This window comes from Streptomyces sp. NPDC040410 (genome assembly GCF_055595715.1).
Map to the genome: position 1 here is coordinate 1 of NZ_JBVIVK010000005.1, position 114,737 is coordinate 114,737.

Annotated in this window: 104 protein-coding genes and 5 pseudogenes (1 of these 109 running past the window's edge); 44 read left to right on the forward strand and 65 right to left on the reverse strand. The window is 71.1% G+C overall.

Translation table 11 applies throughout. The features are described 5' to 3' along the window. Positions 1-239: 239 nt before the first annotated feature. From ACZ562_RS12235 to ACZ562_RS12255, 5 genes are all read left to right on the forward strand, one after another. Positions 240-1,445, forward strand: coding sequence for a PucR family transcriptional regulator (locus tag ACZ562_RS12235; RefSeq protein WP_471176911.1), 1,206 nt, complete (start codon positions 240-242; stop codon positions 1,443-1,445). Positions 1,446-1,534: 89 nt separating this feature from the next. Continuing rightward, positions 1,535-2,473 carry an ACP S-malonyltransferase gene (locus ACZ562_RS12240; protein ID WP_471176914.1) on the forward strand — a complete coding sequence of 313 codons (939 nt, stop codon included), beginning with the start codon at positions 1,535-1,537 and terminating at the stop codon, positions 2,471-2,473. 23 nt (positions 2,474-2,496) lie between these two features. Further along, positions 2,497-3,498, forward strand: a complete 1,002-nt coding sequence (locus ACZ562_RS12245) for a beta-ketoacyl-ACP synthase 3 (protein WP_471176917.1) — start codon at positions 2,497-2,499, stop codon at positions 3,496-3,498. A 102-nt stretch (positions 3,499-3,600) separates the two neighbouring features. Further along, positions 3,601-3,849 carry an acyl carrier protein gene (locus tag ACZ562_RS12250; RefSeq protein ID WP_004001566.1) on the forward strand — a complete coding sequence of 83 codons (249 nt, stop codon included), beginning with the start codon at positions 3,601-3,603 and terminating at the stop codon, positions 3,847-3,849. A 99-nt stretch (positions 3,850-3,948) separates the two neighbouring features. After that, entirely contained in the window at positions 3,949-5,220 is a 1,272-nt protein-coding gene (locus tag ACZ562_RS12255; RefSeq protein WP_471176920.1) for a beta-ketoacyl-[acyl-carrier-protein] synthase family protein, read from the forward strand. Between the two features lie 71 nt (positions 5,221-5,291). Here ACZ562_RS12255 and ACZ562_RS12260 read toward each other — a convergent pair whose 3' ends face one another. Beyond that, a complete protein-coding gene (locus ACZ562_RS12260; RefSeq protein ID WP_471176923.1) occupies positions 5,292-5,786 on the reverse strand; it encodes a DUF3145 domain-containing protein in 495 nt (164 codons plus the stop codon). A gap of 285 nt (positions 5,787-6,071) precedes the next feature. On the opposite strand from ACZ562_RS12260, the gene ACZ562_RS12265 reads away from it, so the two are divergent. Together ACZ562_RS12265 and ACZ562_RS12270 are read left to right on the forward strand one after the other, a co-directional pair. Continuing rightward, a complete protein-coding gene (locus tag ACZ562_RS12265) occupies positions 6,072-6,971 on the forward strand; it encodes an SGNH/GDSL hydrolase family protein (protein ID WP_471176925.1) in 900 nt (299 codons plus the stop codon). A gap of 360 nt (positions 6,972-7,331) precedes the next feature. Then, a pseudogene (locus ACZ562_RS12270) lies at positions 7,332-7,643 on the forward strand (pyroglutamyl peptidase); the annotation flags it as partial. Here the strand turns inward: ACZ562_RS12270 and ACZ562_RS12275 are convergent. Next, the gene (locus ACZ562_RS12275) at positions 7,582-8,388 is read right to left on the reverse strand and encodes an EI24 domain-containing protein (RefSeq protein ID WP_471176927.1); all 807 of its coding nucleotides are present in this window, start codon (positions 8,386-8,388) and stop codon (positions 7,582-7,584) included. The pseudogene ACZ562_RS12270 and the gene ACZ562_RS12275 sit on opposite strands and share 62 nt — an antisense overlap. A 49-nt stretch (positions 8,389-8,437) precedes the next feature. Further along, on the reverse strand, positions 8,438-8,686 hold the full coding sequence (locus ACZ562_RS12280) for a hypothetical protein (protein WP_471176930.1): 249 nt from the start codon (positions 8,684-8,686) through the stop codon (positions 8,438-8,440). Positions 8,687-8,815: 129 nt separating this feature from the next. Between ACZ562_RS12280 and ACZ562_RS12285 the strand changes: the two genes are divergently transcribed. Then, on the forward strand, positions 8,816-9,961 hold the full coding sequence (locus ACZ562_RS12285; RefSeq protein WP_471176933.1) for a serine hydrolase domain-containing protein: 1,146 nt from the start codon (positions 8,816-8,818) through the stop codon (positions 9,959-9,961). 148 nt (positions 9,962-10,109) lie between these two features. On the opposite strand, the gene ACZ562_RS12290 is transcribed toward ACZ562_RS12285, so the two are convergent. Further along, on the reverse strand, positions 10,110-11,132 hold the full coding sequence (locus tag ACZ562_RS12290; RefSeq protein ID WP_471176936.1) for an NADP-dependent oxidoreductase: 1,023 nt from the start codon (positions 11,130-11,132) through the stop codon (positions 10,110-10,112). A 101-nt stretch (positions 11,133-11,233) separates the two neighbouring features. On the opposite strand from ACZ562_RS12290, the gene ACZ562_RS12295 reads away from it, so the two are divergent. Beyond that, a complete protein-coding gene (locus ACZ562_RS12295) occupies positions 11,234-11,671 on the forward strand; it encodes a MarR family winged helix-turn-helix transcriptional regulator (protein ID WP_471176939.1) in 438 nt (145 codons plus the stop codon). Positions 11,672-11,936: 265 nt separating this feature from the next. Here ACZ562_RS12295 and ACZ562_RS12300 read toward each other — a convergent pair whose 3' ends face one another. Continuing rightward, on the reverse strand, positions 11,937-12,638 hold the full coding sequence (locus ACZ562_RS12300) for an SCO2400 family protein (RefSeq protein WP_471176942.1): 702 nt from the start codon (positions 12,636-12,638) through the stop codon (positions 11,937-11,939). Between the two features lie 408 nt (positions 12,639-13,046). Here ACZ562_RS12300 and ACZ562_RS12305 point away from each other — a divergent pair, with 408 nt between their 5' ends. Beyond that, complete coding sequence (locus ACZ562_RS12305; protein ID WP_471176945.1) at positions 13,047-14,723, forward strand: pyridoxal phosphate-dependent aminotransferase; 1,677 nt, start codon at positions 13,047-13,049, stop codon at positions 14,721-14,723. Between the two features lie 114 nt (positions 14,724-14,837). Here the strand turns inward: ACZ562_RS12305 and ACZ562_RS12310 are convergent, their stop codons facing one another. From ACZ562_RS12310 to ACZ562_RS12350, 9 genes are all read right to left on the reverse strand, one after another. After that, complete coding sequence (locus tag ACZ562_RS12310) at positions 14,838-15,812, reverse strand: ribose-phosphate diphosphokinase (RefSeq protein WP_471176947.1); 975 nt, start codon at positions 15,810-15,812, stop codon at positions 14,838-14,840. Beyond that, on the reverse strand, positions 15,809-16,879 hold the full coding sequence (locus ACZ562_RS12315; protein ID WP_471176950.1) for an alkene reductase: 1,071 nt from the start codon (positions 16,877-16,879) through the stop codon (positions 15,809-15,811). The genes ACZ562_RS12310 and ACZ562_RS12315 overlap by 4 nt, the downstream gene beginning before the upstream one ends. Positions 16,880-17,507: 628 nt before the next feature. Beyond that, positions 17,508-18,431, reverse strand: coding sequence for a pseudouridine-5'-phosphate glycosidase (locus ACZ562_RS12320; protein WP_471176954.1), 924 nt, complete (start codon positions 18,429-18,431; stop codon positions 17,508-17,510). After that, a complete protein-coding gene (locus ACZ562_RS12325) occupies positions 18,428-18,682 on the reverse strand; it encodes a tautomerase family protein (RefSeq protein ID WP_471176956.1) in 255 nt (84 codons plus the stop codon). The genes ACZ562_RS12320 and ACZ562_RS12325 overlap by 4 nt, the downstream gene beginning before the upstream one ends. Before the next feature lie 64 nt (positions 18,683-18,746). Continuing rightward, positions 18,747-22,577, reverse strand: a complete 3,831-nt coding sequence (locus ACZ562_RS12330; protein WP_471176959.1) for a non-ribosomal peptide synthetase family protein — start codon at positions 22,575-22,577, stop codon at positions 18,747-18,749. A gap of 31 nt (positions 22,578-22,608) precedes the next feature. Next, entirely contained in the window at positions 22,609-23,553 is a 945-nt protein-coding gene (locus ACZ562_RS12335) for an EamA family transporter (protein ID WP_471176961.1), read from the reverse strand. Beyond that, the gene (gene upp, locus ACZ562_RS12340; protein ID WP_471176964.1) at positions 23,550-24,215 is read right to left on the reverse strand and encodes a uracil phosphoribosyltransferase; all 666 of its coding nucleotides are present in this window, start codon (positions 24,213-24,215) and stop codon (positions 23,550-23,552) included. The genes ACZ562_RS12335 and upp overlap by 4 nt, the downstream gene beginning before the upstream one ends. Before the next feature lie 106 nt (positions 24,216-24,321). Then, a complete protein-coding gene (locus ACZ562_RS12345; RefSeq protein WP_471176966.1) occupies positions 24,322-25,005 on the reverse strand; it encodes a phosphoribosylanthranilate isomerase in 684 nt (227 codons plus the stop codon). Between the two features lie 155 nt (positions 25,006-25,160). Further along, positions 25,161-25,826, reverse strand: a complete 666-nt coding sequence (locus ACZ562_RS12350; protein ID WP_471176968.1) for a nitroreductase family protein — start codon at positions 25,824-25,826, stop codon at positions 25,161-25,163. A 122-nt stretch (positions 25,827-25,948) separates the two neighbouring features. Here ACZ562_RS12350 and ACZ562_RS12355 point away from each other — a divergent pair, with 122 nt between their 5' ends. Beyond that, entirely contained in the window at positions 25,949-26,437 is a 489-nt protein-coding gene (locus ACZ562_RS12355; RefSeq protein ID WP_471176971.1) for a MarR family winged helix-turn-helix transcriptional regulator, read from the forward strand. Positions 26,438-26,664: 227 nt separating this feature from the next. Here the strand turns inward: ACZ562_RS12355 and ACZ562_RS12360 are convergent, their stop codons facing one another. Next, positions 26,665-27,315, reverse strand: a complete 651-nt coding sequence (locus ACZ562_RS12360; protein ID WP_471176975.1) for a DUF4360 domain-containing protein — start codon at positions 27,313-27,315, stop codon at positions 26,665-26,667. Positions 27,316-27,632: 317 nt separating this feature from the next. Next, complete coding sequence (locus ACZ562_RS12365) at positions 27,633-28,091, reverse strand: RrF2 family transcriptional regulator (RefSeq protein WP_471176977.1); 459 nt, start codon at positions 28,089-28,091, stop codon at positions 27,633-27,635. A gap of 108 nt (positions 28,092-28,199) precedes the next feature. Between ACZ562_RS12365 and ACZ562_RS12370 the strand changes: the two genes are divergently transcribed. The 4 genes from ACZ562_RS12370 to ACZ562_RS12385 all read left to right on the forward strand — a co-directional run bounded on the left by ACZ562_RS12370 (position 28,200) and on the right by ACZ562_RS12385 (position 34,712). Then, positions 28,200-31,187 carry a glycoside hydrolase family 35 protein gene (locus ACZ562_RS12370; protein ID WP_471176980.1) on the forward strand — a complete coding sequence of 996 codons (2,988 nt, stop codon included), beginning with the start codon at positions 28,200-28,202 and terminating at the stop codon, positions 31,185-31,187. A 260-nt stretch (positions 31,188-31,447) separates the two neighbouring features. Further along, a complete protein-coding gene (locus tag ACZ562_RS12375) occupies positions 31,448-32,053 on the forward strand; it encodes a toxin-antitoxin system, toxin component family protein (RefSeq protein WP_471176983.1) in 606 nt (201 codons plus the stop codon). Further along, the gene (locus tag ACZ562_RS12380) at positions 32,050-33,321 is read left to right on the forward strand and encodes an MAB_1171c family putative transporter (RefSeq protein ID WP_471176985.1); all 1,272 of its coding nucleotides are present in this window, start codon (positions 32,050-32,052) and stop codon (positions 33,319-33,321) included. The genes ACZ562_RS12375 and ACZ562_RS12380 overlap by 4 nt, the downstream gene beginning before the upstream one ends. Then, the gene (locus ACZ562_RS12385; RefSeq protein WP_471176988.1) at positions 33,318-34,712 is read left to right on the forward strand and encodes an FAD-dependent oxidoreductase; all 1,395 of its coding nucleotides are present in this window, start codon (positions 33,318-33,320) and stop codon (positions 34,710-34,712) included. Before ACZ562_RS12380 ends, ACZ562_RS12385 begins: the two co-directional genes overlap by 4 nt. Before the next feature lie 217 nt (positions 34,713-34,929). Here the strand turns inward: ACZ562_RS12385 and ACZ562_RS12390 are convergent, their stop codons facing one another. From ACZ562_RS12390 to ACZ562_RS12400, 3 genes are all read right to left on the reverse strand, one after another. Further along, complete coding sequence (locus ACZ562_RS12390; protein WP_471176990.1) at positions 34,930-35,700, reverse strand: IclR family transcriptional regulator; 771 nt, start codon at positions 35,698-35,700, stop codon at positions 34,930-34,932. A gap of 215 nt (positions 35,701-35,915) precedes the next feature. After that, positions 35,916-37,145 carry a PucR-like N-terminal domain-containing protein gene (locus ACZ562_RS12395; protein ID WP_471177857.1) on the reverse strand — a complete coding sequence of 410 codons (1,230 nt, stop codon included), beginning with the start codon at positions 37,143-37,145 and terminating at the stop codon, positions 35,916-35,918. Between the two features lie 42 nt (positions 37,146-37,187). Next, complete coding sequence (locus tag ACZ562_RS12400) at positions 37,188-37,340, reverse strand: hypothetical protein (RefSeq protein WP_471176993.1); 153 nt, start codon at positions 37,338-37,340, stop codon at positions 37,188-37,190. 164 nt (positions 37,341-37,504) lie between these two features. Here ACZ562_RS12400 and pgfA point away from each other — a divergent pair, with 164 nt between their 5' ends. The 11 genes and pseudogenes from pgfA (at position 37,505) to ACZ562_RS12455 (ending at position 50,120) form a co-directional block, all read left to right on the forward strand. Beyond that, positions 37,505-38,494: a cell envelope lipid trafficking protein PgfA gene (pgfA, locus tag ACZ562_RS12405; protein ID WP_471176996.1), complete on the forward strand. Its 990-nt coding sequence runs from the start codon at positions 37,505-37,507 to the stop codon at positions 38,492-38,494. 196 nt (positions 38,495-38,690) lie between these two features. Continuing rightward, a complete protein-coding gene (locus ACZ562_RS12410) occupies positions 38,691-39,875 on the forward strand; it encodes a glycosyltransferase family 4 protein (protein WP_471176999.1) in 1,185 nt (394 codons plus the stop codon). Then, positions 39,872-40,645 carry a class I SAM-dependent methyltransferase gene (locus tag ACZ562_RS12415; RefSeq protein ID WP_471177002.1) on the forward strand — a complete coding sequence of 258 codons (774 nt, stop codon included), beginning with the start codon at positions 39,872-39,874 and terminating at the stop codon, positions 40,643-40,645. Before ACZ562_RS12410 ends, ACZ562_RS12415 begins: the two co-directional genes overlap by 4 nt. Next, complete coding sequence (locus ACZ562_RS12420) at positions 40,642-44,790, forward strand: alpha-(1->3)-arabinofuranosyltransferase domain-containing protein (protein WP_471177859.1); 4,149 nt, start codon at positions 40,642-40,644, stop codon at positions 44,788-44,790. The genes ACZ562_RS12415 and ACZ562_RS12420 overlap by 4 nt, the downstream gene beginning before the upstream one ends. Continuing rightward, a complete protein-coding gene (locus tag ACZ562_RS12425; RefSeq protein ID WP_471177004.1) occupies positions 44,787-46,154 on the forward strand; it encodes a condensation protein in 1,368 nt (455 codons plus the stop codon). Before ACZ562_RS12420 ends, ACZ562_RS12425 begins: the two co-directional genes overlap by 4 nt. Next, positions 46,151-46,888 carry a class I SAM-dependent methyltransferase gene (locus tag ACZ562_RS12430; RefSeq protein WP_471177008.1) on the forward strand — a complete coding sequence of 246 codons (738 nt, stop codon included), beginning with the start codon at positions 46,151-46,153 and terminating at the stop codon, positions 46,886-46,888. The genes ACZ562_RS12425 and ACZ562_RS12430 overlap by 4 nt, the downstream gene beginning before the upstream one ends. Before the next feature lie 22 nt (positions 46,889-46,910). Then, entirely contained in the window at positions 46,911-47,816 is a 906-nt protein-coding gene (locus ACZ562_RS12435) for a hypothetical protein (protein WP_471177862.1), read from the forward strand. Further along, on the forward strand, positions 47,813-48,037 hold the full coding sequence (locus ACZ562_RS12440) for a Trm112 family protein (protein WP_471177011.1): 225 nt from the start codon (positions 47,813-47,815) through the stop codon (positions 48,035-48,037). Before ACZ562_RS12435 ends, ACZ562_RS12440 begins: the two co-directional genes overlap by 4 nt. Continuing rightward, positions 48,034-48,858, forward strand: a pseudogene (locus ACZ562_RS12445) (FkbM family methyltransferase); the annotation flags it as partial. The gene ACZ562_RS12440 and the pseudogene ACZ562_RS12445, both read left to right, overlap by 4 nt. After that, positions 48,836-49,426 carry a hypothetical protein gene (locus tag ACZ562_RS12450; protein WP_471177013.1) on the forward strand — a complete coding sequence of 197 codons (591 nt, stop codon included), beginning with the start codon at positions 48,836-48,838 and terminating at the stop codon, positions 49,424-49,426. The pseudogene ACZ562_RS12445 and the gene ACZ562_RS12450, both read left to right, overlap by 23 nt. Positions 49,427-49,712: 286 nt before the next feature. Further along, the gene (locus ACZ562_RS12455) at positions 49,713-50,120 is read left to right on the forward strand and encodes a hypothetical protein (RefSeq protein ID WP_471177015.1); all 408 of its coding nucleotides are present in this window, start codon (positions 49,713-49,715) and stop codon (positions 50,118-50,120) included. Between the two features lie 34 nt (positions 50,121-50,154). Here ACZ562_RS12455 and ACZ562_RS12460 read toward each other — a convergent pair whose 3' ends face one another. Then, positions 50,155-51,027, reverse strand: a complete 873-nt coding sequence (locus ACZ562_RS12460) for an ATP-grasp domain-containing protein (protein WP_471177018.1) — start codon at positions 51,025-51,027, stop codon at positions 50,155-50,157. Positions 51,028-51,327: 300 nt separating this feature from the next. Here ACZ562_RS12460 and ACZ562_RS12465 point away from each other — a divergent pair, with 300 nt between their 5' ends. The 7 genes from ACZ562_RS12465 to ACZ562_RS12495 all read left to right on the forward strand — a co-directional run bounded on the left by ACZ562_RS12465 (position 51,328) and on the right by ACZ562_RS12495 (position 63,207). Then, positions 51,328-52,809: an acyl-CoA synthetase gene (locus tag ACZ562_RS12465; RefSeq protein WP_471177020.1), complete on the forward strand. Its 1,482-nt coding sequence runs from the start codon at positions 51,328-51,330 to the stop codon at positions 52,807-52,809. Further along, positions 52,802-54,133 carry a carboxyl transferase domain-containing protein gene (locus ACZ562_RS12470; protein WP_471177023.1) on the forward strand — a complete coding sequence of 444 codons (1,332 nt, stop codon included), beginning with the start codon at positions 52,802-52,804 and terminating at the stop codon, positions 54,131-54,133. Before ACZ562_RS12465 ends, ACZ562_RS12470 begins: the two co-directional genes overlap by 8 nt. Before the next feature lie 135 nt (positions 54,134-54,268). Continuing rightward, complete coding sequence (locus tag ACZ562_RS12475) at positions 54,269-54,619, forward strand: CU044_2847 family protein (protein ID WP_471177026.1); 351 nt, start codon at positions 54,269-54,271, stop codon at positions 54,617-54,619. Next, positions 54,616-56,280, forward strand: a complete 1,665-nt coding sequence (locus tag ACZ562_RS12480; protein WP_471177029.1) for a VMAP-C domain-containing protein — start codon at positions 54,616-54,618, stop codon at positions 56,278-56,280. Before ACZ562_RS12475 ends, ACZ562_RS12480 begins: the two co-directional genes overlap by 4 nt. Before the next feature lie 33 nt (positions 56,281-56,313). Continuing rightward, complete coding sequence (locus ACZ562_RS12485; protein WP_471177032.1) at positions 56,314-57,345, forward strand: AAA family ATPase; 1,032 nt, start codon at positions 56,314-56,316, stop codon at positions 57,343-57,345. Continuing rightward, positions 57,335-61,993 (forward strand): SAV_2336 N-terminal domain-related protein, encoded by a 4,659-nt coding sequence (locus ACZ562_RS12490; protein ID WP_471177035.1) that lies wholly within the window; start codon positions 57,335-57,337, stop codon positions 61,991-61,993. Before ACZ562_RS12485 ends, ACZ562_RS12490 begins: the two co-directional genes overlap by 11 nt. Before the next feature lie 176 nt (positions 61,994-62,169). Next, positions 62,170-63,207, forward strand: a complete 1,038-nt coding sequence (locus tag ACZ562_RS12495; protein ID WP_471177037.1) for a rod shape-determining protein — start codon at positions 62,170-62,172, stop codon at positions 63,205-63,207. Between the two features lie 27 nt (positions 63,208-63,234). On the opposite strand, the gene ACZ562_RS12500 is transcribed toward ACZ562_RS12495, so the two are convergent. Together ACZ562_RS12500 and ACZ562_RS12505 are read right to left on the reverse strand one after the other, a co-directional pair. Further along, positions 63,235-64,203: an anti-sigma factor RsbA family regulatory protein gene (locus ACZ562_RS12500; protein ID WP_471177040.1), complete on the reverse strand. Its 969-nt coding sequence runs from the start codon at positions 64,201-64,203 to the stop codon at positions 63,235-63,237. Further along, positions 64,200-64,553, reverse strand: coding sequence for an STAS domain-containing protein (locus ACZ562_RS12505; RefSeq protein WP_471177042.1), 354 nt, complete (start codon positions 64,551-64,553; stop codon positions 64,200-64,202). The genes ACZ562_RS12500 and ACZ562_RS12505 overlap by 4 nt, the downstream gene beginning before the upstream one ends. A gap of 181 nt (positions 64,554-64,734) precedes the next feature. Here ACZ562_RS12505 and ACZ562_RS12510 point away from each other — a divergent pair, with 181 nt between their 5' ends. Beyond that, positions 64,735-65,427 (forward strand): STAS domain-containing protein, encoded by a 693-nt coding sequence (locus tag ACZ562_RS12510; protein WP_471177044.1) that lies wholly within the window; start codon positions 64,735-64,737, stop codon positions 65,425-65,427. A gap of 20 nt (positions 65,428-65,447) precedes the next feature. Here the strand turns inward: ACZ562_RS12510 and ACZ562_RS12515 are convergent, their stop codons facing one another. Continuing rightward, positions 65,448-66,587: a PucR family transcriptional regulator gene (locus ACZ562_RS12515; protein WP_471177864.1), complete on the reverse strand. Its 1,140-nt coding sequence runs from the start codon at positions 66,585-66,587 to the stop codon at positions 65,448-65,450. Between the two features lie 166 nt (positions 66,588-66,753). Here ACZ562_RS12515 and ACZ562_RS12520 point away from each other — a divergent pair, with 166 nt between their 5' ends. Together ACZ562_RS12520 and ACZ562_RS12525 are read left to right on the forward strand one after the other, a co-directional pair. After that, on the forward strand, positions 66,754-68,241 hold the full coding sequence (locus ACZ562_RS12520; protein WP_471177047.1) for a long-chain-fatty-acid--CoA ligase: 1,488 nt from the start codon (positions 66,754-66,756) through the stop codon (positions 68,239-68,241). A 147-nt stretch (positions 68,242-68,388) separates the two neighbouring features. Further along, positions 68,389-68,700: a putative quinol monooxygenase gene (locus tag ACZ562_RS12525; protein WP_471177049.1), complete on the forward strand. Its 312-nt coding sequence runs from the start codon at positions 68,389-68,391 to the stop codon at positions 68,698-68,700. A 108-nt stretch (positions 68,701-68,808) separates the two neighbouring features. Here ACZ562_RS12525 and ACZ562_RS12530 read toward each other — a convergent pair whose 3' ends face one another. The 4 genes from ACZ562_RS12530 to ACZ562_RS12545 form a co-directional block, all read right to left on the reverse strand. After that, complete coding sequence (locus ACZ562_RS12530) at positions 68,809-70,530, reverse strand: VanW family protein (protein WP_471177052.1); 1,722 nt, start codon at positions 70,528-70,530, stop codon at positions 68,809-68,811. Positions 70,531-70,923: 393 nt separating this feature from the next. Next, positions 70,924-73,284: an arylsulfatase gene (locus ACZ562_RS12535; protein WP_471177054.1), complete on the reverse strand. Its 2,361-nt coding sequence runs from the start codon at positions 73,282-73,284 to the stop codon at positions 70,924-70,926. Between the two features lie 211 nt (positions 73,285-73,495). After that, a complete protein-coding gene (locus ACZ562_RS12540; RefSeq protein ID WP_471177057.1) occupies positions 73,496-74,668 on the reverse strand; it encodes a hypothetical protein in 1,173 nt (390 codons plus the stop codon). Next, the gene (locus ACZ562_RS12545) at positions 74,640-75,080 is read right to left on the reverse strand and encodes a hypothetical protein (RefSeq protein ID WP_471177867.1); all 441 of its coding nucleotides are present in this window, start codon (positions 75,078-75,080) and stop codon (positions 74,640-74,642) included. The genes ACZ562_RS12540 and ACZ562_RS12545 overlap by 29 nt, the downstream gene beginning before the upstream one ends. Before the next feature lie 211 nt (positions 75,081-75,291). Here ACZ562_RS12545 and ACZ562_RS12550 point away from each other — a divergent pair, with 211 nt between their 5' ends. Continuing rightward, a complete protein-coding gene (locus ACZ562_RS12550) occupies positions 75,292-75,981 on the forward strand; it encodes a lysostaphin resistance A-like protein (RefSeq protein ID WP_471177059.1) in 690 nt (229 codons plus the stop codon). Between the two features lie 217 nt (positions 75,982-76,198). Here ACZ562_RS12550 and ACZ562_RS12555 read toward each other — a convergent pair whose 3' ends face one another. After that, positions 76,199-76,804 carry a CGNR zinc finger domain-containing protein gene (locus ACZ562_RS12555; protein WP_471177061.1) on the reverse strand — a complete coding sequence of 202 codons (606 nt, stop codon included), beginning with the start codon at positions 76,802-76,804 and terminating at the stop codon, positions 76,199-76,201. A 68-nt stretch (positions 76,805-76,872) separates the two neighbouring features. Between ACZ562_RS12555 and ACZ562_RS12560 the strand changes: the two genes are divergently transcribed. Continuing rightward, the gene (locus ACZ562_RS12560) at positions 76,873-77,745 is read left to right on the forward strand and encodes an alpha/beta fold hydrolase (protein ID WP_471177064.1); all 873 of its coding nucleotides are present in this window, start codon (positions 76,873-76,875) and stop codon (positions 77,743-77,745) included. Positions 77,746-77,805: 60 nt separating this feature from the next. Here ACZ562_RS12560 and ACZ562_RS12565 read toward each other — a convergent pair whose 3' ends face one another. From ACZ562_RS12565 to ACZ562_RS12575, 3 genes are all read right to left on the reverse strand, one after another. After that, positions 77,806-78,522, reverse strand: coding sequence for a pyridoxamine 5'-phosphate oxidase family protein (locus ACZ562_RS12565; RefSeq protein ID WP_471177068.1), 717 nt, complete (start codon positions 78,520-78,522; stop codon positions 77,806-77,808). Positions 78,523-78,784: 262 nt separating this feature from the next. Further along, positions 78,785-79,387, reverse strand: coding sequence for a gamma carbonic anhydrase family protein (locus tag ACZ562_RS12570; protein WP_471177071.1), 603 nt, complete (start codon positions 79,385-79,387; stop codon positions 78,785-78,787). A gap of 186 nt (positions 79,388-79,573) precedes the next feature. Beyond that, positions 79,574-79,957: a hypothetical protein gene (locus ACZ562_RS12575; RefSeq protein ID WP_471177074.1), complete on the reverse strand. Its 384-nt coding sequence runs from the start codon at positions 79,955-79,957 to the stop codon at positions 79,574-79,576. Positions 79,958-80,148: 191 nt separating this feature from the next. Between ACZ562_RS12575 and ACZ562_RS12580 the strand changes: the two genes are divergently transcribed. The 3 genes from ACZ562_RS12580 to ACZ562_RS12590 are packed head-to-tail and all read left to right on the forward strand — an operon-like array spanning position 80,149 to position 81,603. Continuing rightward, positions 80,149-80,514 carry an ArsR/SmtB family transcription factor gene (locus ACZ562_RS12580; protein ID WP_471177077.1) on the forward strand — a complete coding sequence of 122 codons (366 nt, stop codon included), beginning with the start codon at positions 80,149-80,151 and terminating at the stop codon, positions 80,512-80,514. Continuing rightward, positions 80,511-81,044 carry an SRPBCC family protein gene (locus ACZ562_RS12585; protein WP_471177080.1) on the forward strand — a complete coding sequence of 178 codons (534 nt, stop codon included), beginning with the start codon at positions 80,511-80,513 and terminating at the stop codon, positions 81,042-81,044. The genes ACZ562_RS12580 and ACZ562_RS12585 overlap by 4 nt, the downstream gene beginning before the upstream one ends. Positions 81,045-81,048: 4 nt before the next feature. Next, positions 81,049-81,603 (forward strand): TIGR03086 family metal-binding protein, encoded by a 555-nt coding sequence (locus tag ACZ562_RS12590; protein WP_471177082.1) that lies wholly within the window; start codon positions 81,049-81,051, stop codon positions 81,601-81,603. A gap of 541 nt (positions 81,604-82,144) precedes the next feature. Here the strand turns inward: ACZ562_RS12590 and ACZ562_RS12595 are convergent. After that, positions 82,145-86,296: an nSTAND1 domain-containing NTPase gene (locus ACZ562_RS12595; protein ID WP_471177084.1), complete on the reverse strand. Its 4,152-nt coding sequence runs from the start codon at positions 86,294-86,296 to the stop codon at positions 82,145-82,147. 3 nt (positions 86,297-86,299) lie between these two features. Next, a complete protein-coding gene (locus ACZ562_RS12600) occupies positions 86,300-86,755 on the reverse strand; it encodes a CU044_2847 family protein (protein WP_471177087.1) in 456 nt (151 codons plus the stop codon). A gap of 142 nt (positions 86,756-86,897) precedes the next feature. On the opposite strand from ACZ562_RS12600, the pseudogene ACZ562_RS12605 reads away from it, so the two are divergent. Together ACZ562_RS12605 and ACZ562_RS12610 are read left to right on the forward strand one after the other, a co-directional pair. Then, a pseudogene (locus tag ACZ562_RS12605) lies at positions 86,898-87,092 on the forward strand (sulfite exporter TauE/SafE family protein); the annotation flags it as partial. Between the two features lie 118 nt (positions 87,093-87,210). After that, on the forward strand, positions 87,211-87,507 hold the full coding sequence (locus ACZ562_RS12610) for a hypothetical protein (protein WP_471177089.1): 297 nt from the start codon (positions 87,211-87,213) through the stop codon (positions 87,505-87,507). 532 nt (positions 87,508-88,039) lie between these two features. Here the strand turns inward: ACZ562_RS12610 and ACZ562_RS12615 are convergent. Continuing rightward, positions 88,040-88,186: a hypothetical protein gene (locus tag ACZ562_RS12615; RefSeq protein WP_471177092.1), complete on the reverse strand. Its 147-nt coding sequence runs from the start codon at positions 88,184-88,186 to the stop codon at positions 88,040-88,042. Positions 88,187-88,665: 479 nt separating this feature from the next. On the opposite strand from ACZ562_RS12615, the pseudogene ACZ562_RS12620 reads away from it, so the two are divergent. After that, positions 88,666-89,005 (forward strand): annotated as a pseudogene (locus ACZ562_RS12620) (arsenate reductase/protein-tyrosine-phosphatase family protein); the annotation flags it as partial. Positions 89,006-90,020: 1,015 nt separating this feature from the next. On the opposite strand, the gene ACZ562_RS12625 reads toward ACZ562_RS12620, so the two are convergent. The 31 genes and pseudogenes from ACZ562_RS12625 to ACZ562_RS12775 form a co-directional block, all read right to left on the reverse strand. Further along, on the reverse strand, positions 90,021-90,608 hold the full coding sequence (locus ACZ562_RS12625; RefSeq protein WP_471177094.1) for a DUF6349 family protein: 588 nt from the start codon (positions 90,606-90,608) through the stop codon (positions 90,021-90,023). 57 nt (positions 90,609-90,665) lie between these two features. After that, positions 90,666-91,760 (reverse strand): DUF4192 domain-containing protein, encoded by a 1,095-nt coding sequence (locus ACZ562_RS12630; protein WP_471177097.1) that lies wholly within the window; start codon positions 91,758-91,760, stop codon positions 90,666-90,668. Positions 91,761-91,802: 42 nt separating this feature from the next. Continuing rightward, positions 91,803-92,867 carry a DUF4192 domain-containing protein gene (locus ACZ562_RS12635; protein WP_471177099.1) on the reverse strand — a complete coding sequence of 355 codons (1,065 nt, stop codon included), beginning with the start codon at positions 92,865-92,867 and terminating at the stop codon, positions 91,803-91,805. Next, a complete protein-coding gene (locus tag ACZ562_RS12640; protein WP_471177101.1) occupies positions 92,864-93,385 on the reverse strand; it encodes a hypothetical protein in 522 nt (173 codons plus the stop codon). Before ACZ562_RS12640 ends, ACZ562_RS12635 begins: the two co-directional genes overlap by 4 nt. Further along, positions 93,382-94,377: an N-6 DNA methylase gene (locus tag ACZ562_RS12645; protein WP_471177104.1), complete on the reverse strand. Its 996-nt coding sequence runs from the start codon at positions 94,375-94,377 to the stop codon at positions 93,382-93,384. Before ACZ562_RS12645 ends, ACZ562_RS12640 begins: the two co-directional genes overlap by 4 nt. Positions 94,378-94,469: 92 nt before the next feature. After that, a complete protein-coding gene (locus ACZ562_RS12650) occupies positions 94,470-94,772 on the reverse strand; it encodes a hypothetical protein (protein ID WP_471177106.1) in 303 nt (100 codons plus the stop codon). Positions 94,773-94,831: 59 nt separating this feature from the next. Further along, positions 94,832-95,470 (reverse strand): hypothetical protein, encoded by a 639-nt coding sequence (locus ACZ562_RS12655; protein ID WP_471177109.1) that lies wholly within the window; start codon positions 95,468-95,470, stop codon positions 94,832-94,834. Positions 95,471-95,654: 184 nt separating this feature from the next. Further along, positions 95,655-96,284, reverse strand: a complete 630-nt coding sequence (locus ACZ562_RS12660) for a hypothetical protein (RefSeq protein WP_471177112.1) — start codon at positions 96,282-96,284, stop codon at positions 95,655-95,657. Continuing rightward, complete coding sequence (locus tag ACZ562_RS12665) at positions 96,281-97,108, reverse strand: phosphoadenosine phosphosulfate reductase domain-containing protein (protein ID WP_471177114.1); 828 nt, start codon at positions 97,106-97,108, stop codon at positions 96,281-96,283. Before ACZ562_RS12665 ends, ACZ562_RS12660 begins: the two co-directional genes overlap by 4 nt. Further along, positions 97,105-97,605, reverse strand: coding sequence for a hypothetical protein (locus ACZ562_RS12670; protein WP_471177117.1), 501 nt, complete (start codon positions 97,603-97,605; stop codon positions 97,105-97,107). Before ACZ562_RS12670 ends, ACZ562_RS12665 begins: the two co-directional genes overlap by 4 nt. 62 nt (positions 97,606-97,667) lie before the next feature. Then, positions 97,668-98,009, reverse strand: a complete 342-nt coding sequence (locus ACZ562_RS12675) for an HU family DNA-binding protein (protein ID WP_471177120.1) — start codon at positions 98,007-98,009, stop codon at positions 97,668-97,670. A gap of 160 nt (positions 98,010-98,169) precedes the next feature. Further along, complete coding sequence (locus ACZ562_RS12680) at positions 98,170-98,982, reverse strand: hypothetical protein (RefSeq protein WP_471177123.1); 813 nt, start codon at positions 98,980-98,982, stop codon at positions 98,170-98,172. Positions 98,983-99,015: 33 nt separating this feature from the next. After that, complete coding sequence (locus tag ACZ562_RS12685; protein ID WP_471177126.1) at positions 99,016-99,429, reverse strand: hypothetical protein; 414 nt, start codon at positions 99,427-99,429, stop codon at positions 99,016-99,018. 19 nt (positions 99,430-99,448) lie between these two features. Next, entirely contained in the window at positions 99,449-100,186 is a 738-nt protein-coding gene (locus ACZ562_RS12690) for a hypothetical protein (RefSeq protein ID WP_471177128.1), read from the reverse strand. A 34-nt stretch (positions 100,187-100,220) separates the two neighbouring features. After that, positions 100,221-101,723, reverse strand: a complete 1,503-nt coding sequence (locus tag ACZ562_RS12695; protein ID WP_471177130.1) for a DNA cytosine methyltransferase — start codon at positions 101,721-101,723, stop codon at positions 100,221-100,223. 208 nt (positions 101,724-101,931) lie between these two features. After that, entirely contained in the window at positions 101,932-102,591 is a 660-nt protein-coding gene (locus tag ACZ562_RS12700; RefSeq protein WP_471177133.1) for a hypothetical protein, read from the reverse strand. Positions 102,592-102,678: 87 nt separating this feature from the next. Continuing rightward, positions 102,679-102,957: a hypothetical protein gene (locus ACZ562_RS12705; RefSeq protein ID WP_471177135.1), complete on the reverse strand. Its 279-nt coding sequence runs from the start codon at positions 102,955-102,957 to the stop codon at positions 102,679-102,681. A gap of 76 nt (positions 102,958-103,033) precedes the next feature. After that, a complete protein-coding gene (locus tag ACZ562_RS12710) occupies positions 103,034-103,975 on the reverse strand; it encodes a helix-turn-helix domain-containing protein (protein WP_471177138.1) in 942 nt (313 codons plus the stop codon). Between the two features lie 88 nt (positions 103,976-104,063). Continuing rightward, positions 104,064-105,218 carry a PD-(D/E)XK nuclease family protein gene (locus ACZ562_RS12715; RefSeq protein WP_471177140.1) on the reverse strand — a complete coding sequence of 385 codons (1,155 nt, stop codon included), beginning with the start codon at positions 105,216-105,218 and terminating at the stop codon, positions 104,064-104,066. A gap of 54 nt (positions 105,219-105,272) precedes the next feature. Further along, positions 105,273-106,250 (reverse strand): phage recombination protein Bet, encoded by a 978-nt coding sequence (gene bet / locus ACZ562_RS12720; RefSeq protein ID WP_471177143.1) that lies wholly within the window; start codon positions 106,248-106,250, stop codon positions 105,273-105,275. A gap of 15 nt (positions 106,251-106,265) precedes the next feature. Next, the gene (locus tag ACZ562_RS12725) at positions 106,266-106,610 is read right to left on the reverse strand and encodes a hypothetical protein (protein WP_471177146.1); all 345 of its coding nucleotides are present in this window, start codon (positions 106,608-106,610) and stop codon (positions 106,266-106,268) included. 104 nt (positions 106,611-106,714) lie between these two features. Then, complete coding sequence (locus ACZ562_RS12730) at positions 106,715-106,918, reverse strand: hypothetical protein (protein WP_471177148.1); 204 nt, start codon at positions 106,916-106,918, stop codon at positions 106,715-106,717. A gap of 87 nt (positions 106,919-107,005) precedes the next feature. Further along, positions 107,006-107,575, reverse strand: a complete 570-nt coding sequence (locus ACZ562_RS12735) for a hypothetical protein (protein ID WP_471177150.1) — start codon at positions 107,573-107,575, stop codon at positions 107,006-107,008. Positions 107,576-107,730: 155 nt separating this feature from the next. Continuing rightward, positions 107,731-108,180, reverse strand: a complete 450-nt coding sequence (locus ACZ562_RS12740; protein WP_471177152.1) for a hypothetical protein — start codon at positions 108,178-108,180, stop codon at positions 107,731-107,733. Between the two features lie 86 nt (positions 108,181-108,266). Further along, positions 108,267-108,512, reverse strand: coding sequence for a hypothetical protein (locus tag ACZ562_RS12745; protein WP_471177155.1), 246 nt, complete (start codon positions 108,510-108,512; stop codon positions 108,267-108,269). 331 nt (positions 108,513-108,843) lie between these two features. Beyond that, a pseudogene (locus ACZ562_RS12750) lies at positions 108,844-109,764 on the reverse strand (peptidoglycan-binding protein); the annotation flags it as partial. A 135-nt stretch (positions 109,765-109,899) separates the two neighbouring features. Continuing rightward, positions 109,900-110,337, reverse strand: a complete 438-nt coding sequence (locus ACZ562_RS12755) for a hypothetical protein (protein WP_471177157.1) — start codon at positions 110,335-110,337, stop codon at positions 109,900-109,902. Continuing rightward, positions 110,337-111,446, reverse strand: a complete 1,110-nt coding sequence (locus tag ACZ562_RS12760; RefSeq protein WP_471177160.1) for a hypothetical protein — start codon at positions 111,444-111,446, stop codon at positions 110,337-110,339. Before ACZ562_RS12760 ends, ACZ562_RS12755 begins: the two co-directional genes overlap by 1 nt. Next, positions 111,443-112,369, reverse strand: coding sequence for a hypothetical protein (locus tag ACZ562_RS12765; protein WP_471177163.1), 927 nt, complete (start codon positions 112,367-112,369; stop codon positions 111,443-111,445). Before ACZ562_RS12765 ends, ACZ562_RS12760 begins: the two co-directional genes overlap by 4 nt. 13 nt (positions 112,370-112,382) lie before the next feature. Further along, positions 112,383-113,336 carry a phage distal tail protein gene (locus tag ACZ562_RS12770; protein WP_471177166.1) on the reverse strand — a complete coding sequence of 318 codons (954 nt, stop codon included), beginning with the start codon at positions 113,334-113,336 and terminating at the stop codon, positions 112,383-112,385. 1 nt (position 113,337) lies between these two features. After that, positions 113,338-114,737 carry the 3' portion of a phage tail tape measure protein gene (locus ACZ562_RS12775; RefSeq protein ID WP_471177169.1) on the reverse strand. The gene runs 2,869 nt beyond the window's last position, so the window shows 1,400 of its 4,269 coding nt (coding positions 2,870-4,269); the start codon falls outside the window, past its right edge; the stop codon is at positions 113,338-113,340.

Here is a 114,737-nt window from a genome sequence, read left to right on the forward strand (position 1 = left end):
ATCAGGGCAGCAGGCGCGCAGCGCTGAGCACGATCGGCCTCTCGACACCGGCTGAGGCGCCCCCGGAGGCGACCGAGCCATCAGGGCAGCAGGCGCGCAGCGCTGAGCACGATCGGCCTCTCGACACCGGCTGAGGCGCCCCCGGAGGCGACCGAGCCATCAGGGCAGCAGGCGACCGAGCCATCAAGCACGCCCCCCGGCAACACACGCTCCCGTCCGGATAAGGCAGTCTTGTCCCCGTGCCCCATCCCGAAGCCCGCCCTCCCGAAGCCGCCGCTCCCGACGTCCATGCGCACTCCGCGACCCTGAGGCGGCTGGAGAAGTCGTCCGGAAGTCTCGCCGCGCAGGCCATCACGCGCATGGACGAGACGCTGCCGTGGTACCGGGCCATGCCCCCGGAGAACCGTTCCTGGATCGGCCTGGTCGCCCAGGCGGGCATCGCCGCGTTCACCGAGTGGTTCCGGCATCCGGACGCCCCCCAGGCCATCTCCACCGATGTCTTCGGCACGGCTCCGCGTGAGCTGACCCGGGCCATCACGCTGCGGCAGACCGTCGAGATGGTGCGGACCACCATCGAGGTCATGGAGTCCGCGATCGACGAGGTCGCGGCCCCGGGCGACGAGCGCGTGCTGCGCGAGGCCCTGCTCGTGTACGCCCGGGAGATCGCCTTCGCCACCGCCCAGGTGTACGCCCAGGCCGCCGAGGCACGCGGTGCCTGGGACGCGCGCCTGGAGTCGCTGGTCGTCAACGCCGTGCTCAGCGGCGAGGCCGACGAGGGCGCCGTCAGCCGGGCCGCTGCCCTCGGGTGGAACTCGCCCGAACATGTCTGCGTGGTGCTGGGCACGGCTCCCGACGGTGACTCGGAGCTGACCGTCGAGGCCATCCGGCGGGCCGCCCGGCACGCCAAGCTCCAGGTCCTCACCGGCGTGCTCGGAGACCGGCTCGTCGTCATCGCGGGCGGCAGCGACAACCCGCTCGCCGTCGCCAAGTCGCTGATCGGGCCGTACGCCGCCGGGCCCGTGGTGGCGGGCCCCATCGTGCCCGATCTGCTCGCGGGGACCCGTTCCGCGCAGGCCGCGGCCGCCGGGCTCAAAGCGTGTTCTGCCTGGCAGGACGCCCCGCGGCCGGTGCTGGCGGACGATCTGCTGCCGGAGCGCGCGATGGCCGGCGACCCCTCGGCCCGCGAGCAGTTGGTGGAGGAGATCTACAGACCGCTGGAAGAGGCGGGGTCCGCGCTTCTGGAGACGCTCTCCGTCTATCTCGAACAGGCGAGCAGTCTCGAAGGGGCCGCACGGATGCTTTTCGTCCATCCCAACACCGTGCGCTACCGGCTTCGACGTGTGACTGACGTCACCGGCTGGTCACCCTCTGATGTACGTTCGGCGTTCACCCTGCGTATCGCGCTGATCCTGGGGCGTCTGGCCGAGGGAGATCTCCAGACCTAGGCTTTTGTCGGGGGCCCACAAAACCCCCTCGTGTTCTTCGTCCTTGTCCCCACGGGCGGCCGTGCCCGAACACAAGAGAGAGTGTGAGAGTGCTCGTACTCGTCGCTCCCGGCCAGGGCGCCCAGACGCCCGGCTTCCTGACTCCTTGGCTCGAACTCCCCGGTGCCGCCGACCGTGTCGCCGCGTGGTCGGACGCCATCGGACTCGACCTCGCCCACTACGGCACGCAGGCCGACGCCGAGGCGATCCGCGACACGTCCGTTGCTCAGCCGCTGCTCGTCGCCGCCGGACTGCTGTCGGCCGCGGCACTGGGTGACATCAGGCCCGGCGCCGTCGCCGGCCACAGCGTCGGCGAGATCACCGCGGCCGCCTTCGCGGGCGTCCTCGACGACGCCGCCGCGCTGACCCTCGTGCGCAAGCGGGGCCTGGCCATGGCCGAGGCCGCGGCGGTCACCGCCACCGGCATGTCGGCGCTGCTGGGCGGCGAGCCCGACGTGAGCGTCGCGCACCTGGAGAAGCTGGGCCTGACCCCGGCGAACGTCAACGGCGCGGGCCAGATCGTGGCCGCGGGCACCCTGGAGCAGCTCGCCGCGCTGGAGGCGGACCCGCCAAAGGGCGTACGCCGGGTCGTCGCGCTGAAGGTGGCCGGCGCCTTCCACACCCACCACATGGCTCCCGCGGTCGACACGCTGGCCAAGGCCGCCGAGGACCTGACGCCCGCCGACCCGAAGGTCGCCTACGTCTCGAACAAGGACGGGCGGACGGTCACCGCCGGCACGGAGGTCCTGGAGCGCCTGGTCGGCCAGGTCGCCAACCCGGTCCGCTGGGACCTGTGCATGGAGACCTTCAAGGAGCTCGGCGTCACCGCGCTCATCGAGGCGTGCCCCGGCGGCACGCTCACCGGTCTCGCCAAGCGCGCCCTGCCGGGCGTCGAGACGCTGGCGCTGAAGACCCCCGACGACCTCGACGCGGCCCGCGAGCTCATCGCGAGCGTGTCCGTTTCTGCTGCTGACGCAGCGGGCGCCTGAGCCTCGAAGGAGCCGACCGACACATGTCGAAGATCAAGCCCAGCAGGGGCGCCCCGTACGCGCGCATCCTCGGTGTGGGCGGCTACCGCCCGACCCGGGTCGTGCCCAACGAGGTGATCCTCGAGACGATCGACTCGTCCGACGAGTGGATCCGTTCGCGCTCCGGCATCGAGACCCGGCACTGGGCGTCCGACGAGGAGACCGTCGCCGCGATGTCGATCGAGGCGTCCGGCAAGGCGATCGCCGACGCCGGGATCTCCGCCGAGCAGATCGGCGGTGTGATCGTCTCGACCGTCTCGCACTTCAAGCAGACGCCCGCCGTCGCCACCGAGATCGCCGACAAGCTCGGCACGGACAAGGCCGCGGCCTTCGACATCTCGGCCGGCTGCGCGGGCTTCGGCTACGGCCTGACCCTCGCCAAGGGCATGATCGTCGAGGGTTCCGCGGAGTACGTCCTCGTCATCGGTGTCGAGCGGCTCTCCGACCTCACCGACCTCGAGGACCGCGCGACGGCCTTCCTCTTCGGCGACGGCGCGGGCGCCGTCGTCGTGGGCCCGTCGCAGGAGCCGGAGATCGGTCCGACGGTCTGGGGTTCCGAGGGCGACAAGTCCGAGACCATCAAGCAGACCGTGCCGTGGACGGACTACCGGTCCGGCGAGGTCGCCAAGTTCCCTGCGATCACGCAGGAGGGCCAGGCGGTTTTCCGCTGGGCCGTGTTCGAGATGGCGAAGGTCGCGCAGCAGGCGCTGGACGCGGCCGGAATCACCCCGGACGACCTGGATGTCTTCATTCCCCACCAGGCCAACGAGCGGATCATCGACTCGATGGTGAAGACACTCAAGCTGCCGGCGCACGTCACGGTCGCCCGTGACGTGCGGACCACCGGCAACACTTCGGCCGCCTCGATTCCGCTCGCGATGGAGCGGCTCCTGGCGACCGGCGAGGCGAAGAGCGGCGACACCGCGCTCGTCATCGGATTCGGGGCGGGTCTCGTCTACGCCGCGACGGTCGTTACCCTCCCCTAGGCACTCCGTGCCGGATCATGTGATCCGGCACGGGAACCGCAACACCTGCCGCTGCCGCGGCGGGCGCCAAACCCCCTGGATAGATACGAAGGAGCGCCTCACATGGCCGCCACTCAGGAAGAGATCGTCGCCGGTCTCGCCGACATCGTGAACGAGATCGCCGGCATCCCGGTCGAGGACGTCCAGCTGGACAAGTCCTTCACCGACGACCTGGACGTCGACTCGCTGTCCATGGTCGAGGTCGTCGTCGCCGCCGAGGAGCGCTTCGACGTCAAGATCCCCGACGAGGACGTCAAGAACCTCAAGACCGTCGGCGACGCGACCGACTACATCCTCAAGCACCAGGGCTGATCCCCGGATCGGTCGCCTGCCCCGCCACCCGGCGGTGGCGCCGTAGTCCCCGCCTACGCGGGGGTTGTCCCCCTCGTATCCGATGGAGAAAGAATTCCCGTGAGCCCGACCAATCGCACCGTGGTCGTCACCGGTATCGGCGCAACCACACCGCTGGGTGGCGACGCAGCCTCTACCTGGGAGGGTCTGATCGCCGGCAAGTCCGGCGTGAAGCGCCTGGAGCAGGAGTGGGCGGCCGATCAGGCCGTCCGTATCGCGGCCCCGGTCGCCGTGGAGCCGACCGAGGTCATTCCGCGGCCGCAGGCCCGCCGTCTGGACCGTTCGGCGCAGTTCGCGCTGATCGCCGCCAAGGAGGCGTGGGCCGACGCCGGTTTCACCGCCCCGGCCGGCGAGGACAGCAGCGTCGACCCCGACCGCCTGGGCGCCGTCATCGCCTCCGGCATCGGCGGCGTGACGACTTTGCTCGACCAGTACGACGTGCTCAAGGAGAAGGGCGTCCGCCGCGTCTCCCCGCACACCGTCCCCATGCTGATGCCGAACGGCCCCTCCGCCAACGTGGGTCTGGCCGTGTGCGCCCGGGCGGGCGTGCACACGCCGGTCTCCGCCTGCGCGTCGGGTGCCGAGGCCATCGGCTACGCCATCGAGATGATCCGCACGGGCCGCGCCGACGTCGTCGTCGCGGGTGGCACGGAGGCGGCCATCCACCCGCTGCCGATCGCCGCGTTCGGCAACATGATGGCGATGTCCAAGAACAACGACGACCCACAGGGCGCCTCGCGCCCCTACGACGTCGGCCGTGACGGCTTCGTCCTCGGTGAGGGCGCGGGCGTCATCGTCCTGGAGTCCGCCGACCACGCCGCCAAGCGCGGTGCCCGCGTCTACGCGGAGGCGGTCGGCCAGGGCATCTCCGCCGACGGCCACGACATCGTGCAGCCGGAGCCCGAGGGCCGCGGCATCTCGCACGCGCTGCAGAACCTGCTCGACAACACCGACCTGAACCCGGCCGAGATCGTGCACGTCAACGCGCACGCCACCTCGACGCCGGCCGGTGACGTGGCCGAGCTGAAGGCGCTGCGCAAGGTGTTCGGGGACGACGCCGACCACTTCGCGGTCTCCGCGACCAAGTCGATGACCGGTCACCTGCTGGGCGGCGCGGGCGGTGTCGAGTCCGTCGCGACGGTGCTGGCCCTGTACCACCGGCTCGCCCCGCCGACCATCAACGTCGAGAATCTCGACCCGGAGGCGGAGGCGAACGCGGACGTCGTCCGCGGCGAGGCGCGCAAGCTGCCCGTCGAGGGCCGCATCGCCGCCCTCAACGACTCTTTCGGGTTCGGCGGGCACAACGTGGTGCTGGCGTTCCGGTCGGTCTGAGAAACGTCCGTACGTGTGTGAAAGGGCCCCCACCGGCTGGTGGGGGCCCTTTCACGCGTGCTGAGCGGACATCAGACAACCTGGTGCAACCAGCGCACCGGGGCCCCTTCGCCCGCGTATCTGAACGGCTCCAACTCGTCGTCCCAGGGCTTGCCCAGGAGCTTGGAGAGTTCAGCTTCCAGGTCGGTTTCACCGCGTTGGGCGCGGGACAACGCTGCGCGCAGGCGGTCCTCGGGGATGAGGATGTCGCCGTGGATGCCGGTGACGGCGTGGAAGATGCCGAGGTCGGGGGTGCAGCTGTAGCGCTCGCCCTCGGCGGTGGGGCTGGGTTCGGCGGTGACCTCGAAACGGAGCAGGTGCCAGCCGCGCAGCGCGGAGGCGAGCTTGGAGGCAATGCCGGCTTCGGCCTGCCAGGAGAACTCCGAGCGCCAGGTGCCGGGCGCGGCGGGCTGCCGGATCCAGTCGAGGTTGACGCGCCCGCCGAGCACCCCGGCGACGGCCCACTCGACGTGCGGGCACAGCGCGCGCGGCGCGGAGTGCACGTACAGAACTCCACGTGTCGTCACCGGGACCTCCGGGCAGAGCGGGACATCTTGCGAACTGGCGGACGGCAGTGGCCGGGGGCCACGTTGATGGCGAGGCTACCGTGCGTCGGCGCAAGGAGTGTGACGTACCGTCGGTCCGGGTGCCGTGAAACGCCTGCCATTCACCCGGCAGGACGCTTGTACGGACGTGCGCAGTTGCGAGTCGGCCGCTCGGGAACCCTCGCGCGTTGTTATGGAGGGGATGAACAAGCACCGATCGGACCACGTACCGATCCGTGCACACACGACCGAGGGGATCACCAGGGGATGCGGAAGCCAAGCCACCGCTCACGCGCCGTACTCGCCGTCCTGGCCGCGGCCGTCCTCGGGGTCTCGGCCTGTGACGCCGCCGGTGGCAACTCCCCCGGGCCGAGCGGCTCCGGGGCCATGAAGGCCAAGCCGTCCCCGAGCTCCACCCCGTCCTGGGACCGCAGCCCGGCTTCGATCGCCGCCGTGGGCGACTCCATCACGCGCGGCTTCGACGCGTGCACGGTCCTGTCGGACTGTCCCGAGGTCTCCTGGGCAACCGGCAGCAGCGCCGAGGTCGACTCTCTCGCCGTACGGCTGCTGGGGACTGCGAAGGCGGCCGAGCGGAGCTGGAACTACGCCGTGACCGGGGCGCGGATGGCGGATCTTGCCGGTCAGATGGCGCAGGCGGCGACACGGAAGCCGGAGCTGGTGACGGTGATGGCGGGAGCGAACGACGCGTGCCGGGACAGCGCCTCCGCGATGACCTCGGTGGCCGAATTCCGTGCCGGGTTCGAGGACGCGCTGCACACGCTGCGTGAGGCCCGGCCCAAGGCGCAGGTGTACGTGGCGAGCGTGCCGAACCTGAAGCGGCTGTGGTCCGAGGGACGCACCAACCCGATGGGCAAGCAGGTGTGGAAGCTGGGCATCTGCCCGTCGATGCTGGGCGACGCGGACGCCCTGGACGCGGCGGCGACGCTGCGGCGGGACACCGTGCAGAAGCGGGTGGAGGCGTACAACGAGGTGCTGGAGGAGGTCTGCGCGAAGGACGAGCGATGCCGCTTCGACGGCGGCGCGGTCTACGACTACCGCTTCGGCACCGGCCAGTTGAGCCACTGGGACTGGTTCCACCCGAGTGTGAACGGACAGGCCAGGTTGGCGGAGATCGCGTATCGGACGGTCACGGGCAGGAAGGCGTGACACAACGATGTGACCCGGGGTTTCGCACATGAGCGAACTCTTCGACGGTGCTGCGGCCGGGCGAGGCGGTGGGATCGGAGACGGTGTACGGCTTCGCGGTGCGACAGCCGTGTCGGCGTGCCGGCCGTACCGCTGACAAGCCCCGGCCCGGGTGTCAGGTCCCGGACCGGGGTTGCTCGTGGGGAACGCTGTCCCATGATCAGACGTTAATCGTCGCGGTCACCCGGCGGTCGGCGATCTGGCGTCACACCTGTATTTGGTACGAACCCTTCACAAAGGAATGGAAGTCCGTCCGCTCGTCGCAGCTCTCGAAGCCGCTGCACGGGAGTTCCACGGTGAAGGTCCACGGTGACCTCGGCGCGCCCGGCGGCGCCGTCGTCCACTGCGGCTGCGAGGTCCGAGGTCGCCTATCGGGCGACGCCGCCGCGGGACCGGCTGGGGCTGCACGACGTGCTGCCGGGCGGGCATGCGCACACGCCGGTCCCGCAGTTCGGGGCCGACGACACCGATTCCGTGACCGGGACGGTGACCGGTCCGGGGTTCGTGCGGAGCCGGCTGGACGTCATCGACCAGGTGCGGACGATTCTGATCGTGGCGGCGAGCACGCCGGTCACCAGGTGGCGTGCTCTTCGTCCGAGGGGGCCCCGTCCTCCTCGTCGTCCCCTTCGGTGATCTCCTCGCCCAGCAGGTCGCGGGCCATGAGGGTGGCGCCCGCGACCGCGCCCGGCATCAGGAACACCGCGACGAACGGCACGAGGAAGGCCAGGGCCAGGGGCGTCCCGAAGCCCCACACCAGGGTCTTGCGGGCGCGGAGCAGGGTGAGCCGGTCGCGCAGGTCGACGCGGCGGCGCTGCAGGGCGACGGCGGTGAGTTCCTCGGTGAGGAAGAACCCGGTGACGAAGAAGCCGATCACCGGGACGGTCGTCTGGCCGAGGAACGGAACGAAGCCGAGGGCGAAGAGCAGCACGGCCCACAGCAGGGCGCGCACGACGATACGGAGGCTGTCGCGGGCCGAGATCCACAGCTCGCGCCACAGGGGCAGGCCGGACTCGGGCGCGGTGCCGTCCGGGGACACGTCACGGTCGACCTTCTCGGAGAGGCTCTCGTAGAAGGGCTGGCCGACCAGCAGCGTGACCGCGGTGAAGGTGAGGACGGAGAGAAGGAGGGCGAGGGCGAACAGGACCGCGGTGAGCAAGCCGCGGAAGAGCCCCAGCCAGGGGCTCGACCAGTCGTCGGCGAACGGGGTCGCCCAGGCGACGAAGTCCTCGCCCCACAGCGCCAGCGCGACGAGCGCCGCCGCGTAGAGGACGAGGGTGATCAGGCCCGGGAGCAGGCCGAAGCCGTACTGCTTGCCGTGCCTGGCCACCCACCGCTGGCCCTTGAGAAGGTAGTTGAATCCCACCCCGAGATCACGCATGGGGGAACTCTATCGGGGACGGTTGCCCGGCCGCCGGGGCAGCCGTCGCTCACACCGGCGTGACCGCGACCACCACCCCCGGCTCCGCCGTCGGAGACACCGCCGCCGACACCCGTACCGCCGCCGCCCGGGCCACGCGTCCCGTTCGGGAGGCGGCTGCCAGAAGCGCGGGCTGGAGGTGCTCCAGGCCCGAGACGAGGAGTTCCTCCCCGGCGATCAGCAACGGGCGCGCCGCCTTCGCCGTGGCCGCCGCGGCCTCCGTCAGGTCGGCCAGGGGTGGCAGGGCCGCTCGGGCCACGCCCGCCCCCGCAGCGGCCGCGCGTGTCCTGCCGTGGTTGAGTCGAACGCGTGCACCTCGCCGTACCGATCTCCGGAAGCCCGGGAGGCGGTACGCGTGCGCAGCAAGCGGTTCAGGTGAGGAGAGCGGATGACTGAGGAGATCCACGGCACCGTCGCGGACGGCTTCGAGGCGGTTCGCGAGGAGTTCGCCGCGTTCGTGGCAAAGGAACGGCCGGACTACGAAGGACAGTTGTGCGCGTACGTGCACGGCCGGCGGGTGGTCGACCTGTGGGCGGGCGGGAGCGGCGACTCCCTCTACGGTGTGTACTCGTCGACCAAGGGCGCCGCCCACCTCGTGGTCGCACTCCTCGTCCAGGAGGGCACCCTCGAACTGGACCGCAAGGTCACCTACTACTGGCCGGAGTTCGGGGTCGAAGGGAAAGGCTCGCTCACCCTGCGCGACCTGCTCGCGCACCGGGCGGGTGTGGTCGGCCTCGACGCCGGGTTCACGCCGCAGGAGCTGACGGACGACCGGGCGGTCGCCGAACGACTCGCGGACCAGCGCCCGTTCTGGCGCCCGGGCACGTCGTTCGGCTACCACGCCCTCGTCATCGGCGCGCTGACCGGTGAGGTGGTGCGCCGCGCCACCGGCCGTCCGCTCCAGGAGGTGTACGAGGAGCGGGTGCGCGCCCCGTACGGGCTGGACTTCTTCCTGGGGCTGCCGGCCGCCCTGGAGCCCCGCTTCCGCAGCGTGCAGCCGATGGACCCTTCGGCGGATCAGCAGGCCCTGCTGGACTCGCGGCCGACCGGACCGCACACTCTGGCCGCGATCGCGTTCAACCAGCACGTGCCGGGCTCGGGTGACCTCGTGGAGTACGCCAACTCCCGCGCCGTGCGCGCCAGGGGACCGGCGTCGGCGGGCGGTGTGGCCGCCGCACGGGGGCTCGCCGGGATGTACGCGGCGGCGATCAGCGAGGTGGACGGGCGGCCGCCGCTGCTGAAGCCGGACACCGTCGCCGAGGTCGGGCAGATCCATTCCGTCGGGTACGACCTGGTGGTGCGGGCGCACAAGTCGTACGGGCTCGGTTTCCAGGCGACGGCGGACTGCTGGTACCCGTTCCTGGGCACCGGGGCGTTCGGGCACAGCGGTGCGGGCGGTTCGCAGGCCTTCGCCGATCCGCGCAGCGGGCTGGCGTACGGGTACGCGCGCCGCCGTATGGCGTTTCCGGGCGGGGCGGCGCCGGAGAACGAGCGCCTGGTGGCCGCCGTGCACCGGGCGGCACTGGCGAGTTGACACCCGGGGCGGCCCGTCGAAAGGGACCGCACCCCACGTCCAAGGGTGCGGCCTCCGTCGTGGGGAACGAACGGTGTCGGGCGAACGTCACGGTGATGCCGCCGTCGCCCGAGTGAGGCGCTCCGGCAGGCGAACCGATGTCACGGCGTCAGAGCTTGACGATCATCTTTCCGGTGTTGTCGCCGCGCAGGACGCCGAGGAAGGCCTGCAGGTTGTTCTCGATGCCCTCGGCGACGGTCTCGCGGTACTTGAGCTCGCCGGAGCGGATCCAGGCCCCGGCCTCGGCGACGAACTGCGCCTGAAGGTCGTAGTGGTCGCCGACGAGGAAGCCCTCGATCCGGCCGCGGGTCTGGATGAGCCGGGCGAGGTTCTTCGGGCCGGGGGCCGGCTCGGTGTCGTTGTAGACGGAGATCATGCCGCAGACGGCGATCCGGCCGCCCTGGTTGAGCTGCCCGATCGCTGCCTCCAGGTGGTCGCCGCCGACGTTGTCGAAGTAGACGTCGACGCCGTCCGGCGCGGCGTCCCGCAGCTGCTCGCTCACCGGCCCGTTCTTGTAGTTGAAGGCGGCGTCGAAGCCGTACTCCTCGACGAGCAGCTTGACCTTCTCGTCGGACCCGGCGGACCCGATGACCCGCGAGGCGCCCTTCAGCTTGGCGATCTGGCCCACCTGGCTGCCCACGGCCCCCGCCGCGCCCGACACGAAGACCGAGTCGCCCTCCTTGAAGGAGGCGGTGCGCAGGAGGCCCGCGTAGGCGGTGAGCCCGGTCATGCCGAGGACACCGAGGTACGTCGACAGGGGCGCGGCCTCGGGGTCGACCCTGACCGCCTGCTTGGCGTCGAACGTGGCGTACTCGCGCCAGCCGCCGAAGTGCAGCACATGGTCGCCGGGCGCGATGCCCTCGGCGCCGGAGGCGACGACCTCGCCGACCGCACCGCCCTGCATGGCCTTGCCCAGTTCGAAGGGGGCGACGTAGGACTTGGCGGCGCTCATCCGGCCCCGCATGTACGGGTCGACGGAGAGGTACTTGTTCCGCACGAGAACCTCACCGGGGCCGGGCTGCCGGATCTCGGCCTCGACCAGGGCGAAGTCCTCGGGCTTCGGCCAGCCGACCGGGCGGGCAAGGAGGTGCCACTCGCGGCTGACGGCGGGGAGGGTGGGGGTGTCGGACATGGCTTGCTTCCTCACGTGATGCGACCCAAATACTTCAGTACCTGAAACAACAATGCTCCTGAATATTTCAGGATGTCAAGCAACGGGGTACCCTGGACCCCATGGCCACACCTCGACAGACCAGCCGCCCCGACGCCCTGACCATGGAAGTCGTCGAACTCATCGGTGACGTGGTGGCCCGCTTCTACGAGGACTACGAGGAAGCGGCCGCCGAACACGCGCTGACCGGCGCGCAGGCCCGGCTGCTGAACCTGCTGTCACTGGAGCCGCTGCCGATGCGGAAGCTGGCCCAGAAGCTCAAGTGCGAGCCGTCGAACGTCACAGGCATCGTGGACCGCCTGGAGTCACGCGGCCTGGTGGAGCGCCGCCCGGACCCCGCGGACCGGCGCGTGAAGGTGGCGGCGGCGACGGAGGAGGGACGCCGGGTGGCCCTGGGCCTGCGGGAGGGGCTGCGCTTCGCCCGTGAGCCGCTCGCGGGGCTCTCCCACGACGAGCGGCTCTCCCTGCGGAACCTGCTCCTGCGCATGCTCGGCACCTAGTGCCGGGTCAGCCAAGGTTTGCCCGTCAAGGAGCGGCGTCCGGTGCGTGCTCTCGGCGTGCCGGCCGGAAGTCCTCGTACTGGACGTACTCGGGCTTTCGGCCGGTGCGGCGAGAGGGCGTGCCGGGCGCCGCGACGGGGCGAACCTTGGCTGACGCGGCACTAGATCCCGTCGTCACATTCCCGTCGCCCGCCCGGAGGGCGGGCTCCGCGGGGTGACGGACGCTCACCCGTGCGGACGCAGCGCGGTCCGTCCGGCCGGAGTCCTACGAGCACCACCACAGGAAGCGCGTGCACGTCTGCGAAGGCAACGGATTCGAGGCCGGGGAGTCCGAGACCGGACCGGGAGCCGGGGTGCTGGAGTTCGCAGGCGGGGAGTTCGGGGTGGGAGCCGAGGACGCGGGCCCCACTGTCACACTCGGGCGTGAGGAGTCCTTGGGCTTCTTCCGTTCCTCCTTCTCGGGTCTCTTCGACTCCGAGGCCGTGGAGGACGGCGACGCGTCCGGCGAACCCCCGTCCGCGCCGGCCGGTCCCCCCGAACCGCCACCGGACTCCGAGAGGCCCTCCGCCGAAGCCGTCGGTGAACCGGCGGGGGCATCATCCACGGACGTCGTGTTCGGCTCCGCCGGGGCCTCCGTGCCGAGTTCCGCGAGACCCAGTCCACCCGCGGCGAGCAGCAGCCCCGTCCCGATCAGCAGGGCCCGTCGGCGACGGCGCCGGTGCAGCGCCGCCCGCCGGTCCCGCCGGCCCGGCTGACCGCCGTGTCCACGGCCCCCGGACCGGCGCGCTCGGTGTCCCTCGGCCGCCGGCGCGTCGTCGTCGTGTGCCGCGCCGCGTTCGTCCGCGACCGCGTCGTCCTGATCGGACCACGAGTCCGTGTACGCCTGGCCCGCTTCGGCCGGTCTGCCGCACCCCGGGCAAGCCAGGGCGCCATTGAGGTGCCGTTGGCACGGGTGGCAATAGTCCATGACGCGGGAAGGCTATGTTCCGCATGGGGGACGTTCCCCGTCGTGGCTGTGAAAGTTGTGTAGGAACCTCGTGTTCCGGCACGCGGGGACGAGGGCAGGCCGGACTATTCCCCTCCATCCCGGCCATCGTGTCCAAACCGTTCCGCGTTCGGCAGGCCACACCGGCGCGCTGATCGGCTACCTGCTCGGGTACGGCGGCATCGTCCAGCCGCTGGAGATCCCGGGCCGGCACGGCGGGCCTCACGCGGAAGGCGGGCCCTCGGTTCCGTAACTCACACCTCTTTCACACCCGTTGAACAACGCACCACCAGCCTCCGTATGTAAGGGCGGCCCGTGCTCCCCCGCACGGGCCACCCAGACGACGGGCCCGGTCGTCCCCGCCGGGCCCGCCACCTACGGAGGCTCCCCTTGGCTGACAACGTCACCTCGCTGTTCCGCAGCACAGCGGCGCACAGCCCGTCAATGGCGGCGTTGACGCGAGAAGGCGACGGATCGGGCCCCGTGGACTTCTGCATCCCGTGCAACCCGTACTTCCCCACGCCCGCCATGTTCGACGAGATGTCGGCCAGGATGCGCGACATCATCACGTACTATCCGAGCAGCGCCGACACCATCACGGCCGAGCTGTGCAGCCTGCTCCGGCTGCCACCGCAGTGCGTGGCGATGGGCAACGGCTCCACGGAGCTGATCACCTGGATCGACCACCTTCTGGTGCGCGAGTCCCTCGCCGTCCCCGTCCCCACCTTCGGCCGCTGGACCGACCAGCCGATGGAGACCGGCAAGCGGGTCGACATGTTCCCGCTCCAGGAGTCCAGCGGCTTCGCCCTCGACCTCGCGCAGTACGCCGAGTTCATCCGGGCCCGCGGCACCCGCGTCGCCGTCATCTGCAACCCGAACAACCCCGACGGCGGCTTCCTGCACAAGCACGCCATCGTGCAGTTCATGGACGCGATGGCCGACCTGGACCTGGTCGTGATCGACGAGTCCTTCCTCGAGTTCGCGGACGCCGAGGCCGAACCCAGCGTCGTCCAGGAGGCCATGCTGCGGCCCAACGTCATCGTGCTGCGCAGCCTCGGCAAGAACTTCGGCCTGCACGGCATACGTTTCGGCTATCTGGTCGCCAACCCGTCGCTCGCGGGCCGGGTCCGCTCCATGCTGCCGAAATGGAACCTCAACTCCTTCGCGGAGTACGTGGTGTTCATGCTCAAGGAGCACGGCGCCGAGTACGCGCAGAGTCTGCGCCAGGTGTACCGCGACCGCCTGGACATGTCGAGCCAGCTCTCCGCGCTGCCCGGCCTGACGGTCTACCCGTCGCAGGGCAACTTCCTCTTCGTGCGCCTCCCCGTGGGCGCCGAAGGCACCGTGGTCCGGGACCGGCTGCTCACCGAGCACCGCATCCTGGTCCGCGAGTGCGGCAACAAGATCGGCTCGTCCAGCCGCTTCCTGAGGCTCGTGGTGCGCCCCCAGGTGGACGTGCGTCGCCTGGTGTCCGGCCTGGAACAGGTGCTCTACGGGACCAGGAGGGGAGCCGCCGTACCCGAGCTGGCTACCGGGACCAGCTACAGCTCGGGTACGGCGGCAGTGGACCGGCTGGTCGGCGCCACCAACGGGGCCGGCATGCAGGGCCTTGCCGCTCAGGCCGTCGGTGCCGGGATGCCGGGGCTCGCAGCAGCCCCGGCGGCCGGCACCGGCATGCCGCTGCCGGCGGCGGCTCAGATGGCGCAGATGGCGCAGACGGATCAGACCGGCGGCGGGATTCCGATGCCGGCTCCGGCCGCCGTACCGGAGGTCCCGCAGCCCGTCGCCTACCCGGCACCCGCGCCCATGCCGGCCGCGATGCCCGCTCCGGCGCCCGCGATGCCCGCTCCAGCGCCCGCCCATGCCCCTGTGCCCGCCCCCGCGCCGATGCCGGCGGCGGCCGCGATGACGGGCCCGACCCCGCCCGGTGTCCCCGCTCGCGGCGGCCTCACGGCCGCCCAGGTCCGCGGCACCACCGGCCCCGGCGGCCTGGCGACGGCCCCGGCGACCGGCTGGCCCCACGCCCGGAACTGGCCGAACGCGGCGGGCATGGGCCAGGCGGGCTGACCGCACCGGACGGCTGGTGTCGCCGGACGGGACGGCCGTGGCCGTGGCTGCGAAACCACTTGCACGGCCAATGGCCCGCGCGGTCTCCAGGGCGGTGACTGCGCGGGCCTTGGGTCACAGCTCCTCGAGGAGGCTCGTGACCGAGCCGTTCTCGAAGATCTCCCGGATCGCGTGGGCCACCACGGGCGCGATGGACAGGACCTCGACCTTGTCCAGGCCGGTCGCGGCGGCCGTCGGCAGGGTGTCGGTGAAGACGAACCGGCTGACCCTGGAGTTCTTCAGACGGTCCACCGCCGGGCCGGACAGGATGCCGTGCGTCGCCGCGACGATGACGTCCTCTGCGCCGTTCGCGTACAGCGCCTCGGCCGCGGCGCAGATCGTGCCCGCCGTGTCGACCATGTCGTCCACCAGGACGCACACCCTGCCCTCGACGTCACCGACCACCTCGTGGACGCTGACCTGGTGGGCGACGTCCTTGTCACGCTTCTTGTGGACGATCGCGAGCGGCGCGCCGAGCCGGTCGCACCACCGGTCGGCGACCCGAACCCGGCCGGCGTCCGGCGACACCACGGTGAGCCGGTCGTGGTCCGTCACCGCGGCGATGTGATCCGCGAGCGTGGGCAGCGCGAAGAGGTGGTCCATGGGACCGTCGAAGAAGCCCACGATCTGGTCGGTGTGCAGATCGACCGTGATCACGCGGTCCGCACCGGCCGCGGTGAGCAGGTCCGCGACCATCCGCGCCGAGATCGGCTCGCGGCCCTTGTGCTTCTTGTCCTGGCGCGAGTAGCCGTAGAACGGGGCCACGACGGTCACGCTGCGGGCCGAGGCCCGCTTCAGCGCGTCGATCATGATCAGCTGCTCCATGATCCACGTGTTGATCGGTGCCGTGTGGGACTGGAGGACGAAGCAGTCCGCGCCGCGCACCGACTGCTCGAAGCGGATGTAGATCTCGCCGTTGGCGAAGTCCCGCGCCTGCGTCGGCACCAGACCGGTGCCGAGTTCACGGGCGATCCGCTCGGCGAGGTCGGGGTGGGCCCGCCCGGAGAACAGCAGCAGCTGCCGCTCGGCGCCCCTGGCCACCGCCCTCACTGGCCGAGGATCGGGTAGTCGGTGTAGCCGCGGTGGTCGCCGCCGTAGTACGTCGACTCGTCGGGCGCGTTGAACGGGCCTCCGGCCCGGACCCGGGCGGGCAGGTCGGGGTTGGCCAGGAAGAGGGCGCCGAGGGACACGGCGTCGGCGAGGCCCTCGTCCAGGATCTGCCGGGCCGTCTCGGCCGTGGCCGGGAAGGAGTCCGGGGTGGCGTGCGGGTTGACCACCAGGTTGCCCTGCCACAGGTCGCGCACGGCACGGGTGACTGGGCGCGTGACGATCTCGCAGACCTCGAGGAACGCGAGCTCCGGCAGGGCCGGGACCAGGGCCGCGTACAGGGCCTCGGTGTCGCCCTCGGCGATGTCGTTGTAGGTGTTGCCGGGCGAGACGCGCACGCTGGTGCGCTCGTTGCCGATCGCGGCGGCGACGGCCTCGGTGACCTCGACGGTGAGGCGGATACGGTTCGCGACGGAGCCGCCGTAGATGTCGGTGCGGTGGTTGGTGTTCCCGGCGAGGAACTGGTGCAGCAGGAAGCCGTTGCCGGCGTGGATCTGGACGCCGTCGAAGCCGGCCTCGACCGCGTTGCGGGCGGCGGCAGCGAAGTCCTCGACGGTGGCGGCGATCTCGTCGGCCGTCAGCTCGTGCGGGACGGGATAGTCCTGCTGGCCGTCGGGAGTGAAGCACTGCCCGGCCGCCGCGATCGCGGACGGGGCGACGGACGTGTGGGCGCTGTCGTACAGCGACGGGTGGCCGATCCGGCCGGAGTGCATCAGCTGGACGACGATGCTGCCGCCGGCGGCGTGCACGGCGTCCGTGACGGTCCGCCAGGTCCTGACCTGCTCGGGGTGGTGCAGGCCCGGGGTGTTGACGAAGCCCTGTCCGACCTGGGAGGGCTGCGTCCCCTCGGTGATGATGAGCCCGGCCGAGGCGCGCTGCGCGTAGTACTCGGCCATCAGCTCGGTCGCCCCGCCGCACGGCTTGGCCCGGTTGCGGGTCATGGGCGCCATGACCATCCGGTTGCTCAGCGGGATCTTGCCGAAAGTGACGGAGTCGAAGAGAGAGGTCATGGATCTTCCTTTGCGAGTGTCGGAGATGGAGGAACAGGCGCGCTCGGGGCACGTCCGGCGGATCGGGTGCGGACCGCCCCGGCGGCGGGTCAGCGCAGGCGGGCGAGGACGATGAGGCCGCCCCCGCACGGGCTTTGTTCGAGCGTGGGGACGTCCGGCTGCCAGACGAACCAGGCGCCGGGCCGTGCCGTCGGTGCCGCCAAGCTGTGCCGCCAGGCCGTGCCGTCGGTGCCGCCAAGCTGTGCCGTCGGGGCGTGCCGCCAGGCCGTGCCGCCAGGCTCCCGTCGTCCGCCCGGAGGGCGGGACGGACGAGAGGCGGCGACTGGGCCTGGGCCAGCGGCGGGCCCCCACCGCAGCCGCCAGGTCCTGAGGCCCGGCGAAGGCGGACGCAAACCGCAGCCACCAAGGCCCCAGGTCCGCGGTCACATTCCCGTCGCCCGCCCGGAGGGCGGGGCAGGCGGCAAGGTGACGACAGGGCCTGGGCCAGCGGCGGGCCCCCACCGCAGCCGCCAGGTCCTGAGGCCCGGCGAAGGCGGACGCAAACCGCAGCCACCAAGGCCCCAGGTCCGCGGTCACATTCCCGTCGCCCGCCCGGAGGGCGGGGCAGGCGGCAAGGTGACGACAGGGTCTAAGCCCGGCCGCGGCGGGCGTAGGCCGCGGCGAGGCGGCCGCCGACCTCGGCCGTGGAGATGAGGACGGCCATGTTGGCCTGGGCGGTACGGCCGCCGGTCGCGCGGTCGACCGCGTGCATGAGGTACTTCGTCAGGCCCTGGCCGGTGACACCGTCCAACTCGGCCTGGGCGAGCGCGTCGTTGATCGCGGCCTCGGCCTCGTCGGAGTCGACGGCGTCCTCCGCCCGGGGCGGGGTCGTGAGGACCACGCCGCCGGGGTGGCCCGTGGCCCAGTGGGTGGCGACGACCTCGGCGATCAGGTCCTCGTCGTCGATCCGGTGCGGGGACCTGATGCCGCTGGAGGCACAGTAGAACGCGGGGAAGTCGTCCGAGCCGTAGGAGATCACCGGGACGCACTGGGTCTCCAGGTACTCCATGGTCAGCTTCAGGTCGAGGATCATCTTCGCGCCGGCGCACACGACCGCGACCTTGGAGCGGGTGAGCTGGATCAGGTCCGAGGAGACATCCATGCTGGTCTCCGCGCCCCGGTGGACGCCGCCCAGCCCCGCGGAGGAGAAGAACGGGATCCCGGCGAGCTCGGCGGCGACGAGCGAGGACGCGACGGTGGTCGCGCCGCGGCCCCGGCGGGCGAGCACCACGGGCAGGTCCCGGCTGGAGACCTTGGGGATGCCGGACCCGGACGCGAACCGTTCGATGTCCTTCTCGGTCATGCCGACGCGGATGGCGCCGTCCTCGATGCAGATGGTCGCCGGGACCGAGCCGCCCTTGCGGACGGCGGCCTCGACCTTGAGTGCGGTCTCCGCGTTGTGCGGGTACTTCAGACCGTGGGTGATGACGTTCGACTCCAGCGCGACCACCGGACGCCGCTCGTGCAGGGCGTCGCGGACCTCTTCGCTGTAGACGACGGGGATGCGGCTCATCGGTGTCCTTCAGTGGGGATGGGCTTCGAGTAGTTCGGCTGCTTCCACAGCAGGTGGGACTTGTCGTCGATCTCCGGTGTGTGGACCCGCTCCGTCCAGAGCGAGGGCTCGACGGGCTCCACCGCGAGGGACACCGCTCCCGGTTCGGTGCCGAACACCCGGGTGACGGCCTCGGTCAGCGTGGCGACCAGGTCGGCCTTCTCGGCCTCGGTGAAGGTGCGGGGAAAATGCTTGATGCTGATGTGCGGCACGGCCGCGCTCCCTTCTGAGTGGGGACCTCGCCCCGCAGCGGGGGAATCCGCGGGGCGAGGAGCTTCAGTGACGGTTCGTCACGTCTTGTATTCGGCCGATGAGTTCGGCCACGCCGTGCTTCTTCAGCACCCCGTAGTGATCCCCGTCGAGATCGACGACGGTGGGCGGCGTCGCGGAGTAGCCGGAACTGGACTCGAGGAACGAGTAGTCGTCGCCCTGGGCCTTGAAGATCGTGACCGGCGCGTCGATCCGGCGTTCACGCAGCTCGCGGAAGCTGTACTCGAACTCGTACGTCTCCGCGACGATCCGGGTGATCCGGCGAATCGTTCCTTCGTCCAGCGCGGGCAGCCGGCCGTGGACGAAGGCCACGAAGGAGTCCTCGTCCATCGCCTCGCGCAGGCAGGCCTCCACGGCCGGGCCGTGGACGGTGCCCGCGAAGACGGAGAACAGGATGGTGACGTAGGCGGGGTTGGCGAAGGAGGCCTCGCGGCCCCAGCGCCGTCCGTCCTCGGCGCGCACCTCGGGGTTGCCGGGGCAGATCAGCAGCAGGTTCTCGACCTTCTCGCCGAACTGCTCCAGCTGCCAGGCCGCCTCGAAGGCGACCCGGGCGCCGAAGGAGTAGCCCCACAGCGTGTACGGCCCGGACGGCTGGACGCGGCGGATCTCCGCCACGTCGGCCATGGCCATCTCCCGGATCGTGCCGTGCGGCACCTCGCCGGGGTTGATGCCGTGCGCCTGGATGCCGGTGACGGGCCGGCCGAGGTCCACGCCCCGGGCGAGCGGCCGCAGGTTCATCGGGTAGCCGCCGAGCCCCGGCCAGCAGAACACCGGGCTGCCTGCCCCGCCCGTGTGCAGCGGGACGAGGCGGGACGCGCGCTCGGGCGTGCCACCCTCGATGCGTGCGGCGAGGTCGGCCAGCTTCGGCGACTCGAAGATCACCTGCAGGGGCAGGGAGGCCCCGTACTCCCGCTTGATCCTGTTGACCAGTGCCACGGCGTGCAGGGAGTTGCCGCCCGAGGCGAAGAACTCGTCCTGGGTGGAGACGTCGTCGTACTTCAGCATCCGGGCCCACTCGGCCGCCAGCCACCGCTCCGTCGCCGTCGCGGGGGCCACGTACTGCGTCGCGGTGCGGGCCTGGGCGACCTCCGGCAGGAGCGCCGTGGCCTTGGCGTCGATCTTCCCGTTCGCGGTGAGCGGCAGCTCGTTCACCACTTCCACGCGTGCCGGGATCATGTAGTCCGGGAGGAACTGAGCCAGGTCGTCGCGGATCATCTCCGCGGGGCCCTTGGTGTGCACCGCGTCCTCGTTCATGCCCTCGTGCGCGGCCTGCCCGGCGCTGATCCGGCCGCCGACGAAGAAGTACGAGGCGGGCGCGGCGGCCACACCGGAGGCCGCGAGCAGGTCGTCGAGACGCCGGGAGGCCGGCAGGGGGTTGCCCGTCTTGGAGGAGTAGCCGGAGGACATGAGGCCCATCTGGGGAACGCGCTGGAGGCGGTGCAGCAGGGTGCCGAGCACGATGTACGTCCGCCACTCGTCCGTGGCGCGGGAGACGGCGCTGATCCCGAAGGAGGCCGCGTCGTACACGCCCTGGTTGATGGCGATGACGTGGCGCCGCTCTACGACGTCCGCGCCGATCCGGTCGAGCCGCCCTTCCCGGTACCGGTACAGGCCCGCCGCCAGCCCCGCCACCCGGTCGTCGTGGGCCTGCACATACAGCTCGACCTCGTCCGGGCCGGCCCTGCCGTGGTCCTCGGTGATCGCGTAGGTGCCCAGGTAGTGGTCGTCCTCGGCGACGTCGAGCCGCGTCCTGACCGCGGGCTCGAAACCGACGGGGGAGATGGTGAGGCCGTGTCCGGGCAGGACCTCCTCGAACACGCCGAGCATGTGGCCGGCCTCGAACTCCAGCACCTCGACGATGTTGTTCTTGTAGACGGGCTCGATGGCCCGCCTCCGGCCGAGGAAGTGCACCCTCAGGCTCGGGGCCGGGGTCTCTTCGGGCAGGTCTGCAACGCGGACGAGGGTGTGGTCGGCGGGGTGGTGGTAGTAGACGCCGGACAGGCCGGACACGCCGCTGATCTCCAGGTACAGCTGGGTGGCGTACAGGGCGCCCGGTGAGGCGTAGGCGTACTTGGGCAGGAGCCGCTCCTCGCTGCGGAACGGGCCGAACCAGCGCAGGATCCGCCCGAGTTCCTCCAGGGTGAGCTCGGTGAGCGCGCGCGGCGCGTGCGCCGTGCGGTGGCGCGGGGAGAGCAGGGCCAGCAGGTCGTCGGCCGTGACGGAGCCGCCTTCGTAGGAGCGGTAGGTCTTGCGGGCGAACGCCTCCCGGCGCTGCTCGTCGGTGGCCTGCTTGCCCGGCAGCTCGGCGACCTGGCGGTCCGCCAGCTCCTCGGGCGCGCGCAGGCCGGGGTTGGCGAGCTGGGCCCGCACCTGGAGCTTGGACGCCTTCGACTGGTGGTGGGCGGCGTCGTCGCGGCCCTGGTCCATCACCGCGGCGGTGCGCTCGTTCAGTTCCACCGCGGCGACGAGCGACTTGCCGCCGGTGCGCGGGTCGTCGGTGACGATCGCCGCCGCGCGCCGCACCCAGGTGTGCTCCTCGATCCGGGACGCGACCTCCTCCAGCTCGACCCGGTACCCGCGCAGTTTGACCTGGTTGTCGGTGCGGCCGGTGAACTGGATCGTGCCGTCCGGGTTCCACTGGCACAGGTCGCCGGTGCGGTACAGGCGTTCCGTCGGGTTGAACGGGGAGGTGAGGAAGCGCTCGGCCGTCACCGCGGGCAGGCCGATGTAGCCGCGGGCGACCTGGACGCCCCCGATGAACAGCTCGCCGCTCTCGCCGATGTCGACCGGCTGCCTGTTCTCGTCGAGGATGTAGCAGGTCACGTTGTCGGCCGGTACGCCGACGGGGAGAATCCCGGCCGGAGCCTCGCCGAGGACGTCGGGGTCGACCCAGTGCGAGGTGGCGTTGATGGTCGTCTCGGTAGGCCCGTACAGGTTGACCAGGGACACTCCGGGCAGGGCAGTGAACAGGTCTCGGGCGAGCCTGCGGGTGAGGGCCTCACCGCCGGAGAAGAGCCGCGTCAGGGAGGTGCACGCGCCTAATTCCTCGGTGTCGACGAGGGCCTGGAGCAGGGTCGGCACGGCCTGCAGCGCGGTCACCCGGTGCTCGCAGATCATGGTGATGATCGCCTCGGGGTCCCGGAAGAGGCCGGGGGCGCCCATGACCACGCGGGCACCGACGGCGTTGGCCAGGATCTCCCATTGGGCGGCGTCGAAGCTCATCGGCGTCTTCTGCAGGATCGACACGCCGGGCCCGAGGTGTCCGCAGTTGGCCAGCCACTGCAACTGGGAGACGATGCTGCGCTGCTCGATCATCACACCCTTGGGCTTGCCGGTGCTGCCCGAGGTGTGGATGACGTAGGCGAGGTGCTCGCCGTGCGACTGCGGCAGGGGGGCCGCCGGGGCCTCGGCGGCGTCGGCCGTGGTGACGACCCGGGTGCCCTCGGGCGCGAGGCGCAGGGCCTGGTCGCGCAGGTGCGGCTGGGTGACGATGACCCGGGCTCCGGAGTTCTCGACCATGAACCTGAGGCGGGCCTCGGGATAGTCGGGCGACAGCGGCAGGTAGGCGGCGCCGGCGGTGAGGATGGCCCAGACGCCGGTCATCAGATCGGCGGAGCTTTCGGTGTAGAGGCCGACGCAGGTGTCGGGTGCGACGCCCATAGCGGTCAGATGGGAGCCCAACCGGTCGGCGTGGGCCTTGAGTTCGTGGAACGTGAGGTCGCCGGCCGTGGTGGTGACAGCGATGTCGTCGGGGCGCAGCCGGGCCTGGTAGGTCAGCAGGCTGCGCAGCGACGCGTGCTTGAAGAACACGCCGGATATCGGAGTCTGGGTGTTCATACGGTTGTTCCCCCCGTGGTTGGTGTGGTGCTCAGACGCGGCTGGCGGCGCGCGTCGGCGGTACCGGTGTGATCGGTTTGGCTCGGTTACGTGGCTGGGCGAGGACCACCGCCGCCACGACGGCGGCTGCGCCGAGCAGTTGGAGCGCGCCCAGGGTCTGGTCCAGGAAGAGATAGCCGAGGATCGTCGCGCACAGCGGTGAGGCGAACGACAGGAACGAGGCGGCGAGGGCGGGCAGCCGCGACAGTCCGCGGAACCACAGGACGTAGGCGATCAGGGCACCGATGACGCTGAGGTAGAGGAATCCGCCGACGTTGCCCCAGGTGAGATGGTCGGGCAGCTCCTCGGTGGTCAGGGTGATCGGCAGCAGGACCAGGCCGCCGACGGTCAGCTGCCAGCCGGTGAAGGTGAGCAGGCTGACGTCGTCGGGGCGGCCCCAGTGCTTGGTGAGGACGATGCCGGACGCCATGGACAGGGCGCCGAGGAGTCCGGCCACGACGCCGACACCGTCCAGGCCCGCGTGCGGCTGCAGTACGAGCAGGGCCACGCCCGCGGCACCGATCAGGCAGGAGAGGAGGTGGATCCGCTGGATGCGGTCCTTCAGCAGCAGTGCGCCGAGCAGCAGCACGATCATCGGCTGGACGGTCATCACCAGGGCGGCCACTCCGCCGGGCAGGTGGTAGGCGGCGAGGAAGAGGAAGTAGAAGAAGGCGCCGATGTTCAGCACGCCGAGGACGACGGCCCGCCACCACCAGATCCCCTTGGGCAGGGTCCGCGTCACCAGCAGCAGGATCAGCCCGGCCGGCAGGGCGCGCACGGTGGAGGCCAGCAGGGGCCGGTCCGGCGGCAGGAACTCGGTGGTGATCAGGTAGGTGGATCCCCAGACGGCGGGGGCGAGGGCGGTGAGCGCGGAGGTCGCGGCCAGCCGCTGACCCCTCGCTTCGCCGCCTGCCGGACTGGTGGCCTGGCTGCTCATGTGTTGGCTCCGGAGTCGGTCGTACCGAAGAAGCGGTCGCCGAAGTCACCGATGCCGGGGATCATGAACGCGTGCTCGTTGAGCCGGTCCTCGATGGCGCTGGTGACGATCTTCACGTGCGGCCGCGCCCGGTCGACACGGCGCAGCCCTTCGGGGGAGGACAGGAAGTTGATCATAATGATGTGGTCTTCGCGCACGCCGGAGTCGAGCAGCACGTCGACGGCGGCCAGCGCGGACCCGGCGGTGGCCAGCATCGGCTCCAGCAGCAGTACGTGGCGGTCGGCGATGTCGGCGGGCAGGTGCTTGTAGTAGAGATGCGGCAGCTTGGTCCGCTTGTCGCGCTGGATGAGGATCTTGCCGATGCGGATGCCCGGGTGGACGTCGCGGAGCTCGGCCTCCATGGCCTCACCGGCCCGGATGACGGGCACCGCGCAGATCTTCGTGGCGAACTCGAGGCCGTGGTAGGTGGCGCCGACGGGAGTGGCGATGTCCTTCTTGGTGAACGGCAGCAGGTCCATGCCGGCTTCGAGCAGGAGTCGGATCACGCGCCGCGAGTAGAAGACGAAGTCCTCCCGGGTGCAGTCCTTGTCCCTGATGATCGTGTGGATGGCGCGCAACTGGTCGGTTTGCGGTAACAGGTGCACGTTGTGGCCCGTGGCCATGGCTGAGCTCCTCGGCGGTGGCTGGAACGCGGGTCGCTGGAGAGTGCGGGAAGGGTGGGGCATCCGGGCGGCCCTCCGGCCGGACGCCCCCCGCTTCGACGGGCGGTCAGCCGATCTCGTCGAAGGCGCGGCGCGCCTCGGCGATGAACTTGGCGACCTTCGCGCGGTCCTTGCGCCCGTCCGGGCCCTCCAGTCCGGTGTGCGCGTCGACGGCGGCGGGCTTGACGGCCCTGATCGCGTCGGCGACGTTCTCCGGGTTCAGGCCGCCGGCCATCATCAGCGGCTTGGGCGAGCGGCGGACCAGCTCGGCGGAGACGTTCCAGTCGTGGGTCAGGCCGGTGGCGCCCTTGGCGCCCGTCCTCGGGTCGAACGTGTCGGTGATGTACATGTCGACGAAGGGGTGGGTGTCGTCGACGAGTTCCAGCAGCTCGTCGGCGTTGTCCTGCTTGACGACGAGGGACTTCAGCACGAACAGGTCGGGGCGGGCCTCCTTCAGCCGCCGCAGCTGCTCCGTCTCCACATCACCGTGCAGCTGTACGGCGACGACACCGAGCTCGTGGCAGAAGTCGCTGATCTCCTCCGCGTCGGTGAGGTAGCTGATGAGGACGCCCGCGTGCGGGGCCTTGAGCCCCTTGATGATGACTGCGGCGTCCTGCTCGGGGATGTCGTCCTTCCCGGACGGCAGCCGCAGCGCGAACCCGATCCAGTCGGCCCCCTCCCCGATGATCATGTCGGCTTCCGCGGCGTCGATGATGCCGGCGACCTGGACGAGCTTGTTGACAGTGGTCATGTCGGACCAACCCCCCTGGTGATTACGGATGTTCTGGTAATGGTGGTGCTACGGCGCCCCGTCAGGGGCGCCGGGCCGTGTGGATGTGCGGTTCCGCCGGGCGCGACAAGCCCACGACGGACCCGCGACCGGCCCACGGCATGTCCGGGCGGCTCTCAGCCGTAGGTCTCGCTGTACACCGTCGACGACCGGTCTCGCCGCCCCGGATGAAGCCGCGTCTCGGACGGATAACCGAGCGGCATGAGAAGGGCGATGTGGAGATCCTCACGGCCCTCGATCCCGATCGCCTTCTTGACCGCGCCCTCGTCCCACCCGTTCATGGGACTCGTGGCAAGGCCGGCGGCATGCGCGGCGATCAGCATGAAGGACGCGGCGATCATGGCGTCCTTCACCGCGTACTCACGGGTGAGCCCACGCTGGTGCAAGTCCTCGTGAAAGGCACGCGCGTCGTCCGGCGATGCCGCCGCGAACCGCTCGGACCACGCTCCGAGACGTGTCGCAGTGTCCCAGACGTCGCCCCGGTCCTCCCGCCACGCGCCGGACTCGGCGACGAACACGAGCATCACCGGCGCCTCTTGAGGATGCGGCTGTCCGCCGGTGGCCTCCGCCAGCGCCTTGCGGCCCTCCTCACCGATGACGGTGACGACGGAACGGGCCTGGAGATTGAAGCTCGACGGCGCTTCCAGGGCGAGATCGACCAGTTCGTGCAGCAGCGGCGCCGGTACGGGGTCCGGCCGGTAGTGGCGGATGCTGCGGCGTGAGCGGATGATCCTGGACACGGTGGTGTGGTCGGCAGCCGGCGGCTCCACGGACTCGGACACGAAACCATCCTTCGACGTCGAACTATCTGACATCGAGAAGCTATGGCATGAACTAGAGTGCCGTCAAACAGTTTGGCGTCGAATTAATATGGTTGACGCATTGGCAAAGAAGAGGTGACCTCATGCGTGATGCAGTCGACGACTTCCTCGATCAGTGGGCCGCTCAGCGCACCGACCTGGACCTCGACGCGATGGGCGCGATCGGCCGTATCCTGCGACTGTCTCGACTGGTCAGCACCCACCTGAAGGACTACTTCGCCCAGTACGACATGGAGACGTGGGAGTTCGACGTCCTGGCCACCCTGCGCCGCAGCGGCAGGCCACTGACGGCCAAGTCACTGGCCGCCAGCGTCATGATCGGCTCGGCCGCTCTCACCAACCGCATCGACAGGCTCGTCGCCCGCGGCCTCGTCACGCGCGAGTCCGTCCCCGGCGACCGCCGCAGCCTGCACATCGCCCTCACGGACGAGGGAAGGGACCTGGTCGACCGCACGGTGGAAGGTCACGTGCAGAACCAGCGGAAGATCCTTTCGGGCCTGGCGGACGCGGACCGGAAGGACCTCACCCGGATCCTGCGCGCGCTGCTCGCATCCCTGGGAGACACTCGCTGACCACGACCCCGCGCGCCGACACCCCGGTCTCCGGGTTCCTGCCACCTCGACGGACAGTACGTCCGCCCCGGCATCACCGGAGGCAAGTCGGCCGCACCGCCGAGGCGACGCTCGTCCCGGGCGTGGAGCGGAGCTGACGCCCACCTCGGGCGCTGGGCGACCGCGACCTCACGACTGCGGTCACCCAGGGCCCACTTCGTCCGGTCAGCGGGGAGGCCGCCCGGCCCTCAGGACTCCGGACACTCCTTCCACGCCAAGTGGTACACCGTGCTGATGTCCCCGTCGGTCGAGTCCATCGTCATAAAGCTGACCTTGCCGGGCGCCTGCGTGCCGGCGCTCACGCGGAGCTCGGTGTTGATGTTGAAATTGCGCTGGACTCCACAGGGGGCCCAGACCAGCTGGGCCCAGTCCGTGGTGTCCGTGGCCTGCCAGTTGTCGTTGTGGGGGCCGCTGAAGGGGTGGGTCCTGGAGGCCGTGCTCGGGGAGCCCTGGAAGTAGTACGAGGCTCGCTGGGTGCCGCTCGCGCCGGGCTGGAGCGCGGCGAAGCCGCGGTAGTCGGCGCTGGCGACGGCGTAGGTGAAGCCCTGCGGGACGTGGACGATCAGGTTGAGCTGGCAGTTCTTGCGGAACGCGGTGGGGTCGGAGTTGCCGCCGGCCTGGGCGAGGTAGTCGCTGTAGGTCACCGTGAAGGCGGTGTTGTCCTCGGAGACGGCGATCGCCGTCGTGCCCTGGGGACAGCCGGAGCCGTTCACCGTGGCCACCTTGATGACGATCTTGTCCGGGGGCGGGTCCTCGAACCCGCCGGACGGGCCCTGCGCGGGGAGCGCGGCGGTGAGGAGAGCGGCGACCGCGCCGCTCAGCAGGAGTCCACCGGTCATGGTCTCTCCTAAAGGGGTTGGGGGGTGGCTGCACCCTCGGCCTTCGAAGAACCCACATGAAGAACCTGTGGGAATCCTGTGAAGGGCGAGGGGCGATCGCATCGTAGGAAGCCCCGCAGGAGGCGGTCAGGGCGAACTCCGGCCATTCACAGGTTCGGATTTCACAGGGAACGAACAGTGCCCGGACTCGGTTGAAATCAGCGGGCGTTGGCCGGTGCATCCCCAGGTCATCCAGAGCCGCACCGGGTGACGCTCACCGTGGGCCTCAGCACCGCCTGATCAGACGGCCCACAGACCGAGCGCGTACGGGGCGAAGGTCACGGGTTCTCCCAGGCGGCCGGCTCGGCGGCGAGCTGCCGTACCGACTCGGGCAGCGCGTCCGCCGCGATGTCCGCGAGCGTGACGCCCTCCAGGATCCTTCTCACATTGGCGCGCAGGGCGATCCACAGCGGCAGCAGCGGCCGCGCGGACCCGGTGTACTCCAGACTCGTGGGACGCTCGCCACGGACCGAGACGATGGGCCCGTCCACGGCCCGTATCACGTCGGCGACTGTGATCCGCGACGCATCGCGGGCCAGCCGGTAGCCGCCGCCCCCGCCCCGCCGGCTGTCGACGATTCCCCCGCGCCTCAGGTCGCCGAGGATCCCCTCCAAAAACTTGTGCGGAATGCCCTGAGCAGCGGCGACGACCTCCGCCTTCACCGGCTCGCCGCCCTGCCGCACGGCCAGTTCCAGCACCGCGCGTACCGCGTAGTCCGACCGTGCGGAGATCCTCATACGAACATTGTGAGGCGTCCAGGTGTGCACAATGGCCCAACCCGACATTGACCCCACGTGGCACTCGCGTTACGGCGGAACGGAACAGGCAGTACAGGAGGCGCTCCCTTGGAGCTCAGCAGACGTACATTCAGCGCCCTCGCCGGCACCACGGCGCTCGGTCTCGCGCTGAGCGGCAGCGGCACCGGGGGATCCAGCGCCTACGCGTCCCACACCGCGCCCACGGGTCCCGCGCCGGCGCCGCCGGCCGCCGACGGGCGGGAGCACACGGTGGGCTTCGACCGGTACTCGCTGGTGATCGACGGCAGGCGGCTGGTCCTGTGGTCGGGCGAGCTGCACCCGTTCCGGCTGCCCAGCCCGTCGCTGTGGCGGGACGTGCTGCAGAAGATGCGCGCGCACGGCTACAACGCGGTCAGCGTGTACGTGGCCTGGAACTACCACTCACCCGCCCCCGGCGAGTACGACTTCACCGGCGTCCGCGACCTGGACCTGTTCCTGCGCACGGCCACCGAGACCGGCCTGTACGTGATCCTGCGCCCGGGCCCGTACATCGACGCGGAGATCGACGGCGGCGGCCTCCCGGGCTGGCTGACGGCCACCGGGGGCAGGGCCCGGACCGCCGACCCGACCTACCTGAAGCACGCCGACGCATGGCTGACCGAGGTCAACGCCATCGCCGGCCGGCACCTGTTCACCCGGGGCAAGGGCACGGTCCTGCTCTACCAGATCGAGAACGAGTACGACGCGTACGCCGGGCAGGCGACCGGCCGCGCCTACATGTCCCACCTGTACAAGAAGGTGCGGGCCGACGGGATCGACGTACCGCTGTTCCACAACGACAAGGGCAGGAACGGGTACTGGGTGCCCGGGTCCTTCGACACCGGAGGCGAGAAGGGGCGCTGGCTGTACGGCTTCGACGGGTATCCGTCGCCGGACAGGACCCCGCCGGACTGGGGGCACTTCGGGACCGGCGGGGCGAAGGGCGGGGCGTCGGCCAGTCCGAAGACGCCCGGGTTCGTGCCGGAGTTCGGCGGCGGCTGGTCCGATCCGTGGGGCGGGGTGTCGTTCCAGAAGAAGGGGTACGCTCAGGCGCGGCGGACCCGGGACGCGGCGTACGAGCGGCGTTTCCACTTCACCAACCTCGCCAACGGGATCACGCTGCACAACGTCTACATGACCTTCGGCGGCACCTCCTGGGGATGGCTGCCCGCGCCGGTCGTCTACACGTCGTACGACTACGGGGCGGCCTTCGACGAGGCACGCAATCCGACGCCGAAGCTCGCCGCCGTGCACCAGCTGGGGCATCTGCTGCAGCGCGTGCCGGACTTCGCCAAGCTGGACCGGGCGCCGCGGGTGAAGGCCGCGGACGGGCGGCTGAAGGTGTACCACCTGACCAATCCCGACACGCACTCCCATGTGTACGTCGTGCGCAACGACACCGCCGAGGCGATCTCCTCCCCGCTGCCGGACGCCGGCATCGAGGTGCCGGTCAACGTCCCCGCGCGGGACGCCCGGCTGCTCGCCACCGGGCTGTCCATGGGCGGGGACCGGAAGCTGAAGTACGCCACCGTGGAACCCACGATGTTCCTCAAGGCCGGGCGGCAGGACATCGTCGTGTTCTCGGGTCGGTACGGCGAGATGGCGCAGATCGTGGTGGAGTGCCCGGAGGAGCCCACGCCGACCCGGCTGGACCCGGAGGTCGCCTGGGTGTTCGACCGCGGCCTGCTGCGCATCACCGCGCCGCTCGGCGTCGGCGGGCTGAGCCGGATCCTGGTCGACGGCGGCGGGTCCGACCGGCAGCTGCTGATCCTCCTCGCCGACGACGGCACCGCTCTGCGGCTGTGGCCGTACGACACCCCGTCGGGCACGGTGCTGGTGTATGGCCCGTCGCTGGTGCGCGAGGCCGCCCTGAGCGACTCCACCGTGCACGTCACCGGCGACACGAAGACGGCGTCCGGGATCGAGGTGTGGGGGCCGCGCGGCATCAGCCAGGTGACCTGGAACCAGAAGGTGGTGCCGACGAGGATCAGCGCCTCCAGCAGCCTGATGAACCTGCAGCTGCTGCCCGGCGTGGCGCCGGTGACGCTGCCCTCGCTGGACGGCGGCTGGCGGCGCAAAGCCGAGAACCCCGAGTCGGCGCCCGGCTTCGACGACTCGCGGTGGACGGCCGCCGACAAGAAGACCTCGTACAGCACGACCCCGGTGCCCAAGGGGCAGCCCGTGCTGTTCGCGGACGACTACGGCTTCCACTACGGGGACGTCTGGTACCGGGGGCACTTCAAGCAGGACGTGACCGAAGTGGAGTCCGTCTCTCTCGCCTACAGCACGGGCACGCAGGGGCTGCTGATGGCGTGGCTGGACGGGCAGCCGCTGGGCGCCCATCGCATGCCGGTCCCCGACGAAAGCACCGCGGAGCAGGGCAGTTGGGCGGCGAAGGCCACCTTCGACGTGTCGGAGGAGCTGCGCGGGAAGGTGCGCGGCGAGCAGGGCGCACGTGACTCCCACGTCCTGTCCGTCCTCGTGCGGCGGATGCAGCACGACCGGGACGGCGAGGCGCACGACACCCACAAGGCGGCACGCGGGCTGACCGCGGTCACCTTCAAGGGGGCTTCGCCGAGGATGAGTTGGAGGCTGCAGGGTGAGTCGGCACCAGACCCGGTGCGCGGGCCGCAGAACAACGGCGGGTTGCACGGCGAACGGGAAGGCTGGCACCTGCCGGAGTACGGCGACGGCGACTGGGCGGCCGCCGAGCTGCCGCGGGAGGACCGACGGCAGGGGGTGACCTGGTACCGGACGAGCTTCCGGCTGGCCGTGGACGCGGGCACCGACGCCTCGGTCGGCCTCGTCCTCGAGGACGACCCGTCCCGCGCCTACCGCGTCCAGATCTTCCTCAACGGCTGGAACATGGGCCAGTACATCAACGACGTGGGGCCGCAGCACACCTTCGTCCTGCCGAACGGGATCCTGCGCACACGGGGGGCCAACACACTGGCCCTGGCGGTTCTGTCCGACGGGACCACACCCTCGGGTCCGGGCAAGGTACGGCTGGCGCTGCTGGGCAGCGCGGCCGGCGGAGTGCCGGTGATGCCGGTATGACCTTCAGTCCGCCGAACAGGGAGGACGGTGAGCGTGCCGTCCGGGGGATGGCGAATGCTGGCCGGACGTCCGGACGGAACTGTGGATTCCGAGCGCCTGAGCGTCGATGGGCCGGGCAGTCGGCGGGTGGCCGGAAGTTTCGAAAGGCCGCGGTCGTTCCCCGTTGAACAACGGTCGGCGGATCACATGACGCGGACACATCCGGACGCGTAGTCTCGAACAACGTGCTGTGCGGCGGTGACAGGGACCAAGGGGGAGCGATGGACATCGCGGGCGCGCGGAAGACGGCGGCCCGGATCGCTGCGGCGCTGCGGCGCTCGCGGAGCGGCTCCAAGATGCGCCGTCTGGCTGCCGACCTGGCCGCGTCCCTGCGGGCGAGACCCCTCCCGCCGGCCGACGTGCGCGAACTGTGCCGGGTGCTGTGCGAGGAGATGAGCACGCGGCGTGGCGGGCGGCGCCTCGATCTGCGCTTCGAGCGGTTCCCGGACGAGATCGAAGTCACCGGGCTGTGGGTCGAGTTCCAGGACTTCGACCTGGTCATCGTGGAGGAGAGGGCCGAGGCCGTGCAGCAACTGGTCATCCTCGGCCATGAGTTGTGGCACATGCACGCGGGACACGTTCATCACCACGGGGCCGGTACTGCGGCGGCCCACGCGTTCGCCGACCAGCCGGCCTGGAAGAACCTCGCGCTCACCGTGGCAGCCCGTGACGGTTCCCGCAAGCAGGACGAGGCCGAGGCCGACGACTTCGGCCACCGCCTCGCCACCGTCTTCCGGCCCCTGCTGTCCTGTACGGGCCCGGGCGTCCCCCTCGACCCTCTCCAGAGGACCCTCGGCTACCGCGGACGCGGAAGGACGGCGCGGTGACACTCGATCACGGCTCCTTCGAGCTGGCGCTCAACCCCGCCGGTCTCCTGGACGAGTTCTACATCTCCTTCTGGATCCCCACCGCGGTCCTCACGTCCGCCCTGGTGATCAAGCTGCCCACCATCGTCAGGCTGTGGAAGGACCCGCTGCTGCGCGCGGTCGGCGGACTGCTGCTGCTCGCCTGCTCCGTGTTCGTGTTCGCGGCGCCCGCCACGATCGCCTGGACCAACCGGGTCACCGGCGTACCGAACATCGCGGCCCCCCTGGTGTACTCCCTGCTCACCGCGTTCTGCGGGTCCTGTCTGCTGCTGATCATCGCCTGGCGCAACGGCCTGTCCGACCGCACGGCGCCCACCCGCCGGGCGATGCGCCGGGTCATCACCCTGTATGCGGGCGTGATCGTCGCGCTGTGGGTGCTGTTCGCCCTCGCGGACGCGCCGGTAGAACGGCAACGGGACCTGGACACCTACTACGCGTCCACCCCCTTCATGCGCGAGGAGATCCTGCTCTACCTGCTCGCGCACACCGTGGCCGTCCTCATCACCTCCCGGCTGATCTGGAACTGGGTGCGCACCGACGGGCTCGACGCCTGGCTCCGCTGGGGTCTGAAGTCGCTGGGCGTCGGCTACGCGATGAACCTGATCTTCGACGGCGCGAAGCTCACCGCCGTGGTGGCCCGCTGGACCGGCCACGACCTGGACTGGCTGAGCACGTCCCTGGCCCCGCCGGTCGCCTGTCTGTCGGCCATCCTGATCGCGGTGGGTTTCATCCTCCCGCACGCCGGCCAGTACCTGCACGAGCGCTGGCGCGTCCGGCTCGCCCACCACGAACTGCGGCCCCTGTACGCGCTGATGCGGACCGTCAACGGCAGCGGCGTCCCCTTCGTGCTGCACGCCACACCGGAACTGCGCCTGATCCGCCGCGAGACGTTCATCCGCGACGTCCTGCTGCCCCTGGCCCGGCACATCGACGAGGAGCGGCGGCAGCGGTCGTACGACGCCGCGCTCGACCTCGGCTTCGAGCCCGGCCCGGCGAAGGCGGTCGCGGCCGCCGTCGCCGTTCAGGACGCCGTGGACGCCAAACGGCGCTCACCCGACGGGGACGGCAGCGGCGACCCCGACACCACGGACCTGCTTCAGGAGATCGCGGCCGTGTCCCGGGCCCTCCGCCGCCCCGACGAGATCTCGGCGGTCCGCACCCGCGCGGCCGCCCCGGCCGAGAGCGTGCCCGACATGAGTGACCGCAGCAGAGAGCGTGCCCGTCCATGAGCCAACGCCCCACCACCGCCGTCGTCCTCGGCGGTTCCCTCGCCGGCATGCTCGCCGCCCGTGCCCTGGCCCCGGTCGCCGGCCGCGTCACCGTCGTCGAGCGCGACAGGCTGCCCGCCGGCCCCGAGCCGCGCAAGGGGCTGCCCCAGGCACGGCACGTCCACCAGTTGTGGTCGGGCGGTGCGCGGGCGCTGGAGGAGCTGCTGCCGGGCGTCACGGGACGGTTGCGGGAGGCGGGGGCGCACCGGCTGCCCGTCACCACGGACATGGTGGCGCTGTCGCCGAAGGGCTGGTACCGGCGCTGGGCCGAGTCGCACTTCATGCTGCTGTGCGGCCGGGACCTGCTGGACGCGACCGTCCGCGAGGAGGTGCTCGCGGACGACCGGGTGGAGCTGGTGGACCGGGCCGAGGTGCTCGGCCTCGACGGTACGGACGCCGCCGTCACCGGGGTCCGCATCCGCGCGCACGACGACACCGAACGCACCCTCGCGGCCGACCTGGTCGTCGACACCACGGGGCGTGCGTCCCGTGCCGTGCAATGGCTGACGGGGCTCGGGCTGCCGGCCCCCGAGCGGCGGGAGGTCGACTCGGGCTTCGCCTACGCGACCCGCCTCTACCGCGCGCCGGCGGCGGCCCGGGACGGTTTCCCGGTCGTCAACGTGATGGCGGACCCGCGCTCCGGGGAGCCGGGCCGGGGAGGCGTCCTGCTGCCCATCGAGGACGGGCACTGGCTCGTCACCCTGCTCGGCACACGCGGCGGCGAACCGTCCGCCGACACCGCCGACTTCGACCGGTACGCCCGCGAGGAACTCCGGCACCCGATAGTCGCCGAGCTGATCGCACAGGCCGAGCCGCTGACCGGCGTCGCCTTCACCCGCACGACCGCCAACCGCCGCCATTTCTACGAGCGGATGCCGGTGTGGCCGGAGAACTTCGCCGTCCTCGGCGACGCGGTCGCCGCGTTCAACCCGGTGTACGGGCACGGCATGTCGGTCGCCGCCCAGGGAGCTGTGGCCCTGCGGGACGCGGTACGGCGCCACGGGTGGGGTTCGCCGGGGCTGTCACGGCGTATCCAGAAGGCGGTGGCCCGGCCGGTCGGGGCGGCGTGGGACCTCGCCGTCGGACAGGACGTCTTCTTCCCCGGTGCGACGGAGTCCGGGCCGACCCGGCGCGAGCGCCTGCTGGCGACGTACGTCGACCGTCTGACCCTCGCGTCCACGGGCAACGGGCGGATCGCGCGGAAGGTGACGGATGTGATGTCACTGGAGCGGGGTGCCGAAGTGCTGCTGGCTCCGCGGGTGTTGCTGGGCGCGCTGGTCGGCCCGCTCAGGCCACCGCTGAGCGGACCACCGTTGACGCCGGAGGAACGAAAGGCAGCGGGGCTGTCGTAGGCCGCCGCCCAGCCGCGGGCGGTCGTGCCGCTGGGGCGGCACCGGTGTGCGCAGGCGGCACCCGGTCACGCCGGGCTGCGCGACCCACCCCCCGGCACCAGCCCACCTCACCCGGCAAACGCCGGTGCCGCCAGCCCCTCCCCCGCGCCCGGAACCACCAGCAACGACCCCGCGCCGAGGGCCGCCTCCGCGCGTACCGCCACCTCGTACGCCGTCGTCACACGGTCCGGTGGCCGAGGTGCTCCGACAGCTCGGCGGCGCCCTTGGCGGCGAGCTGCTCGAGCTCGGCCCGGCGCTCGTCGCTCCAGCGGATCATGGGCACCGAGATGGACAGCGCGGCGACCACCCGGCCGGTGCGGTCGTGCACCGGGGCGGCCACGCAGGAGACGTCCGGATTGGACTCGCGGTTCTCCACGGCGATGCCGCGCCGCCGGACCTCGGCGAGGGCCTCACGCAGGGCGGCCGGGTCGGTGATGCTGTCGGGGGTCATCGCGGCCAGCTCTGCGGTGTCCGGGATGCGCGAGGCGAGCTCCGGCTCCGGGAGGGAGGCGAGCAGCATCTTGCCGACGGAGGTGCAGTGGGCGGGCAGCCGGCGCCCGGCCGCGGAGACCATCCGCACGGCGTGCGTGGAGTCGGCCTTGGCGATGTAGATGACGTCGGTGCCCTCGAGGATCGCCACGTGCACGGTCTCGTCGCAGGTCTCGGCGACCGAGCGGGCGATCTGCTGGCCCTCGGTGGCGAGGTCGAGCTGCTCGGCGTACCGGCTGCCGAGCTGGTAGGGGCGTACCCCGAGCCGGTAGCGTCCGGGCCGGCCGGGCACCGGGACGATGTACGACCGGGCGGAGAGCGTGGTCACGAGTTCGTGCACGGTGGTGCGCGGGAGCTGGAGCGTGCGGACGATGTCGGGGGCGGAGAGCGTCCCGTCCCCGTCGAGGAAGAGCTCGAGAATGTCGAGAGCCCGGGTCACGGCTGGTACGAGGCGTCCCACGACCGCCCTCTCTTCAGGTTCAAGCGGCTGCGTTCGAAATTTCAACAGACGATCGGTATGACGAACACAGGCTGTCACAGTGCGTTTGCCCGGGCAATGGGCATGCGTCCGCCACGTGTCCCCCCGGGGTGGGTCACGGGCGGCTTCGCGCCGGCTCCTGAGGGCGGCCGGCGGTCAGGGCCGCCGCCGGACCAGGTCCGTCCCTCACCTCACCCCTACGGCTCTCCGAGCCTTCCGCGCAGTCGCCGCGCCCGCAGCACCAGCTCCAGCTCGAAGCGGCGGTCGGGGTCGTCGATCTCGTCGCCCCACAGTTCGCGGATCTGGCGCAGGCGGTAGCGGACGGTCTGCGGATGGACGCCCAGCCGGGCGGCCACCTCGGGTGCCCCGCCGCGGGTCTCCAGCCACGCCAGTAGGGTCTCCGCGAGCCGTCGGCCGTGCGTGGGCCCGCAGTGGGCGAGCGGCGCCAGGCAGCGCAGTGTCAGGTCGTCGATCAGCTCCTCCGGCTGCAGCAGCACCAGCGCCTCGGTGTGCTCGGTGCAGTACAGGACCTCTCCGGCCGGCAGCAGCCCCCGCTCCATCAGGTGTACGGCGGCCTCGGCCCACCGCAGCGACTTCGCCGCGTCGGCCAGCGGCACCGGCGGCCCGAGGGCGCCCGTCCAGCCGCCGAGTGCCCGGCGCAGCAGCTCGGGGCGTCCGCCGGCGTCCGGCTCGGGCACGACCATGCGGGGCTGCTCGTACTCCATGTCGAGCAGCACACCCTGCCCCACCGCGGGCGCCATCGCCTCCCGCGCCGGGCGCAGCAGCACGCCCACCGCGACCTTCCCGGGCAGCTGCCAGCCGACGCGGGCGGCCCGTTCGGTGAGCGCGTCGGCCCGGTCGCCCCGGTGGTGTTCGGCGAGCAGGAGCTCCATCAGCCGGCGTTGCAGCCGCAGCCGTTCCCCGGCCTGTCTGGCCGCCGCCTCGGCGTAGCCGCGGACGGACTGGTCGACGAGGCCGTCGAGGTACTCGTAGCCCGCGTCCACCAGCTCGTACATCGCCGGTGGCGGGATCTCGATGCGCTGGCCGATGTCGGCGAAACGGCGCCAGGCCAGGCGTACGCCCATGCGGTAGATCGCCTGGAGCGAGTCCAGGCTGCGGCCGCCCAGACCCTCGCCGCGGCCGAAGTCCTGGAAGACGCCGGGCGGTACGGTCGGGCGGCCCTCCGCGGTCTCCAGACACTGGACGAACACCTCGATGGCCCGGCGGATGCCGACTAGCGCCATCGGCTCGCCCGACTCGTCGAGGACGACGGGCAGATGCGGGTACTCGCGGCGGATCTCGCGCAGGATCTCCTCGGCGAGCGCGGGGGCCTCGGCCATCGCGATCGCGGCGAACTGCCGCACCTGGAGACGAGGGACGTCGAGCCAGGCCGAGCGGGGGGTGACGGTTGCCGGGCGGGCCTGCAAGGGGGGATTCGCCTCCGGCGCGCCCCTCCGGCTGGGCACGGGTCAACTCCCCTGGCCGGCTTGCCCGTACGTGATCAACGGCGTGTTCGGCTGGTCGGGCCGCGCCTCGAGCAGCGCGACGACGCCGAGCGCGGCGCCCACGGCGAGCGCGGCGGCCAGCGCCACGGTGAACGCTGCGGCTAGCAGTCTGGACATCGCAGGGTCAGCCTCTCTGTACGGAGGTCGTCCCACCCCGGTGCCCCGCCCCTGCCCGTCCGGCCCAGTCTCGGCAGACATTGACACTGAGTCAAGGGGCGCCTACGGTTCCCGGCCCATAGAGCGGCCAGAACTCCGTCATCTCACGCCCCTGGAGTGCCCGGATGCGCCGTACAGCCTCACCCCTTTCCCTGATCCTGCTGGGTCTCGGCACGTTTCTGCTGGTCCTGGCTCCGCTGCTGGCCTGGTACGTGACGCCGCGGGCCGCAGTGAATCCCATCGACATCGACACCACCGCCGTCTACCGCGGCACCGGCAGCGTCTTCGACACCGAGCAGGGCGAGACCGTGCCTGACCAGCGGATCACCGTCACCCAGCGGGTGCGGGGCAACGTGGAGGACAGCGAGCGCGGCGGCGACACCGCCGTCTGGGACGTGACGACCACGGTCGACACCGACAAGACGCTGCCGGCCGCCGACCCGCACGACGCGCTGGACTTCGTCCCGCACCGCTGGGTCATGGACCGCAAGACGACCAAGCCGGTGCACTGCTGCGGGGAGACCCCTCACATCGAGGGCGAGGCCTACCTGAAGTTCCCGTTCGACGTGCACAAGCGCTCGTACCGCTGGTGGGACAACTCCCTCGGCGCGACGGTCACGTTGCACTACCGGGGCACCAAGAGGGTTCAGGGCTACACGGGTTACCGCTTCACCGGCACGGTCGCGCCGGCGAAGGTCGACACCCGGCTGGTGCCGGGCAGCATCGTCGGCCTGCCGGACCGGCCGCGGGTGCTGGCCGAGGAGTGGTACTCCAACCACGGCCTCGAACTGGTCGTGGACCAGCGCACCGGCCGGGTGATCTACGCGCAGACCGGACCGAAGCGAACACTGCGGGCACCCGGCGGGAAGAAGGACGCGGTCGTGCTGCTGGACAGCCGGAAGATCGCCTTCACGGCCGAGACGCAGCAGGAGGCCGTGCGACAGGCGAAGCAGGACAGCGGTCAACTGCGCACGATGGGCGAGACGTTGCCGGTCGGTGCGGCTGCGGCCGGATTCGTCCTGACGGTCATGGGCGGCGTTTTGGTGGCACGAGGGCGGCGACGCCCCGATCCGACCGAAGCACCCGATACATCCAGGGTCCCTGTCATGATGTGACGTGACGTCAGCTCTAACAAAGCCGGGAAATTGTCATCTCGGTGAGTAGCCGTGACGAACGCGTGGGCGAAAACTGTCCCCTCCCACCCCAGCACAGCCCGTGCACACCCACCTCGTGACAAGCCCTGAATCCCCCCACAGGAACGCAACCTTCCCCCACGCTGAGTTCCGCACCCCGAGACGAGTTGGAGCACCCATGCCCCAGCACGTGCCGTCCCCGCTGCGCGCCGCGTTTCCCCGGGCGTCGCAGCACACCCCGGCGCCGACCCCTCCGCGCCGAATCGTCTTCCTCGCCCACCGTGACCTGGACAATCCCGCTGCCGGCGGCTCCGAACTGCTGGTGGACCGGCTCGCCGACGGACTGACCCGCCTCGGCCACCAGGTGACCCTGCTGTGCGGCGGCCCGGCGTCCCCCACTCTCGACTCCGCTCGAGCGGGAGGTGCCCCCATCCGCGACTACCGCGTCGTCTCGGCGGGCGGCGAACTGGGCCACTACCTGCGCGCCCGCTCGGCCTTCACCCGCCAGGTCGGCGACTGCGACCTGCTGGTCGAGGTGTGCAACGGGATGCCGTATCTGGCGCCGTTGTGGCACCGCGGCCCCACACTGTGTCTGGTCAACCACGTCCACACCGACCTGTGGAAAATGCGGTTCGGCGGCCCGCTGACCCCGGCCGCGCGGATCGGCCGAAGACTCGAACACTGGGCGCTGACCGGTGCCCAGCAGCGGAATCTGCTGGTCGCCGTCTCGCCCTCGACCGCCCACGCGCTGCGCGGGATCGGCGTCGAGCGTGACCGCATCCGGGTCGTGCACAACGGCGTGGAGGAGCCGGGACCCCGCGCCGGCCGTTCGTCCGAGCCGCTGTTCGTGGCGGTGGGCAGACTCGTCGAGTACAAGCGGATCGACCTGCTGCTGAGGCTGTGGGAGCGGGTGCGGCCGGTGACCGGAGGCCGGCTGCTGATCGTCGGGGACGGCCCCGAGCGGGAGCGCCTGGAGCAACTCGCAGGCCCCGGAGCGGAGTTCACCGGTCATGTCTCCGAGGCGGAGAAGCACCGGCTGCTGTGTGCGGCCTGGCTGCTGCTGCACCCCTCGGCCGTCGAGGGCTGGGGCCTGGTGGTCACCGAGGCGGCGGCGCGCGAGACCCCGGCGATCGCCTTCGACGTACCCGGGCTGCGCGACTCCGTCGCGGACGGCGAGACCGGCGTCCTCGCCCGGGGCGAGTCCTCCTTCGCCGCGGCCTGGTGCACCCTCGCCCTGTCGAACCACCGTCGCGAGCTCATGGGCAAGGCCGCCCGCGACCGCGCGGCGCGCTACCGCTGGCACCGCACGGTCAGACAGTTCCGCGCGGTGGCGGCCGAGGCGGTGAGGAGCTGGGCTCCATGACAGCCGACGCCGGCTCACGGTCCGGCCCCCGTGCGGGTACCGGCCCGAAGGACCCCTCCATACGCCGTTCCCTCGCCCTCTTCCGCGCCTTCCTGCACGAGCAGGAGGACCCGGAGTCCTGTTACGCGCTGCTCGCCCGGGACGCGGTCGACCAGGTCGAGGCGTACGACGGCCCGGTCGCCGGCCGCACGGTGGTCGACGTCGGCGGCGGCAGCGGCTGCTTCACCGAGGAGTTCCGGCGCAGAGGCGCCCACGCCCACCTCTTCGAGCCGGACGCACGCGAGCTGGGCCCGAAGCCGCCCGACGGAACGGTGATCGCCGACGGCTATCTGCTGCCCCTGCGCGACGGCGTCGCCGACGTGACCTTCTCCTCCAACGTGCTCGAACACGTGGCCGATCCGCAGACCTTCCTCAGCGAGCTGGCGCGGGTGACCCGGACCGGCGGGCTGATCTACGTGTCGTTCACGAACTGGCTGTCCCCGTGGGGCGGTCACGAGTGGGCGCCCTGGCACTACCTGGGTGCCGAGCGGGCCCGCGCCCGCTACCGGCGCCGTACCGGAAGGCCCGCCAAGCACACCCTCGGCGAGAACCTGTTCCCCGTGCACATCGGGCCCACGTTGCGGCAGGTGCGCGCCCGGGACGACGTCACGGTCGTCTCGGCGCGCTCCCGCTACTGGCCGTTCCTCGCGGAAACCGTCGTCAAGGCGCCCGGTATCCGCGAGGTCGCCACCTGGAACCTCCTCCTCATCCTCCGGCGGTGTCCACCATGACGACGTCCACGGTCCAGGCCCCTCCTCCGTCAGCGGTCCCCACCACCGCGGCCTCGTCGGGCCCGCCGGAGGGCCCGCGGTCGAGGCGCTGGCTGCTGGGTTTCTGGGCCGTGGTGTTCGTGCTGTTCCTGGTGGTGCACCCGGGCCGGCAGACCTTCGACACCAAGCTCTCAGTCACCGTCGACCCGGGCCGGTTCCTGTCGGACCTCGGCCAGTTGTGGCACGACCGCGGGTCCTTCGGCGGGATCCAGGACCAGTACGTCGGCTACCTGTGGCCGATGCTGCCGTTCCACTGGCTGTGCGAGGCCGCCCTGCGGATGCCGGTGTGGCTGACGGAGCGGCTGTGGCTGTCGCTGGTGGTGTCGGTCGCGTTCTGGGGTGTGCTGCGGCTGGCCGAGCGGCTGCGCATCGGCAGCGGCACCTCCCGGCTGCTCGCGGCCGCTGTGTACGCGCTCTGGCCGGTGTTCACCATCGTCGTCGGCTCCACGTCCGCGGCCGCGCTGCCCGGCGCCTTCCTGCCCTGGGTGCTGCTGCCGCTGGCCGACGAGCGGTACAGCGCCCGGATCGCGGCGCTGCGCTCGGCGCTGATCGTCCCGTTCATGGGCGGGGTCAACGCCGCCTCGACGCTGGCCGCCCTGCTCCCGGCCGGCCTCTTTCTGCTCTCCCGCCCGCCCGGCCCGCGGCGGCGCAAGCTGCTCGCCTGGTGGGTGCCCGGCGTGATCGTGGCGACGGCCTGGTGGTGGATTCCGCTGCTGCTGCTCGGCGTGTACGGCGAGAACTTCCTGCCGTACATCGAGAACGCGCGGACCACGACGGAGACCATGTCGGCGACGGAGGCACTGCGGGGCGCCGGTGACTGGGTCGCCTACCTGCACTTCGGCGAGGCCTGGCTGCCCGCCGGCTGGACCGTCGCGGCCTCGGTGATCGTGATCGTCTGCTCGGCGCTCGCGGCCGGGCTCGGCCTCGCGGGCCTGGCCCGACGCGACATGCCCGAGCGCCGCTGGCTGGTGCTGACCGTGGTGACGGTCGCCCTCGTCCTGCTCGCCGGGTACGGCGGCGCGTTCGGCGCCCCCTTCCACGGCGTCGCGCAGGACTGGCTGAACGGCTGGCTCGTCCCGTTCCGCAACATCTACAAGTTCCAGGTCGGCCTCGCCCTCGCGCTCGTCCTGGGCCTCGCCCACCTGGTCGGCGTGGCCGCCGAGCCGCGGGGGGCCCCGCCGGTGCGCGGCCGGCGCTTCGCCCCGCCGATCGCGGCGGTCGTGGTGCTCCCCGGTCTGCTGTGGCCGTACTTCAACGGCTCGATCCTCAACCCGGGCTCCTTCCAGGAGCTCCCCAGGTACTGGCAGGCCACGGCCGACTGGCTGGAGAAGTACTCCCCCGACTCCCGCGCCCTGGTCGTCCCGGCGACCGCGCACGGCCTGTACACCTGGGGCTCACCGATCGACCAGCCCCTGGACGTCCTCGCCGGCTCCCGCTGGGCGCAACGCGACTACGTCCCCTTCGGCACGCCCGGAAACCGGCGCGCGATGGACGCGGTCGAGCAGGCACTGCGGAGCGGGAGCGAAGTCCCGGGTCTCGCCGACTACTTGAGCCGCGCCGGGATCCACTACGTCGTCGTCCGGGGTGACCTCGACCCCGACCAGATCGGGAACGTGCCGACCGTGACCGTGAGGCGGACCCTGGAACAGTCGGGGTACGTGCGCACCAAGGGCCTCGGCCCGGTCATGACCGGCGGCCGGATCGCCCATGCCACCCCGCTCCAGGCCGAGGGGCTGTACCCGCGGCAGCGGGCGGTGGAGATCTACCAGCCACCGGCGGACACGCCGCGCCCCGGCCAGGCCGGGCTGGCGCCGGTCGCCGACACGGCCGTCGTGTCCGGCGGACCGGAGGCGCTGCTGCCGCTGGCGTCCGAACTCCGCGGCCGGCCCACCGTGCTGACCGGCGACAACCACCCCGGGGTCGGCTCACCGCCGCTCCAGGTGGTCGGTGACGGGCTGCGCCGCGCGGACACGCGGTTCGGGCTGGTCGGCGCCAACACGTCGTATCCGTACACCGCCGACGAACGCAACGCGCCGGACGCCTCCCAGGACGCTGGCAGGAAACCGCACCAGATCCTGCCGACGCAGGGCATCGCCCACCAGACGGTCGCCGAACTGCGCGGCGCCCGTTCGGTCACGGCGTCCTCGTACGGCAACTGGCTCTTCCATCTTCCGCAGTTCGACCCGGTGAACGCCTTCGACGGCAACCCGGGCACCGCGTGGGTGGAGGGTGCGCCGGGTCCGGCGGACGGCCAGTGGCTGCGGATCGCCTTCGCCGACGGCGCCTACGACATGCCGTCGTCGTTCAAGGTCACTCCGCTGCCGCAGGAGAGCGTGCGGTCGGCGGCGACAGAGGTGCGGGTGGAGACGCAGAAGGGGTCCGTGACCAGCTACCTCGAGCCGAACGGCATGCCCCAGACGATCAAGGCCCCGGCCGGGGCGACGAGTTGGATGAAACTGACGGTCACCGACTCCGTGGCCCGCCGCCCGGGTCTGACCGGCGCGGGCTTCTCCGAGATCGGCCTGCCGGACGTCCAGGTGACCCGCCTGCTGCGGCTGCCCACGGACGCGGACGACGCGCAGGCCGCCGCCTCGGTCGTCTCCCTGCACCGCGCGCCCGACCCCACCGGTCTCTCCGCGACCGGCACCGAAGCGGGCCTGCACCGCCGCTTCTCGACGCCCACGGCGGGGACCTACGAGGTGTCGGCGAGCGCGGTGCCGATCCCGGGCGAGGAACTCGACAGGCTGCTGTACGAGGTCGCGCCCGACCAGCAGAACCGGATCACCGCGACCGCGGACTCCACCGCGAGCCTCGGCGCCGGACTGTCGGCGCGCAACCTCACCGACGGCGACCTGACCACCGCGTGGGTCGCGGGCGACCGCCCGACGATCCACCTGCGCTGGAACGGCGAACAGCCGGTCGGTGAAGTGGTGCTGGCCCCCGCGGGCGGCCTGTCGACCCGCCCCACCGAGGTGTCCATCAGCTCCCCGGACGGCGCGGCGATCGCCGGCGCCGACGAGAACGGCGTGGTCCGCTTCGACCCGGTCACCACCGACCGCCTCGACATCACGATCACGCAGACGGCCCCGCTGACCCTGCATAACCCGGTCGCCGACGAGGACCTGCGACTGCCCGTGGGCCTCACGGAGGCCTACGTCCCGGCCCTCGACCGGTACCGCACCCCGCAGCCCAAGGGCACCCGGAAGTTCTCGCTGCCGTGCGGGCGGGGGCCCGTGCTGGCGGTGGACGGCGAGCTGTACCGGACCAGTGTGAAGGGGACGGTACGGGACCTGACGGAGCGGCGGCCGGTGAAGGTGACGGTATGCCAGGAAGGGCGTGCCGACACGGAGTTTGAGCTGACTCCCGGTTCGCACCGCGTCGAGGCGGGCGACGCCGGCCCGCTGACCCTCACAGACGTGACGCTCACCCGCGGCACGGTCACGGAGCCGACCCCGCTCGCCCGTGAGCTGCGGACACGGGACTGGCTCGGCGACCTCCGCGAGGTGACGGTCGGCTCCGGTGCTGCCGTCTACCTGACGACGTACGAGAACTACAACGACGGCTGGCGGGCCACGCTGAACGGCAAGGAGCTCACCCCGCTGCGGCTGGACGGCTGGCAGCAGGGCTGGCGGATCCCGGCCGGGGCGGGCGGCACGGTCAAGCTGTCGTACGAGCCCTCGACGACGTACGACGCCGGGCTGATCGGCAGCGGAGTGGGCCTGGCCGCCATGGTCGGCCTGGTCCTGTGGCGGCGGCGCGCCCAAAACCCCGACGAGCCGCAGCCGCCGGCGCCGGCGCCCGGCCTGTGGCTGGGCACGGTGGCGCTCACGCTGGTGGCCGTCGTGATCGCCGGGTGGTTCGCCCTGCTGGTCCCGGCCCTGGCCGTGCTCGCGTACCGACGGCACGCGCTGCTCGTGCCGATCGCGTTCGCCGCCCTCGCCGGAGCGGGGATCGCGGCGGCGACGGGGGCCGGGGAGCCGGTGGCCGCGGGCGGGGGCGCGTTCGGGCACGTGGCCCAACTGCTGGCGCTGATCGGGTTGTTCGCGGGGGTGGTGAGCGTCCGGGAGCCGGAGCCGGGGCCGGACGGGAGAGGTGAGGAGACATGACCGCGGCGCGGCATCCGGCACGCATCCCGTTCCCGGTCGTGGACGAGGTGGCCCGGCACTGCATGCAGGAGGAGGAACCGGAGACGGTCCACATCGAGGTCCACCTCCCCGGCCACCTCGACCCGCCCCGTCTCCGCAAGGCCTTCACGGAGGCGCTGCACCGGCATCCGCGCATCCTCATGCGAGAGGCCTGTGGCGGCTGGTACCGGCGCCGCTACGAGTGGGAGCTGACGGCCGAGCCGGACGTGGACGCGGTGAGCTTCCCGCCGCCGGGGCGGAACGCGCTGCGCGACGCGAGGACGCGGGCCCTCGTCGAGGCACCGCCACTGTCGGCCTCGCCGCCGGTACGGCTGGAGGTGGTGGAGGGGGCGGGGCCGGTGGAGGGGAGCGAGGCGACCGATGCGGTCGGTGAGGTGCGTACGCGGATCGCGGGCTCACCGGACGGTCCGCAGCCGGGTCAGCGAGGCGGAACCGTCCTCTTCCTCACCATCAACCACACCGCCCTGGACGGCCCCGCCTGCCTCCGCGTCCTCGCCACCGCCGCCGAGCTCTACAGCGGCAGGGACAACTCCCCCGCCGCACTCCCGACCCGCACCCCGGAGACCCCGCATCCCCGCGAAGGCACCCCCTCCAACTGGTCCCCGCCCGCCAGGGTCGCCCCCGGAGCGCCCGAACCCTCGCCCGGCAACGGCCTGCTCGTCACCGAACTCCCCCTCCCCCACCGCCCCAAGGGATCCCCTTACACCGTGAACGACCAGCTCATGGTCACGACCGCGCTGATGATCGCCCACTGGAACAGGGAACACGGCGCGCGGCCCCGCCCGCTGCGCATCACCATGCCCGTGGACGACCGCCCCCGAGACACCACCATGCCTATCGGCAACGGCACCCGCCTGGTCGAAGTCACCTTCTCTCCGTACGAGTTGATGCACGCCGCGGACGACATGCCGTCGCTGCTGCGGCGCACGGCAGCCCGTACCCGCGCCCTCAAGTCCCTCCCCCGCCCCCAGCTCGGCCACGGCGCCGCCCTCCTCACCGCGCCCGTCACCCCTGTGGCCTGGCGGGCCGCGCTCACCCGGGGCCTGCGCCGCGCCGCCGCGCCCTGGACGTCCACCACCCTCCTCAGCAACATCGGCCGCATCCCCTACGCGCTGGACTTCGGCGAGGAGGCGGGCCGCGCGCACGCGGTGTGGTTCTCGGCGCCCGCCAGGATGCCCCGCGGCCTCACCGTCACCACCGCCTCCACCGCGGGCCGCCTCCACCTCGCCCTGCGCTGGTCGCGCGCCCTGCTCAGCCACGGCGACGGCACCCGCCTCCGTGACCTCTTCGAGCACTGCCTGCACACGACGGAGGCGACCCCATGACGACCGGCACCCCCGTGAAACGCTCCGTACTGTGCGACTTCTACGAGGATCCCGCCGTCCCCGTCGCCTCCGGCACCCCCCGCAGCCTCCGCCAGGCCCGCATGCTGGCCACGGCCCTCGGTCCGGACACCCGGACGACGCGCACGATCCTCGACATCGGCTGCGGCGACGGCACCGCCGCGGCCACGGCCGCCCCGCTCCTGCCCGGCCACCGCCTCGTCGGCCTCGACTGGTCCCAGGACGCGCTGGGCCGCGCCCGTACCCGTATCCACTCCGCCGTCCGGGGTGAACTGGCCGACGGGACTCTTCCGTTCAGGTCCGGGTGCGCCGACGCGGTGCTCTTCAGCGAGGTGATCGAGCACCTCGTCGACCCGGACGCCGCCCTCGACGAGATCCGCCGTGTGCTGCGCCCGGGGGGCCACCTCATGCTGTCCACCCCGAACCTGGCCGCCTGGTACAACCGCGCCCTGCTGCTGGCCGGCGTCCAGCCCGTCTTCTCCGAGGTCAGCCTGCGCGCGATCCACGGCCGGCCGGGCCGCGAGGTCGTGGGACACCTGCGGCTCTACACGGCCCGCGCACTGCGGGAGTTCGTCACCGCGGCCGGCTTCGAGGTTGTACGGCTCGAAGGCGCCCCCTTCCACGGCGTACCGCGGCCGTTGCGGCCGCTGGACCGGCTGGCCTGTGCCAGACCCCCGCTCGCCTCGATCCTGCTGCTGCACGCGCGGAAGACCTAGGGGCGCCGCCATGTGGTGGGGAGTGGCCGCGGCCCTTCTGGCGAACGTCCTGTACAGCACCGGATTCGTGCTGGAGAAACGGGCCCTCGCGGCCCTGCCGCAGGTGAGCATCCGGCAACCCGCCCGGCTGCTCGGGCTCGTCCTGCGCAGCCCGCTGTGGATCGGGGGCTCGCTCGCGCTGGCCGCCGGGTTCGGCGCGCAGCTCGCCGTGTACCGCACACTGCCGATCGCCGCCGCGCAGGGCATCTTCGTCTCCGGCCTGGTACTGCTCGTGCTTCTGTCCGCCCGGCTGCTCGGCGAGGAGACCACCGGCCGCGAGCGGTACGCGCTGGCCGCGATCCTCGCCGCGATCCTCATGGTCGTGCTGTCGCTGCGCGAGGGCTCGGACAGAGCCGGCCAGGACGCCCCCTACCCACTGATCCTGCTGGTGTGCGTGCCGTCGCTGGCGGCGGGCGTGTGGCTGTACGGGTCCGCCGAGCGCCGCTCCCGCCACCGCCACCGGTTGCCGACCACCGGCGTCGAGTACGGCGTGGGCGTGGGCCTGCTCTACGGCGTCAGCTCGCTCGCCATCAAGGGCGTATCCACGTATCTGTCCGCCGGTGACGTGGGCGGTGCGCTGCTCGGCGTGCTCCGCTCCCCGTACCCGTACCTCCTGCTGCTCACCGGAGCGTTCGGCCTGGTCATGTCGCAGGCGGCGCTGCAGCGCTGCCGGGCCTCGCTGATCGTGCCCGTGTGCACGACGGTGACCTGCCTGTTCACGGCCGTGCTCGGCACGCTCTCTTTCGGCGAGTCGCTTCCGCACGACCCGCTGCGGCTGGCCCTGCGCCTGGCGGGCACCGCACTCGCGGTGACCGTGCTGCTGACCATGCCCAGGCACGACACGGCTCCCCAACCCCCCATAGGTGCCAAGGAGTTGACACCACCGTGAACCCCGAAGACCCACTCCTGAAGATCCTGGCGTGCCCGCTCGACAAGGGCCCGCTGCACCTTCTCGTACCGGACGGGCCTGCGAGAGCCGAGGCCCTCTACAACCCGCGGCTGCACCGCCGCTACCCCGTCGTCGACGGCATCCCGCAACTCCTGCCGTCCTCCGGGGAGCAGGTCTCGGACGACGAGCACGAGGAGCTGCTGAAACGGATGTCCCCATGACGGCCGCGCCCACACTGGCCGCCCGCCTGGCCGCTCTCCTCCCGGCCCGCCTGGTCGCCGCGGCCGCCAAAGCCGTCTACCCCCGGTTCGAACCCCAACTGGCCCGGCTCGGCGAGCTGTGCCCGGCCGGCTGCGGCACGGCCGTGGACGTCGGCGGCTGGTACGGCCCGTGGACGCGGCGCCTGTCCGGACGGGCACGCCAGGTGGTGACCGTCGAACCGGTCCCCCACCTGACCCGTCTCCTGACCGCCGCGGGCCCGGCGAACGTCCGCGTGATCCAGGCCGCCGCCGCGGACCGTCCCGGCACGGCCCGCCTCTGGCTCCCGCCGGGCGACGCGGGCGACCGGGGCGTGTCGTCCCTGGTCCGCCGCGACATCCACGGCCACGCGATGGAGGTGCCCCGCATCACCCTCGACGACCTCGGCCTGCGGGACGTCGGCTTCATCAAGGTCGACGTGGACGGCAGCGAGCTGGCGGTGCTGCGGGGCGCGACGGCACTCCTGGCCCGCGACCGCCCGGCCCTGTTCGTCGAGCTGGAGTCCCGCATCCAGCCGATCGCTCCGGTACTGACCTACCTCTCGCTGCTGGGCTACGACGGCTGGGTGCTGCCGCACGACAGATGGATCCCGCTGGCCTTCTTCCCCTTGGAGGCTCACCAGGCGAGGGCCTCGTACGTGGCCTCCCAGGGCCTGCTGCGCCGCGTCCTGTCCTTGCGGGGCCCGCGCTACGTCAACTCGGTGCTGTTCCTGCCGGACGGGCGGCGTCCGGGCTCGTCCCCGGTGCGCGACGATGGTCCCCATGCCCTCCGGAAAGCCCCCCGTCGGCCCCTTCACCCCCGACCACTTCCAACTGGTCCTCCTCCGCCGGATGGCGGACCACAACCCCGGCCTCGTGGAGGACGCCCGCCGTCGACTGGGCGCCTCGATGGCGGACATGCGCCAGGCGAACAAACGCTGGCAGGCGATGCTCCGCTCCCCGCGCGCCCGCGCCGCCGCCTCCCGCTACCGCTCGGTCCTCGGAGCTCCCGAGTCGGTGACGGCGCGCAGGATCGGCGACCTGCAGTGCGAGGCCCGGCAGTGGTCCCTCCCGCTCTGGCCGGACCTGCGCTTCGAGGTGCTCGTCGCCCCGAACGGCGCGGTCTGGAATGAATGGCTGGTCCGCGCCCCGGGCGCCCCCGCCCCCGAGCTGCACACCCTGGAAGACCTCACCCCCTGGTCCTGCACGGTCGACGAGGCGGCCCGGGCCTTCGCCCCCGCAAGGCCTCTGGAGGGCACGGCGCCGACCCGCTGGGGGCTGGCGTTCACGGCGCCGGACGGGGAGGGGGTGCGGCGGGAGGTGGTCGCGGAGTTCACGTGGGGGTTGCTGCAGCGGGTGGCTGCCGCCGGCTAGTGCCACGTCAGCCAAGGTTTGCCCGGCAAGGAGCGGCGTCCGGTGCGTGCTCTCGGCGTGCCGGCCGGAAGTCCTCGTACTGGACGTACGTGGGCTTTCGGCCGGTGCGGCGAGTGGGCGCACCTCCCACGCCCTTGAGGCAGTGGGGGAGCGTGCCGGGCGTCGCGACGGGGCGAACCTTGGCTGACGCGGCACTGGTGCAACGTCAGCCGCACTGGCCGGGCAGCCCCTGGTGGTTGTGCTTGCGGACTGCGAAGCTTGCCCGCACGCCCAACGAGGAGGCCCTGTGCTCTACGCGGAACCGATGGCCCGAGCCGTACTGGCACCCGCCGCGCGTGAACTGCTGCGACAGTCGGCCGACGGCCGGGAGCACACCACAACGGTCCCCTTCGGGGGAGACGACTTCACCCTGTACGGCCACGTCAGGGTCCGCCGGACGGCGCCCGGCCGAGCCGAGGTGGCCGTGGCCTGCTGGCTCGTCAATATGGACCTGGCCCGCTTCGTCGGCGGCAACCCTCCGGCCACGGACGAAATGCGGCTTCCGCCGGAAGGGACAGCCAGGCCGGACGGCGCGTTCACCGTCGAAGCGGCCCGCCATCTGGCCACCTGCCTGGGCGCCCTCGACGGCCCCCGCCCGTCGGCCAACGGCGACGGCCACCGCACCATGACGGTCCCCGTCACCCACCCGGAGTGATGATCAACCACAAGGTCGCGCCAACCCGGCACAGCTAACGGGTAGCGGCCGCCAGGATCGCCGCCACGACTGCCTGCACCGACTCAGGATGCAGGTCCAAGAAGAGGTTCGGCTCGACCAACTCCAGTTCCATCACGCGCGGTTCGCCGTTGTCCCCGTCCACGAGGTCCACGCGGGCGTAAAGGAGCTCCGGTGCCTCCGGTACGGCGGCCAGGGCGCGCTCCGCGACGGCGACTTCGGCCGGGGTCGGGGTCCAGCGCTCCAGGCCGGGGTGGGCGACCTTGTCCGCGTCGAAGGCCGTGCCGGGGGCCAGGACGGCCCGCTTGCGGCTGGCGTGCAGGAGGCGCCCGCCGAAGAACTGCAGCGCCCGCTCACCGGCGGTGTCGATGCTCCGCAGGTATGGCTGGACCATCGCCGTCAGCCCCTCCTCGCGCATCCGCGCGAGGTGTCGTACGGCCGTCTCCCGCTGCCCGGGCGTGTAGCGCGCCGCGTACCGGGCGCCCGCCCCGGAGGTGGGCTTGACGACATAGTCGTGGTCGTCGGGCAGGTCGGCGGCGTCGCCGGGGGCGAGGTAGCGGGTGGGGACGACGGGTATGCCGGCAACCGCGAGGTCGCCGAGGTACCGCTTGTCGGTGTTCCAGCGCACGACCTGGGCCGGGTTCGCGAGCCGTGTCGCCTTGCCGCACCGCTCCGCCCACGCCACGAACTCCTCCGCCCGCCAGCTGTAGTCCCAGGTCGACCGGATGACGGCGAGGTCGTAGGCGGCCCAGTCGGTGTCGGCGTCGTCCCAGAACACGGCGTCCGCCTCGGCCCCCGCCTCCTCCAGTGCCCGCAGCAGGACGGGGAGGTCGCGGTCGTGGCTGGGCTCCGGCCGGGGGTCGTAGGTGACGAGGGCGACGCTGGGCACGGCTGGTTCCCTTCTCGGACATCTCGTGAAGCCGCAGGGTAACCGTCGCCCCCGCACCCGGGACAACCCATTTGGCCTTCCCCTTCGGGGAAGCCCCGGCATCGGAGAACCCCATGGCCGCGTTCGCGCGGGACGCAGAAGGGCTGGTGCACCGGGACGGCCTCGCCGGTGATCCGCAGGCGGGCGACGGGCTGACGGTCAGGTGACCCAGATCAATCTCCGACGACGGCAGATTTCTCTGGCGCTGGTGTAGGAACGGTGGTGTTGTGACCCAGGCCCCGACCTTCGAGGAGTCGCCGCGTGTCCTCCCTCTTCCCGGCCCTGACGCACGCCCCGGGCGAACAGGTCGCCCTGCGCTTCGGCGACCGGTCCCTGACCTACGCGCAGCTCGCGGCGGCGGCCGGGGCCGTCGGCGACCGGATCCGCGGGGCCGGCCGTGTCGCCGTCTGGGCGACCCCCTCGCTGGAGACGGCCGTGGGGGTCGTCGGCGCGCTGCTGGCCGGACCGGCCGTCGTACCGCTGAACCCGAAGTCGGGGGAGAAGGAGCTCGGTCACATCCTGTCCGACAGTGCGCCGACGGTGGTGCTGGCGGCGCCGGATGACGAACTCCCGGCCGCTGTATGCGACATCGAGCGCATCGACGTCGACGTGCACGGTGCCGGACCCGCCCCCGACGACCGGTCGGCCCCGGACGAGGACCCGGCCCTGGTCGTCTATACCTCCGGCACCACCGGCCCGCCCAAGGGCGCCGTCCTCCCCCGCCGGGCGATCTCCGCCACCCTGGACGCGCTCGCCGACGCCTGGCAGTGGACCGTCGACGATGTGCTCGTGCACGGGCTGCCGCTGTTCCATGTGCACGGCCTGGTGCTGGGCGTGCTCGGCCCGCTGCGGCGCGGCGGATCCGTACGCCACCTGGGCCGCTTCGGCACCGAGGGCGTGGCGCGCGAACTGAACGGCGGCGCGACCATGCTGTTCGGGGTGCCGACGATGTACCACCGCATCGCCGAGACCCTGCCCACGGACCCAAGGCTGGCCAAGGCGCTGAGCGGCGCACGGCTGCTGGTCTCCGGCTCCGCCGCCCTCCCCGTGCACGACCACGAGCGCATCACGGCCGCGACCGGCCGACGGGTGATCGAGCGGTACGGCATGACGGAGACGCTGATGCTGTGCTCGTCCCGGTGGACACCCCCGGACCCCCGGCCGGGTGTCCGCGCCGAGGGCGAGGCACGGGCGGGTACGGTCGGCGTGCCGCTGCCGGGCGTGGAGCTGAGGCTGGTGGAGGAGGACGGGTCGGCGGTCACGTCGTACGACGGTGAGACCGTCGGAGAGATCCAGGTGCGCGGGCCGAACCTCTTCACCGGGTACCTCAACTTGCCCGACGCCACGGCGGCCGCCTTCACCGCCGACGGCTGGTTCCGCACCGGGGACATGGCCGTGCGCGATCCTGACGGCTACGTCCGGATCGTCGGCCGCAAGGCCACGGACCTGATCAAGAGCGGGGGCTACAAGATCGGGGCCGGTGAGATCGAGAACGCTCTCCTGGAGCATCCGGGGGTGCGGGAGGCCGCCGTCACCGGGGAGCCCGACGCCGACCTGGGCGAGCGGATCGTCGCCTGGATCGTCCCGGCGGATCCGGAGGCCCCGCCGGGTGCCGAGGAGTTGGCCGATCACGTGGCCGGCCGGCTCGCCCCGCACAAGCGGCCGCGGGTCGTCCGCTACCTCGACGCCCTCCCCCGCAACGACATGGGCAAGATCATGAAGCGGGCGCTGAGCCATGACTGACCGCCTCTCCGCGCGCGACACCCTCGCGCTCGTCACCGACGACTCGGCCTTCACCGAACTCCCGTATCCCGCCGGGGACTCCAGGCCCGACGGACCGCTCACCTGGCGGGGCTACGACGCCTCGCGGGCCCGTGCCGCCGAGCGCACCGGTGAGGCGGAGTCCGTCGTCTGCGGCACCGCGCGTGTCGAGGGCACCCGTGCCGTGCTGATCGCGTTCGAGTTCGGCTTCCTCGGCGGCTCGCTCGGCGAGCGCACCGGCGACCGGCTGGAAGCGGCGTACACGTACGCCCGTGAGCACCGGCTTCCGGTCGTGCCGCTGGTCGCCACCGGGGGCAGCCGGATGCAGGAGGGCATGCTCGCGCTGACCCAACTCCAGCGCGTGGCACGGCAGTCGGCGCTCACGAGGGAGGCGGGCCTCCCTCAGATCGCCGTGCTGCGGGACCCGACGACCGGCGGCGGCTGGGCCACGCTCGGCGCGGGCGCCGACGTGATCCTCGCCCTGCCCGGCGCCCAGGTCGGCTTCGCGGGCTCCCGGGTCCGGCCACCGTACGCGGACCCGGCGGCGTACACCGCCGAGGCGCAGGTGGCGGCGGGCGCGGCCGACGCGGTCGTACGGCCTGGGGAACTGAGGCGGTCCCTGGGGCGGTGGCTGAACCTGCTGATGTCCCCCGCGGGGACGGCAGCCCCGCCACCACAGGCTCTCGGCGCCGCCGGCCTCCCGGCCTCCGGCTGGGACGCCGTCCGGCGCGCCCGTTCACCCGAACGCGCCCGCGCGGCCCGCTACTTGGACGCCTACTTCACCCACCGCGTCTCGATCAACGGCGACCGCTGCGGCGGCGCCGACCCCGACGGCATGCTCTGCGGCTTCGGCGAGCACGAGGGGCGGACCGTCGCGTACGCCGCCCAGACCGGGACCGCGACCCGCCCGGCCGGCTACCGCACCGCCGCGCGGCTGATCCGCCTCGCCGACCGGCTCGGCATCCCCGTGCTGACCCTGGTGGACACTCCCGGCGCGGCCAACGACGCGGAGGCGGAGCGGCAGGGTGCGGGCGCCGCGATCGCGGACCTGTTCGGAGCGGTGGCGGCGGCCCGCACCCCGGTCACCACCCTGGTGATCGGCGAGGGCGGCTCGGGCGGTGCGCTGGCGCTGGCCGCTCCGGGCAACACCTGGGCCACGCCGGACAGTTACTTCTCCGTCATCGCGCCGGAACTGGCCGCGGCGATCCTCAAGCGGCCGCCGGAGGAGGTGGAGGCGACGGCGGACCAACTCCGCATCCGGCCGCAGGACCTGGTGGACCTGGGTGTGATCCGGGGAGTGATATGACATAGCACGCTCCCCCGTCCGACTGGTTTCGGCCATGTCGGCGATTCCGGCGCAATCGAACCCGGGACATCTTCAAGTACCGTCCGTAACAATGAGGTTCAGCGGAGTCACACGGCACGGGGGAGCGAGCAGCTCATGGACGGCTTGACGGAGTTCAAGACCGAGGACGGCGCGCTGGTCGTCGTGGAAGGTGTCGACGAGGAGTCCGGTGCCCGTATGGTCTCGCGCGGCGACGGACCGGACCGGGCGGCACGCACCTTCGAGGGCGCCCTGGACGGCGTGCGGGCGGCGGCCGAGTCCGCGCTGCGGGTCTTCCGGAACGGCTCGCTCAGGCCCGACTCCGTGGAGCTCGAGTTCGGCGTGAAGCTGAGCGCCGAGGCCGGGGCGGTCATCGCGAAGGGCTCGGCGGAGGGCCACCTGGTCGTGAAACTCAGCTGGTCACCCGGGCAGACACCGTCGGACACGGAGGCCGCCGGCCGGTCATGAGCAACGCTGCCTGGCACGCCCGGATCGTCTGCGGGAACGAGGTGGGCGCGGGCTTCCTGGTCTCCGCACACCGTGTGGTCACCTGCGCGCACGTCGTCAGGGGAAGCGGCACGTCGGCGGTGACGGTGTCCTTCCCCAACAGCAGGAATCTCGGCCCGGTGCCCGCCACCGTGGCCGTCCACGGCGGCTGGTCGGGCGACGCCGCCGATCCCGGCGACCTGGCCGTCCTCGAACTGGACCGCGAAGTGCCGCTGGAACCGGCCGAGTTCGCGCCGCCCGGCGCCGAGCTGGGCGAGCCCGCCCCCACCCTGGTCGCGTACGGCTTCCCCAAGGGGTACGACGAGGGCATGCTCGCCCGGTATCAGGCCGTGCCCGGCGCGCTGGTCTCGGACGAGTGGCGGCAGCTGGAGGCCGCCACGGCCCACGGGCAGGCCCTGGCACCCGGGTTCAGCGGCGCCGCGGCGACGCTCGCGGACGGCAGGGTGGTCGGCATGCTGTCGACCGTCGTGGGCGCACGGGACGGACGCGTCGGGCGGATGCTGCCCACCCAGGTCATGGCCCGCTACTGGCCCGAACTCGGCGCCCTGGTCCCCACCCCCGACCACGGGCCGGACGCGGTACGACGGCTGTACGGGCTGGTGCGCCGGGCGGTGACCGAAGGAGCGGACTGCGATCCCAGCCGGCTGTACGTCGATGCCGTGGGCCCCTTCGGACCGCCGCTGCCGGAGGGCGGCTTCGCCTCGCTCGGGGCGGCGGCCGGGTATGTGCAGTGGGAGGTTCCCGAGGGCGAGGCGGTGACCCGGTTCGCCGACCGGCTGCAGGAGGTGCTGGACGCGCCGCCGGCGCGGCCCGCCGCTGTCCCGGCCTGGTCCCCGATCCTCGTCGAGATCGACCACAGCGGCGCCGGCGCCGACCAGGTCACCGTCGAGGTGTCCGCGTACCGCGACGGACAGCGCAGGCGGGTCGGCTCCCACCGCCTGCGCCGCTCGGACGTGCGGACCTACGTCCAGGAGCGCATCGACGAGGCGTTCACCCAACTCGCCCCGGACGCAGACGAGTTGATCACGTTCGTGCTGCCCCGCGAGTGGCTCAACGAGCCGGTGGCGCACTGGGAGTGCGGCGCGTACGACTCCACACCACTGGGCTGCGCCTACCCCCTCGTCGTCGTGGACCGCTCCCGGCACCGCAGCGGGCGGCTCCGCCACCAGCTGGCCAAGAAGTGGCAGAAGCTGGACGCCTGCCTGGACGCCCGTCTGCACCGCGTCGACTGCGGCACCCCCGAGCGGCCGCCCAGCCTGCGCAAGCGGCTGCGCGACGACGACGCCGACCTGGCCGGCTTCGCCTTCCCGCCCGCCACCGCGCAGCCGCACTTCGAGGTCGGCCTGAACACCCCGGTGCCGGTCCTGCTGTGGCCGCGCACGGGCTGCCCCGACACCGGGCACGGCGGCCCCTGCTCCGGCTCCGCGTTCCTCGACGAGCTCGCCGGCTCCGTCACGGGCGTGCCGCCCGCCGAACTCCCCCGCCACGTCATGGCGTTGCGCGAGACAGCGGACGCGGACGACGACCCCGACCGGCACTGGGCGAAGGACGTACAGCTGCTGTGGGACGACCCGCGCTGCTTCCCCGAGCCCGCCGCCTCCCTCCACTCACCCGTCGCCTGAGTTGCCTGCCCCACCCCCACGGAGAGAAGATTCATGCCCCTGTGGCCCGTCTACACCGGCACCAGCGATCCACACGACGGCATCACCCGGCTGCCCCCGCCCCCGCCCTGGCGCGCCTTCGACGGCGCACCCGTGCTCGACCTGCCGGACGAGGGCGACGCGGCCTCCGCCGCCTCCCCGGACCGCACCCACCGCGCCGAGACGTACCGGGCCACGCCGCAGACCGTGCAGCTCGTCAACGCGGCCCTCTACCTGCGCCGCCCGCTCCTGGTGACCGGCCCGCCCGGCACCGGCAAGTCCTCGCTGGTGTACGCGGTCGCCCGTGAACTGCGCCTCGGCCCGGTCCTGCGCTGGAACATCACCAGCCGCAGCACGCTCGACGACGGCCTCTACCAGTACGACCCGCTCTCCCGGCTGTACGCGGCCCGGCAGGCCACCGAGCGCACCGCCGGGGACGCCGGGGACACCCCGCAGACCGGCATCGAGGACCACCTGCGCCTGGGCCCGCTGGGCACCGCCCTTCTCCCGTACACCCGCCCCCGCGCCCTGCTGATCGACGAGATCGACAAGAGCGACCTGGACCTGCCGAACGACCTCCTCAACGTCCTGGAGGAGGGCCAGTACGAGATCCCCGAACTGGTCCGCACCGCGCGCCGCACCCCGAGGGCCGAGGTGATGGTCGACGGCACCGACGAGCGCGTCCCGGTGGAGCGCGGCCGGGTCCGCTGCCGCGCCTTCCCGTTCGTCGTCCTCACCAGCAACGGCGAGCGCGAGTTCCCGCCCGCCTTCCTCCGCCGCTGTGTCACCCTGCGGCTGCGGCAGCCCGACGACGGCCATCTCACGGCCATCGTCCGCGCCCACTTCGACGAGGAGCCCGACGCCTACGCGCAGACCCTCATCACCCGCTTCCTGTCCCGGGTGGGCGGCGGCGACCTGGCCACCGACCAGCTCCTCAACGCCATCTACCTGGCCCGCTCCTCGGACCTCGGCGCCGAGTCCCTGGACGAGCTGGCCGAGCAGCTGATGCCGTATCTGGGCGAGGCACCGCAGGCCGATGCCTTCTGACCACCCCGGCTCACCGGAACCCCTGGTCCGCCTCGCCGACGTCCTGGCCGAGGCGGCTTCCGGCGTCCGCCCCACCCCGCTCGAACTGGCCGAACTCCTGTGGCTGGCCCGGCACATGGAGACCCCGGCGGCCGAGCCCGCGGCAGCCTCCGCGCCGCAGGCCCCCGCCGAGGACGTACGCCCGCCCGAACCCCCCGAGGAGACACCGCCGCCACCGCCACCAGCACCCGAGCCCCGGGACAGGGCCCCTTCCCCTCTCCCTGAGGCTCCCCGCTCCCCGCTGCACCTGCCCTCCCCGGAACGGGCCCCCGGATCGACGGCCCAGCCCCACGCCTCCCTGCTCGCCCCCGCGCCCCCGATGCTGCGCCACCCGCTGGGACTGCAGCGCTCCCTGCGTCCGCTCAAGCGCCGCGTCGACGCACCCACCGGCCACGAACTGGACGAGCGCGCCACCGCCGACCGCATCGCCCGCCTCGGCGCCGCCCCCGAGTGGTGGCTGCCGGTCGTGCGGCCCGCGCGGGAACGCTGGCTGCGCCTGAACCTGGTGTACGACGCCGGCCCCACGATGCCCGTCTGGCGCCCCCTGATCCGCGAACTGCACACGGTCCTGGCCCAGTCGGGCGTCTTCCGCACGGTGACCCCGTACCGGGCCGAGCCCGACGGCACGGTCCGCGGCGAGGGCGCGCACGCCCCAGCCGACGGCCGCACCGTCACCCTCCTGATCAGCGACTGCATGGGCCCGCAGTGGCGCCAGGGGCCCGCCGGCACCCTCTGGTACCGCACGCTGCGCCGCTGGGCGCGCCGGATGCCGCTGGCCGTCGTACAGCCGCTCCCGGAACATCTGTGGCGTGACACCGCCCTGCCGACGGCACCCGGGCGGCTGACGGCGCCCCATCCGGCGGCTCCCTCGGCGGCACTCGCGTTCTCGCCGTACGAGCCGCGGGAGGCGCACGAACCGCGGGAGCCGCACGCCGCCACGGTCCCGCTGCCCGTGCTGGAGCCCGGCCCGCGGTGGCTGGCGAACTGGGCGGCGCTGCTCGCGGCACCGGGCGGCACCGAACTGCCCGCCGCCGTCGCACTGCTGGGCCGCGCCTCCGCCGCCTCCGCCGCCTCCGAGGACCGTACGGACGTCGGCCGGCTGTCCGCCGAGGAGCTGGTGCTCCGCTTCCGTGCGACCGCGTCCCCGGAGGCGTTCCGGCTGGCCGGACACCTCGCCGTCGGCCGCCCCGACCTGCCGGTCATGCGCCTGGTGCAGGCCGCCCTGGAGCCGGACCCGCGCCCCCAGCACCTCGCCGAAGTGATCCTCAGCGGCATGCTCACCACCGTCCCCGGCCCGTCCGGCTCCTACGCCTTCCGGCCCGGCGTGCGCGATCTGCTGCTGCGCGGCCTGCCGCGGACCGCGCGCAGCCGCACCACGGAACTCCTGGACCGGGTGGGCGGCCTGATCGACACCCGGGCGGGACGGGCACCGGGCGAGTTCCGCGCCTCGACACCGGCGCGGTCCGGCACCCGGACGGGGGTGGACGGGGAGGCGTTCGCGACGGTCGCGCCGGAGAGCGTGCGGCGGCTGGCGGGAACGCCGGCGGACCCGCGCCCGGCGCTCCGCGACCGCTACCGGTTCGTGAAACGGCTCGGGCCGAGCGGTTCCCTGTGGCAGGCCGAGGACGTCGAGCAGGGGCGGCCGGTGGTGGTGCGGCTGCACTCCGCGCCGGACGACCGGGAGCACCTGGACGCCTTTCTGCGGGCAGCGGAGGCGCTGGCAGCCGTCGACCACCCGAACGTGGTGGCCGTCCACGACCACGGAGTCGAGGACGGCACACCGTACGCCGTCATGGAGCACGTGGCCGGCATCCCGCTGAACTCCCTTGCCTCACCGGGTGGTTACCGCCTCCCGGCACCGCTTCTGGTGTCGCTCGGGCGGCAGCTCGCCGAGGGTCTCGGGGCCGTCCACGCGGCCGGCGTCTCGCACGGCGGACTCGGAATGAGCCGAGTGCTGCTCCTGCCCGACGGGACGGCCAAGCTCACCCTCTTCGATCTCGGGAAGCTGCCCGCGCAGCAGGGGAAGCGGGCCGACCTCCGGGCCCTCGGCGAGCTGCTCTTCCACCTCTCGTCCGGTGTCCCGGCACAGCGGGGCACACCCGTCACGGCCGACCGGCTCACCGCTCTCCCGGACTCCTTGCGGTCCCCGTACGAGACCGCCATCGTCCGGCTGCTGTCCGGTCCCTGGGAGCAGGAGGAAGGCTCACTCGTTCTTCTCGCTCGCGGCCTGCACCGCATGGCGCGGTCGGCTTACGACCCGCTCCACTACACCCTCCTCGGCCGCCCCTCCGTCAGCCGGGGGCCCGGCCGCCCGCTCGCCGTGGGCTCCCCGCAGGAGCAGGCCATGCTGTGCATGCTCCTGCTCCGCCACGGCCGCACGGTGACCCATACCGAGCTCACCGAGGGCATCTGGAGCCGGCAGGCCCCCGCACGCGCCGACGCCCTCCTGGGCACCTACGCCTCCCGGCTGCGCAACGCCCTGGGCCCCGGCGTACTGGCCACCCGGCCGGACGGCTACGCCCTGCACACCAGCGCGGACTTCGTGGACGCGGTCCACTTCCGGCAGCTGGCCGACCGTGCGGAGGCGGAGCGCGCCGCGGGGAACACGGAAGCCGCTCGCACGCAGGCGGACGAAGCCCTCGGCCTCTGGCACGGCACGGCTCTCGACGGCGTCCCCGGCCCGGCCGCGAACGCCGCCCGCACCCGGCTGCTCCAGCTCCGCCTCTCGCTGTGCGCCACCCTCGCCGAACTCGATCTGGAACTGGGCCGGTCCGAAAGCGCCGCACATGACCTGACCGACCTGGTCCGGGATCATCCGGACCGCGACGACTTCCGCCGGCTGCTCGCCCGCGCGCTCGACGCGGGACCCGACACCCCCCGGCCCGCCCCGCCCGAGCGGCTCCGCCCCGTGATCGTCTTCGAGGCCGACGACCTCGCCGGCCGCCCCGAGGCCCGTATCACCCTCGAATACGCGGTGCACCAGATCCTCGACCGGGCCGCCCTCGCCCCCCGCGAGGTACACGTGCGCGACAACGGCTACCTCGTCCTCGCCGAACCCGGCGCCTACGCACTCCCGGTGCTGGTCGCGGCCCTGCGCGGGCTGGCCGAGGCCCTCGCGGGACTGGCCGGCCCTCCGCGCTTCCGCGTGACGTTCTGGCACACGCCCCTCTTCACCGACGACGCCGACGGACCTGTCGTGCCGCCGGAGGTCCTCGCCCTCCGCGAGAGTTCGGCCGCCGACATCCTGGTCGTCGTCTCGCCCACCTGGTACGAGGAGTTCACGGCCAGCTCCGCCGCGCTCGACCCGCCGCGCTTCCAGCCGCTGCACCGCAGCGCGCCCGACGCACCGCCGGTGGCCTGGTACTGCCCGCTGTCCGGGTCGGCCTCCGAGGCCGAGGACCGGGACCTCGTGCGGGGTCCCTTCATCACGCACGACCTCCACCAGCTGGGCATTCCGGCTCCGGGCCGCAAGGCGATCGTCCACACCCAGCCGGACGGCCCGCTCACCCTGCTCAACCCCGCCCGGCCGCACGGCACCCGCCCGCCCCGGCGCACGACCTACTACGAAGTCGACCTCACCACCCACCAGGCCTTCCACACCGTGTCCCTGCCGAGCTCCGGCAAGGGCGCGTTCGCCGCCGCGGTCGAACTGTCCTGGCACGTCGTCGACCCCGTCACCTTCGTACGGAGCGAGGCCACCGGCGTGTCCGGGCGTCTGCTCGACCACCTGCTGGACGCCGCGGGCCGCATCACCCGCCGTCACCCCCTGCGCCGTGCGGGCGCCGCCCAGCGCGCGGTCAACGCCGGGCTGCGCGGATGGCCGGTGCCGGGGCTGGCGATCTCGTACTCGGTGCAGCTCGCCCCGGAAGGGACACCGCGGCCGGCGCCGCAGCGGTCGGCCCCCTCGCCCCGCCCGCCGTCCGACCTGCTCGGCGAGGCCGAGACCGTCCTGCTCGGCTTCGACGGGCCCCTCACCCGTCTGTTCTCGGCGAACACCGCGCGCGAGGCCGCGCTCGACCTGCTCTCCGTCGTCGCCGAGCACCGCGATCCGAAGGACGCGCTCGCGGGCCGGCCGCTGCCCACCGCGGCCGGCGCGGGGCGGGAGACGTTCCTGCACCCGCTGGACGTGCTCCGCGCCTTCGCCCACGACGGACTCGGGCCCCTCCTGCGGGAACGGCTCGACGAGCTGGAGCTGCGGGAGGTCCCTCACGCGCCCACGACTCACCACTCCATCGCCCTCGTACGCGCCCTCCACCAGGCGGGCCGCCGGGTCTGCGTGGTCACGGACGTCTGCGAACCGGCCGTGCGCGGCTATCTCGAGCGCTACCGTCTCCCCCTCGCCGGCGTCCACGGCCGAAACACGGACCTCGGCCTGCTGATGCCCGACCCCGACTGCCTTCGGCGGGCTCTGGGCTCCCCCGCCGTGCCCGCCCCCACGGGCGTCCTGATCGGCTCGACGGTCGCCGAGCTCACAGCCGCCCAGCAGCTCGGCCTCCGCTTCATCGGTCTGGCCCGCAACCACACCGCCGAGCAGGGCCTGCGCGAGGCCGGCTGCGAGGTCACGGTCTCCTCCCTCGCCCCTCTCCTGGAAGCCGCCCGCGCCCTCTGACCTTCCCCGCCTTCACGTCGCACACGAGCACCGCGGACCCAGGAGGCAAGAACCCCCATTCAGCGGCGCCCCGCCCGGCCCACCCCATCGCGCGCCCGCCCGGCCGTCCCCGCACGATGCCAAAGAGGCCTGCCGTCCGGCGGCCTCCACGGTCTGCGCACTCGGGAGGACCTGCCATGACCGCCAGTCTGGAGCAGCTGCGCCGCTGCCACTTCGCCGTCGACCTGGGCGCGGCGAGGACGCGGGTGTACGTGAAGGGCGCCGGGCTCGTCGTCGACCAGCCGTCCGCCGCCGCCGTGAACACCCGTACCGGCGCGCTGATCGCGGTGGGCGAGTTCGCCGAGCGGATGACGGGGCGCACCCCGCACTACATCCGCGTCGTCCGGCCGGTGTCCGGCGGGACCGTCGTGGACATCGAGATGGCCCAGCGCATGCTGCGGCACCTGCTCGGCGACAAGATCCGCCGCAGCCTGCGCCGCAAGCCCCGGCTGCGCGCCGCCGCCTGCACCCCGCACGACGCCGACCCGCTGGCGCAGCGCGCCGCGATCGAGACGCTCGTCGGCCTCGGTGCCCGCCGCGTCGAACTCGTGGACACCCTCATCGCCGCCGCCGTCGGCTGCGGACTACCGGTGGAGCGGCCCGAGGCCACCATGGTCATGGTGTGCGGGGCCGCCGCAACCCAGGTCGCCGTCCTCTCCCTCGGCTCCATCGTGACCGCCGAACGCGTTCCCGTCGGCGGCGAGGCCGTCGACCACGCGATCGTGCAGCACCTGCGCCACGAGCACGAGCTGATGCTGCCCAGCCAGTCCGTACGACCGCTGCAGCTCGCCCTCTCCGGCAACGGACTCACCCAGCAGGGGCCGGCGTCCACGGAGATCCACGGGCGGGACGTGGCCACCGGCCTCGCACGCTCCGTGCAGGTCGACACCGCCGCCGTCCGGGACGCGATCGAGACCCCGCTGACCGCGGTGCTCGACGGCATCGGCAGGGTGCTGCGCGACTGCCCGCCCGATCTGGTCGCCGACCTCGCCGACCGCGGGATCATGATGGTCGGCGGCAGCGCCCTGCTCCCCGGCCTCGACCAGATGCTCCGGCACGCCACCGGCATGCCGGTGCACATCGCCGAACGTCCCGACGTGTGCGCCGTACAGGGTCTGGGCTACATGCTGGAGGGCAAGATCGAGCCACTGGTCCTGGACCCACTGGCGGGCTGAACAGCGCGCGTCCTGCCCTGGCGGCCGTCAGCGGCCGAACCAGCACCGTACGGTGGTCCCTTCCTCCCCCGTGTGCACGCGCACCAGGTCGGCGACCAGGTTGACCAGGAGCAGCCCGCGGCCGCCGCGCTGGTCGCGGGGGGCGGGCCGCCGGCCGGCCAGCGGGTCCGTCAGCCGGCCCTTGTCGTGCACCTCGCACACCACGTGCCCGCCCTCGGCCCACACCCGCAGCGCGCCCGAACCGCCGCCGTGCACCACGCTGTTGGTGGTGAGCTCGGCGATGACCAGGGTCAGGTCCTGCAGCCGGACGCCCGCGAGGCCCAGCCGCGCACCCTCGTCGGTGGCGATGTGCCGGGCCTGCGGCAGCGAGCCGGCGTCGAAGGGGAAGGACGGGACGTCCGGTACGGCCGGCAGCGGCTCGTTGTAGCGGGCGACGACGTCCGTGGGATCGTACGCGCCGCTGTCCTGCTCCTGTCCGGACCCGGAGAGGATCACGGTGGGGTGGGTGGCGTAGGCGTCCGCGATGACGCGGGCGTCCAGGCAGCGTGTGTCGTACGGACACAGGATGGTCACCGTGCGGCCCCGGAAGGCCGCGTTGATCAGCGCTTCGTGCTGGACGCAGGCCGGATACTCGGTCATCGTGCGGCCGGCCCAGATCGGCTCGCCGATGATCCGCACCCGGCGGCCGGCCGGCTGGGCGTCGGCGAAGGCGCGCAGCACCCCCGGGATGATCCGGCCGGGATTGCGCCCGGCCTCCCGCATGTCCAGGAACCGCACGGCGTCGGCGGCGTCACCGAGCCCGTCCCGGATCAGCCGCAGGTTGTCCCCGGGCACCGCCACCGCCACCGGGTCGCCGGCCGCCAGCCCCGCACGTACGAAAGGAACCGTTCCTGCGAGGTACTCCTGCTCGTCGCCGTAGAAGAGGGCGGGATGGACGAAGGGATCGGCCGGGCCGACGGAGCCGAAGGCATCGAAGGGTTCGGTCGCGGCACTCATGACATCGACACCTCGATCGCCGAAAGGTCGGGCCAGAACATCTCCAGCACGCGTCGCAGGGCGGGCGGCGGCTGGTGCAGTACGATCCGCCGGCCGTCCTCCAGCCGCTGGGCGGCGGACGCGAGCGCTCCGGCACCGGCGACATCTACGAAGGTCACGGCGGACAGTTCCAAGTAGTACACGTCCCCGTCCTCGCGCACGACTCGCTCCAGCACGCGCTCCCAGATCGCGTGCGTCGCCAGACCGACCTCGCCGACCACACGCAGACCGCTCCGCCCCGTCAGCGGCGACACCCTCAGCCGCGGGGTCACGCCGACGGCCCCGGCCGATGCCTGACAACGGATGCCCACACCCTCTCCCCACTTCCGCCGGGTCCGGACGGTCGAGATCGCACGTACCCCCACGGCAACTCCTCATTCCCCGGGCGGGTGTGTACTACGCCGAACGGCGGGCAGGCGGACACACAACGTCACGCAGAGTACCGGGACCGACAAGGCGAGGACCGACGAGCGGGAACAAAAGGGCGGGGACATGACCTCAGCGGCACACACACCTCTCGCAGCGCAGCTGAACACCCTGGTCATCGACCGGCATGTGGACGCGGGCCGGACGGTGCTCGCGCCCCGGGGAGAGCTTGTGCACGGCTGCGCGGCCACGCTGGCCGAGACACTGGACGAACTGCCGGCGGGCACCCACCGGGTCGACCTGGACATGTCCGGGGTGGTGTTCATGGACACGGCCGGACTGCAGTTCCTGGAGCTCCTCGCCGACCACGGTCACCGGCGGCGGATACCGGTGTCGGCCACGCGCTGGAACGGGCAGCCCCGCCGGATCCTGGAACTGGCCGGACTGGACAGCACCGATCCACTGCGTGCGACGGCCCACCGCGCCGCCCCGGAAGCGCAGTCCGCCGCCGCAGCGGTGGCACTGGAACGTGCCGAACAGCTGCACCTGCTGCAGGAGGAGGTCGAGCAGCTGCGCCACGCGATCGTCTCCCGCCCGGTGATCGACCAGGCGCGCGGCGTCCTGATGGCGACCCACGCCATCACCCCCGACCAGGCATGGCACGTCCTGCGCGAGGCCTCCCAGCTCTCCAACACCAAGCTCCGCACCGTCGCCGCGGCGGTCACCGCGAGCGCCGAGACGGACGGCCCGCCGCCCTCGGAGGAACTGCGCACGGCCTTGCGGACGGCGATCGGCCACCAGGCGAGGCAGGACATGTAGGGCGAGACCCGCAGGCCGCGTCAGCGACGGACCGCCAGAAGCGCGGCGCCGATGTCCGCCGCCGCTCGTGGATCGGACAGGGAACGGCCCGTCAGCTCCTCGATGCGGCGCAGCCGGTAACGGACGGTGTTGGGGTGGACGAAGAGGCTCCGCGCCGCGTCGATGGCGGAGCCGGCGGCGGCGAACCAGTGTTGGAGGGTTTCCAGGAGACGGGCACGCTCCGCGGCCGGGAGATCGAGCAGGGGCCGAAGGACCACCTCCACCAGGTGCGCCGCCTCAGCCGGGGCGGCGGCGACGACCATCGCCAGCGGGTCGTCGTCGAACCGGGCGACGCCGGGGCCGGTGCCCTGCAGGCCGGCCAGGGCCAGACGGGCGAAGCGCAGGGCCTGGGGGGTGTCCCGCAGCGAGTGGAAGCAAGGGCTGACACCCACGCGGGCGCGGGCGCGGCGAAGGATGCGCAGGCAGGTGTTCTCCGCCGTCGGCGTGGGCAGGGCGACCAGACCGATCTGCTGGTCGGGCAACAGCCGCCAGGCAGACATGACGTGTGCGTGGCGCAGCGCGGCTTCCGTCCCCGCCAGCGGCTCCTCGCCGGGAGCGCCGGCCGCCGCCGCGGCGACCACGTAGGGTCCGCGGTCGGGCAGACCCAGCTCGCCGGCGGCCTCCCACAGCGTGCTGTCGGCGATGACGCCGGTGAACAGCGCCTCCACCAGTGCCGAGCGGCGCGCCTGACGCCGCGAGGTCAGCTCGGCGGACGTCTCCCGGTAGGCCGCCGCCACCGCCTCCGCGTAGAGACCGAACAGCGCCCAGACCTCCGCCGACTGGGACACCAGTTGGGCGTCGGAGACCTCGGGATGCGTGCGTGCCTCCACGAGGATCTCCGTCCACAGGAGCTCGAAGCCGATCCGGTACGCGTGCAGGGTGTCCGCCAGCGGCACGCCCTGCTCGGCGCGGAGGCGGCCGGTCTCCCGGGCCGGGTTCGGATCGCGGGCGTCCGCGCGGCTCAGCTGTTTCAGGAGCAGGTCCGCGTTGGCGGTGCAGGAGCGGCGCAGCGAGTCGAAGGGGATCAGCGACTCGTCCTTGTAGGCATCGACGTCCGAGCGGATGCGCTGCGCCATCCGCTCACCCAGTTCCGGCAGCCTCGCATGAAGCGCCGAGGCCACCCCTGAGATCTTCATTCCCGCAGCTTAACGCCCTTGTTTTGTACCCGGGAACAATCCGGGACGGGAGACGCTGTCATGCCGCACGTAGGCCGTCGCACCGGACGACAGCACGATGTCGTCGACGTGAACAACGGATTTCAACAAATGACGTTCGTGGAGGCGGGTCATGGCCAATCTGGCGGAGTTCCTGGTGGAGACGGCACGGCGGCAGCCGGAACGCCCCGCGCTGCGGCTGGGGGCCCAGGTCACCAGCTACGCGGAGCTCGACGAGCGCAGCGCCCGCGCCGCCGCGCTGCTGCGGGCCGAGGGCGTGCGACCGGGAGACCGGGTCGCTCTGATGCTGCCGAACGTTCCCGAGTTCGTCGTCCTGTACTACGGCGTGCTGCGCGCCGGAGCGGTCGTCGTGCCGATGAACCCGCTGCTGAAGACCCGGGAGACCGAGTACCACCTGGGCGACTCCGGCGCGGTGATGCTCTTCGAGTGGCACCAGGCGCCGGGCGAGGGGGCGCAGGGCGCGGCCGCCGCCGGAGTGCGGCACATGGCCGTGGAACCCGCGGCGTTCGCCGGACTGCTGGCCGCACACGAGCCGCTGCACGAGGTGACTGGCACGGACGGCGAGGACGTGGCCGTGCTGCTGTACACCTCCGGTACCACCGGCCGTCCCAAGGGCGCCACGCTCACCCACGCCGGGCTGCGGCACAACACCGAGGTCAACACGGTCCACGTGCAGCGGATGACGGCGGAGGACGTGGTGGTGGGCTGTCTGCCGCTGTTCCACATCTTCGGCCAGATCTGCACCATGAGCGTGGCCGTCCGCAGCGGTGCCTCGCTCACCCTGATCCCCCGCTTCGAACCGCAGACGGTGCTGGACGCCATCGCCCGCGACCGGGCCACGGTCTTCGAGGGCGTACCGACCATGTACGCGGCGCTGCTGCAGCACCCGTCGGAGGCGGACGTGTCGACGCTGCGGATGTGCGTCTCCGGCGGGGCCTCGCTGCCGGTGGAGGTCCTGCACGGCTTCGAGCGGCGCTTCGGCTGCGTCGTCCTGGAGGGCTTCGGCATGTCCGAGACCAGTCCGGTGGTCACGTTCAACCACCCCGACCGGCCGCGCAAGGCCGGGTCCATCGGCACCCCGATCCAGGACGTGGAGGTGCGGCTCCTCGACGACAAGGGCCAGGACGTGGCTCCCGGCGGGATAGGCGAACTGGCCGTCCGCGGGCCGAACGTGATGAAGGGGTACTGGAACCGCCCGCAGGAGACGGCGGCCGCCATCCCGGACGGCTGGCTGCGCACCGGCGACCTCGCACGCCAGGACGAGGACGGCTACCTCTACATCGTCGACCGCAAGAAGGACATGATCATCCGCGGCGGCTACAACGTCTACCCCCGCGAGATCGAGGAGGTGCTCCACGAGCACCCGGCCGTCGCGCTGGCCGCGGTGGTGGGCGTGGCGGACGCGCATCTGGGCGAGGAGATCGCGGCCGCGGTGGTGCTGCGCCCGGGCGCGCAGGCCACGCCCGACGAGCTCCAGCGGTTCGTCAAGGACCGGGTGGCGGCGTACAAGTACCCGCGCCAGGTGTGGCTCTCGGACACACTGCCGACCGGCCCGAGCGGCAAGATCCTCAAAAGGGAGATCGCCGCGCCGGCGGGGTGACCTGAATACGAACGGCTGCGCCTGTGCGCGTACCACGGCCACCCCCGGACACGCTGGGCCCGCTGCCGGGTCCGCCGGGGGCGGATGTGGTGTGGCGGCGATCGTAAACTCGGCGGAGGCCACAACCGTGTACGGAGGGGAGACCCGGTGCCTGACAGCCGACCAAGCGTCCATATCGTCATTTTGCGGCTGCGCCCTGAAGCGAGCCGTGAGAGGTTCCTCGACGTCACGCGCCGGATGGTGGGCTGGCTCCGGCTTCAACCCGGCTTCGTGAGTTACGAACTCTACGAGGCGGAGAAGAACTGGGCCGACCGACTTGAGTGGGAGAGCACTGCCCACGCCGAGCAAGGCCGGCAGTCGTTCCTGGCGACCGATATCTACGCCGAGATGATCCAGTACGTAGAGGACGACCACCATGGCATCATCGGCCGGCGCGTCCCGCTGGTGAGCAGTTCCTGAACCACGCAAGCACGCCGAAGACGCCGTCCGGCACCGGGGACCAGGCGCCTCGGTCGCCCAGGAATTTCACGCAGGGCCGCGGGCGGCGACTGAAAGGGCCGAAGGGACCTACGGCCGGTCCCGCCCAGGGGCTTCGCAGGTGATCTCGTCACGCGGGGTGTAGTGGGTGTGGAACGGCTCCCGCCGCACTTCCCTGCCGTCGTCGTAGAAGACCCGCTCGACGGTGACGTCGAAGCCCTCGAGCGGGGTCTGCGGCACGCAGTCCTTGCCGGTGCTCACCTTCCGCTCCGGCGGTTCCACGTTGGTCCGGGGCCCCTTGACCGACTTGATCTCGTCGTACTTCTTGGTGCCGAGGAAGGTGACGGTCACCGAGGTGTCGGTGGACTCGGCCTGGATGTAGATGGCGTTGCCGGAGTCGTTGGTGAACCTGAGATCGAGGCTGCCCCAGGCGACCGTCGCCTCCCGGCCCTCCGGGTAACGCTCGATGTAGAAGGAGTGGGCGCCGTGCTCCACGGGCTCGACCCCGGCGAAGAACAGCGCGTTGAACACGGTCGTCGCCACGGAGGAGACACCACCGCCGGACGCCTTGGTGAACTGGTCGTCGAGGATCATGATGCCCTCGACGAAGCCATTGGCCTCGGTGCGCTCGCCCACGGTCCGGTTGAAGCTCCAGGTCTCGTCGGGCAGGACGACGGAGCCGTTGATGAGTTGCGCGGCCCGCCCGATGTTCTTCGTGCGGTAGGCGGCCGGTTCGAAGTGGACCGTGAAGGAGGACATCTTCTCCGTCAGCCCCAGCCGCGCCGCGTTCTCGCGGGTCACCTCCGGCTGGATCACTCGCGCGGCCACCTCCCCGGTACGGGCGGCGCCCGCCTTGGTGAGCAGCGGCAGCACGGCGTCGCTCAGCGCCTTGCCGGTGACCTGTACGCCGGTGCGGGCGTCGTCGGCCACCACGACCTGGTCGCCGTCCAGGCGCAGCCTGGCGTTCTCGGCCGTGGTGGTGATGCCGGCCAGGGGACGGGCCACCGCGGGGGCGGCACGCAGGCCCTTGCCGTCCAGCCTCGGCGTCAGCCTGCCGGAGTCGTCCGGCCGCATCGTCAGGTGCTCGCCCAGCACGGCCTGGCTGATCGTGAAGTCTCTGCCGCCCGCGGTGAGGGTGACGGGCGCCGACATGGCCGGCTGCGCGAAGTCGCGCACCGCTCGCCGCACCTCCTCCGCCGTGACGTTCGGCTCGGTCTCGCGGGCGGGCAGGGCCGTGACCGTGCCCGCCCCGCCGCGCAGGAAGGAGGTCCGCAGGGTGCCGACCGCGGCGTCCACGTCCAGTGCCTCGCCCCGGCGCGGAGCCACCTGCCCGACCCGGCCGTCGTTGAAGGTGACGGCGCCGTCGCGGACCTTCCGGTCGAGTGTCTTCGCCAGCTTCCCGAGAGCGGTGCGGGCCTTGTCCTCGTCGAGGCGTACGACCGGCTCGATCTCACCGCCCGAGGGGAAGAACCCGCCGATCACACTGACGGGGTCGGAGGCGGTGCGCGCTGCGCGGTCGACGGTCCGCTCGGCGTCGAAGGTGAGTCCGGCCTGCCGCGGGTCGACGGTGCCGCTGCGGTCGCCGAGCCTCACGGCCAGCTCCTGCGAGCCGGCCGCCGCCAGGTGCGTGTCCAGCTTGCGGATGGCCTCCGTCCGGCTGAGGCCCCCGATGTCCACCCCGCGCACCGTCGTACCCGCCTCGATCTCGCCGCCCGTGAGCAGCAGCCCTGTCAGATACAGACCGCCGACGCCGACGGTCAGGGCACCGCTGGTCAGGGCAAGGGGCGGCACGAAGGCTATTCGGGGGCGCATGGGTCTCCCGGACGGGTATCAGGGGGCGGTACACGCGATGACACAAAGCCGCGTACAGGACAAGCACCTCAAGCTACCCATAACCGACGATGAACGCGTATGTCCCAGATCACTTCTGGCCATTCGCACGCGGCCGGCCAGGAGCCATGCGCCGGTTCGCGGTGCTACGGCCGCATCGTGAGGACGGGGTTCCGCTGGTGTGGGCCGCCGAGGCGGGCGTGGCCTGTCGGACCGCGCAGCGGTGGGCCGCCGCCTACCGGGACCGGGGTCTTGCCGGTCTCGTCCGAGCCCGGCGCTCGGACACAGGTCGGACCCGGCCTGGCACGTCTGCGGCATTGCTCTGAAGGTCACACACGCGGACTTGCCGATGACCGGCCGGCTACGGGGCCGCGCCTACTGGCGGGCCATGTGCATGCGCATCTCGCTCTCGGCGTCGACGATGAGGTCTCCGGACAGGTCGACGGTGACGCCGTGAAGGGTGCCGGTGAAGCGGAACGGTGCCTGGTAGTCGGGGGTGACGGCCGATCCGGGGTTGGCGCCGCAGGCCATGCCACCGGGGTTGAAGGCGATCGGGGTGGTGACCGGCATATCGGTCTCGCCGACGAGGCGCCCGTCGATGTACAGCTGGGCCCGGCCGGGTGCGCCCTTGCCGTGGGCGATGTCCGGGGCGCCGGTGGGCTCGAACTCGAAACGCAGGGTGTGCCGCCCCTCGGGCACGCTCTCGCTGGAGGCCACGTGGTGCAGGGTCCGCTGGACGTAGTTGTGGGCGTAGTGGAGGTGGCCGTCCTTGAGGTAGAGGGACCAGCCGCCGGCGTTGGTGCCCTGGCAGAGCAGGACGCCCCCCGCGCCGCCGGGCGGGATCTCGACGTCGGCGGTGACGCTGTGCGGGCGGTTGAGGACCCGGGGCGCGACCGCGGCGGGCACGGCCTGGGTACCGGAACGGAAGGTGTAGCTGGTGCGGGCCTCGGTGATCTGCGGGCGCTCGGTCATGATGCGCTGCAGGACGCTTCCGTCGATCGGCATCACGTTGTACCTGCCCGCCTCCACGTACCACAGCGCGATCATCTCGATCAGCTTGCTGCGGTGCTCCTGGGCGAGGTTCCTGGTCTCGGCGATGTCCTCGTCGACGTGGTAGAGCTCCCAGTGGTGGGCGTCGAGGTCGTCGAGGTCGGCCATGGTGATCGGGGTGCCGAAGGGCCGCTCGGCCTCCTCGAAGGAGGGCCCGGGCCAGGGGCAGACCGCCCGCCACCCGTCGTGGTCGATCGCCCGGTGCCCGAGCATCTCGTAGTACTGGGTACGGTGGCGACTCGCCGCGTCGGCGTCGTCGAAGGTGTGCGCGAAGCTGACCCCGTGGAGGGGCGACTGGGTGACACCCCGAATGGTCGCGGGCGGCTCGACCCCGAGCACGTCCAGGACGGTGGGGACCATGTCGATGATGTGCGCGAACTGGCCGCGGATTTCACCGCGGGCCTGAATGCCGTCGGGCCAGTGGACGAGGAACGGGTCGCTGACGCCGCCGCGGTAGGTCTCCCGCTTCCACCGACGGAAAGGCGTGTTGCCCGCCCATGTCCAGCCCCACGGGTAGTGGTTGAACGTGGCCGGGCCGCCGATCTCATCGATCCGCGCCAGGCTCTCCTCCAGCGACTCGGGCGCGTTGTTGAAGAACTGCAGCTCGTTGGTGGTTCCGGTCACCCCGCCCTCGGCGCTCGCCCCGTTGTCGGAGACCACCATGATCAGCGTGTTGTCGAACTCGCCGGTCTCCTTCAGGAACTCCACCAACCGCCCGATGTGGTGGTCGGTGTGGGAGAGGAACCCCGCGTAGACCTCCATCATCCGCGCCGCGAGGCGCCGCGCGTCGGGCGTCAGCGACTCCCACGGGGGCACGTCCGGATCGTGCGGGGACAGCTGCGCGTCCGCCGACACCACGCCGAGCTCCTTCTGCCGAGCGAAGGTCTGCTCGCGGTAGGCTTCCCAGCCGTCGTCGAACCGGCCCCGGTAGCGGTCCGCCCACTCCTTCGGCACGTGATGCGGGGCATGGGTGGCGCCTGGGCACAGGTTCAGGAAGAACGGCTTGTCCGGGGCGACCTGCTTGGCATCGGCGATGAACGACATCGCCCGCTCGACCAGGTCCTCCGTCAGGTGGTAGCCCTCCTCCGGTGTGGCCGGCGGCTCGACCTGGTGGTTGTCGTAGACCAGGTCCGGGTACCACTGGCTGGAATCCCCGCCCAGGAACCCGTAGAACCGCTCGAAACCCCGCCCGAGCGGCCACCGGTCGTACGGGCCCGCTGCCGACTCCTGTTCCGAGGGCATCAGGTGCCATTTGCCGACCATGTACGTGTTGTAGCCGTGCTGCAGCAGCATCTCGGAGAGGAACCCGTTCTCGAACGGGATCTGCCCGTTGTAGCCCGGGTAGCCGGTGGCCAGCTCCGTGATCGCCGCCATGCCGTTGGCATGGTGGTTGCGGCCCGTCATGATGCAGGAGCGCGACGGCGAACACAGCGCGGTGGTGTGCATGTTGCTGTACAGGAGGCCGCCCGCGGCCAGCGCGTCCAGATTCGGCGTCTCGATCGGACTGCCGTAGCAGCCCAACTGCCCGAACCCGGTGTCGTCGAAAACGATGAACAGCACGTTCGGCGCACCCGCCGCCGCCCGCACCGGCTGCGGCCACGCCGGATTCGAGTCGTCGGTCGTCCGACCGATCACCCCCGGGAACCGCTGCCCCGGCCTGTACTCACTCCACGATGCCTGCGTCATTTCGTTCTCCGTCCCGTCATCGGCGCGAGCGCCGCTGATGTTTGTGGGCGGCCCTCCACAGGGCCTCTGGCCGACGCGGGGTTGCGATCGGAACGGCCGGACAGGGCCCCTGTCGTCGGCCGGGGCTCGACCCGGGCTTCTCCGCGCGGAGGCCGCCACTCCAGCAGGCTTCGCCGAAGTGACTTGTGCCCGGTCGCGGTGGCCACCCCGGCTACTCTCCCTGGGCCTGTTCGGGCCTTGTGCTCTGCTGGGCGGCCCGGCCGGTCGCTGCCAGCAGCGCGAGTACGGCGAGTACCGCGAGCAGGATGAGCACCAGCAGCAGGACGGTCAGCACTGTCGGGTAGCTCCACAGCGCGAGCACCAGGGCGAGGATCAGCAGAACACCGAGGGTGATCCACTGCCGGTGGGCGGCCGTCCAGGTCCCGACCCGTCCTGTGTGCACCCCGTGGGAAGCGCCCCAGCGCGCGGCGGAGTCGGCGGTGTGTTCGGCCGCGCCGCGAACGGCGCGCGGCAGGCGGCCGTGGCCGGACAGGTAGGCACCGATCGCCACCACCACTCCAAGCGCCAGCACCGTGCGGATGGTGATCCGCAGGAAGCGCAGCAGCGTGTCGAAGACCGCTGCTGCCGCTGCCGGGGACTGCACCTGCGCGGGCAGATGGCCGAGGTAGTAGTGGCGGATGATGACCAGGCCGATCGCGAGGACCAGGCAGGCTCCGGCCGCGCCCAGTGCTGTGGTCACCAGCGCGCGGCGCCGCCTGCGGGCGAGCAGCACCCCGATCACGCCGAGCAGTACCGTGAGCACGGGCATCCAGTTGCCGATCACGTCCAGTGCGTGGGCCAAGCCCTGGATCTTGGCGAGCTTGTCGGACTGGAAGAGCACCATCTGCTTGTTCACGTCGGGGATCTTCTCGGCCGGAGTCAGGCCGGCGTCCACGAGGTCCTGCTTGACCGTGTCCACGGCGGCGCCGACGTTGAGGGTGACCGTGCCGTCGCTGACCGAGACGGCACCCCGTCCGTGGCCGGTGAGGACATTCACGACGGCCGTGTGGACGGCGCGGTTGGCGTCGGTCCAGACGGTCTCGAACCTGTCGCTCTGTACGAAACGGGTCGCCGCCTTGGTGACCACGTCGTTGACCGCCTCGTCCAGCTTCGGCCCCAGGGACTTGATCCCCGCGGCCGCGCGCGGCGGCAGGCCCTGGGACTGCAGCCAGGACGCCACATCCGCCGCGACCTCGTTGCCGTTGACCCGGACGTCGGCGGCCGTGGCGATGCGGTTGACGGCGGCCGCCTCGATCGCCGGATTCGTCGCGAGCGGAGACATCGTCGAGACGTACCGGTCGGTGTCCAGCACGATGTCATGGACCCAGACCGTGAGGATGGCCACCGGGACGAGGATGCAGGTGAGCGTAATCAGCACAGCGGAGGCCACGCTCATCGCGATCCGCGTGGCACGTGAGGCACCCGTCCGGCCGGGTGGGGGCGGGACGGGGGCGGCTGCCCCATCGGGTGGCTCGGACGGGGACGGCTCGGACGGGGACGGCTCGGGCGGGGACGGCTCGGGCGGCGTACTCATGGCACTCCCGGGGACGATCGCGGCGAAACCGCCGCCCACCGTCCATTGGATACGCAACGCAACCGAAGTTGCACCTGGGGTTGCGCCCTTGGAGCGAGCGCATGCGGATCAGGTCGTAGCCGCGGACCTCACCGGTGGTCAGGGAGCCGGCCACGCGCAGCATGTCGCCCCAGTGCGCCCGGACCGGGTCCAGGCGCACGGTGTGCCGGGAGGCTTCCTGCAGGGCCCCTCATCTGAGATGAAATCACCTGGCGAACCGGAACGTGCTGACCTGGCCGTATGGCCCATGTCGCTGAACCGGTATCAAGATCACCGATCTACCGCCCAAACCCGGTCCGATCCTGCCCCAGGGCCTCACTCTCACCGGACGTGATCGACGGACTGGGCTCGCCGCTGCGGACCGGACCGCCCCGACGGAGGATCCTGGAATCAGGATGCGGATCGTCTGTGTCGTTGTCGTCCTGGTCGCCGCGAACCTGCTCAACAACTGGCTCGTGCGGAGCCCCAACGCGTACGTGCTCACGTGTGTGACCGCGACGGCCGCACTCATACTGATCGCCCGCTGGGACGGTCTCACCCCGGCCGATCTGGGGCTCGACGCGGCGGGTGTGCGCCGCGGACTGCGGTGGGCGCCCGTCCTGGCCGCCGCCGTCCTCGTCGTCTTCCTGCTCCTTCTCGCCGTTCCGGCCGGCCGAGAGGCGTTCCAGGATGCCAGGGCGGTCGGCCTGTCCGCGGAGCAGCTGCTGTGGCGGGTGCTGGTGCGGGTCCCGTTCGCGACCGTGCTGCTGGAGGAGACCGCGTTCCGCGGTGTTCTGTGGGCCATGGTCCGACGCCGACGCGGAGCGGCGTGGGCCACCGCCGTGTCGTCACTGCTCTTCGGTCTCTGGCATCTGCTGCCGTCCCGCGGACTCAATCGTTCCAACAGCGCCGTGGCGACGGCTTTCGGAAGCAGTCCGGCAGACGTGACACTGACCGTCATGGTGGGCGTCGCGGCCATGACCGCCGCGGGGGTGGTCCTGTGCGAGCTGCGGCGCCGTTCCGGCAGCCTGCTGGCTCCGGCGGCGCTGCACTGGGCGATCAACGGTTTCGGCTACGCGCTGGCCTGGGCGGCGCCCAGGTGGTGACCGCCCGGGTCGCCGCGCATCACCTGGTACGCCGCCGCCGGGAGCTCTCCGAGGACCTGACACTCACCCGGACCCTGTTGGCCGAACGAAGCGGTCGCGTCCCGCCAGCCTCCGCGAACCGCCGTACGACGCTCCAGGCTGCCCGCCGCATTCGGCGGGCAGCCTTTCGGTGACTCCGCGGGGCCGCGACCGGGCATGACCGAGGGCGCCCCCTTCCTCACCCCTCAGGGACGTGATCCCGCCGTTTCGCCCGCTCCTGGTGGAGGCGGACCTTGGTGCGGTTGCCGCAGCGCGACATGGAGCACCAGCGGCGGTTGTGGGCGGGTGAGCGGTCGACGAAGCGCAGGCCGCAGCGGTCGGAGCCGCAGACCCGTATCCGTCGGATCTCGGCGGAGGTAAGCAGGTCGATGGCGTCCTGAGCGATGAGCCCGAGTGCGGTTTCGGAGTGGTCGGCGAGGTTCGCGGTGCCCGCGCGCTCCAGGCGCCCGCCCCTGACGACGAGTTGGGGGGCGGGTACGGGGGCGGCCGCCGCCGATCGGTTGAGCAGCGTCACGTCCTCCGGCGCGGGCAGTCCGCCGTCCGCCACCTCGCGTACCGTCCGGTCGACCGCTTCCCGCAGTAGCCGGCCGGATGTGAGAACGGCCTCCGCCGCGGGGGCGGGGTCGCCCGGTTCGAGCAGGCCGGCCTCGTGAAGCCAGCGCGTCAGGTCGCCCGGCTCACGGAGGGTCTCCTCGGGAGTGGTCCTCCACCGGTGCCGGAGGGTGTTGACGAAGTCCAGGCAGACCCGCCCGCCGTCCCAGATCCACAAGTCGTCCGTTGTCACGGCTCCATTGTGCACGCTAACTTAACCCCCTAAGAAGGTTAGTCCCACTTTTCCGAGGAGAGTCATCCATGGGGCAGCTGACAATGACGACCGGTGTGACACGGGTGGACGGGGTCCGCCTGCACTACGTGCGAGCGGGTTCCGGCCCCCTGCTCGTCCTGCTCCACGGCTGGCCGCAGACCGCTCTGTGCTGGCGCCCCGTCCTCGCGGAGCTCGCCGCCCACCACACCGTCGTCGCCCCCGACCTGCGCGGATACGGGCTGAGTGACAAGCCCGTATCCGGTTACGACAAGCGGCGGATGGCCGCGGACATGGCCGGCCTGGTGGAGGCACTCGGCTTCGAGCGGGCCGCGGTCGTCGGCCACGACCGCGGCGCCCGCGTCGCGCACCGCTGGGCGCTGGACCGCCCGGACCAGCTGGAACGGCTGGCCGTGCTCGATGTCGTGCCGACCCGGGAGATGTTCCGCCGCATCGACGCGACGGTCGCCTCCGGGTACTGGCACTGGCTGTTCCATCTCCAGCCTGACCTGCCCGAGCGCCTGGTGGGGCATGACGTCCGCGGGTATCTGGAGTACTTCTACGAGCGGTGGACCTACAACCGCCACGGGCTGACACCCGAAGCGGTCGATGCCTATGTCGAGGCGTTCTCCCGCCCCGGCGCCCTGCGCGCGGGCTTCGACGACTACCGCGCCCAGGAACAGGACCTCGCACTGGACGACGCGGACGCCGCAGCGGGCCGCCGCCTCACCATGCCGGTGCTGGCGCTGTGGGGGTCAGCAGGGCTGCCGGCCCGTCTGCCCACACTGGAGATCTGGCGCGAGTACGCGGAGAACGTCACCGGCGCGGAGATCCCCGAATGCGGCCACTTCATCGCGGAGGAGCGCCCCGAGGCCCTGCTGGAACATCTGCGCGGCTTCCTGGCCGACGGCACGGTCCGGTGACGGCGGCACCGGCAACCGGCGGTGGATCCCGCCGACGCCCCGGCCGGTGACCGTCTTCAGTCAGCCGTCCGAGGCGGTCAGGCCACGTGCCGACCCGGGCGACCGCCCGACGAGCGGGGCCAGGTGGGCGGGAACCGGTACGCCGTCGGGAAGGGCCGGATCCGGCTCCGGAACGCCCCATGCCGACCGCAGCGGCAGCACGCCGGCCCAGAGGCCCAGCGCGGCGTCGGGTCCGTCTCCGTCCTCGGGGGGCCCGGTGCGCAGCTTCACCGAAGCTTCGTCCAGCGACAGCGCCAGCAAGGTGGTGGCGGCCAGTTCCTTGCGGCTGGGCTGCCTGGCGTAGTCCCACTGGCCGGGGGCGATGTGCTCGGTCAGGACCCGCAGGCCGGTGAGCTTCTCCACCGGGTCGGTCACGGTACGGGGCACGCCGTAGATCATCGCGCTGCGGTAGTTGACGCCGTGCTCGAAGACCGAGCGGGCCAGCACCAGGCCGTCGACATGAGTGACCGTCACACAGACGACGTCCGGGGGCGAGGCGGTCATGCTGCGGCTGGCGACCGAGCCATGGAGGTACAGGGTGTCCCCGTCGGTGCCGTACACGGTCGGTACGACCATCGGGGCACCCTCCACCATCACGCCGAGGTGGCACACGAAACCCGTCTCCAGGACGGCGTCCAGATCCGCGCGGCTCAGGCTGCCCTGCTCTCGCAGGCGGCGGTGGCGGGTGCGCCGGGTCTCGCGCAGGGCAGGGGCGGGGAACCCGGTTCGTTCCGTCATGCGTACCAGTCCTTCGGTCGGCGCGGTCGAGGACCCTCGACGGCAAGCTCACGAGAGACTATCGATTCAGTCGGTTAATCGCTACACCACAACTACATCGGTTGAAAATGCTCGACCTATCAACGAATTCCGCAAGTAGTGAGCCAGCCGTCAGAGGCCACGGCTACACCGCACGGCGGCCGGAGTGCCACTGCCCGAGGCTGGCGAATCACGCGACCGAACTGCGGTCCGGCCCGCCCGGTGCCGGACCGCGGGCGGCGGCTCAGAGCACTCGGTCGTCACGGTGACGGCCGAGGGCACGGCCGAACCGTTCCGAGACGGCCGGCATGAGGCTCTCGCCCGGCGCGGGCCGCTCCAGACCGAACACATAGCCGGGGAAGTCCAGTTCCCTCTGCACGGCCCAGATCGCCTCGTGCTCCTGCGGCGGAAGCACCTGCGCCGGATCACCGACGGCCACCCAGCCGATCGGCACCATGGCATCCGCTGGCAGCACCGTGCGCAGATGCACCGTCCCGTTGATCCGCACCTCGGAACGCGTCCCGATCCGGGCGCCGTTGAAGACCCGGCTGCCGGTTGCCAGGAACACCTCGTCCTCGACCGTGCATCCGGTCAGGTAGGAGCCCGGGCCCACGAGGACCTGGCGCCCCAGGCGGAGGGGATCGCGCCGCGTCCCGCGCAGGACCGCGTTCTCCATCACGATGCAGCCTTCGCCGAGTTCCACGGGCCCGCCCTCCGCGGTCAGCACCGCGCCGAACAGCACCCGGCACCCCGCACCGACACGCACATCTCCGCACAGGGTCGCCGTCGGGGCGACGTAGGCCGAGGGGTGAACGGTCGGTGAAACACCTTCATGGTCAATGAGCATGCCGGGATCATGCAGGACCCAAAACGCCCGATCCACTCATTTCCACTGGTCGATACGGAGGCTTCGTTACTCCCTCGATTCTCTGGCCTGACCAGCCTTTCAACCACGGCAGCCAGGCCGGTGGGCTACGGACGTCCGCCCCGGAGTCCGTCCATGAGGGCCCGCTCCCTTGCCGGGCCCGTCCCTCTATGTCGTGGCAGTCCGCAGTGCCGGCGCGAACAGAAGCGCGATGACAACGAGGTTGGTCACGGTGCCGAACGGCAGGTACCACAGACCGAGTACGGCCAGGACGAGGACCGCCCACCACGCCCCTTGCACCCGCGCGGCGAACGCGATGCCGGCAGCGAGGTAGGCGCTGGCGTACCCGACGAACGTCACTTTTGTCAGCATCGACCGTGGGTCGAGGCCCACTGCGGAGAGCAGGCCGGCCCAGGGGCCCAGCCGGCCCGCGTGTGTTCCGCTCTTCGGCGTGACGAAATCCCCGCTGAGAACGGCGTGCAGGCCGTCGAACAGCATCCATCCGCCGATGATCAAAATGAGGGTCAGGACAACCCAACCTGTCCAGTGCACGACGGACTCCTTGAGGCCCCAGCAGGGCGGTTTCACCACCGGTTTGTCAGCGGGAGACGCTATCGGATGCGGTGCGGCGCCGGCACTGAGGGGGAAGGTCCGCCGGTCCCCCTGACCCCGCCCCGACTCCGTTGACAATGCGAGAGCCCGACCCTAGGCTATTCAACCAATCGGTTGAATATGCGAGGTGCGTGGTGGCCGACGACCGGCTGACCCAGGTCTTTTCCGCACTGGCCGACCCGACCCGGCGCGACATCGTGACCCGGCTTGCCGCCGGGGACGCCACGGTCAACGAACTGGCCGAGCCGTACGACGTCACGGTGCAGGCCGTGTCCAAGCACATCAGGGTCCTGGAAGAGGCCGGTCTGGTCAGTCGCCGCAGGGACGCCCAGCGGCGGCCCTGCCACCTCGAAGCAGAGGTCCTCGACCTGATGGCGAAGTGGATCGAGCGTTACCGGCGTGAGGCGGAGGACCGTTTCCGTCGTCTCGATGCGCTCCTCGAGCAGATGGACGAGCAGCCGGTGGCGGACACCCCGACGGAGGAGGCGGCATCATGAGCACCAGCGACACGCAGCACCGCAACGAGACGCGAATCGAGGCCGACCCGGCTCTGCCGACGATCGTGATCACCCGGGAGTTCGACGCTCCGCCGGAGCGGGTGTTCCGGGCGTACACCGACCCTGATCTGGTTGTCCAGTGGCTCGGCCCGCGGCGGCTCACGATGCGGATCGACCGGTACGACGCACGCAGCGGTGGCTCCTATCGGTATGTGCATCGCGAGGACGACGGGACCGAGTACGGCTTCCACGGCGTGTTCCACGAGGTTCGCCCCGACGAGCGCATCGTGCAGACCTTCACCTTCGAGGGCTTCCCGGACGGCGTCAGCCTGGAGACGGCCGTCTTCGAGGACCTCGGTGGTCGCACCCGGGTCACCGCCAAGTCGCTCATGGACTCCATCGAGGCCCGCGACGCGATGCTCAGGAGCGGTATGGAACATGGCGTCCGCGAAGGCTACGAGCGGCTCGACGAACTGCTCGGCGGCGGCCGGAGCGGCAGCGCCGACACAGGCACCGACACAGGGGCTTGAGGCCATGACGAAGGCAGCCGATGAACACCGCACGGTCGCGCGCGTATTCACCGAACGCGTACGCGGCGCGCATCCAGAGGCATGGGACAACCCGGCGCCGTGCGAGGGGTGGGTCGCCCGAGACGTGGTGCGTCACCTCGTGGGGTGGTTCCCGGACTTCCTGAAGGCCGGTGCCGGCGTCGAACTGCCGAAAGGGCCGTCGGTGGACGACGACCCGGTAGCCGCCTGGGAGGTGCACTGCGACGGGGTACAGGCCCTCCTCGACGACCCCGCCACAGCGGACAGGACACTTTCGAACCAGCACATCGGGCAGATCCCTCTGGACCAGGCAGTGGGCCAGTTCTATACCGCTGACGTCTTCCTGCACACCTGGGACCTCGCACGGGCCACCGGCCAGGAGGAACGCCTCGACCCCGACAGGTGCGCCCAGTTGCTCGCCGGGATGCTGCCGCTCGACGAAGTCCTCCGCAAGAGCGGACACTACGGCCCCCGGGTCGAGGTACCCGAGAACTCCGACGTACAGACCCGCTTGCTCGCCTTCATCGGCCGCAAGCCCTGATGCCCGCCCCACGGCCCGTGCCGGCGCAGATCGCGCGCCACGCAAGCTTCACCGACAAGGCCCTGTCCGCCGGCCAGGCCGGCAACCTCAACGACGCCCTGGCAGTGCCGGCCAGAAACTGGTGGGGCGGGTGGGACTCGAACCCACGGCCGACGGATTATGAGTCCTTTGGGGATCTTGGCGGCCCTTGCGTTTCTACGCTAATCCATGACGTTCTTGCAGGTCAGACGGGGTGAACCGTGTCGGCGCTCCGCTACCTTTGTCGGTCTGTTCCTATCCTTGTGTCCCCAACGCGTCCCCAACGGGTCCAGAATGGACGACTTCACGGGGCCTGAGGCCGATCCCGCCAGCTCGGAAACCGGTCCTGAACCCACCCGCAGCGGATTGCCCTTCCATCGCGCAGCGGCTCCAGAAGCCACCTGCGCCAGCTTCGGCGACCAGACAGGCTAGGGATTTCGGCGGTCTCGGGGTCGCCGACACTCACAAGCGACTGCGGGGCAGTTCCAGATGCTCGCGCAGCCGCACGGAAAGTAGATGGCGATCAGCCTGACGGACATGCCCTGCCAGCCGATTGTCCTGGCAGAAAAGCCGTTCGTTCGTCCGCAGTCAGATCGCGGTTTACGTTCCGGCAGATGGCGCGGATTGCGGCATCGGGCTCAGGTAGGACCGAGTCCCACAACCGTGCGGTTTGGTCGGAACTGCCAGTGGCGAGGAGGCGCTTGTCGGGGCTGAAGGCGACAGACCACACCCAGTCTGCATGGCCAGTGAAGGTGGTGAGGGCCCTGCCTGTGGTTACGTCCCACAGCCGTGCCGTGCGGTCTTTACTGCCGGTGGCGAGTGTGCGTCCCTCTGGGCTGAACGCTACCGAGGTCACGGCGTCCGCGTGGCCTGTGAGGGTGGATCGGATCTTCCCAGTGGCAACGTCCCACAACCGTGCGGTCTTGTCAGAGCTAGCGGTGGCAAGAGTATGTCCGTCTGGACTGAATGCCACCGAGTTCACTGCGTCCGTGTGGCCCGTCAGCGTGGATCGGGGTTTCCCAGTTACCGCGTCCCTCAATAGCACGGTGTTGTCAGAGCTGCCGATGGCGAGGATGCGTCCGTCTGGACTGAAGGCGACGGAAGTCGCCGAGAAGCCCGCCCCATGGCTTACAACAAGCGTGGTGCGGACGTGACCGGTGGAGAGGTCCCACAGCCGTACCGTCTCGTCATTGGCACAGGTGGCGAGGGTGCGTCCGTCGGGGCTGAACGCCACTGAGGTCACTCCAGCAGTGTGGCCTGTGAGCCTAGATCGCGTCTCCCCAGTGGCCACGTCCCACAACCGCACTGTCTTGTCAGAGCTGGCTGTGGCGAGTGTGTGTCCGTCCGGCGCAAACTGCACGGCCCAAACCGCATCCGTATGGCCGGTGAGGGTGGATCGAGTCTTGCCCGTCTTCGGGTCCCACAATCGGGCCGTGCGGTCATCGCTGGCGCTGGCGAGGGTGCGCCCGTCAGGGCTGAACGCCACTGACCCCACCGGACCGGTGTGGCCTGTGAGTGTGGCACCGGTCCTGCCGGTGGTTGCATTCCACAGCCACGCGGTTCGGTCATCGCTGGCGGTAGCAAGGGTGCGCCCGTCAGGGCTGAACGCCACGGCCTCTACCGCGCCCGTGTGGCCGGTAAAGGTGGCTCGGGCATTGCCAGTGGCCACATCCCACAACCGGGCGGTTTGGTCGGCGCTGCCAGTGGCAAGAGTGCGCCCGTCAGGGCTGAAGGCGACCGCCCACGCCTGATCGGTGTGGCCGACGAGCGTTTTACGGCCCTTGCCAGTGGCCACGTCCCACAACCGGGCTGTCCGATCAGAGCTGCCGGTGGCGAGTGTGCGACCGTCTGGACTGAACTTCACGGCCCAAACAGCATCCGTGTGGCCGGCGAGGGTGGATCGAGTCTTGCCCGTCTTCGGGTCCCACAATCGGGCCGTGCGGTCCCTACTGGCGGTGGCGAGAGTGCGCCCGTCAGAGCTGAACGCCACCGAGTACACCCAGTCGGCGTGGCCAGTGATGATGGTGCGGATCTTGCCAGTGGCCACGTCCCACAACCGGGCCGTGCGGTCCTTGCTGGCGGTGGCGAGGGTGCGCCCGTCAGGGCTGAAAGTGACCCAGTTGACCCAATTGGCGTGACCAGTGAGGATGCTGCGGGTCTTGCCCGTCGCCACGTCCCACAACCGGGCCGTGTTGTCAGTGCTGCCGGTGGCGAGGGTGCTCCCGTCAGGGCTGAACGCCACCGACCACACAGCATCCTTGTGTCCGGTGAGGACGGTGCGGGTCTTACCCGTTGTCACGTCCCACAGCCGTACCGTGTTGTCAGTGCTGGCGGTGGCGAGGGTGCGCCCGTCAGGGCTGTAGGCCACAGAGAAGATTTCGCCTTTGTGGCCGACCAGACGCCGGTGCAGCGGGAGGGTTGCGGCGTCCCGCAGACTCGCAACGGCTTCGGGAGTATGGCTCGTGCGGTACGCATGGATGGCCAGCAGTGATGCCAGATCAGGGTTTTTGTCGATGAGCGTGTTTGATTCCGCAGCAAGTTGCCGGGACAAACTAGCTTGTCGTTCGGCTTCGGCTGTCCGCCACTGCCACAACGCTCCGGCTACGGCAACGAGTGCGAGAGCCAGCACGGTGGCGAGGATGATATTGATACGCCTACTGCGCCGGATGACCGCCTGTTGGCGCTGCTTGCTGGCAGCGAGGAAGGCTGTGAGGTCGAATGGCAGGCGGCGCTTGCGTGACCATTCGAGGCCTTCTGCAAGTGCTGTCCCACCGAGCAGGTCTCCCGGGTCGGATGTTGCGACCCAACGGGCATACCGATCGCGGGTGCGGTTGAGCCATCCTTGGAATCGGCGATCTTGGCTGACCCACTCGCGCAGTGTGCCCCAGTCACGGATAAGGGCGTCGTGAATCAGCTCGGCCACCGGTTGGCCGACAGGGGCGTCGGAGCGTTCCGGGGCGTTCAGTGTTTGGGTGGTGATAATGCGCTGGTGCGCAAGGGCGGCGACGACGTCGTTGACGGTCTTGCCGCTGCTCGCGTCATCGGGATCGGTCGCCAGTTCGTACAGCTCATCGAGACGGACCTGCGCCCGCACCGCGGGTACGTTACGGACTGGGTCAGCCGGATGCACTAGGGAAGTCAAGATCATCCTCGCAACAGGCCTTTGCTCGGGGGCCAGTTCATTGAGGGCGGTGTCGCACCAGTTGGTAAGGCTCCCGCTGACCGCTCCGATGCGGCGGTAGGCCTCATGGGTGAGGTACCCGTCGCGGCGCCTATCCCATAACTGGCTGAGTGTCAGTTCCAGCAACGGCAGCACGGTTACCGATGCTCGGTGCCCTGTGGCTGCCTCGGAGTTAGTGACCAGGACATCGGTGACAATCTGCTCCGGCAGTCCAGGTTGGAATTGCAGTCCCACATCATGGGCGGGCAGGGTGATGATGTCGTGCAGGTCCTGCTTGCTCAAAATGGCCGGCACGTTCAGGAGGCCGGGCATTGCGGCTTCCAGCAGCTTGGGGGTCAAGGCGGCCAGCTGGGGGTAGAAGTCATCCCGCATGACCAGGATCACGCTGAGCTCGGCCGGCGAATCGACCGCAGTGGTGATCGCCTCCGCGGCGGCCAGACGGTCCTGCTGGCCGGGCTCGGTCAGAAACTCCTCGAACTGGTCGATGATCAACAGAATGCGCTCGTAGGCGGGTTCGGCCGCGAGTTTGCGGCCGACCGCTGCGGCGATCCCGTAAGTGGCGACCTCGGGCAGTCCGGCGCGCTCGATTTCCCTCAGCAGGTCCTGTCGCGGCCTTACCAGGACTGGAAGCCACCGGTCGCTGCCCGGCAACGCGCCCGCCGCCAACGCACTCAGCACTCCTGCTTGGATCAAGGACGACTTGCCCGAGCCAGATGGACCGAGCAGCAAGGTGAGTCGCCGCTGACGGGCCAGGTTCGCAACGACCTGCCGGACTGAATCCTTGCGGCCTTCGAACCAGCGGGCTTGTTCGGCGGTGAACGGCTCCAGTCCCAGGTAGGGGCACACATCCTGCACCGCCAGTTCCGGCAGGGTTTCCCGGAGCACCTGCGTCGGAGTGACGTAGGCGATGCCCTGTCCCCGTTCGTACGCGTCCGGGGCGGCGATCTCGGTGAGCATGCCAATGACGAGACCGGTTACCTCGTCAAGGACAGGTGCACCGCTGAAGCCGGTAGTGAGGTCGTTGGCTGCGGTCAGCTGCAGGTGTGGTCCCTCTCCCTTGGCAGCCGGCAGTAGATCGCCGGCGACCCCGAAGCCGAAGTGTCCCTGTGGTGGGGCTTGCGCGGGGAAGCCGAAGGAGCGCACTTGGTGGCCGCGGCAACCTGCGGCGGAGCCCAGCGCCAACGGCCACATGTCGGCCGACGTGCTATCCAGACGGATAACGGCAAGGTCGTCCTGCTCGGGAGCACGCCATCGTTCGTTCAGGACGTGTCCCTCTGCCTGGCGCCCACCCTCCAGATGGGGGAAGGCCAGCTGCACGGTCTGCCCGGGACCAGCTGCCGCTGCCTGCACGACGTGCGCACAGGTGACCAAGAGGCGCTCAGCGACCAGGAACCCCGCCCCAGCCACCCTCCCGTCAGGTGCGAGGATCTGGGCCACGGCAGCGGGCAGCTCCGTCGCCGTGTTGTCGCCTGGCTGATGATCGGCGCTGTTCACGGATCAGCCCAAATTTTCGTCTGTGTGCGGTTGACCGGTGTCGTTCTTCTTCCACACCAAGGTCACCCGCAGATGGCAGCCGGCCTGGCTTCTGGTGATCACCGCGCCGACTTCGGCGGCGAGGTCAATACCGAACTCGACTGTGATCTCCGCCGGTCGGGCCTTGCGCAGTTGGTCGAGTGCGGCACAGGCCGCCTCCGTGATCGGCTCCAGAGCCCCCTGCAAAGTCCCCGGGAGCTCATGGATGGCATCGCCGATGCGACCGGCCTTCACCGGCCCCTCCAACGCGGCCGCCGGGTCCTCGAGCAGAATGTAGTTCCCGCCCTCCAGCGATATCCGAGCCAGGGCTGCCATACCGCCCCCTTCGACGTCGACGGCCGTGAACGTGCCTGTTCCCTCTTCCTCGGCCAGCTTTACCCTCCAGGGCATATGCGGCAGCCCTGAGTAGGCCGTAAGCATGAGAGCGTCTGCCTGCGCTCAAGATCTGCCGCCAGTTGGCTCAGGCACCGCCCTCTTCGCCGTACCACGTGACCCACTGGAAGATCGCCCGCTGGACCTGCTCGACGAGTACGCCTTCGAGGCCGGGCAGGACGGCGGACAACCGGCAATGAGTGACTCCGACGTACTGCCGAAGTCCGGGGCCGGCCCCGGCACCCTCCTGCGCTACTGGCGAGCCGGGCGCCTGGGAGGACCACTGGCCCGCCTGCTCATCTCGGGTACCGTGCCCGGCGTCGTCATCGGCGCAGTGATCCGGGTCTTCGCCGTTCCGCGCCCTGGCCTTCCACCTTCGGGCTGGTCGTGGGAGTGATCGGTAGCAAGAGATCGTCTGCCTGTGGCCGGTTCGAGCGAATCAGGACGCCGGGACGCTGTGGCCTCCTTCGCTCCGAAGCAGGGTTGGACGGAAGGAGCTCCTGGTGGTGGACGTGTTGACGTGGGTGATGCAGCGGCGACTGGTGCTGGCCGACCGTGCCGAGCGGCTGCGGAAGGAACTCGCCGACCTGGACGTGGAGGTCGCGCGGCTGGAGGCAGTGGATGTGGTGTTCGGGCAGTTCGCCGACGCCCAGAGGGCCGGGCAGGCCGACGACCCAGCCATGGTCGGGGAGTTCAAGAGGGTCGCGACCGCGCCGGGGGCGGATGGGATGCTGCTGGTCCCGCACCGCGAGGACGCGATGGGCACCAGCCGCTGCCTGCGGACTGCTAAGCGATCATAAAGATCGTGGCCGCGGTGGGCCAGGCCGCCTGGCTTGACTGTCGGCACCGCAGCCACGCCTGGGTGGAAACCGAGATCCGCGACAGCAAGGCCGAGGGCCTCAACCGCTTCCCCTCGCGCTGGATGCGCGTCAACCGGGCAGGCCTCACTGGCACCGCAATCGCAGCCGACCTGCGCTGCTGGCACCAATTCCTCACCTGCACAGGCGACATGGCCAAACTCCGAAGACCCTGCACTACCGCTTCCTGCACGTGCGCGCCGTGATCGTGCTTGGCCAGCGCCGCCGAAGACTGAAGACCCCCGCAAGCTGGCCCTGAGCCGAGCAGATCGTCACCGCGTTCCGCAGCCCGTGGGCCCTGCCCCACCCGACCTGACCCCACCACCCCACCAGCGCCGAGAGGAGGCCCCCGCAGCACCCCCAGCCCCGTGGAAGCCGGCGCCACCAGCGCGACAGCCGACGCGCACCTCTACCTGACAACGCTCGGCGGATAGGATAGAAGCGACATCACGGGCACAAAATCAACCGATAGCGGTCATGAACGATTGAGGCCGGGACGTCCTTCCTGCGCGGAGGTGGTCAACTCCATCATCGCCCGCGAGTAGGTGTCCCCGTCGATCTCGCCGTCCTGATACTGGCGCATCAGCTCGTCGACTGCAGCCTTTAGTTCTGCCCGGTCCATCTCTGTCTCCCGATATGTTGGATTCGGTGGCGTCCTCAGTCAGGCAACTCATCTTCGACGTGGCCGCCCGGCTTGGTGGGATTGGGGCTTTGATCGGCGTGGACTCGGGCTATGAGTCCATTTCGTCCTCGGCCTCGCACCAATGATCTCCGCCATGCTCGGGCTCCAGGCGGCAGCGCACCCCTCCCAGTTTGCGTCGGCCGTATGGGAAGTACAGGGCGTCGCACCAATTGTCCGATTCAGCCATGTGCATCCCCTCCTCTCGCTGGCGCCTGATGGACGCCGTCACCCTGCTCGCCATCTGGAGAGTGCCTGTCATCCGTCCGCCGAGTACGGCGTCGAAGTCTGTCGGGAGGTCAAGAGACCTGATCCTTCTTCACGATCATTCCACAGTTGGAGCACTTCAGTTGGTTGGTCGCGTACGGCTGCTCAGCTCCATGCGGATCACCTGAACCTCCCTTTCTGCAAACACCAGCACCATCCGCTCGATCACCTACGAAGGAAGAACCGATGTCCTCCAGCCCGCTCGCCTCGCGGGCGACCGGATCGAGGTCCGCTCCGCCGGCTCCATCCCGGGCGACCAGCTCAACCCGGCCGCGGTCGAGGCCATGAAGGAAGTCGGCGTCGACATCGCCGACGCCAAGCCGAAGATCCTCACCACCGAGGCTGTCCAGACGTCCGACTACGTGATCACCATGGGCTGCGGCGACGCCTGCCCGATCTTCCCCGGCAAGTAGTACCTCGACTGGGCCCTCGAAAGACCCAGCCAGCAAGGGCGTCGAGTCCGTCCGCCCGTTCCGCGACAAGATCAAGACCCGCACCCCCTTCGTCGATGGCTCGCTGACCACGACCACCGAAGTCGAGAACTCCCGGCTACCTCGGCGTCCGCCTCCAACCGTTCCTACCCGAAACCGCGCTCCGGATCCTGCGGGGCACCCTCGCCACCGGCGTCGGCGCGCCACGCCTCTGGGGGACCGCATCACAGCGTGAGCGACGGCGGCCCCGCGGTCGAGCCACTCATCGGAACACCTGGGCCGTTTCAGTTCGGGCAGTTTCCGTCCGCACGCACCAGCCCCTCACGTCCTGGTGCCGGTGCGATCAGGCTCCTCGAAGCTGTGGTCGAATCCGGTAGGCAGCCCCGGCCGGAGGCCTTCCGGGCGCGGAACAAAGAGCCTGCGGACGGGGCCGACGGACCCCACTGAAACCCCGCGTCCCCAACACGTCCCCACGATCATGAAAATGAGGTCGCGGAGATGTTGCCGGCTCGTCGGATCAAGCTCCGCTCGTCAGCATTCCCGCAGGTCAGCGCGAGGTCTACCCAGCGAGGGAGCAAGATCCTCACCCCGCTCCGAACTCGCGAGCAGCGGATTCAGTCCGTTCAGCGAAAGTTGACGCTCCAACACCTCGCGAGGAACGTTTCCGCAGGTCAGAGGCCTGCACAGGTGGGGCGGGTGGGACTCGAACCCACGGCCGACGGATTATGAGTCCTTTTCGGATCTTCCGATCGCTCCCGGATCTTGCCCCGATCTTCCCATATTCGCTGGTCAGCGACCTGCAACCGTTCTAGCCGCGCGCCGACCTTCCTGATCCTTCCGGGTCCTTCCGTCCCCTGACTGTCCCCTGGTAGCCCTCCGAGGGCTCTCCCCCTGGCAGCGCATCGGGGTGCTTGGCCGCATCTACGCAGGTCGCGCAGTACGGGCAGTCGAGGAATTGAACTCACACGCAGCGGATTGCCTTACCGGCGAAGCGGGCTCTCGCCCCCTGTGCCCGGGGGTGGAGCGGAGCGGCTTCTTGCAGGTCAGCCGGTAATTCAGCGTAGCGCGGATTCCTCCGTTCACGCCGTCTCCGTACGTCCGAGGTCGGGGAACGGCAGTGCGTCGGCAATCGCTATCACCGAGGCGGTCGCATTCGGTGGCTGGACGGCCAGGTCGTAGCCGCCTCCAGGTGCTGCGCCGGGCTTATGCCGCTTATCGATTCCCGTGCGGACTGTGCGGATGGGGCCGCCGCGGTCGAACCAGCCGTCCGGGTAGAGGTGCTGGACGTGGGTGAGCCAGTGCCGGCCTCCGCGTTCGGGTACCGCAGTCAGCTCACGCCAGCCGCGGTGGCTGTGGTCGTGGGCGTCCTCGACGGCCTCGTCCGTACGGCGACGGTCGGGACCCTCCCAGGCGCATCCGAGGCAGGCTCCGCGGTGGAGGTAGGGCCAGGTCTCGCCGGAGCCGTCGGGCGCTGGTTGCTCCCAGGAGCGGACGAGAGCGGTGGGCTGGTGGCTGGCGGTCGGCTCGGGCGGGGTGCGGTGGGTGAATCCGGGGTGCCCCCAGTCGATGCGCCAGATGGGGCGGGAGTTCTTGGCCTTGTCCCAGAACTGGGGCAGGTAGGCGGTGTGGCGGGCGACGGCGCCGACGGGTTCGGGCGGTGTGCTCATTGGTCGAGGCTTTCGGGGCGGGGTGGCCCCGGCTGTGGGCCGGGCCCACCGGGGCGGTCAGGGCGTGGTGTCGGTCTCGTCGTCCGTGAGGGATTCGGCGTTGACTTCGCGGTTGACCTTCATCAGTTCCTGCGGGTCCGTCCCGTTGTTGAGCGCGGCGTGGAGGACTTTGGCCATGCGGTTGCCGTTGTCGGTGGTGAGCGCGTCTTTGAACGCGATGCGGGCGGTGATCTTGTCGCCTTGGCGCCAGGCGATCCATCCGAGGAGGGTGAGCAGCGGTGGTGCCTTGTCGGTGTGCGGGGGTACGCAGCGTCGGGCGAGGTAGGAGTACAGGCTGCGTGCGTGAGGGAGGTCGTCGTCTTCGCTGTGGGTGAGGATGGCTTGGTCGCAGGCCTTGGTGTCTTGCAGGCCGACGATGATCCTGGCGGCGACCTCGTCGTCCAGGCGGACGTTGCCGTTTCGGGTGTCCTTGAGGGCGCCGTTGAGGATTCTGGCGGTGCCTTCTCGTGCGAGGCTCTGGCCCAGGCATGTCTGGGTCTGTTCGTGGAGGTCGGCGGCTACGGCGTCCAGTGCTTCGCGGTAGCGCGTCGCGTTCGTTGTGATGGGGCGGAACTCGCTGGCGATCTCGCTCGTGCGTCGTCCCGGTGTGATGCCGAGGCGGATGAGTCCGGCGGTGAGGCTGTCGGGGGCGTCCAGTGCGGGGAGCGGTTGGCCTTCGCAGCAGTGGGGGCGGGGGCATTGGTAGGCCCACCAGCGGTCGTTGACGAGGCCGATGATCTCGTGGATCCGGACCCCGTAGTCCTTGAGGGTGCAGGCGATGCGGTCGGCGGCCGGGCGGAGCTGGGCGGCGATGTACTCGGCGGTCTGTCCGGGGCGAGGGTCGCGGCAGAGGTAGATGGTGATCGTGTTCAGGATGTGTCCGCGCTGCCGCATGACGTCGATGAAGTGGTGGGCGAAGGCGTCGGCCACGTCGGTCCAGGTTGCCGGGTCTTCGAGGAGTTGGACGGTCATGGTGGGGCCGTCGAAGAAGTCCACGCCGGTGTGGCTGTGCACGATGATGCTGTCCTCGGGCCGGTGGTTGAGGAGGAACGGCAGGAGTTCGGCGATCTGGGCGGGGCCGCCGATGCTGAGTGGGGGTATCGGGATGTTCACTGGTGGCGTCCGTATTCCGTCGTGGTGGGTGGCCTCGGGCTGCTAGATGCCGGCGAGGCGTTCGGTTCGGGCTTGGCGTGCGACGGCGAGCCACTCTCGGGAGTCCTCACCGTCGATGGTCGCGAGGTGGATGCCGGTGGCCAGCTCGTAGTCGGGGTCGGTGGTGATGGCCTGGCGGAGCGCGAGGCGGGCGGTGATGAGGTCGTCTTGGCGCCAGGCGACGAACGCCAGCAGAGTGAGGATTGGGACTGCTTCGCTGGTGAACGGGGTGTCGCAGTGGCGTGCGAGGTAGGCCCACAGCCGTCGGGCATGAGGGAGGTCGTCGTCTTCCGCGAAGGCCATGCCGCCTTCCACGGCTCCGTCGTCTTGCAGGCCGACGATGAGTCGCGCGGTGAGCCCGCGACCGAGCTCGGTGTCTCCCTCTTGGAATCGGCGCATCGCGGTGTCGATGTGCTCCTGCGTGGTGGCGAGCGCGGTGTCCTGGCCGAGCTGGGTCTTGCACTGCTTGTTGAAGCTGACGGCCATGGCGTCGAGGACTTTGAGGAAGTCGCGGTCGACGGCGGGCTGGAACTCCTTGACGATGTCGCGGGTGCGGGGGCCCGGAGTGCGGCCGAGGCGGGCCATCTGCGCGGTGATGCTGGTGGGGTCGTCTGCCGAGGGCAGCGTTTCGCCCTCGCAGCATCCTTCCTTGGGGCACTCGAACGCCCACCAGCGGTTGGCGACGAGTCCGAGCGTTTGGAGAACGGTGGCGCGATGCTCGTGCAGCGTGTCGGTGAGCTGGGCTGCGAGGGGTTCCAGGAGCGCGGCGGTGTCCCAGGGGGTCTGGCCAGGGCGCGGCTCGCGGCACAGGTAGATGATCACGCCCTGGTCGGGGTTGTGTCCCTGGGCGTGGGCGTGGTGGACGAAGGTGCAGGCGGCTGCCTTGACGGCCTGCTGCCATTCGGCGGGGTCGTCGGGCAGGGGGCTCGTCATGGTCGGGCCGTCGTGGAAGTTCGGGCCTGGGGCGTGGAAGGCGATGCTGTCGTCGGGGTAGTGGCCCAGGAGGTACGGCAGGATCTGGGCGAGGTTGCCCAGGCTGGTCACCTGGATCGTGTTGTCGGTGCTCACGTCTGGGTCTCTTCTTTCTGTGGGGTCTGCCCGATGCGGGCAGGTGGGGGCGGGGCGGCGATGCCGCGTGGCTTGTTCGTCAGGGCGGGGAGCAGCCGCTCGCGTACGAGGGCGCCGAGATCGGTGGCGAGGGCCTTGCTGGTACGTGTGTTGAGGACGGCGTGCCAGGTGCGGCCGGGTTGGAGTCGGGCGTCGCGGGCGGCTTGCGCTTCGGCCTGCTCGGCGGCGGTTGCGCCGTCGGGGATCGGCGGCAGGTCGGGGCCTGCGGTGATCCAGGTCTGGATGGCGAGGCCGCCGGGCTGGACGCGAAGGCCGAGGCGGTGGCCGTCGGGGTGGAGGTAGGCGGCTTTGCGGTCGGGGGTGTCGGTCTCCTCCTTGAGCCAGGGCGGGTCGAGGTTGGGGGCGAACTGGTCGAGTGGCGGCACGTTGATCTCGTCGCGGGGCCCGGCGAAGGACGGGCGTCGGCGGCGGGCGGTGGGGGTAGTGCCGGGCCGGGTGAAGTCGTTGGGCTCGGTCACGCGACTGCGGTCTCGACTTCGTCGAGGAGAGCGAAGGCCCGGCGCCAAGCGACGATGGTTTGCGCGGTGTCCACGTAGCGGTCGCGTTGCTCGAAGGCTTCTTTGGCTTCGGTGCGGGTCTTGGCGTAGTCGTCCTCGGGGGCCAGGGAGTCGGCGCAGCCAATGAGGCAGCGCGGGCCGAGGTCCCAGACGATCGCGTTGACGGCTGCGCACCCGGCGGACAACGCGTCGATATCGTTGCCGTACCAGTGGAAGTCGTGGGGGTTGAGGCCGAGGTCGCGCAGGCGCTGGGCGACGGAGCGGAACATCGTGCCGGAGCCGACGGCGGGTTCGCGGAAGGACATGCCCGGCTTCGCGAAGTCCTTGTCGACGGTCATGTTGGCCATCAGGTCGGTGATGCACGCCGGCGTGTGGTACTCGCCGCGCCACTTCTTGTCGCTCTTGTGCCGGAGGCCGGTGAGCAGGGGGCTGAGGACGTCGGCCTCGGAGCGTTGCCAGGGGTCGTCGTATCCGGTGAGGTCGAGTAGGCCGGTATTGATGGCGGCGCGGGTGACGGCGTGGACGGCGCGGAGCTGCTGTTTGTCGGGGTCGGGGTTCCAGGCCCAGTCGTGCAGTCGTATCGCGCGGTTGATGAGGTCGGGGCGGTTGATCCAGTGGCCGAGGTAGATCTCCTTGAACAGCTGCGGGAGTTGTTCGGGCGTGAGGTTGAGAATCCAGTCGGCCAGGCCGGGCTTGTTGCGCACCAGGCAGAGCGCGGCGACGGTGCCGAGGGGGACGTCGATGCTGCTGCCGCCGAAGCTCTGGTACCAGGCTTCGAGGACGTTCTCCGCGATCTTGCGGGCGTGGTCGTGGGGGTCGCGCGGAGCGAAGTAGCGGCGGGCGGTGATCTTGCCGGTGGTGGCCTTGGACTTGGGCGGGGGCTTCTTCGCCCACGACGGTGCGGGCCGTTCGGTGGCCTGGGTCGCGGCGCGGGGCATGAAGTCGTCGGACATGGCTGCGGATTCCTTTCTGCGGGCGCGCATGGGGCCGCCCCGGTGCGCGGGGTGCGCGGCCGGGGCGGCGGTGGTGCTGTGTGGGGTGTGGGTCAGCCGGTCTGCTGGAGGGTGGTGAGGGTGGCGGCGAGGCCGCGGACCTCGATCGCGAAGGCGGCTTGGTGGTGTCCGGCCTGGCGCAGGCCGCTGATGAGGAACATCAGGGCCGCTTCGTCGGCGTCCATGTCGCTGGTGAGCTCGTCGAAGCTGAGGTGGCGCAGCTCTTCGGGGCGGTGCTCGAAGCCGACGCGCAGGGTGTCTTCGATGTCGGCCAGGGTTGCGGTGGTCTGCGCCTCGGTGAGGGCGAGGAGCGCGGACCAGGACTTCAAGGTGGCGTCGTCCACGGGGAGTTTCATGGGCTGGGGCCTTTCGGGAAGGCCGTGCCCGGCCGCGCCGCGGCCGGGCACGGGCGGGGTCAGGAGGTCGGGCGGGTGGGGAAGGGGTTGTGCTGGTGGTCGGGGTGGCAGGCGGCGTACAGGCCGCCGGGGAGGCGTTCGGTGATGACGCCCCATCCGGCCCAGCGCATGACGGCGAGGTAGCCGAGGTCTCCGCCCGCGAAGCCGGTGCGGGCCTTGGCGTCGGGGTCGGGGGCGATGAACACGAAGCCGGGCAGTTCGCCGGTGTCGTCGGGCAGGACCTGGAAGCCGGGGCGCAGTTCGTGGATGCCGTCGGTGTGGATGGGCGGGAGGCCGGCGGAGGTGAGGATGCGCACGGCGTCCTGGACGCGCGGGTCGTCGTGGTGCTCTGGCACTGCGCCGATGCCGGTGTGGATGGGTGCCTGGTGCGGGGTCCTGCCGACGCTGGCCTTGAAGATGTCCATGAGGAGCAGGGCGTCGTCACGGCGTCCGGCGCGGCGCATCGCGATGTTGGCGACGATGGCGATGGAGTGCCGGTCGTGGGTGAACATGCGGCGGAACTGCTCGACGGTCATGCCGGTGGTGGCCTGGACGTGGTTGAAGGAGCGGTGTGCCACGCGCAGGGCCTCGGCGACGTGGTGGGGTTCGAGTCCTATCTGTTTGGCGAGTTCGAGGACTCCGGGCGAGTAGTCGGTCATTTGGGTCTCCAAGAGGAACGTGCGCGCATGGGTGCGCCCCCGGCGGTGAGGCCGGGGGCGCGCGCTGTCGTGGTGTGAGGTTCGGGTGTCTTGCCCCGATTCCCTTACTTATATCTTAATGGCAAATACCCAGAACTCAAGTTTTGCACCGGAATTCCCTTTCAATTCCGAATTCCCATTTCCTCTAATTCGCGGCGACGGGAATGAGGTCGGGCCAGCGGACGGCCTCCAGCGCACGGCGGTGCGAGTCGGGCACGGGCACCGTCGGGTAGCCGAGCCAGTCCAGGCCCATCGCCGCGAGGATCGTGGCGTCGGCCTGGTCGTAGCGGCCCGGCCCTTCGCACTCGACGCCGTACCGCTCGACGGCCACCGAGCGCACCATCCCCTTCGCGACCCGGGAGCGGTCCTTCTTCGGCCACTCCTGGGCGGGGTTGGCCCGGCCGGTCGCGTAGATCGTGCGCCCGTGCGGGGTCACGACGGCGTACGGGATGCGGTGACGCCACAGGTACTGCGTGACCAGCCACCACAGTCCGGCCAACTCGTGGTGCCCGGCCTGCCCGCCCTGGGCGTACGCCGCACCCTCGACCACCACCAGGTCCGCGCCGTCCTGCACGCTCAGCGCCACGGCCGACACCAGCCAGTCCAGCCGTTCGTGGCTGCGGCGGCGGCCGGGCCGGTAGGCGAACGCCCAGTTCGTTCCGGCGATACCCGTCGAGGTGAGCGAGAGGTCGAGGCCGACGACGCGGGGCTGCCACTGCCCGGCGTCCTGGACGCTGGGCAGGGTCACCGGGGCGCTCTGGAGCTCGGCGGTCAAGCGGCACCGCCCGTCCGCCGGATGACGTCGGCCATCGACAGCTCGCGCCGGAACGGGACGCCCATCTCCTCCTCCAGGTCGGCGTACTCGCGCGCCAGTTCGGGGCGGAGCCCGGCCGCGCACGTCAGGTCCGGGACGGAGGCGAGCACGCACAGGCTGCACGAGAGCCGCGACATGCCGGCGTCGTACGCCCAGTGGTAGGGCAGCCCGCGGTCCCGGATGCGCTGCCACACCTCGGCGGTGCTCCAGCGCAGCACCGGGTACCACTGGGTCACGGTGCGCCGCCCGTTGCTGGCCCGGTGGTCGGCTTCGACGGCGGGATGCCGGGCGCGGGCGCGGGACTCCTCCGCCCTGAACCCCATGACGTGCACGATCCGCGCGGGACGGCCCGAGATCCCGAGGGCGTTCACCTGCTCGGTCATGAACCGGTGTGCCACGCCCCTTTTCTCCGAGGTGCAGAACCGGGTCGCGAGGTGCGGGAACTGGCCGCGTGCCCGGATGCGGTGGAACAGGGACGGCCACTTCGCCATGCGGCGGACCTCGAACGGAAGGCTGTAGTGGGCCGCCTGGCGGCGCGCCAGGTCCAGCGTCCCGGGCCACTCCACGGTGTGGCCGCGCGGGGTGCGGCCGAGGTCGATGTGCAGGACGACGATGCGGTCACGGACCCCGGCCTCGTCAGCCAGGCGTACGGCCTCGTCCATCGCGACGATGCTGTCCTTGCCGCCGCTGTTGCTGATGACGATGCGGTCGGCGCGGGAGAGGTCGGGAACCGGCTCGGGGCCGCGCACGGCTTGTGCGCTGACCAGTTCGATCTGGGCGCTCATCGGCCACCCTCGCCGGTTGCCGCACGGTGCTTGGTGATGAGCCGGTCAGCTTCGGCCGTAGCCACAACCTTGCGCCGGTGGACCCACTCGCCGTCGTAGCTCCCTGCCGGGCCCCACAGATACCAGCCGGTGTCGTGGTAGCCGTCGCGGGGATTCCTCAGCCGGTAGCCCAGCTCCCACCAGCCATCACGCCAGCGCCACAGGCGCTTGGCGTCTCCCTCGTCCACCCAGCCGGCACGCTCGGCCAGGGCCTGCAGGCGCGCCACTTCGGTGCGCAGCATCCCGGCCTCCGCCGCAGCGTCCAGGTCCTGGGGAGCGGTACGCGCGACCGCTTCAGCCGAGGAGGCGGGGCGGCCGGAGGGCAGGCCGAGCTGAAGTACGGCTTCGTCCCGCTGACGGGCGACGCGCCTCAGCAAGTGGGCAGCGCCCTGCGCGCCGTGGTTCTCCAGCCACTTCGCGGTGGCATCGATCTCGACACCTACGGATCGGTCGTTCATCTGTCGAACTCCTTCGGCGGGGCCGCCCCGGCGCGCGCCGGGGCAGCCCCGCTGTGCGGCGGTTACGGGCGGGCGGCCTTGGTGGTCTTGGGGTCCTTCTGGATGCAGTTGCCGGACTCCGGCATCGCCCGGCGGCCTGCGACGAGGTCCTTGAACCGGGCGCCGGGCCGGAACTTCACGGCCCGGCTCGGGCCGACCTCGATGGGCTCCCCCGTCTGCGGGTTGCGCCGGGTGCGGGCCGGGCGCTCCTCGGGCGTGAGGCTGCCGAAGCCGGTGACGGAGACGACCTCACCGGCGGTGACGGCGCGGACCATGGCATCCAGCGCGGTCTCCACGGCGAGCGTCGCCTGTGCGCGGTTGCCGGTGGCCTGGGCCACGACGTTGATGAGCTGGGCCTTGTTCATGGTTGGTTCCTCTCGGATCGCTGTTTGAGTCGCGGGAGTTGAGGGGTGAGCGCGCCACGCTGCGGGCAGCGGCCTCAGTCCGAAGCCGGGGTCCGTGTCCTGGTCGTCTGCCGGAGCGCGGGCACTCCTTGCGTAATTCACGAATGGCACCTATCTCGGGTCAGCGGGGAATCTGGACGAGGAACTCCCCGACCGCGAGCACCGCGGAGATCGGCAGGACGACGGCCGCGTAGTCGGCGGTGACCATCTGCGGCTCCTCGCCGGGGCGCGGCCGGGCGGTCACCACCCACTCCGTGCCCGTGGCGTCCACGTACCGTCCCCCCACCTCGAGGAGGAAGCCGTTGTGGAGGAACAGGCGGGTACGCAGCGACGAGGCCCACCCGTCGTCCGGCACGGGACCATCCGAGCGGTGCGGGATCTGGAGGCCGAGGAAATCGGGCCCGGCCGTCACGAGGGTGCCGATGGCCCCCAGGGAGCGGAACTCGATCGCCTCACCGGTCTCTGCCGCGCTCTGCCACAGGGCGAGGTCGTCGGCGCTGAGCTGCACGGGGCGGCCGGAGACCGAGGCGTATTCGCGGGCGTCGAGCACGAGGCGCAGCCCGGTGCGCCAGGGCAGCAGCCGGGCGGTCTGGGAGGCTGCGGGGACCGTGATCTGTGCGGGGCCTTCGGTGAACCTGAGCTGCTGGTGGCCGCTGGCCGTGATGTGTTCGACGGTGACGGTGTCGGACGAGTCGAGCCAGCCGCGCAGGGCTGCGGCGTCGTCGTAGCCCAGGCGTGCGGTCCATTCGTCTCCCGCGACCGCAGTGCGGGCGACGGCCAGGGTCCGCTCGCTGCGCCCGATGGCGTGCAGGTGGCGGGGGGTGCTGTCGAGGATGAGGACGTCGAGGTCGTGGCTGTCGTTGTCCGCCGCGCGGCGGTGCGGGGCGGCCTGGTCGAGGATGGCCGCCAGGCGGGTGGCCTTGATGGTGAACATGGTCTTTCTCCGCAGGAGTTGTAGGGGTGGTGATCAGGGGTTGGCGGCGCGCTTGCGGGCCCGGCGGACCTGTTGGGCGAGCCGTCCGGCTTCCCGGCACCGGTCGCAGGCACGTTCCCCGCGCCGGTTGTGGGCTCGGGCACCGGCTTCGGTGCCGTGCCGGATCGGGCGCCGCCGTCTGCTCTCACGCAGTTCGGCGGGCCGGGCGCCTTCGCAGGTCGCGAGGACCATCCCGTTGCGCCAGAACCGCCCGCCGCACACGCCGTCGAACCGGCATGTCCTCGGCAGGACGAGATCGATGCACTGCGACCGAAGGGGGCAGTCCTGGCAGATGGCCAGGAGGGACAGGACGCGCGGCGTCGTCGGAGCGAGGTGCACCGTCGCCTTGGACGTGAAGCGGGTGTCCCCTGCGCAAGGGGCCTCAACAGCCCACCCGTTGCCGCTCATCTGCTCCTCCTCCCGTGCGTTAGGCGGTCGGCGGCAGCGGCATCAGGTGCACCTGGTCGCTGGTGCTGATGGCGTGCGGGTGGATGTAGTCGCCGGGCAGCGGCATCAGGTGCCGGTCGGCCAGGGCGGGAAGGGCGAGTATCTGGCCCAGCAGCCGGGTCAGCGCGGTGTCGCAGGTGGACGACCACCGCGGGCGCGGGCTGCGCAGCGGTGTGCCGTCGTCGGCGACGCCTTCGAGGACCTCGATGATCCGCCCGCCGGCGCGGCCGTCGACCACGATCGCGGTGGCCTCCGGGTGGTGCTCGCGGACCAGCTCGGCCACGCTGGCGGCGCGGTCGGGCGGGGGCAGCTCCAGAAGCCACGAGTTTCCGTCGCTGGCCGAGTTGCGGTGGACCGACGCCCATGCCGGGGAGGCGTAGGGCGCGAGCGCGGTCTGCAGGTCGGATTCGATCTGGTCCGCGATGTAGTCCAGGGGATGCTCGTCGGGCTCGTCGGTGCCCTCGCGGTTGGACCACAGTTCCGGGCAGGTGCCCAGCGGGCTGGGTTGCTCGCCCAGCACGCCGTGCAGGTCGAGGGTGCGCGAGCCGTAGTAGGCGAAGTTCGCGTAGACCGCGTCGGGGCAGGCGGCGCGGATCTTCGCGGTGATGTGGTCGAGTACGGCGATGCAGTGCGCCTGCTCGATTCGGTGGGCGTGGGCCTCCAGTTCCTCGCGCTGTGCGGCGAGGATGGCCAGCTGGTCGTGTGCTGCCGGTGTCATGGCAGGGGTGTCCTCTCTCTTCTTCGGGGTGGGGTCAGGCCAGGACGCGCTTGAGGCGCTCGCCGAGCCAGTGGGCGACGTTCACCGACACGGCGTTGCCGGCCTGTTCGGTCTGGGCGGCCTTGGTGCCGACGACCTCGTACGTCTCGGGGAACCGCTGCGCGCTCAGCTGCTCGCGGGGCTGGAGCATGCGGAAGTAGCAGTCCTCGATGGCCGGGGCGCTGCGCACGATCGCCGCCGAGTCGCGGGTGGACAGCGTGTGCAGGGGCTCAGCCGCGGTCTTCACGGTGTTGCCCTTGCGGTAGGGGATGACGAGGGTGTTGCGCGCCCGGTCGCCGCCGATCCCGTCGGGCACCACCAGGCCGTGGTGGCGGGCGGTGGCGAGCGTGGAGAGCGGGTTGTCGATCGGCGCGGCGTCGCAGTTGTTGCGGTACTCGACGATGAACGGCGCCGGGTCGACGGTGACCAGGGCCTCGCTCTCGCGGGTCAGGCGGGTGCGCATCGGGGCGTCGACCGTCGCGGCGGTGTCGTTCCAGGAGCCGCCGACCGGCACCAGCAGCGCCTCACCGAGCTTGGCCGTACGGGTCGGCATCGGCCGGACCCTGGGGTCGAAGGCCCGGTCGGTGCCGTCCTGGCCATGGGTGAGGGTGATGACGCTGGGCGAATACGCGAACTTGGCCAGGCCCTTCCCGATGCGCTGCATCGTGGTGGGCGCGAGCGGCTTGGTGCGGTCACCGATCCGACTGCCGATGTCGTCCCACAGGATGATGTCGGAGGCGGGACGGACGTACGGCTCGACCACGGCGCGCCCGCACCGGGTGTTGGGGCAGCGGTAGTTGTATTCCTGCTGGTACTTGCCGACGCGGACCTTCGCGTCGAACCAGCTCTGGCGGGCCTTGACGTCCCGTCCGCACTCGACGCAGTACGCGAGGGGGCGTGGCGCCAGGTCGGGACGGCGTACGCCTTCGAGTGTGAACACCACGTAGATGCGATCGCGCCACTGAGCGGCATAGGGATTGGTCTCGGAGCCGACGTGGGCAGAGGAGACGGAGACGATCTGGACGCGGTAGCCGAGCTTCTTCATCGCCCTGATCCACTCGGGGAACAGGATCCAGTCGGTGATGAACTCGGTGACGTTCTCGACCACGACGCAGGGGAACCGCTTGGCCTCGGCAGCGCGCAGGACGCACCAGGCCGTCACCCTCGTCTTCTCGAAGGCTTCGGGCGGCAGTTCGCGCCACTGCTCCTCTTCCTCGAACAGGGCTTCCTGCGTCGGGTTGGGTGCGCGCTTCTTCCCGCCGGCGGGGCTGAGCTCGGTGCAGATGACCGAGGCCCACAGCACCAGGGCCTTCGGGAGCCAGCGCATGGGGTAGTTCTGGATATCGGCGCAACGCGCCGCTGCCTTCGGATGGTTGAGCTCGAAGGTGTCGATCGCGGTCTGCCAGTGGTTGATGCCGAGGATCGGCTCGAACCCGGCTTCGAGCAGACCTTGGCCGTCTCCTCCCGCTCCGCAGAGCAGGTGGATAGATCGGGGCACGGGCGTGGGTCTCCAAGAGGTGGGGCCGCCCGGCCCGGTGAGGCCGGGCGGCCCGTGGTCAGGACTGGTCGAAGGCGCGTAGCGCGCGGTGGTGGCGGCTGTCCTCGATGCCGAGGGCCGTGAAGGCCCCCAGGCCGAGGGCGCACACGATCAGCAGCCAGATCACCGCTCGGCGCTCCGTAAGGGGCGCGGTGCGCGGCGCGGCCGGTCAGTCATCGATGCGCGGGGCCGGGGACACCGCGAGGGGTGCGGTGTCGTCGACAAGCGTGATGCGGGCGACGACGACATGGCCAACGCGCTCGAAGAGGGACATCGGGTAGCCGTCCGGCTCGGGGCGCTCCCACACCTGCCGGTAGCCGTCCTGGGTGACCAGGTGCCGCTTCCACTCGAAGTAGCGGGCAACAGCCGTGCCCGGCGCTTCGCTGCCCGCGGTCTGGTTGTGGTTGGCCCCGTACGGCGCGCTGTAGGTCCCCGAGAGCATCAGCCGCTTCGTGGTCTTGGGGACGTCGATCTCGTCGATGCGGACGAACATCGGGATGAGGCTGTTGCCGTGGTGCGCCTGTGCGCAGTCCGGGGTGGAGTCGTAGATCACGCTGTGCCGGGACGGGGTCTCGATGTTCTGCCGCAGGACGCTCCAGCCGGTCACTTCGGCCGGGTCGACGGGAAGGGAGTGCTCCGAGGCGATGATCAGCTCGGTGCCGTCTCCGAGGTCGGCGCGGACGTGGTACTCGCCGCCGCAGATCTCGATGTCGGTGACCCAGCCGTTGTGGCGCAGCGGGGCGATGACGTGGCGGTAGCCGTGGAACAGGTTGAGCCACAGCGGGTCGTTGAGACGGTTGTGGTCGGGCAGTGCCGCGAGGGCGGTCATGTGGTCTCCAAGAGGGGTGTGTGCGGCGGGCGCACAGTAAGTGCGCCCGCCATTGAAAAATGCCACCTATTTCAGGTGGCGCGAATGTCAGGCAGTGATCAGTTCGCTGCGGGCGAGGACCTGCACGGACCACATCCGGGCGCCGCGCGTGACGACGCAGCCGATCGGGCGCCCCTGGTGGGGCAGGACGAAGCCGCTGCCGCCCTCCTCCCTGCTCAGGTCGTCCACGAGCTCGCGCACGCCGACCTCGGCGCACTCGATCGAGCAGTACAGGTGGCCGCCGAGGCGCGGGGCGCAGTGGGGGCCGTGGATTACTTCGGCCACGACGACGTAGGCGTCGGGAGCCGGGGCGAGTTGGACAGTCACAGATGGCCTCCAAGAGGTTGGCGAGTTCGGCCACTTCCGAACTCTTACTTATATCTTAATGGCAGATACCGGGGCGTCAATGTTGTCGATCTCGTGAACGCGCTTGGTTCCTACGGGCGTTGGCGCCCTTCTCCCGCCCCATACGGGCCAGGTCGCGCACACGCTGGCGGGCCATCTCCAGTGCCTGCGGGTCCGTCTCCGCCACACGCCGCTCCTGCTCGGCGAAGAAGTCCTGTAGCCAGTCCCGCTGGCTGCGGTGCTCGCGGTCGGCAGCCTCGCGCCGTGCCTCCTCACGCCCGGCACGCGGATTCGTGCCGCACCCCCGGCAGTTCCTCACCGGCTCGGCATGCTTCGGGCAGCCCGCCTGCTGTTGCGCTCCGTGCCCGGCCCTCGGCTCCCCTGCGGCGCCAGCCGTGGGGGTAGGGGGGTTAGGAAGAGAAGAGGAAGAAGGAGGAAGAGAAGGGGTTTCCCCGGGGGAACCCGCTCGGTTTCCCTGGGGCAACCCACTGGGTTCCCCTGCGGCAACCCTGCCCGGAGCGGATCCAGGGTTCCCCTGGGGCAACCCTGCCTCCGAAGCGGCGTCGGCGACAGTGCTCGCCTCTCTCCTCGCCGCAACGTCCTCTTGCGTGCGAGCCGCCGCCGACGGCTTCCGGCGCCCCGCCTTCCGTGCCAGTCGGGGGTTCTTCGGGGCACGCTGCGCCGCACGGCGGCGCTCGATCAGCTCCTCCGTCGAAGGGATGGGAGGCACGCCGTAGGGGAACACCCGGTACTCGGCCCGGAGGCCGACCCGGCCGATGGTGACCCGCTCGACCAGACCGAGCCCGACCAGCTCCGTGACGACCGTGATGACCCGCTTCTCCCCCACGCCGGCCCAGGCCATCATGCGCTCCAGGCCCGGCCGGGCAAGCCGCGTCTGGTCATCGGCCGAGTCTGCGATCTTCATGAGGACCTGCTTTTGCGTCTGGTTGATCACCTCCTTCGGCAAGTAGGCGGCCACCACCATCAGTTGGATGCTCACCGGCACCTCTCCGTCGTTGCGTACGCTTCCCGCCGCGCTGGGGCGAGGGCGGGGCGCACGTCGGCCCTGCCCCCGCCAGGTGGCGCGATCAGGGCTTCTTGCTGGCGGTGACGTTGATGCTGACCGCGGTCCGCCGGTCGTGGTCGAGGCGCGTGGGCACCGGGATGCCTACTTCCTTGAGCGTCGCCTTCATGACCGATGCGTCCGGCACCATCGGCACCTCAAGTCCCGCGCGGCGATACAGCGCGACCATCGCCTCGACGTCATCGGTCTTTGTCGGATTGCCGCCGCTCCACTTCAGGGCGTTGTCGCCGTAGACGCCGGGCTCGGAGCCATCGAGCTTGGCGCGCAGGAGCTTCTGACGGTCCTTGAGCGGCTTCATCTGCTCGGAAACCTCGACGTACTCGGCCAGCGCCTTGGCGCGGTCCTCGTCGTCGTGGATGAGCTGGCTCTGCGGGGAGCGCCCGGCGACGAGCGGGCCCCAGCACGCGGTGCGGAACGGGCAGTGATCGCAGATCGCTGAGATTCCTGGGCCCTGGAATGTGCGCGGCAGCTCCTCCGGTGTGGAGGCTGCGCGCACCTGCTGGACCCACCAGCGGGCGCGCCGGGCACGCTCGGCCTCGTAGGCGATCTCCTGAACGTGGTCGTCGCCGTTGTCCCGGTTGACGAACCGGAAGCGGATTCGGGCGACCGGCACCGGCCCCAGACGGGCGAGCTGGCGCTGCCCGTTGACGCTGGCGAACCCCTCGCTGCCGAGAAGGTCGGCGTACAGGTACACCTGCCGCAGCTCGGCCTCGCTCGCCCCGTACCGCAGGACGCTGTCCCATTGGTAGGTGCTCTTCGTTTTCACGTCCTCAACCGTCGTCTGCGCGGCGGGGAGCGTGGGGCGCAGCCGCTTCGGGAGCCGGGACGCGGTCGTGGCGTCAAGCTGGACGGCGTCGATGTGGCCCCGGACGGTCTGGTCCTCGACGCGGCGTTCGATGAGCCAGCCGTACTCCTCGCGGGCGGCGTCGAGGATCCCGGCGTGCAGCCAGGTACCCAGGATCGCCTTGCGCTTCTCGCCGCCGTCGGTCGGGGTGCGGCCGTGCAAGAGGTATCCGGCACGGCGTGCGCACACGGTATCGCTGGCGCCGAGCTTGGTCTGCTGGGAGCGGGGACGGCGTGCGTCCGCCGCGTGTGCAGCGGGCCACAGGCTGACGGGCCGCTCGGGCGCGATGGCCAGGGTGGTCACGATGGTCTCCAAGAGGATCGAGGGTGCCGCCCGCCGCCGGCAGGCGGCACCCGGGGACGACTGGGGTCAGGAGGCAGCGCGGCGGGGCTGGGCCTGCTTGCGGGGCTTGCGCCTGGGCGGGGCCGCGTCCTGCTCAGCCTCCGCATCGACCGCAGGGACAGGAGCCGCCTTCTTCGCAGACCGCGCCCGCTTCTTCGGCTCGGGCTTGTCCGCGTCCTTGTCGGCCGTGGTCGCGGCGGCGTCGGCGGGCTCGCCGTTCGCGTCGACGCTGGAGCCCTGTCCGGCTTCGAGCCCGGCGGCCTCCCGCAGACGTCGGGTCGCCTCTTCGCCTTCGCGGACGACTGCTTCGGCGTCCGCCCGCTCCATCTCCTCATCCGCATACACGCCGGACAGGTCCTGCGGCGCGGCCATGCGCAGCGCGCCGGCCTCGGCACATTTGCGGAGCATGTGAGCGGGCATCTGCTGCCACATCTTCGCCACGACGTAGGAGCCCGACTTGCGGTCGTAGTACGTCGGGGCGAACTCGTCCCAGCGGGCGATCATGGGGAACCGGCTGCTGCCGCGCAGGACGGTGACCTTGACCGCGGCCGGATACGCCTTCGACAGCCAGACCTCGTGGGCGTTGCCCTCGGAGTCGTAGTAGACGGTGTCCTCGTAGGAGATGGACTCCCCGGCCTTCGCTGCCGCCCGGTGGCCGACGGTGCGGAAGCCGTCGATGCCGGTCTGGATGGTCCAGGTCTTCTCGGGCTCGTCGGGGTTGTCGGCGGCCTTCCAGTTGGTGCGGCCGATCATGTAGATCTGCCGCGCGAACGGATCGAGGCCGGTCCGCACGCAGTAGTGGAAGAACATCGCCAAGTGCCCGCGTGGGGCGTTGGCCAAGCCGGGGCTGACCAGGGCGAGCGTCGAGAGCTGTTTGTGGTCGAACTCTTCCTGGTCGGCGCGCAGGACGATGGCACTCGGCCGGATGACCGGGCTGGCCGTCGGGGCCTTTTCGACCACCGTGCCCTCAACGGCCGCGGGCACAGCAGGTTGTTCGTCGGTCACGATCTCTCCAAGAGGTCAGTCGGTCCGCAAGCTGCGGACCTCGAATGCGCCCGCCCAGTCGGGGTGGCGCTCGATGAGCAGCCGGACGTACCGGCTGCGGAAGTTGTTGTTGAGGCGGAACTCGTCGCCCTCGGTCGCCGTGACATAGCGCCAGCGCAGGACCTCGAAGAGCATCCCGATGCCGACGCGGCTCGCGCCGTGCTTCAAGTAGTCGGCGGTCAGGGCTTCCAGGGCACGGAGCACCCAGGGGTTGAGCTGGTGGAACGACTCGAACTGGGCCTGGATCGACGGCGCGGTGCCCTCGGGCTGCCGCACGGTGTGGAAGACCAGGCCCGGAATCTGCTCCTGGACGTCTGCCATACCCACCCCCGATGACGGAATTTAAGAATGTCACCTATCTTGGAGGCTGGAGGTCAGATGATCAACCCCACCGCGATCAGGGGCGACTTCAGTCCCGACTCAGGTCAGGCGGAAGCCTGCTCGGCCTCATCCTCCATGCGCGCCTCACGCGCCTCATTGACCTGTGAGACATCCCGGAGGACTCGGACGGCGATGTTGGAATCGGGATTCTTGAGGACGTAGAGCAACAGGGCGCTCTCGACGATCAGAGTCTCACTGGGCTCCATGACGGCGACGTCGCCGTCGCCCGGCGCGGACAGGAACTGCACTGCTGCCTCCTTGGTGGATTGCCGCCCCGTGAAGGGGATTACCTATATCTTAATAGCAATTCGGGGCAAAGTACAGGTTTGCGCAGGTCAGGGGGCCTTTCGTGCGTGACGGCCTCGGGTGAAGACCTGGCTGCCGGGCCCGTCGTACGTGCCCTCCCGCAGAGCGGCGACGACCCCCTCATCCACGTCCCACGGCAGACTCCGCGCGCTCTCACGCAGAGCCGGCACAGCCTCGAGAACGGTGTCCAGCATCCAGAGCATCGAACCGGACAGCAGCCAGTCGCTCGCCGGGAACCGCCCCGTCGCGATCGTCGTGGCGAGAGTTCCCTGCGAGGGCAGGTGGAACATCTCGATGATCTCCTGCTGGCCCACGATCGCAGGCAGCTCGTCGCCCAGATCCGCCTCCCAGCCCTGCCCCTGTTCGGCGATGATCCGGGCCTTGGCGTCGAAATCGACCTGCCGGAACCGCTTGGTGGTCGTCCCGAACCGGGCGGCGAAGCCCAGCGGCCAGTAGCGCACCCCGCTAACAACGAGCGCGGTCGACGGGTCCAGAATGCGGCGGCTCGCCGCCAGCCACTGCGAGATCATCATGGGATCGACGCGATACAGCGCGGCGAACTCCTGGTGCCCGACCAGATACGGCTTACGCCGACTCATCCCCGTCCTCCGCTGTCCGTCCTGAATGCAGTGGGCAGCGTAGCCGCAACGGCGTGCCTGCCTACGCGGCGGTCGCTGCTATGGTGGCGGCGGTCTTTCTCCAAGAGGACCAAACGGCCCCCGCTTCGGCGGGGGCCGTGTGCGTTTGCGCGCCGCTAGGCGGACTTCTCTTCGTGTCCGTCATCGGCAGGAGTGCCGGGCCTGACCATGTCCCGCTCCTTCAGCTGGCGTGTGAACCGAAGGGCGTGCACGCTGCCCCCGCCCGTCGCCGCACGGAAGGCAGCCCCCACGCGTTCCCGGCTCAGCCGCCGCCCGTCCAGCATGAACAGGGGCCCGCTGGTGCGCGTCCCGATCAGCTCACGCAACAGCCCTGCCGCCGACGCAGTGACACCCGCCTCGAAGACGCCGCCCTCCTTGGACTCACGGATGACCACCAGGCGATCATCCAACTCGGCATCCGGCACATCGAGCGCCAGGACCTCGTCCAGCCGGACTTCGGACTCGCGCAGCAGTTGCCACACCGCGCGGACGGCGGCCGGTACCGCCTGATCCGCGAGCGCGGTATCCACCTCCAGATCGGTGACGAGCAGATATGTCGTATCCATCGAGACCCCCAGGCCGCAGGAAAACAGTGCGCCCGCACGCTATGCACACTGTCGGACAACACCTCCTGACGGCTGGGGGGTTCGTCTCATCCGCGAGCCAGGCTGACCACTGTGAGCGCCACCGCGGTGATGCTGGCCAGGACGGCGACGGTCGGCAGCGGCCAACGCGTCTTCTCCAGCGTGCTCACCCGCTCCTCCAGCTCCTCCAGTGCCTTGTCCGCCTGGTCGCTGCGCTGGACGAGCAGCGCCAACTGGCCGTCGATGCGCGCCAATCCGACCTCCAGCGCCGATCGGAGCTCGGCGAGCGCGAGCGCGACTTGCCCCTCGGGCACGGCTTCCTCCTCTCCTCTGGTCACGAGCTGGTCAGTACTTGGGGGTGGCCGGATCGCGCTTCACCGGCAGCCAAGACGCCGTTCCGGGCCTGCCCAGCGCGGTGCCGAGTGTGGACTTCAGGGCGGCGAGCGCGGCGGGTATCGCGGAGACCGCGGCGGCCTGCCACGCCGACAGGGACACCATGTCCGTCGTACTGGAGGCGGCCATCAGGCCCAGCAGCGACTGGACGTAGGTGGCGAGGGTGCGCTCGGCAACGTCAGCAAGGGCCTGCGGCATCGGGTCGTGCTCCTGGTTCGGGGTGGTCGGGGTGGGTTCGGCGGCGCCGGCAGCCTGGTGCGGGACGCGCAGGTCCGCCCAGGTCTGAGGGCCAGGGATGCCGTCAGCATCGGCGCCGTGGTGCCCGCGCTTGATCTGGTAGGCGGCGTACGAACGGCGGTGTGCGTCGTTCCAGACCTGTCCGGGCGTCGTGTCGTAGGAGTCGCAGCCCTCAGCGATCAGGCGCTTGGCCATCTCGGCGATCACCGGCGAGGAGCGGCCGTCCCGGAAGAACTGGGCCCCCGGGTAGGCCGCGTACTTCGGTGTCGGCTTGGGCTTCGGCTTCGGGTCCGGCTTGGGCTTTGGGTCCGGCTTCGGCTTCGGGTCCGGCTTCGGCTTGTCGCCTCCCTTGAGGTGCCGGGCAACCCGGGCGCGGAAGTCGTCCATGTCGATGCCGCCGGGGTCCGGCTTGGACGGCTTCCATTCCTTGTGACCGATGACGCTGTGCTCGTTCCACCCATGCGCACGGCACACCGCGGCGGCAGCCCGCGCCATCGCGTCCAGCTGCGCCGACGGCCAGGACTGGCCCCCGGTGTTGATGCACTCGAAGCCGTAGAAGTGCCGGTTACCGTCGGTGTCTTCCTCGTTGTCGCGCGGGAGCTTGTTCTTCTCCGCGATGACGGCGAGCAGGACGTCTGTGTCGCCCATGCCGGCGTGGTTGGTCCGGCCGTAGCCGACCAGGTGAATCGTTCCGGAGCGGTCGATCACTCCGTGACACAGAGGCCCGGGGAGGTCCTGATAACCGACGCGGCAGAGCTCGACCATGTCGGACTCTGACGAGTACGGCCCGGTGTGATGGATCATGACCCCGTTCACGGGGCCCCAGTTGCCGTGGGTGTTGCGATTGTGGGTGCGCCACTTTCCGTGCTCGACCACGCCAAGCCCGGCGCCCTTCAGCGCAGACAGGAACCTGTCCGCGCTCAGCGGTGTAGACACGCGCTTCGCCCTATCTCCCCTGCGCCGGATGGCAGTTGGCCGTGGCCGCCGTTGCGGTCCGGTCCCTCGGGAGTGCGAAGCGGGTGGAGGGTCACCCAGGCGTCATGCTACCGGCGGGGCCGGGCGCAGAGCCGTTCAGGCGTCATCGCCGTCGGTGCGGACCGACGTGCTGTCGAGGCTGATCCAGGTCGCGCGGACGCTGCCGCCGCCCTGAACGCGCAGCCTCACCATGCCCTTCGGATCGATGTCGAGCTGGAGGGTGCGCCGTGCCGCGTCGGAGGCAACATCGACGGTGCGTGGCGATTGGGGCCAGTAACCCTCGGGCAGCAGCGCAATCAGCTGCTCGTCGACGGCCCGTCCGCCGGTGAGCCCGATACGGCCGCTGAACTCCGTCGTCTCCCAGGGGTTGGCCCGGAACTGCGGCGGCTGCTCCTCGTCCGGAACGTTCGTGTCGCCCGTCAGCGGGAGGTCGCGCCACTCCGGGTACGGGGCGCGGCGTGCACGCTCCAGAGTGGTGACCCGCTTCTCCAGCCGGGCCAGCCGGCGGCCGAGGTCGGGGATCGTGTCCGGCATTACTCGTCTCCTTCCTCGCCCGTTTCGTCCTCGGGCTTGTTGGTGCGTTCCAGTTTCAGCGTCACGCGCTCGGCCGTCTCGCCCTCGCCGGGCCGCACGGTCCAGCCGACGATCCGGCACCAGCCGTCGTACTCGGTGTGTGGCTCGAACAGGCGGATCCGCACGTCGTCCCCGACACGCAGCGCGTGGAGCGGGGCGGCGGGGTGGTCGATGATCTCCAGCTCGGTCAGCGAGGACAGGACCTGGCGAGCCAGCCGCTCACGGCGGGTCCGCTGCTTCAGCTTCGCCTCGTCCTTCTCGCTGGTCTCCAGCCGGTGTTCCAAGCGCAGGCGGCCGTTGCGCTCGCCGTTCACGACAACCTTGCGCTTCTTGCCCTCACCCGCGCCGAGGCCGATGACCCACTGGGCGTAGGAATCGGCGTCCTTGATGACGTGCGGGGGGTCAACGATGTTCGCGCCGGTGGTGAATGTCAGGTCGTCCCGGCGTCGCCCGAGACGGGGCGCCCCGAGGATGATGCGCCGCTCGGCGCGGCGCCCGCGCCACGCCACGGTCTCCGACCACTCCAGGCCGTCATCGATCTCGGCCATCTCGTCCACCATCTCGCCCAGGTTGCGCGGGTCGGTCTTCGTGGTGGTGTACGGGTCCTTCGCGGTGCCAGCCTTCGCCTTGGATTTGGTGTCGTCCACGCTCACGCCGAGGTCGCCGTCCGGCTGGGCCTGGGCGTAGGCCCAGACGTCGCGGATGACCTGGCAGGGGTCGGCCTCTATGTACGGGCCGCGGCCGTCGAGGTTGCCGTGCAGGTCGAAGCGTTTGTGCAGGTAGCTGGTGAACCCGGAGGCTTCGACGGGCAGGGTGCTGCCCTCGGGCTCGGCGCGCCACAGCAGCCCGCCCCAGTCGAGGCGCGCGTTGCGCTCGACCAGGAGCACCGCGTCGCCAGCGTCCAGCGTGTCGCTGAGCGAGCGCCGGAACGTGGTCGGCAAGGTGGCCTTCAGCGAGCCGGGCCCGGATATCTCCGGGCCGTACTCGACTTCGCTCAGCGGCAGGTTCCAGTGCAGGACGTCGCCGGTTGAGGCCCGCACGACGATGTAGCGGTAGTCGGCCATCGTCACGCAGGCCCTTCCGTGAACGCGACGTCGAGCGTGACCGTGGTTCCCTTGGCCACGGTCAACTTGCCGTCTCCGTACTTGTCTTGCTGGTTGATCTCGACGGCCAGGTGCTGGCGGGTCCCCCGGTAGGCGGGCGGCACGGCGAGCGTGTCGGCCAGGGTGACGCTGGAGCGGCGGGTCGTTGTTCCGTCGTCGTCCACGACGGTCGGCTCGGCTGCGCGTTCCCCGAGGCGGGTGCGTAGCTCGGCGTACACGGAGCCCGCCTCGGCGCGCAGCCCGGACAGGGTGATGACGACAGTGGCCGTGGTCGCCCAGGCCGGTACATCAAGGTCCCAGGCGGCCTCCTTGGGCCAGCCCGCCCACTTGCCGTGCTTGCCGGGCACCTCCTCCGTCTTGGTCGGGTGCACGGTGCGCAACGTGCGTTCGGTGCGCGGGTTCGCGATCCGCCGCAGGTCGGTGATCATGTCTGCGGTGATCGCCGCGGTGTTGCGCGGCTGAGTGATCCGGGCCAGCGCGATGCCGGTCATGCCCTCGGGCACGGTCGCGGCGTCGTGGGCCACGCCCTTGACGACGTGGAAGTAGCCGATCTCCTGCGTGCGCGGGTCGCGTTCCCCCTCCCACTCGGGATCCTCGATCCGCAGGACGATCAGGTCGGTGCGCGCGAAGGCGCTGGTCGGCTGGACATCGACCCGGGCGTCACCGATGTTGCTCTGGGTATAGGCCCCCTGCCACGGTCGGGCGCCGTGGATCAGGGCGGAGCCGTCGCTGACGCGGATGCCGGGGCCGGGAGTCTCCAGCGGCCGGACCTTCAGGTCCTCGCTCTCCGCGACGCCCTGCCGGCCTCGGGCGAGGTCGCGGATCATCAAGCGCATCGCGCGGGCAGAGTGGTCGGCCCCGCGCACCATCATCGGGGGTTGCAGCGTCACGAATGCTCTCCGTTCACAGGGTGGTGTACGCCGACCGCCACGCCACCTCGAGGCGCGCGGTGCCGGACAGGTCGGTCGCGCTCCACGCGATCTCGGAGCGTCCGGGCGGGAGGGTGAACAGGTCGAGGCGCGAGGTGTTCGACAGGGCGTTGGCCACGTTGACGGTGCCGTTGCGCAGCGCCCAGCAGGTGCTGGGCCGGGTCTCGATCTCCACCCACTCGCCGTCGCGCAGGGACAGGTCGAGTTCGAGTAGCCGGCCGGTGGCGGTGTTCCAGATCCGCGGGCTTGCGACCGGGCCGTGCACGCGCAGGCTCGGATACGTGGGCACGTCACCGCGGTTGGTGACCCATCCGGGGCGGTCGTCGGCCGGGCGATGGTTGGGGTCGGCCGGGCGGCGGCATGGGGCGGGGCGGCCCATCGCCTCGTCGACGGTGCGGTCCTCGTCGGCGGTGCGGGCGGCCTGGTCGAGGCCGAGCGTCAGCTTCGACAGGTCGTCGTCGTACCAGCGGGGGTTGTCCAGGCCCACGAACTCGATGTCCAGGGGGATCCACCCGTGCACCGCGTTGGCGGTGCTGGTCGCCTCCATGCGGCGAAGTCGCCCGTAGAGACGGCGCGTTGAGTGTCCCGGCCACCGGCCGCGCAGAACGTGACGGCCGTCCGGGCTTGTGCGCGCGTCGGGGGTGTCCAGTGCCCGTTCCAGGCGGGCGAGGATGTCGGCGGCCTTCACCGGATCGCCGGGCGTCTTGATGCCCGCCTCGAAGCGCAGGGGACGCGGACCGTAGAAGTCCCTGCCCGGGGAGGAGCCCTCGCCGTTCGGGTTGTCGGCGTCCTGCGGCCGTGTCGCGGGCGAGCCGAGCCCTTCGATGTCGCCGATCGGGACGTAGCTGCCGGTGCCCAGGACGACGCCGCCGATCTCGTACTGCCACGGGGCCAGCTTCGGCGGGTTCTGCTTCTTGGCTGTGCTCATCTCAAACTCTCCCGCCTCGCTGCGCGTTGCGCAGGGTGCGCATCATTTCGGTGCCGATCTGCTCGGGGGTGGCTCCGCTGTCGGTGACGGTGACCGGCATCGAGCCGATCAGCGGCTGCTGCTCGCGCACCACGACGACCTGGACGCGTCCGCCGGCGCGGGCGTCGACCACGCGGGTGCGGGCACGGTCGCTGCCGGTGCGAAGGTCGAAGGAGCGCACGACGCCCGCCATGGCCGCGACGCTGCGGGCCTGCTTGAAGGAGCCAGCGAGCATCGGGCTGTAGTCGCGGCCGCGGGCTCCCCGGACGCCGCCGTTGGCGTACCACTCGACCTGGCCGCCGAACCGGTCGACCACGGTCTCCACGATCGCCTTGCTCCGCTCGCGCTTGGCAGCGGCCATAGGCACATAAGCCTCCCCGCCGGTCTCCCGCTCACCCCATATGCGGTAGCTCCCGGCCGGTGCGATCTGCGCGACGTGATGCTCCCGGCGCGGTCCGCCGGTGACACCGCCGTCCGCGAAGTAGTCGACAACAGCACCGTCGGCATGCTTCTTGGCGGCACGGGCCTGTGCGTCGGCCTGGCGCCGGATAGCGTCCGCGATGTTGGTGTTCTGCTCGGCGAGCTGGCTGAAGATCGAGACGTGCCGGGTGGTGACCGTGACTTCCTTGCCGCGCAGGGCATCGATGCGCTGCTGGATAGAGTCCGCCGCCTTGCGCGGTCCGCCCGTGGGCACGCTGACCTTGACGTTCTTCGATCCGGGTACCTTCTCGATCCGGAACCCCAGCGCCTCCAGCTGCTTGCGGGCCTCGGCCGTCGGTGCCCGTACGACGACGGACTTCGCGCCCGGCGTGGCTCGGATCTTCGCCTGGACGGCTTCCATGCTCTTGATCGCCGCGGCGGTCGCTGCGGACACCTTCACGTTCTTGCTGCTCGGGGTCCGGCCAAGCGTGTCGATCAGGATGTCCAGGTTCTTCTTCGCTCCAGCGGTCGGCGCGGTGATCTTGATCTGCCGGGTGCCTGGCACCGTCTTGACCGTGAAGCCCAGCGAGCGGAGCTTCTTCTGTGCGCCGTCGCTGAGCGAGTCGACCTTGATCGTCTTCGCCTTCGGCAGCCGGTGGAACTCGGCCTGCACGGCGATCAGGTTGGCCAGGGTGGAGTCCATGCCCTTGGTCTGGAGCAGGAGGCTGACCTTGGAAGGCAGCAGGCCGAGGCTGTCGGCAACGGCCTCGGCCTGAGCCTTGGTCAGTCCGTAGCCGCGGGCCGCCCGGATCGCCTCTGCTCGTGCCCGGCTCATCTCCCCGCGGGCCTTGGAGAGCGCGGCGGGCAGGGTTTCACCGTTGCGCTTGGCCAGGTCGAAGGTGGCGACGGAAGCGTCGGCCGCCGCGTCGGACAGGGAGGTGA

Coding starts and splice junctions, on each gene's coding strand:
- ACZ562_RS12650 (WP_471177106.1), bottom strand. CDS start 94,772: ATGAAACTCCCCGTGGACGACGCCACCTTGAAGTCCTGGTCCGCGCTC.
- ACZ562_RS12685 (WP_471177126.1), bottom strand. CDS start 99,429: ATGAGCGGCAACGGGTGGGCTGTTGAGGCCCCTTGCGCAGGGGACACC.
- ACZ562_RS12415 (WP_471177002.1), top strand. CDS start 39,872: ATGACAGCCGACGCCGGCTCACGGTCCGGCCCCCGTGCGGGTACCGGC.
- ACZ562_RS12345 (WP_471176966.1), bottom strand. CDS start 25,005: ATGACCACTGTCAACAAGCTCGTCCAGGTCGCCGGCATCATCGACGCC.
- ACZ562_RS12530 (WP_471177052.1), bottom strand. CDS start 70,530: ATGCGCCCCCGAATAGCCTTCGTGCCGCCCCTTGCCCTGACCAGCGGT.
- ACZ562_RS12520 (WP_471177047.1), top strand. CDS start 66,754: ATGGCCAATCTGGCGGAGTTCCTGGTGGAGACGGCACGGCGGCAGCCG.
- ACZ562_RS12615 (WP_471177092.1), bottom strand. CDS start 88,186: ATGGACCGGGCAGAACTAAAGGCTGCAGTCGACGAGCTGATGCGCCAG.
- ACZ562_RS12675 (WP_471177120.1), bottom strand. CDS start 98,009: ATGAACAAGGCCCAGCTCATCAACGTCGTGGCCCAGGCCACCGGCAAC.
- ACZ562_RS12670 (WP_471177117.1), bottom strand. CDS start 97,605: ATGAACGACCGATCCGTAGGTGTCGAGATCGATGCCACCGCGAAGTGG.
- ACZ562_RS12510 (WP_471177044.1), top strand. CDS start 64,735: ATGACCTCAGCGGCACACACACCTCTCGCAGCGCAGCTGAACACCCTG.
- ACZ562_RS12690 (WP_471177128.1), bottom strand. CDS start 100,186: ATGACACCGGCAGCACACGACCAGCTGGCCATCCTCGCCGCACAGCGC.
- ACZ562_RS12490 (WP_471177035.1), top strand. CDS start 57,335: ATGCCTTCTGACCACCCCGGCTCACCGGAACCCCTGGTCCGCCTCGCC.
- ACZ562_RS12470 (WP_471177023.1), top strand. CDS start 52,802: ATGACTGACCGCCTCTCCGCGCGCGACACCCTCGCGCTCGTCACCGAC.
- ACZ562_RS12365 (WP_471176977.1), bottom strand. CDS start 28,091: ATGAGGATCTCCGCACGGTCGGACTACGCGGTACGCGCGGTGCTGGAA.
- ACZ562_RS12725 (WP_471177146.1), bottom strand. CDS start 106,610: ATGGCAGACGTCCAGGAGCAGATTCCGGGCCTGGTCTTCCACACCGTG.
- ACZ562_RS12700 (WP_471177133.1), bottom strand. CDS start 102,591: ATGACCGCCCTCGCGGCACTGCCCGACCACAACCGTCTCAACGACCCG.
- ACZ562_RS12335 (WP_471176961.1), bottom strand. CDS start 23,553: ATGAGCAGCCAGGCCACCAGTCCGGCAGGCGGCGAAGCGAGGGGTCAG.
- ACZ562_RS12375 (WP_471176983.1), top strand. CDS start 31,448: ATGGACATCGCGGGCGCGCGGAAGACGGCGGCCCGGATCGCTGCGGCG.
- ACZ562_RS12665 (WP_471177114.1), bottom strand. CDS start 97,108: ATGAGCGCCCAGATCGAACTGGTCAGCGCACAAGCCGTGCGCGGCCCC.
- ACZ562_RS12740 (WP_471177152.1), bottom strand. CDS start 108,180: ATGGATACGACATATCTGCTCGTCACCGATCTGGAGGTGGATACCGCG.
- ACZ562_RS12475 (WP_471177026.1), top strand. CDS start 54,269: ATGGACGGCTTGACGGAGTTCAAGACCGAGGACGGCGCGCTGGTCGTC.
- ACZ562_RS12430 (WP_471177008.1), top strand. CDS start 46,151: ATGACGACCGGCACCCCCGTGAAACGCTCCGTACTGTGCGACTTCTAC.
- ACZ562_RS12275 (WP_471176927.1), bottom strand. CDS start 8,388: ATGCGTGATCTCGGGGTGGGATTCAACTACCTTCTCAAGGGCCAGCGG.
- ACZ562_RS12625 (WP_471177094.1), bottom strand. CDS start 90,608: ATGAGCACACCGCCCGAACCCGTCGGCGCCGTCGCCCGCCACACCGCC.
- ACZ562_RS12755 (WP_471177157.1), bottom strand. CDS start 110,337: ATGCCGGACACGATCCCCGACCTCGGCCGCCGGCTGGCCCGGCTGGAG.
- ACZ562_RS12770 (WP_471177166.1), bottom strand. CDS start 113,336: ATGAGCACAGCCAAGAAGCAGAACCCGCCGAAGCTGGCCCCGTGGCAG.
- ACZ562_RS12480 (WP_471177029.1), top strand. CDS start 54,616: ATGAGCAACGCTGCCTGGCACGCCCGGATCGTCTGCGGGAACGAGGTG.
- ACZ562_RS12735 (WP_471177150.1), bottom strand. CDS start 107,575: ATGAGTCGGCGTAAGCCGTATCTGGTCGGGCACCAGGAGTTCGCCGCG.
- upp (WP_471176964.1), bottom strand. CDS start 24,215: ATGGCCACGGGCCACAACGTGCACCTGTTACCGCAAACCGACCAGTTG.
- ACZ562_RS12420 (WP_471177859.1), top strand. CDS start 40,642: ATGACGACGTCCACGGTCCAGGCCCCTCCTCCGTCAGCGGTCCCCACC.
- ACZ562_RS12585 (WP_471177080.1), top strand. CDS start 80,511: ATGAGCACCAGCGACACGCAGCACCGCAACGAGACGCGAATCGAGGCC.
- ACZ562_RS12295 (WP_471176939.1), top strand. CDS start 11,234: ATGGCCACACCTCGACAGACCAGCCGCCCCGACGCCCTGACCATGGAA.
- ACZ562_RS12570 (WP_471177071.1), bottom strand. CDS start 79,387: ATGCTCATTGACCATGAAGGTGTTTCACCGACCGTTCACCCCTCGGCC.
- ACZ562_RS12285 (WP_471176933.1), top strand. CDS start 8,816: ATGACTGAGGAGATCCACGGCACCGTCGCGGACGGCTTCGAGGCGGTT.
- ACZ562_RS12360 (WP_471176975.1), bottom strand. CDS start 27,315: ATGACCGGTGGACTCCTGCTGAGCGGCGCGGTCGCCGCTCTCCTCACC.
- ACZ562_RS12645 (WP_471177104.1), bottom strand. CDS start 94,377: ATGTCCGACGACTTCATGCCCCGCGCCGCGACCCAGGCCACCGAACGG.
- pgfA (WP_471176996.1), top strand. CDS start 37,505: ATGCGCCGTACAGCCTCACCCCTTTCCCTGATCCTGCTGGGTCTCGGC.
- ACZ562_RS12450 (WP_471177013.1), top strand. CDS start 48,836: ATGCCCTCCGGAAAGCCCCCCGTCGGCCCCTTCACCCCCGACCACTTC.
- ACZ562_RS12560 (WP_471177064.1), top strand. CDS start 76,873: ATGGGGCAGCTGACAATGACGACCGGTGTGACACGGGTGGACGGGGTC.
- ACZ562_RS12330 (WP_471176959.1), bottom strand. CDS start 22,577: ATGAACACCCAGACTCCGATATCCGGCGTGTTCTTCAAGCACGCGTCG.
- ACZ562_RS12300 (WP_471176942.1), bottom strand. CDS start 12,638: ATGGACTATTGCCACCCGTGCCAACGGCACCTCAATGGCGCCCTGGCT.
- ACZ562_RS12385 (WP_471176988.1), top strand. CDS start 33,318: ATGAGCCAACGCCCCACCACCGCCGTCGTCCTCGGCGGTTCCCTCGCC.
- ACZ562_RS12265 (WP_471176925.1), top strand. CDS start 6,072: ATGCGGAAGCCAAGCCACCGCTCACGCGCCGTACTCGCCGTCCTGGCC.
- ACZ562_RS12315 (WP_471176950.1), bottom strand. CDS start 16,879: ATGACCTCTCTCTTCGACTCCGTCACTTTCGGCAAGATCCCGCTGAGC.
- ACZ562_RS12355 (WP_471176971.1), top strand. CDS start 25,949: ATGCGTGATGCAGTCGACGACTTCCTCGATCAGTGGGCCGCTCAGCGC.
- ACZ562_RS12245 (WP_471176917.1), top strand. CDS start 2,497: ATGTCGAAGATCAAGCCCAGCAGGGGCGCCCCGTACGCGCGCATCCTC.
- ACZ562_RS12495 (WP_471177037.1), top strand. CDS start 62,170: ATGACCGCCAGTCTGGAGCAGCTGCGCCGCTGCCACTTCGCCGTCGAC.
- ACZ562_RS12550 (WP_471177059.1), top strand. CDS start 75,292: ATGCGGATCGTCTGTGTCGTTGTCGTCCTGGTCGCCGCGAACCTGCTC.
- ACZ562_RS12320 (WP_471176954.1), bottom strand. CDS start 18,431: ATGAGCCGCATCCCCGTCGTCTACAGCGAAGAGGTCCGCGACGCCCTG.
- ACZ562_RS12655 (WP_471177109.1), bottom strand. CDS start 95,470: ATGACCGACTACTCGCCCGGAGTCCTCGAACTCGCCAAACAGATAGGA.
- ACZ562_RS12680 (WP_471177123.1), bottom strand. CDS start 98,982: ATGTTCACCATCAAGGCCACCCGCCTGGCGGCCATCCTCGACCAGGCC.
- ACZ562_RS12500 (WP_471177040.1), bottom strand. CDS start 64,203: ATGAGTGCCGCGACCGAACCCTTCGATGCCTTCGGCTCCGTCGGCCCG.
- ACZ562_RS12410 (WP_471176999.1), top strand. CDS start 38,691: ATGCCCCAGCACGTGCCGTCCCCGCTGCGCGCCGCGTTTCCCCGGGCG.
- ACZ562_RS12565 (WP_471177068.1), bottom strand. CDS start 78,522: ATGACGGAACGAACCGGGTTCCCCGCCCCTGCCCTGCGCGAGACCCGG.
- ACZ562_RS12250 (WP_004001566.1), top strand. CDS start 3,601: ATGGCCGCCACTCAGGAAGAGATCGTCGCCGGTCTCGCCGACATCGTG.
- ACZ562_RS12600 (WP_471177087.1), bottom strand. CDS start 86,755: ATGCTTACGGCCTACTCAGGGCTGCCGCATATGCCCTGGAGGGTAAAG.
- ACZ562_RS12290 (WP_471176936.1), bottom strand. CDS start 11,132: ATGTCCGACACCCCCACCCTCCCCGCCGTCAGCCGCGAGTGGCACCTC.
- ACZ562_RS12590 (WP_471177082.1), top strand. CDS start 81,049: ATGACGAAGGCAGCCGATGAACACCGCACGGTCGCGCGCGTATTCACC.
- ACZ562_RS12485 (WP_471177032.1), top strand. CDS start 56,314: ATGCCCCTGTGGCCCGTCTACACCGGCACCAGCGATCCACACGACGGC.
- ACZ562_RS12400 (WP_471176993.1), bottom strand. CDS start 37,340: ATGTCCAGACTGCTAGCCGCAGCGTTCACCGTGGCGCTGGCCGCCGCG.
- ACZ562_RS12535 (WP_471177054.1), bottom strand. CDS start 73,284: ATGACGCAGGCATCGTGGAGTGAGTACAGGCCGGGGCAGCGGTTCCCG.
- ACZ562_RS12425 (WP_471177004.1), top strand. CDS start 44,787: ATGACCGCGGCGCGGCATCCGGCACGCATCCCGTTCCCGGTCGTGGAC.